General features: G+C 66.4%; 100 protein-coding genes (2 of these 100 cut by a window edge). 57 read left to right on the top strand and 43 right to left on the bottom strand.

Features of this window, described 5'->3' with window-relative positions; translation table 11 throughout:
• The 5 genes from O6P39_RS26900 to O6P39_RS26880 form a co-directional block, all read left to right on the top strand.
• Positions 1-71, top strand: partial view of an NAD(P)H-dependent oxidoreductase gene (locus O6P39_RS26900; RefSeq protein WP_275609378.1) — the end only. The gene continues 634 nt to the left of window position 1, outside the view; only the last 71 of its 705 coding nucleotides appear in the window; its start codon lies beyond the left edge, outside the window; the stop codon is at positions 69-71.
• A 471-nt stretch (positions 72-542) separates the two neighbouring features.
• Positions 543-1478, top strand: coding sequence for a LysR family transcriptional regulator (locus O6P39_RS26895; RefSeq protein WP_275609377.1), 936 nt, complete (start codon positions 543-545; stop codon positions 1476-1478).
• Positions 1479-1660: 182 nt separating this feature from the next.
• A complete protein-coding gene (locus tag O6P39_RS26890) occupies positions 1661-1855 on the top strand; it encodes a hypothetical protein (protein ID WP_275609376.1) in 195 nt (64 codons plus the stop codon).
• A 381-nt stretch (positions 1856-2236) separates the two neighbouring features.
• On the top strand, positions 2237-3226 hold the full coding sequence (locus tag O6P39_RS26885) for a hypothetical protein (RefSeq protein ID WP_275609375.1): 990 nt from the start codon (positions 2237-2239) through the stop codon (positions 3224-3226).
• A gap of 61 nt (positions 3227-3287) precedes the next feature.
• Positions 3288-4292 (top strand): hypothetical protein, encoded by a 1005-nt coding sequence (locus O6P39_RS26880; RefSeq protein ID WP_275609374.1) that lies wholly within the window; start codon positions 3288-3290, stop codon positions 4290-4292.
• On the opposite strand, the gene O6P39_RS26875 is transcribed toward O6P39_RS26880, so the two are convergent.
• Positions 4274-5608, bottom strand: a complete 1335-nt coding sequence (locus O6P39_RS26875) for a sigma-54 dependent transcriptional regulator (protein ID WP_275609373.1) — start codon at positions 5606-5608, stop codon at positions 4274-4276. The genes O6P39_RS26880 and O6P39_RS26875 overlap by 19 nt on opposite strands.
• Complete coding sequence (locus O6P39_RS26870) at positions 5605-7368, bottom strand: ATP-binding protein (protein ID WP_275609372.1); 1764 nt, start codon at positions 7366-7368, stop codon at positions 5605-5607. The genes O6P39_RS26875 and O6P39_RS26870 overlap by 4 nt, the downstream gene beginning before the upstream one ends.
• 105 nt (positions 7369-7473) lie before the next feature.
• On the opposite strand from O6P39_RS26870, the gene O6P39_RS26865 reads away from it, so the two are divergent.
• A complete protein-coding gene (locus O6P39_RS26865; protein ID WP_275609371.1) occupies positions 7474-8352 on the top strand; it encodes an alpha/beta hydrolase in 879 nt (292 codons plus the stop codon).
• On the top strand, positions 8349-8702 hold the full coding sequence (locus tag O6P39_RS26860; RefSeq protein ID WP_275609370.1) for a hypothetical protein: 354 nt from the start codon (positions 8349-8351) through the stop codon (positions 8700-8702). The genes O6P39_RS26865 and O6P39_RS26860 overlap by 4 nt, the downstream gene beginning before the upstream one ends.
• Here the strand turns inward: O6P39_RS26860 and O6P39_RS26855 are convergent.
• On the bottom strand, positions 8699-9142 hold the full coding sequence (locus O6P39_RS26855; RefSeq protein WP_275612041.1) for a DUF3301 domain-containing protein: 444 nt from the start codon (positions 9140-9142) through the stop codon (positions 8699-8701). The two genes, O6P39_RS26860 and O6P39_RS26855, sit on opposite strands and share 4 nt — an antisense overlap.
• Before the next feature lie 147 nt (positions 9143-9289).
• Here O6P39_RS26855 and pdxY point away from each other — a divergent pair, with 147 nt between their 5' ends.
• Positions 9290-10159, top strand: coding sequence for a pyridoxal kinase PdxY (gene pdxY, locus O6P39_RS26850; RefSeq protein WP_275609369.1), 870 nt, complete (start codon positions 9290-9292; stop codon positions 10157-10159).
• A 168-nt stretch (positions 10160-10327) separates the two neighbouring features.
• Here pdxY and ybaL read toward each other — a convergent pair whose 3' ends face one another.
• The 5 genes from ybaL to O6P39_RS26825 form a co-directional block, all read right to left on the bottom strand.
• A complete protein-coding gene (gene ybaL / locus O6P39_RS26845; RefSeq protein ID WP_275609368.1) occupies positions 10328-12031 on the bottom strand; it encodes a YbaL family putative K(+) efflux transporter in 1704 nt (567 codons plus the stop codon).
• Positions 12032-12236: 205 nt separating this feature from the next.
• A complete protein-coding gene (locus tag O6P39_RS26840; RefSeq protein WP_275609367.1) occupies positions 12237-12716 on the bottom strand; it encodes an acyl-CoA thioesterase in 480 nt (159 codons plus the stop codon).
• A gap of 159 nt (positions 12717-12875) precedes the next feature.
• Complete coding sequence (locus tag O6P39_RS26835) at positions 12876-13634, bottom strand: SDR family oxidoreductase (protein ID WP_275609366.1); 759 nt, start codon at positions 13632-13634, stop codon at positions 12876-12878.
• A gap of 396 nt (positions 13635-14030) precedes the next feature.
• The gene (locus O6P39_RS26830; protein ID WP_275609365.1) at positions 14031-15398 is read right to left on the bottom strand and encodes a glutamine synthetase family protein; all 1368 of its coding nucleotides are present in this window, start codon (positions 15396-15398) and stop codon (positions 14031-14033) included.
• Between the two features lie 128 nt (positions 15399-15526).
• A complete protein-coding gene (locus O6P39_RS26825; protein WP_275609364.1) occupies positions 15527-16921 on the bottom strand; it encodes an aspartate aminotransferase family protein in 1395 nt (464 codons plus the stop codon).
• Between the two features lie 214 nt (positions 16922-17135).
• Here O6P39_RS26825 and O6P39_RS26820 point away from each other — a divergent pair, with 214 nt between their 5' ends.
• On the top strand, positions 17136-17801 hold the full coding sequence (locus tag O6P39_RS26820; protein ID WP_345774666.1) for a GntR family transcriptional regulator: 666 nt from the start codon (positions 17136-17138) through the stop codon (positions 17799-17801).
• An 86-nt stretch (positions 17802-17887) separates the two neighbouring features.
• Here the strand turns inward: O6P39_RS26820 and O6P39_RS26815 are convergent, their stop codons facing one another.
• From O6P39_RS26815 to O6P39_RS26805, 3 genes are all read right to left on the bottom strand, one after another.
• Positions 17888-18100, bottom strand: a complete 213-nt coding sequence (locus O6P39_RS26815; RefSeq protein WP_015479678.1) for a YgdI/YgdR family lipoprotein — start codon at positions 18098-18100, stop codon at positions 17888-17890.
• 109 nt (positions 18101-18209) lie between these two features.
• Entirely contained in the window at positions 18210-18611 is a 402-nt protein-coding gene (locus O6P39_RS26810) for an SMI1/KNR4 family protein (RefSeq protein WP_254469601.1), read from the bottom strand.
• Between the two features lie 194 nt (positions 18612-18805).
• Positions 18806-19681, bottom strand: a complete 876-nt coding sequence (locus O6P39_RS26805) for a TIM44-like domain-containing protein (RefSeq protein WP_275609363.1) — start codon at positions 19679-19681, stop codon at positions 18806-18808.
• 239 nt (positions 19682-19920) lie between these two features.
• Between O6P39_RS26805 and O6P39_RS26800 the strand changes: the two genes are divergently transcribed.
• Complete coding sequence (locus tag O6P39_RS26800; RefSeq protein WP_275609362.1) at positions 19921-21681, top strand: cation:proton antiporter; 1761 nt, start codon at positions 19921-19923, stop codon at positions 21679-21681.
• Between the two features lie 96 nt (positions 21682-21777).
• On the opposite strand, the gene uvrD is transcribed toward O6P39_RS26800, so the two are convergent.
• Positions 21778-23958, bottom strand: a complete 2181-nt coding sequence (gene uvrD, locus O6P39_RS26795; RefSeq protein WP_243807463.1) for a DNA helicase II — start codon at positions 23956-23958, stop codon at positions 21778-21780.
• A gap of 178 nt (positions 23959-24136) precedes the next feature.
• Between uvrD and O6P39_RS26790 the strand changes: the two genes are divergently transcribed.
• Positions 24137-26980: an EAL domain-containing protein gene (locus O6P39_RS26790; RefSeq protein WP_275609361.1), complete on the top strand. Its 2844-nt coding sequence runs from the start codon at positions 24137-24139 to the stop codon at positions 26978-26980.
• A 24-nt stretch (positions 26981-27004) separates the two neighbouring features.
• Here O6P39_RS26790 and O6P39_RS26785 read toward each other — a convergent pair whose 3' ends face one another.
• Positions 27005-27310, bottom strand: a complete 306-nt coding sequence (locus O6P39_RS26785; protein ID WP_275609360.1) for a c-type cytochrome — start codon at positions 27308-27310, stop codon at positions 27005-27007.
• Between the two features lie 200 nt (positions 27311-27510).
• Here O6P39_RS26785 and O6P39_RS26780 point away from each other — a divergent pair, with 200 nt between their 5' ends.
• From O6P39_RS26780 to O6P39_RS26755, 6 genes are all read left to right on the top strand, one after another.
• Positions 27511-28308 carry a CbbQ/NirQ/NorQ/GpvN family protein gene (locus tag O6P39_RS26780; RefSeq protein ID WP_275609359.1) on the top strand — a complete coding sequence of 266 codons (798 nt, stop codon included), beginning with the start codon at positions 27511-27513 and terminating at the stop codon, positions 28306-28308.
• Positions 28292-28885: a cytochrome c oxidase subunit 3 gene (locus tag O6P39_RS26775; protein ID WP_275609358.1), complete on the top strand. Its 594-nt coding sequence runs from the start codon at positions 28292-28294 to the stop codon at positions 28883-28885. Before O6P39_RS26780 ends, O6P39_RS26775 begins: the two co-directional genes overlap by 17 nt.
• The gene (locus O6P39_RS26770; RefSeq protein WP_275609357.1) at positions 28882-29130 is read left to right on the top strand and encodes a cytochrome C oxidase subunit IV family protein; all 249 of its coding nucleotides are present in this window, start codon (positions 28882-28884) and stop codon (positions 29128-29130) included. Before O6P39_RS26775 ends, O6P39_RS26770 begins: the two co-directional genes overlap by 4 nt.
• A 113-nt stretch (positions 29131-29243) precedes the next feature.
• Positions 29244-29684 carry a cytochrome c gene (locus tag O6P39_RS26765; protein ID WP_275609356.1) on the top strand — a complete coding sequence of 147 codons (441 nt, stop codon included), beginning with the start codon at positions 29244-29246 and terminating at the stop codon, positions 29682-29684.
• A complete protein-coding gene (locus O6P39_RS26760) occupies positions 29684-31111 on the top strand; it encodes a cbb3-type cytochrome c oxidase subunit I (protein WP_275612040.1) in 1428 nt (475 codons plus the stop codon). Before O6P39_RS26765 ends, O6P39_RS26760 begins: the two co-directional genes overlap by 1 nt.
• 272 nt (positions 31112-31383) lie before the next feature.
• Complete coding sequence (locus O6P39_RS26755; RefSeq protein WP_275609355.1) at positions 31384-33231, top strand: VWA domain-containing protein; 1848 nt, start codon at positions 31384-31386, stop codon at positions 33229-33231.
• 109 nt (positions 33232-33340) lie between these two features.
• On the opposite strand, the gene O6P39_RS26750 is transcribed toward O6P39_RS26755, so the two are convergent.
• The 6 genes from O6P39_RS26750 to nirK form a co-directional block, all read right to left on the bottom strand.
• Complete coding sequence (locus O6P39_RS26750; protein WP_275609354.1) at positions 33341-33523, bottom strand: protein DnrP; 183 nt, start codon at positions 33521-33523, stop codon at positions 33341-33343.
• Between the two features lie 3 nt (positions 33524-33526).
• On the bottom strand, positions 33527-34210 hold the full coding sequence (locus tag O6P39_RS26745) for a Crp/Fnr family transcriptional regulator (protein WP_275609353.1): 684 nt from the start codon (positions 34208-34210) through the stop codon (positions 33527-33529).
• A gap of 108 nt (positions 34211-34318) precedes the next feature.
• Positions 34319-34990, bottom strand: a complete 672-nt coding sequence (gene ytfE, locus O6P39_RS26740; RefSeq protein WP_275609352.1) for an iron-sulfur cluster repair protein YtfE — start codon at positions 34988-34990, stop codon at positions 34319-34321.
• Positions 34991-35085: 95 nt separating this feature from the next.
• Complete coding sequence (locus tag O6P39_RS26735) at positions 35086-35811, bottom strand: Crp/Fnr family transcriptional regulator (RefSeq protein WP_275609351.1); 726 nt, start codon at positions 35809-35811, stop codon at positions 35086-35088.
• Between the two features lie 65 nt (positions 35812-35876).
• A complete protein-coding gene (locus O6P39_RS26730; RefSeq protein ID WP_275609350.1) occupies positions 35877-36689 on the bottom strand; it encodes an SUMF1/EgtB/PvdO family nonheme iron enzyme in 813 nt (270 codons plus the stop codon).
• A gap of 61 nt (positions 36690-36750) precedes the next feature.
• On the bottom strand, positions 36751-37773 hold the full coding sequence (gene nirK, locus O6P39_RS26725; protein WP_275612039.1) for a copper-containing nitrite reductase: 1023 nt from the start codon (positions 37771-37773) through the stop codon (positions 36751-36753).
• Between the two features lie 376 nt (positions 37774-38149).
• Between nirK and O6P39_RS26720 the strand changes: the two genes are divergently transcribed.
• A complete protein-coding gene (locus tag O6P39_RS26720; protein ID WP_275609349.1) occupies positions 38150-40327 on the top strand; it encodes an outer membrane assembly lipoprotein YfiO in 2178 nt (725 codons plus the stop codon).
• Between the two features lie 4 nt (positions 40328-40331).
• Positions 40332-41048: a DUF3142 domain-containing protein gene (locus tag O6P39_RS26715; RefSeq protein WP_275609348.1), complete on the top strand. Its 717-nt coding sequence runs from the start codon at positions 40332-40334 to the stop codon at positions 41046-41048.
• Between the two features lie 180 nt (positions 41049-41228).
• Here the strand turns inward: O6P39_RS26715 and yegQ are convergent, their stop codons facing one another.
• Both yegQ and zwf read right to left on the bottom strand, forming a co-directional pair.
• Entirely contained in the window at positions 41229-42632 is a 1404-nt protein-coding gene (gene yegQ, locus O6P39_RS26710; protein WP_275609347.1) for a tRNA 5-hydroxyuridine modification protein YegQ, read from the bottom strand.
• Between the two features lie 208 nt (positions 42633-42840).
• Positions 42841-44313 carry a glucose-6-phosphate dehydrogenase gene (gene zwf, locus O6P39_RS26705; RefSeq protein WP_275609346.1) on the bottom strand — a complete coding sequence of 491 codons (1473 nt, stop codon included), beginning with the start codon at positions 44311-44313 and terminating at the stop codon, positions 42841-42843.
• 90 nt (positions 44314-44403) lie between these two features.
• Here zwf and hexR point away from each other — a divergent pair, with 90 nt between their 5' ends.
• The 3 genes from hexR (at position 44404) to O6P39_RS26690 (ending at position 46228) form a co-directional block, all read left to right on the top strand.
• On the top strand, positions 44404-45288 hold the full coding sequence (gene hexR / locus O6P39_RS26700; protein ID WP_152227592.1) for a transcriptional regulator HexR: 885 nt from the start codon (positions 44404-44406) through the stop codon (positions 45286-45288).
• A 93-nt stretch (positions 45289-45381) separates the two neighbouring features.
• A complete protein-coding gene (locus O6P39_RS26695; RefSeq protein ID WP_275609345.1) occupies positions 45382-45939 on the top strand; it encodes a DUF4240 domain-containing protein in 558 nt (185 codons plus the stop codon).
• A gap of 73 nt (positions 45940-46012) precedes the next feature.
• Positions 46013-46228, top strand: coding sequence for a transcriptional regulator (locus O6P39_RS26690; RefSeq protein ID WP_275609344.1), 216 nt, complete (start codon positions 46013-46015; stop codon positions 46226-46228).
• On the opposite strand, the gene O6P39_RS26685 is transcribed toward O6P39_RS26690, so the two are convergent.
• Positions 46182-47117, bottom strand: a complete 936-nt coding sequence (locus O6P39_RS26685; protein WP_275612038.1) for a LysR family transcriptional regulator — start codon at positions 47115-47117, stop codon at positions 46182-46184. The genes O6P39_RS26690 and O6P39_RS26685 overlap by 47 nt on opposite strands.
• Before the next feature lie 226 nt (positions 47118-47343).
• On the opposite strand from O6P39_RS26685, the gene O6P39_RS26680 reads away from it, so the two are divergent.
• The 3 genes from O6P39_RS26680 (at position 47344) to O6P39_RS26670 (ending at position 51382) form a co-directional block, all read left to right on the top strand.
• A complete protein-coding gene (locus O6P39_RS26680) occupies positions 47344-48759 on the top strand; it encodes an acetyl-CoA carboxylase biotin carboxylase subunit (protein ID WP_275609343.1) in 1416 nt (471 codons plus the stop codon).
• 11 nt (positions 48760-48770) lie between these two features.
• Positions 48771-50585, top strand: coding sequence for a sodium-extruding oxaloacetate decarboxylase subunit alpha (gene oadA / locus O6P39_RS26675; RefSeq protein WP_275609342.1), 1815 nt, complete (start codon positions 48771-48773; stop codon positions 50583-50585).
• A gap of 209 nt (positions 50586-50794) precedes the next feature.
• Complete coding sequence (locus O6P39_RS26670; RefSeq protein ID WP_275609341.1) at positions 50795-51382, top strand: c-type cytochrome; 588 nt, start codon at positions 50795-50797, stop codon at positions 51380-51382.
• A gap of 43 nt (positions 51383-51425) precedes the next feature.
• On the opposite strand, the gene O6P39_RS26665 is transcribed toward O6P39_RS26670, so the two are convergent.
• The gene (locus O6P39_RS26665; protein WP_275609340.1) at positions 51426-51620 is read right to left on the bottom strand and encodes a hypothetical protein; all 195 of its coding nucleotides are present in this window, start codon (positions 51618-51620) and stop codon (positions 51426-51428) included.
• Between the two features lie 230 nt (positions 51621-51850).
• On the opposite strand from O6P39_RS26665, the gene O6P39_RS26660 reads away from it, so the two are divergent.
• The gene (locus O6P39_RS26660; RefSeq protein WP_207884978.1) at positions 51851-52192 is read left to right on the top strand and encodes a zinc ribbon domain-containing protein YjdM; all 342 of its coding nucleotides are present in this window, start codon (positions 51851-51853) and stop codon (positions 52190-52192) included.
• A gap of 124 nt (positions 52193-52316) precedes the next feature.
• On the opposite strand, the gene O6P39_RS26655 is transcribed toward O6P39_RS26660, so the two are convergent.
• The 3 genes from O6P39_RS26655 to O6P39_RS26645 form a co-directional block, all read right to left on the bottom strand.
• Positions 52317-53156, bottom strand: coding sequence for a thioesterase family protein (locus O6P39_RS26655; protein ID WP_275609339.1), 840 nt, complete (start codon positions 53154-53156; stop codon positions 52317-52319).
• A gap of 78 nt (positions 53157-53234) precedes the next feature.
• Positions 53235-54263: a DUF5924 family protein gene (locus O6P39_RS26650; protein WP_275609338.1), complete on the bottom strand. Its 1029-nt coding sequence runs from the start codon at positions 54261-54263 to the stop codon at positions 53235-53237.
• Positions 54264-54596: 333 nt separating this feature from the next.
• Positions 54597-55505 carry a LysR substrate-binding domain-containing protein gene (locus tag O6P39_RS26645; RefSeq protein ID WP_275609337.1) on the bottom strand — a complete coding sequence of 303 codons (909 nt, stop codon included), beginning with the start codon at positions 55503-55505 and terminating at the stop codon, positions 54597-54599.
• A gap of 190 nt (positions 55506-55695) precedes the next feature.
• On the opposite strand from O6P39_RS26645, the gene O6P39_RS26640 reads away from it, so the two are divergent.
• The 8 genes from O6P39_RS26640 to O6P39_RS26605 all read left to right on the top strand — a co-directional run bounded on the left by O6P39_RS26640 (position 55696) and on the right by O6P39_RS26605 (position 66163).
• Complete coding sequence (locus tag O6P39_RS26640; RefSeq protein WP_275609336.1) at positions 55696-56496, top strand: carbon-nitrogen hydrolase family protein; 801 nt, start codon at positions 55696-55698, stop codon at positions 56494-56496.
• 183 nt (positions 56497-56679) lie between these two features.
• On the top strand, positions 56680-58170 hold the full coding sequence (locus O6P39_RS26635; RefSeq protein ID WP_275609335.1) for an aldehyde dehydrogenase: 1491 nt from the start codon (positions 56680-56682) through the stop codon (positions 58168-58170).
• 191 nt (positions 58171-58361) lie between these two features.
• Entirely contained in the window at positions 58362-59744 is a 1383-nt protein-coding gene (locus O6P39_RS26630) for an aspartate aminotransferase family protein (protein ID WP_275609334.1), read from the top strand.
• 218 nt (positions 59745-59962) lie between these two features.
• Positions 59963-61015 carry an ABC transporter substrate-binding protein gene (locus O6P39_RS26625; RefSeq protein WP_275609333.1) on the top strand — a complete coding sequence of 351 codons (1053 nt, stop codon included), beginning with the start codon at positions 59963-59965 and terminating at the stop codon, positions 61013-61015.
• 69 nt (positions 61016-61084) lie between these two features.
• A complete protein-coding gene (locus O6P39_RS26620) occupies positions 61085-62476 on the top strand; it encodes a cytosine permease (protein ID WP_275609332.1) in 1392 nt (463 codons plus the stop codon).
• The gene (locus tag O6P39_RS26615) at positions 62473-63585 is read left to right on the top strand and encodes a class II histone deacetylase (RefSeq protein ID WP_275609331.1); all 1113 of its coding nucleotides are present in this window, start codon (positions 62473-62475) and stop codon (positions 63583-63585) included. Before O6P39_RS26620 ends, O6P39_RS26615 begins: the two co-directional genes overlap by 4 nt.
• Before the next feature lie 444 nt (positions 63586-64029).
• Positions 64030-65607: a fatty acid--CoA ligase gene (locus tag O6P39_RS26610; protein WP_275609330.1), complete on the top strand. Its 1578-nt coding sequence runs from the start codon at positions 64030-64032 to the stop codon at positions 65605-65607.
• Between the two features lie 163 nt (positions 65608-65770).
• Complete coding sequence (locus O6P39_RS26605) at positions 65771-66163, top strand: lysozyme inhibitor LprI family protein (protein ID WP_275609329.1); 393 nt, start codon at positions 65771-65773, stop codon at positions 66161-66163.
• A gap of 292 nt (positions 66164-66455) precedes the next feature.
• On the opposite strand, the gene fdhA is transcribed toward O6P39_RS26605, so the two are convergent.
• The 7 genes from fdhA to glyA all read right to left on the bottom strand — a co-directional run bounded on the left by fdhA (position 66456) and on the right by glyA (position 75806).
• Positions 66456-67655: a formaldehyde dehydrogenase, glutathione-independent gene (gene fdhA / locus O6P39_RS26600; protein ID WP_207884989.1), complete on the bottom strand. Its 1200-nt coding sequence runs from the start codon at positions 67653-67655 to the stop codon at positions 66456-66458.
• A 272-nt stretch (positions 67656-67927) separates the two neighbouring features.
• A complete protein-coding gene (locus tag O6P39_RS26595; protein ID WP_275609328.1) occupies positions 67928-68785 on the bottom strand; it encodes a formyltetrahydrofolate deformylase in 858 nt (285 codons plus the stop codon).
• A 96-nt stretch (positions 68786-68881) separates the two neighbouring features.
• Positions 68882-69517, bottom strand: coding sequence for a sarcosine oxidase subunit gamma family protein (gene soxG / locus O6P39_RS26590; protein WP_275609327.1), 636 nt, complete (start codon positions 69515-69517; stop codon positions 68882-68884).
• A gap of 172 nt (positions 69518-69689) precedes the next feature.
• Positions 69690-72710, bottom strand: coding sequence for a sarcosine oxidase subunit alpha (locus O6P39_RS26585; RefSeq protein ID WP_275609326.1), 3021 nt, complete (start codon positions 72708-72710; stop codon positions 69690-69692).
• Positions 72710-73039, bottom strand: a complete 330-nt coding sequence (locus O6P39_RS26580; RefSeq protein WP_275609325.1) for a sarcosine oxidase subunit delta — start codon at positions 73037-73039, stop codon at positions 72710-72712. The genes O6P39_RS26585 and O6P39_RS26580 overlap by 1 nt, the downstream gene beginning before the upstream one ends.
• A gap of 131 nt (positions 73040-73170) precedes the next feature.
• On the bottom strand, positions 73171-74421 hold the full coding sequence (locus tag O6P39_RS26575) for a sarcosine oxidase subunit beta (RefSeq protein WP_207884994.1): 1251 nt from the start codon (positions 74419-74421) through the stop codon (positions 73171-73173).
• 131 nt (positions 74422-74552) lie between these two features.
• The gene (gene glyA, locus O6P39_RS26570) at positions 74553-75806 is read right to left on the bottom strand and encodes a serine hydroxymethyltransferase (RefSeq protein WP_275609324.1); all 1254 of its coding nucleotides are present in this window, start codon (positions 75804-75806) and stop codon (positions 74553-74555) included.
• A gap of 240 nt (positions 75807-76046) precedes the next feature.
• On the opposite strand from glyA, the gene O6P39_RS26565 reads away from it, so the two are divergent.
• From O6P39_RS26565 to O6P39_RS26555, 3 genes are all read left to right on the top strand, one after another.
• The gene (locus tag O6P39_RS26565; protein ID WP_275609323.1) at positions 76047-76574 is read left to right on the top strand and encodes a hypothetical protein; all 528 of its coding nucleotides are present in this window, start codon (positions 76047-76049) and stop codon (positions 76572-76574) included.
• 65 nt (positions 76575-76639) lie between these two features.
• Complete coding sequence (locus O6P39_RS26560; RefSeq protein ID WP_275609322.1) at positions 76640-77317, top strand: hypothetical protein; 678 nt, start codon at positions 76640-76642, stop codon at positions 77315-77317.
• A 109-nt stretch (positions 77318-77426) separates the two neighbouring features.
• The gene (locus O6P39_RS26555; protein ID WP_275609321.1) at positions 77427-78470 is read left to right on the top strand and encodes a low specificity L-threonine aldolase; all 1044 of its coding nucleotides are present in this window, start codon (positions 77427-77429) and stop codon (positions 78468-78470) included.
• Between the two features lie 251 nt (positions 78471-78721).
• On the opposite strand, the gene O6P39_RS26550 is transcribed toward O6P39_RS26555, so the two are convergent.
• Positions 78722-79039: a heavy metal-binding domain-containing protein gene (locus tag O6P39_RS26550; protein WP_275609320.1), complete on the bottom strand. Its 318-nt coding sequence runs from the start codon at positions 79037-79039 to the stop codon at positions 78722-78724.
• A gap of 927 nt (positions 79040-79966) precedes the next feature.
• On the opposite strand from O6P39_RS26550, the gene fusA reads away from it, so the two are divergent.
• Both fusA and O6P39_RS26540 read left to right on the top strand, forming a co-directional pair.
• Entirely contained in the window at positions 79967-82015 is a 2049-nt protein-coding gene (gene fusA / locus O6P39_RS26545) for an elongation factor G (protein WP_275609319.1), read from the top strand.
• Between the two features lie 377 nt (positions 82016-82392).
• Positions 82393-84906: a ferredoxin gene (locus O6P39_RS26540; RefSeq protein ID WP_345774665.1), complete on the top strand. Its 2514-nt coding sequence runs from the start codon at positions 82393-82395 to the stop codon at positions 84904-84906.
• Here the strand turns inward: O6P39_RS26540 and gbcB are convergent.
• Positions 84852-85955, bottom strand: coding sequence for a glycine-betaine demethylase subunit GbcB (gene gbcB / locus O6P39_RS26535; protein ID WP_275609318.1), 1104 nt, complete (start codon positions 85953-85955; stop codon positions 84852-84854). The two genes, O6P39_RS26540 and gbcB, sit on opposite strands and share 55 nt — an antisense overlap.
• 427 nt (positions 85956-86382) lie before the next feature.
• On the opposite strand from gbcB, the gene gbcA reads away from it, so the two are divergent.
• From gbcA to O6P39_RS26490, 9 genes are all read left to right on the top strand, one after another.
• Entirely contained in the window at positions 86383-87672 is a 1290-nt protein-coding gene (gene gbcA / locus O6P39_RS26530; protein ID WP_207888184.1) for a glycine-betaine demethylase subunit GbcA, read from the top strand.
• Positions 87673-88219: 547 nt separating this feature from the next.
• Positions 88220-89197 (top strand): dipeptidase, encoded by a 978-nt coding sequence (locus tag O6P39_RS26525; protein WP_275609317.1) that lies wholly within the window; start codon positions 88220-88222, stop codon positions 89195-89197.
• A gap of 127 nt (positions 89198-89324) precedes the next feature.
• Positions 89325-89855 (top strand): 4-vinyl reductase, encoded by a 531-nt coding sequence (locus tag O6P39_RS26520; protein ID WP_275609316.1) that lies wholly within the window; start codon positions 89325-89327, stop codon positions 89853-89855.
• A gap of 86 nt (positions 89856-89941) precedes the next feature.
• Positions 89942-92002 (top strand): dimethylglycine demethylation protein DgcA, encoded by a 2061-nt coding sequence (gene dgcA, locus O6P39_RS26515; RefSeq protein WP_275609315.1) that lies wholly within the window; start codon positions 89942-89944, stop codon positions 92000-92002.
• Positions 92003-92193: 191 nt separating this feature from the next.
• The gene (dgcB, locus tag O6P39_RS26510; RefSeq protein ID WP_275612037.1) at positions 92194-94161 is read left to right on the top strand and encodes a dimethylglycine demethylation protein DgcB; all 1968 of its coding nucleotides are present in this window, start codon (positions 92194-92196) and stop codon (positions 94159-94161) included.
• Positions 94162-94294: 133 nt separating this feature from the next.
• Positions 94295-95527 carry an electron transfer flavoprotein subunit alpha/FixB family protein gene (locus O6P39_RS26505; protein WP_275609314.1) on the top strand — a complete coding sequence of 411 codons (1233 nt, stop codon included), beginning with the start codon at positions 94295-94297 and terminating at the stop codon, positions 95525-95527.
• A gap of 162 nt (positions 95528-95689) precedes the next feature.
• On the top strand, positions 95690-96466 hold the full coding sequence (locus O6P39_RS26500; RefSeq protein WP_275609313.1) for an electron transfer flavoprotein subunit beta: 777 nt from the start codon (positions 95690-95692) through the stop codon (positions 96464-96466).
• A 327-nt stretch (positions 96467-96793) separates the two neighbouring features.
• On the top strand, positions 96794-97024 hold the full coding sequence (locus O6P39_RS26495; protein WP_138213642.1) for a hypothetical protein: 231 nt from the start codon (positions 96794-96796) through the stop codon (positions 97022-97024).
• A complete protein-coding gene (locus O6P39_RS26490) occupies positions 97021-97317 on the top strand; it encodes a cell division protein ZapA (protein WP_275609312.1) in 297 nt (98 codons plus the stop codon). The genes O6P39_RS26495 and O6P39_RS26490 overlap by 4 nt, the downstream gene beginning before the upstream one ends.
• A 604-nt stretch (positions 97318-97921) precedes the next feature.
• Here the strand turns inward: O6P39_RS26490 and aspA are convergent.
• Positions 97922-99346, bottom strand: a complete 1425-nt coding sequence (gene aspA / locus O6P39_RS26485; RefSeq protein WP_275609311.1) for an aspartate ammonia-lyase — start codon at positions 99344-99346, stop codon at positions 97922-97924.
• 212 nt (positions 99347-99558) lie between these two features.
• Here aspA and O6P39_RS26480 point away from each other — a divergent pair, with 212 nt between their 5' ends.
• Positions 99559-100473, top strand: coding sequence for a LysR substrate-binding domain-containing protein (locus O6P39_RS26480; protein ID WP_275609310.1), 915 nt, complete (start codon positions 99559-99561; stop codon positions 100471-100473).
• A 412-nt stretch (positions 100474-100885) separates the two neighbouring features.
• Here O6P39_RS26480 and adhP read toward each other — a convergent pair whose 3' ends face one another.
• Positions 100886-101914: an alcohol dehydrogenase AdhP gene (gene adhP, locus O6P39_RS26475; RefSeq protein ID WP_275612036.1), complete on the bottom strand. Its 1029-nt coding sequence runs from the start codon at positions 101912-101914 to the stop codon at positions 100886-100888.
• A gap of 320 nt (positions 101915-102234) precedes the next feature.
• On the opposite strand from adhP, the gene purE reads away from it, so the two are divergent.
• From purE to O6P39_RS26455, 4 genes are all read left to right on the top strand, one after another.
• A complete protein-coding gene (gene purE, locus O6P39_RS26470) occupies positions 102235-102726 on the top strand; it encodes a 5-(carboxyamino)imidazole ribonucleotide mutase (protein ID WP_015479603.1) in 492 nt (163 codons plus the stop codon).
• Between the two features lie 56 nt (positions 102727-102782).
• Complete coding sequence (locus O6P39_RS26465; RefSeq protein WP_275609309.1) at positions 102783-103868, top strand: 5-(carboxyamino)imidazole ribonucleotide synthase; 1086 nt, start codon at positions 102783-102785, stop codon at positions 103866-103868.
• 200 nt (positions 103869-104068) lie between these two features.
• Positions 104069-104314 (top strand): GlsB/YeaQ/YmgE family stress response membrane protein, encoded by a 246-nt coding sequence (locus O6P39_RS26460; RefSeq protein ID WP_017521572.1) that lies wholly within the window; start codon positions 104069-104071, stop codon positions 104312-104314.
• 84 nt (positions 104315-104398) lie between these two features.
• The gene (locus O6P39_RS26455) at positions 104399-104941 is read left to right on the top strand and encodes a DUF3299 domain-containing protein (RefSeq protein WP_275609308.1); all 543 of its coding nucleotides are present in this window, start codon (positions 104399-104401) and stop codon (positions 104939-104941) included.
• A gap of 159 nt (positions 104942-105100) precedes the next feature.
• Here O6P39_RS26455 and O6P39_RS26450 read toward each other — a convergent pair whose 3' ends face one another.
• The 3 genes from O6P39_RS26450 to O6P39_RS26440 form a co-directional block, all read right to left on the bottom strand.
• Positions 105101-106012, bottom strand: a complete 912-nt coding sequence (locus tag O6P39_RS26450; RefSeq protein WP_275609307.1) for a D-hexose-6-phosphate mutarotase — start codon at positions 106010-106012, stop codon at positions 105101-105103.
• An 81-nt stretch (positions 106013-106093) separates the two neighbouring features.
• Positions 106094-106774, bottom strand: a complete 681-nt coding sequence (locus tag O6P39_RS26445; protein ID WP_275609306.1) for a GNAT family protein — start codon at positions 106772-106774, stop codon at positions 106094-106096.
• A gap of 13 nt (positions 106775-106787) precedes the next feature.
• A complete protein-coding gene (locus O6P39_RS26440; RefSeq protein WP_275609305.1) occupies positions 106788-107237 on the bottom strand; it encodes a GNAT family N-acetyltransferase in 450 nt (149 codons plus the stop codon).
• Between the two features lie 117 nt (positions 107238-107354).
• Between O6P39_RS26440 and O6P39_RS26435 the strand changes: the two genes are divergently transcribed.
• Entirely contained in the window at positions 107355-108809 is a 1455-nt protein-coding gene (locus tag O6P39_RS26435; RefSeq protein WP_275609304.1) for a PLP-dependent aminotransferase family protein, read from the top strand.
• 147 nt (positions 108810-108956) lie between these two features.
• Here O6P39_RS26435 and O6P39_RS26430 read toward each other — a convergent pair whose 3' ends face one another.
• The 3 genes from O6P39_RS26430 to O6P39_RS26420 all read right to left on the bottom strand — a co-directional run bounded on the left by O6P39_RS26430 (position 108957) and on the right by O6P39_RS26420 (position 111448).
• A complete protein-coding gene (locus tag O6P39_RS26430) occupies positions 108957-109145 on the bottom strand; it encodes a hypothetical protein (RefSeq protein WP_275609303.1) in 189 nt (62 codons plus the stop codon).
• The gene (locus O6P39_RS26425) at positions 109138-109698 is read right to left on the bottom strand and encodes an HdeD family acid-resistance protein (protein WP_275609302.1); all 561 of its coding nucleotides are present in this window, start codon (positions 109696-109698) and stop codon (positions 109138-109140) included. The genes O6P39_RS26430 and O6P39_RS26425 overlap by 8 nt, the downstream gene beginning before the upstream one ends.
• 160 nt (positions 109699-109858) lie before the next feature.
• Positions 109859-111448 (bottom strand): BCCT family transporter, encoded by a 1590-nt coding sequence (locus O6P39_RS26420; protein ID WP_275609301.1) that lies wholly within the window; start codon positions 111446-111448, stop codon positions 109859-109861.
• 306 nt (positions 111449-111754) lie between these two features.
• Here O6P39_RS26420 and betI point away from each other — a divergent pair, with 306 nt between their 5' ends.
• The 3 genes from betI to betA all read left to right on the top strand — a co-directional run.
• A complete protein-coding gene (gene betI, locus O6P39_RS26415; protein ID WP_275609300.1) occupies positions 111755-112348 on the top strand; it encodes a transcriptional regulator BetI in 594 nt (197 codons plus the stop codon).
• A 53-nt stretch (positions 112349-112401) separates the two neighbouring features.
• Positions 112402-113874 (top strand): betaine-aldehyde dehydrogenase, encoded by a 1473-nt coding sequence (gene betB, locus O6P39_RS26410; RefSeq protein WP_275609299.1) that lies wholly within the window; start codon positions 112402-112404, stop codon positions 113872-113874.
• A gap of 128 nt (positions 113875-114002) precedes the next feature.
• Positions 114003-114172: the start of a choline dehydrogenase gene (gene betA / locus O6P39_RS26405; protein ID WP_275609298.1), read on the top strand. The gene runs 1513 nt beyond the window's last position; only the first 170 of its 1683 coding nucleotides appear in the window; its start codon is at positions 114003-114005; the stop codon falls past the right edge of the window.

Below are 114172 nucleotides of genomic sequence, written 5' to 3'. Positions count from 1 at the left end.
ACGAGGACAAGCCGCTGGAATTCGTGCGCCTGGACCAGTTCGACGAGCGTCTCTACCCGCTGCCGCGCTGAGCGCTTTTCTGTAGGAGCGAGCTTGCTCGCGAACCCTACTGTACTTCGGTGTTTCGGGCTGCCCTCACCCTAACCCTCTCCCAGAGGGAGAGGGGACTGACCGGCGAAGGATGAAGCAGTAGTGTCAGCCGGCACGAACTGCCCCCTCTCCTGGGGGAGAGGGCTGGGGTGAGGGGACCGCCCTCGCGCCGAACTCACCCGGCAGAAACGAAAAAGGGCGGCCATCCGCAGATGGCCGCCCCAGGAGAAAAAGTCAGTCGCTGCAGCCAGGTATGCGCGGGGGAGATGGCCGTCGATTGGTGTATCGGCGGCCGTACGATGAGCCTGGTATGCCCAACGTTGCTGCAGCGACTTGGCCGGCACTATACGTGGTAACAATCGGTAAAAAACGACCCTATACTGCGATTCAGTTTTGCGGCGAAGACAACAATTGCCTTCGTCTCCTACAAGCTGGATGAGCAAGGGGAATCCATGGACGTACTTCACGCGATGCGGGCCTTCGTCCGGGTGGTGGATGCCGGCAGCTTCACCGCCGCCGCCAACGCCCTGGGGTTATCCACAGCCCAGGTCTCGCGCGTCGTCTCCGATCTCGAATCCCAGCTCGAAGCCCGCCTGCTGCACCGCACCACCCGCCGCCTGGCGCTGACCGAAACCGGCGAGCGCTACCTGCAGCGCTGTCGGGAAATCCTCGCCGATGTCGACGAAGCCGAGGCCGAAGCCAGCGGCGCGCACCTCAACCCGCGCGGTCGCCTGCGCGTGCATTCGCTCACCGGCCTCGGCCAGCAGCACCTGATCCCGCTGATCTCGCGCTACTGCGAGTCCTTCCCCGAGGTCTACATCGAGCTGACCCTGGCCCAGCGCCAGCCGGACATCCTCGAAGAGGGCCAGGACGTGGTGATCACCCGCGACCGCGAGCTGCCCGACTCCGAGTTCGTCGCCCAGACCCTGGGCACCATCTACAGCGTGCTCTGCGCCAGCCCCGAGTACCTCAAGCGGCGCGGCACCCCGACCAGCGTCGCCGACCTGCATCAGCACCAGTGCCTGCGCCTGCAGGACCCGACCTTCCCCGAGGGCTGGGCCTTCGAGGAAGGCAATGAGGCGAGCGTGATCCGCCCGCGCGACACCTTCATGGTCAACGTCGCCGAGGCGCTCACCGGCGCCGCCGCCGCCGGCATGGGCATCTGCCTGCTGCCCAGCTACGTCGCCGCGCCCGCCCTGCGCAAGCGTTCGCTGGTGCGCGTGCTGCCCCGGCACAGCCTGCATGTGCGGCAGATCTATGCGCTGTACCCATCGCGGCGATTCCTCGATGCGAAGATCCGCACCTGGGTCGAGTTCCTCAAGGCGGAACTGCCCAAGGTCTTCGAGGAAGACGAAGCAGCGCTCAACGATCCCGTCAACTGGGCCTGAGCCACCGCCAGGCTGCGACAGATCGCCACGGGATGCTCTATATCGGGCTTCTCGAACGATCGCCGACGATTGTTGCTTTTTAGGCAATGCTTTGTTGGTTAGCTAGCTATTTTTCGCCCGACTGTTGCGCCGTAACCTTTCTCCAACCCCGCCCAACCGGGTGTTCAGAAAGGATCTTCATCATGTCCCGTTCGTTTTATGTTGCTGCCCTGCTGTCCGTTTGCACGCTGTCCTTCACCCAACTGAGCTTCGCCGAAGAGTCGCGCCTGATGACCGACAAGATGGTCAAGGCCAACGAAGCCGCCATTGCCCAGCAGCAGGCCCAGTCCGCCGAGCAGACTGCCAAGGCCGCTGCCGACAGCCGCGCCGATTCCTGATCGGCCACTTCCCCCGGGAGGCCCGGTGCGTGAGCCGGGCTTCTCAACACCTTGCGCCGCATAAGACATGCGGCGTTTTTTTGCCTGTGTTTCCTGCGGCTGGAAGGCGACTATTACAGATGCTGTAACAGTCTTTCGCTGCCAGCGGCCTGTATTCCTGTCTGATCGGTCAATATACTTGACCCAACAGCGCTGCTTTCGAGGAGCGCCGTTCCCGGCCTCACCGCCGGCAAGCTTCCCGACGTTGATATGTGATTGCTCCGAATCGACGTCTATCTCAAGGCCGCTGCTATCAGCGGCTTTTTTTTGTCTGCACGCAACCGCTTGGCAACGGCGGCAGGCTTCTGGTGGAATCGGCGCGGTTCGACAAGGATGCCGCCCATGAACACCGATAACCCCTTCGCCACGCCGCACGCCGAGCTGACCTCGTCAGAGTCCGTGCCGGTGCCCGCTTCCCGCCAGCCCTACCCCTTCATCGTTGCGCAGATCGTCGCGACCCTCTGCCTGTTCGGCCTCAGCATGGGGTGGCAGTGGTTCAACAGCGGGGCGCAGTTCCGCGAGCAGATAGAGCGCGTCATGCCGATGCTGATCTCCAGCACGGTGGGCAGCTTGCTCATCTACAGCGCTGCCGTCCTGCTGTTGGTGCATGGCCAGCGCGAGCGCCACGGCATCCTGCGCTTCCGCCCGCTGGGCGCTCTGCTGGCGGGCTACCTGGTGCTGTATCTGCTGTGCAGCCTGGCGCTCAACGCCGGCCTGGCCGTCCTTGGCTCGTCGTACTACGGCTGGGCGCTGGAGCAGGAAAACCGTCAGTTCTGGGTGCTCCTGTATACGCAGGGCAGCGGCCTGCTGAACCTGCTGCTGACCTGCCTGCTGCCCTTGTGGCTGGTGCTGTGCCTGGCTCGCTCCGGCTCGGAGCGCATCGCCAAGGGTTTGCGCACGCCCGTGGCCGGCTGGCAGGTGGCGCTGGGTATCGGGCTGTGCTTCAGCGCAGTGCTCTACAAGGCAGCGTCATCCCTGGCGGTCAGTGTGATGATGCTCTACCGGGAGGGCGATTACTGGCAGCCATTCTTCCAGTTCATCGGCTGCGCGGTGCCGTTCGCGGTGGTCATGCTGGCGGCAAGGGCACGGTTGCCTGCGCAGGTGGAGCGCTTTGCCGCCGGCCGGGTCCTGGGCGCTTCGCTGGTACTGCTGACGATGTGGGGCGCCTGCGTGCTGCTCTGTTCGATTGTTCTGGCGTTCCTGGTGCTGGACAGCGGTAACTATCTCAATCCGCCGCCGATCGTGCTGGTGCCCGCCATCCTCTGCCTGGCGGCGCTCTGGCCGCTGACGCGGTGGAGCACCGGCTGGTTCTTCCCCGCGCGGGCGAGCTGATCCCGCGCGCTGTATCCCGGGCATAATGACGCTTCGCTCCCATCGCCCAGGATACTGATTCGTGCAGGAAAGCCCCTTCATCGCCCCAAGGGCTGAACGCGCGGCGGAAACGGGTGCTTCCGTTCCGGCGCTCCGGCAGCCCTATCTGGTGGCTGCCGCGCTGTTCCTGCTCGGCGCCGGCGCGGTGCTGGCGGACCTGCTGCGGCAGTGGCTCGGCGGCGCTCCCATCGGGGAACTGCTGCACGCCGTGCCGGGCCTGCTCGGTCCCTGGCTGTCGTCCCTGGCCGTCAGCGCCGCCCTGGTGGTGCTGTTCATGCAGGCCCAGCGCGAGCGCCACGCAATACGGCGATTCCGCCCCCTGGCGATCATCGTGATGGTGTTTTTCGTGCTGCAGATCGCCGCCGAGCAGCTTTACAGCAAGGTGCTCGTTCAGCCGATACAGGAATTCGCCTTCTGGCTGGGCGATCTCAGCGACCAGTCGTTCATTGTCATACCGATCGCACTGTCTGGCGGGGCGTTGGTGCAGTTGGGTCTGTACCTGATCTGCCTGTGGGTGGTTCTGGCGGCGACCCGCTCGCGCGCTGAGCGCCAGCTCTCGGAGGTGCTGCCGTCGATCCGGCGGATGCACGTCGCGGTCGGGGTTGCTCTTGCCTTCGCCGGGTTCACCGCAAAGCTGCTTTCGGGGCTGGTGCGTCTCTTCGTGCTCAACCGGATGGGGTACTGGGGAACTGCGCTGGAGGTCCTGGCCTGGATGATTCCCTCCGCGCTGGTTCTGCTGTGCATCTACACGCGGCTTGCAGGCCGGCTGCCGTGCTATTCGGCCGGCCGCGTACTGCTGGCGGGTGTGACCATCGGTCTTGGCTGGCTGCTCTGCACGGTGCTGCTCGGCGTGCTCGGCTACGTGCTGTTCCATGAAGCGCTGACGCGCGCGCAGACCTCCGCCGGCCTGCCCCTGATGGCGTCGATCGCGATCCTCGGGCCGCTGCTGTTGCTCGCGTGCTGGGCGCGCCTCGGCGGACGTTGGTTGCCGAAGCGCCAGAGCCAGCCTCAGTCCTCGCCCAGGTAATCCCCGCGGCTCAGCCCGTGGCGCTGCATCTTCTCGTTGAGGGTGCGGCGCGGCAGGCCGAGCAGCTCCATCACCGCCTTGATATCACCCTTGCACTGGGCCAGCGCCTGGCGGATGCACTGCGCCTCGTAGGCTTCCATGCGTTCGAACAGGCCGTTGCCGGCCGGCTCGACGGGCGCCTCGTCGCGGTCCAGGCCGAGCACGTGACGCTCGGCGGCATTGGCCAGTTCACGCACGTTGCCCGGCCAGTCGTGGGCGAGCAGGCGGGCCAGCTCGGTGGCGGAGAGCGGCACGGCTTCGCGGGCGAACTTCTCGCTGGCCAGCCCGGCGTAGTGCTCGAACAGCAGCGGGATGTCCTCGCGGCGCTCGCGCAGTGGCGGCAGGCGCAGTTCGGCGACGTTCAGGCGGTACACCAGGTCTTCGCGGAAGCGTCCGGCGCGGGCTTCTTCCAGCAGGTCAGGCTTGGTCGCGGCGATCACCCGCAAATCGACCTTGATGCTCTGGTTCGAGCCCAGGCGCTCCAGCTGCTGTTCCTGCAGCACGCGCAGCAGCTTGACCTGCTGGGCCAGCGGCATGCTTTCGATCTCGTCGAGGAACAGGCTGCCGCCGTTGGCGTGTTCCAGCTTGCCGATGCGCTTGCCCTGAGCGCCGGTGAAGGCGCCGCTTTCATGGCCGAACAGTTCGGTCTCGAACAACTGCTCGGGGATCGCCGCGCAGTTCAGCGCGACGAAGGGTTTGCCGGCGCGCGGGCCGAATTCGTGCAGGCAGCGCGCGACCAGTTCCTTGCCGCTGCCGGTCTCGCCACGGATCAGCACATTCACCGGCGTGCCGGCCAGCGCCATGATCTGCCGGCGCAGGGTTTCCATCGGCCGCGACACGCCCAGCAGGCGCGATTCGATCTGGTCCTTGAGCGCCGCCTGTTCGCGCAGCTGGCGGTTCTCCTGCACCAGCCGGCGTTTCTCCAGGGCGCGGCGCAGGCTGTCGAGCAGGCGTTCGGGGGTGAAGGGCTTCTCGATGAAGTCGTAGGCGCCCTGGCGCATGGCTTGCACCGCCATGGGCACGTCGCCGTGGCCGGTGACCATGATCACCGGCAGGTCGCGGTCGAGCTGTTGCAGGCGTTCGAGCAGGGCCAGGCCGTCGGTGCCGGGCATGCGCACATCGCTGATGATCACGTCGGGCAGCTCGCGCGCCACGCTCTTCAGGCACTCGTCGGCGCTGCTGCACAGGCGCACGTCGAAGCCGGAGAGTTGCAGCCACTGCTGCACGGCTTCGCGGATGGCGGCTTCGTCGTCGACGAAGAGAATGGTCTGGCTCATGCTCGGTTTTCTTCGGGGGCGGCGGGCAGGCTCAGGCGGAACAGTGCGCCGCCGGAGGGCTGGTTGGCGGCGCTCAGGCGGCCGCCGAGTTCGTGGACGATGCCGTAGGATACCGCGAGCCCCAGGCCCAGTCCTTCGCCCACGGGCTTGGTGGTGAAGAAGGGGTCGAAGACGCTGGCGAGGTTCTCATCGTCGATGCCGGGGCCGTTGTCGGCCACGTCCAGGCACCAGTGATCGTCCGCGCGGCGCAGGCTCAGGGTGATCCGTGGGTGCTCGGTGCCCGCCAGCGCATCCAGGGCGTTGCGCAGCAGGTTGACCAGCACCTGTTCCAGGCGGATCGCGTCACCCAGCACCCAGGCCGGTTCGTCCAACTGCCGGAGGATTTCCACGCGTTCGTCGCGGATGCGCACGGCGAGCAGGTGCAGTGCCTGGTCCAGCACGTGGCCGAGTTCGATGCGCTCGCGCAGGCCGCCGGGGGTCTTGCGGGCGAAGGTCTTCAGGTGGCCGGTGAGTGCGGCCATTCGTTCGAGCAGTTCATCCACCCGCAGTAGCGCGGTGCGCGCGTCGTCCTGGCGGCCGGCGTCGAGCAGCAGGCGCACGCTGGCCAGTTGCATGCGCTGGGCGGTGAGCGGCTGGTTGATCTCGTGGGCAAGTGCTGCGGACATCTGCCCCAGCGCCGCCAGCTTGGCGGCCTGCACCAGTCCATCCTGGGCGGTGCGCAGGGCGGCGGTGCGCTGCTCCACCAGGCGTTCCAGCTCCTCCTGGTTGCGCTGGCGCAGGCGGGCAAGCCGCCGCCGCTGTTGCAACCAGAGCACCAGGAACACCAGCGCCAGCCAGGCGCCGGCGGCGGCGAGACGGGCGCTGGTGACGTCGCTCTGGACGCCGCGGGCATCGCGCAGCAGGTGCAGGGTCCAGTCGTCCTCGGGCAGATCGACCGATTGCCAGAGGTAGTCGCCGCCGATCTCCTGGCCCTCCACCCGCGCCAACCGGGCGTTGTCGCCCAGACGCTGGAGAGTCTGGTGGGGCAGGGCGCTCAGCGGCTGCCGGTGGTACTGGCGGGTGTCCCTGAGCTCGGCGCGGGCCACGGCGTCCAGCGGCAGCAGCTCGCGGTAGCGCCAGCGCGGGTGGTTGGCGAGGAACACGATGCCCTTGCTGTCGCTCACCAGCACCACGTCCGGGGTCTGGCTCCACTGGCGCTCCAGGTCGGGAAATTCCAGTTTCACCACGATGGCGCCGAGGAAACGGCCGTCGTCGTCACGCAATGCATTGGACAGGAAGTAACCAGGAATCCCGCTGGTAACGCCGACCGCGTAGAAGCGCCCGGCGCCGTGAGCGATGGTCTGGCGGAAATAAGGGCGGAAGCCATAGTTGTGGCCGACGTAGCTGACCGGCAGGTCCCAGTTGCTCGCTGCCACGGCGAGCCCGGTGTGGTCCAGCAGTTCCAGGGTCGAGGAGCGCGCCGCGCCGTTGATGGCCTGCAGCTTGAGGTTGAGCTGGTGCTGCAGGTCGCTGTCCACGGGGCCGCGCATGGCGGCGCGCAGTTCCGGGTCGAGGGCGAGCACCGCCGGAATGCTGCGGAAGCGCTCGATCAGCGTGTGCAGGGAGTTGGCGTAGAGGCCGAGTTGTTCATGGGCCGCCTCCGCCTCGGCGAGCAGCGCCCGGTGCCGCGCCTGCTCCCCCGCCCAGTATGCCGACAGCAGCAGGCCGGCCAGCAGGAGCAGGCTGATCAGGGCGAGGCGAAGGGGGCGGGGTGGCGGCATTTTCGAAGCAAGTCGAGCATAGGACGGCGACGATAGCATGTTGTTGCACTGGTTCGGCGCCCGGCCGCCTCGTTACACTGCGGGCGTCCTGACGGAGACGCATCCATGCAGTTGTTGTCCTGGACCCACGAAGGGTCCGCCGGTTTCACCCTGCGCGGCTGGCGCAGCGAGCCCAGCGGCAAGCCGCTGTTGCACTTCATTCATGGTAACGGCTTCTGCACCCGCGCCTATGAGCCAATGCTGAAACTGCTGGCGAAGGATTTCGACCTCTGGCTGTGCGATGTCCAGGGCCACGGCGACAGCGACCATGGCGGGCGCTTCCATGGCTGGAACCGCAACGCCGAGATGGCGGTGGAAGCCTTCGAGGCCGGACGCGGAGTCTTCGGCGACGTACCGACGTATGCCTGCGGGCACAGCTTTGGTGGCGTGCTGACCAGCCTGATCCTCGGGCGTCATCCGCAGCTGTTCCGCCGCGCCGTGCTGCTCGATCCGGTGCTGTTCACCCCGGCGATGATCGGCGTGATGGCGCTCTCCGAGGTGCTCGGCCTGCACCAGCGCCGCACCATGGTGCAGAAGGCGCGCGCACGGCGCAGCCGCTGGCCGGACCGCGAGGCCGCCTACGCCGGACTGCATGGACGGGGCATCTTCAAGGGCTGGACCGACGCGGCGCTTTGGGCCTACGTCGAGCACGCGATGAAGACGGTGGAGGGCGGCGTCGAGCTGAAATGCCGGCCCAGCCGCGAGGCGGAAATCTTCAGCTCCTTCCCCAAGCGCCTGTGGCCTTCGCTGAACAAGGTGGTGACGCCGACCCAGGTGCTGTTCGGCGAGCACACCTACCCCTTCGTGCCCAAGGCGGTGGCGCGCTGGTGCGCGAGCAACCCGGCGGTCAGTGGGCAATGCGTCGACGGCGGGCACTGCTTCATGCAGGAGTATCCCGAGGACAGCGCGGAGCGTGTTTCGCGCTTCCTGCTGGGCCATGAATGAACGACCCGGCCCGCGAGTCCGTCTGGCTGGCGCTGTCCGAGCTGTGGCTGGACACCGAGCTGGATAAGTCCGGCCGCGCCGCCATCGCGAAGACCCTGGCGATCAGCGGCTTTTCCGTGGCGGAGCTGGAGGCGATCTACCGCCTGGAAGTGGCACCGGTGGTCTGGACCAACACCTGGGCGACGGCGGGCGTGTGGGATGGTTTCGATCCGGACTGGCTGTTCGAGGCCTGTCGGCGCAACCAGAAGCGTCGGCATTCGCCCTGGCACCGTGGGCGTTGCTGGTTGTTGCGGAAGGCGATGACGGCAGCGGTGGAAAAGGACTGGCGCAAGATCCGCGCGAAGCTCTAGTCGCCGACTTTCTTGTCCTGGTGTGCCCGGCGCCATTCATCCAGGCGCACCACCTCGGCCTTGGGGCGTGATGGCGGGGTGTCGTCGAACACCGCGTCGACGATCTCGTCGTCCGCGGGGTTGAAGGTGGCGACCGGCGCAACGCTGGCGCGTGGCTCCATGCGGAAGGGCGCCAGCTCGATGCGGCCCAGGTAATGGCCGAACATGCGGATGGTGCCGGCGTAACGTTCCTGCCCGGTGGCGGTGAACTCGAAGCCGTATTCGCGGGCCAGGCGCAGGTGGTTGCGGCCGTCGCGGCGGAAGCGGATGCGTTGCAGGGCCATGGCTTCGTCGAGCAGTTCCACGCCCTCGCGCGCGCAGTGCTGCTTGGCCAGGACCAGCGCACGCTCGCGGATGCCGTGGGCGCGCCACCACCAGGCGGCAGCCGCTACAACCAGCATGAAGACGAAAAGATTGCCCAGGTCCACTTCAACTTCCTCGGGGTCGGCGCAACAGCTTACTCACTCCGCCGCCGGGCGGCGAGGGGCGGATGTTCACAGCCTGTGAATTGCGCCCCATACTGCCCCATTCCGTAGCAGGACACCGTTATGTCGCGCACTCCCCACGTTCTCGCCATCCAGTCCCACGTCGTCTTCGGCCATGCCGGCAATAGCGCCGCCGAGTTCCCCATGCGCCGCGTCGGGGTCAACGTCTGGCCGCTGAATACCGTGCAGTTCTCCAACCATACTCAGTATGGCCACTGGACCGGCCAGGTGCTGCCGCCGGAGCAGATTCCCGCGCTGGTCGACGGCATTGCCGCCATCGGCGAGCTGGGCAACTGTGACGCGGTGCTCTCGGGTTACCTGGGCAGCGCAGAGCAGGGGCGTTCGATCCTCGAAGTGGTGCGCCGCATCCGCGAAGTGAATCCGCGCGCGGTGTACCTGTGCGACCCGGTGATGGGCCATCCGGAGAAGGGCTGCATCGTCGCGCCGGAAGTGGGTGAATTCCTGCTCGACGAAGCCGCCGCCGTAGCCGATTACCTGTGCCCGAACCAGTTGGAGCTGGACAGCTTCTGCGACCGCCAGCCGGCCTCCCTGGAGGATTGCGCGGCGATGGCGCGCGGCCTGCTGGAACGCGGCCCGAAGGCGATCCTGGTGAAGCACCTGAACTACCCGGGCAAGCCGGCGGATGCCTTCGAGATGCTGCTGGTGACGCAGGGCGAGACCTGGCACCTGCGCCGCCCGCTGCTGGCCTTCCCGCGCCAGCCGGTGGGCGTGGGCGACCTCACGTCCGGGCTGTTCCTCGCCCGCCTGCTGCTGGGCGACGACCTGCGCAACGCCTTCGAATTCTGTGCCGCCGCCGTGCATGAGGTGTTGCTGGAGACCCAGGCCTGCGGCAGCTATGAGCTGGAGCTGGTAAGGGCGCAGGACCGTATCGCGCATCCGCGGGTGAAGTTCGAGGCGGTGAGGCTGGGGTGATTTCGTGATGGCCGTGGCGGATCGTGCCACGGCTGTTCGCGAGCAAGGACTGGGCGTCCCCCTCGGTCCTACGAAAAGCAGCTCAGACCTGACCTGTAGGAGCGAGCTTGCTCGCGAACCCGCCCAGGCGCGATTACTGGCCTGGGCATCTATCCAGAACGTTGCGCCTCAGGCCGACTGCGGCAGCGGATCGTCGCTGACGGCTTCCCCGGCGCCCTGCCGCTCCACCCGCTCGACCATCCCACGGGCGATTTCGCGTTCGCCCATGATCACCAGGTTGGCGCCGTTCTGTTCCAGGTAGTCCACCTCGGTGTCGAAGTGGGCGCGGGCGATGATGTCCAGGTTCGGGTTGATCGCCCGCGCGTGGCTGGCGATGGTCCCGGCCTCGAAACCGTTGGGAATGGCGATCAGCAGCCAGCGTGCCGAGGCGATGTTGGCCTGGGCCAGTACCTCGGGGTGGGCAGCGTTGCCGACCACCACGCAGAGGCCGTGCTCGCGCAGTTCGGCGGCTTTCTCGCGCTTGTCCTCGATCACTACCACCGGCACCTTGTCCTGGCGCAGGCGCTCGCTGACCAGCGCACCCACCCGGCCGTGGCCGATGAGGATCGCGTGATCATGCTCCAGCACCGGCGGCGGCAGGTCGGGGGCTTCCACCTGCACCACGCCCGGCTCGCTCTCGGCCTTCTGCGCCTGGCGCGCCTGCAGGCGGTCGATGGCGATGAACAGCAGCGGGTTGACCAGGATCGACAGGATCGCCCCGGCCAGTACCAGGTCGCGGCCGGCTTCGGGCAGCAGGTTCAGGCTGACGCCCAGGCCGACCAGGATGAAGGAGAACTCGCCGATCTGCGCCAGGCTCGCGGCGATGGTCAGCGCGGTGCTGTTGGGATGGCCGAACAGCCGCACGATGATGTACGCCGCCACGGACTTGCCGAACACGATGACCAGGAAGGTGGCCAGCACCGGTAGCGGCTCCTGGACCAGGATGGCCGGGTTGAACAGCATGCCCACCGAGACGAAGAACAGCACGGCGAAGGCATCGCGCAGCGGCAGCGAGTTTTCCGCCGCCTCGTGGCTGAGCTCGGACTCGTTGAGGATCATCCCGGCGAAGAAGGCGCCGAGGGCGAAAGACACGCCGAACACCACCGCCGAGCCGTAGGCGATGCCCAGGGCAATGGCCAGCACGGCCAGGGTGAACAGCTCGCGCGAGCCGGTCTTGGCTACGCGCTCCAGAGCCCAGGGCACGATGCGGCGGCCGCCGAGGATCATCACCGCGACGAAGGCGGCGACCTTGCCCAGGGTCAGTAGGATCGGCAGCAGCACGCCGCCTTCATTGCCGTCGGCGGTGCCGCCCAGGGAGCCGGCCAGCGCTGGCAGCAGCACCAGGGTGAGGACCATCGCCAGGTCCTCGACGATCAGCCAGCCGATGGCGATGCGGCCGCGCTTGGTGTCGATCAGCTGGCGCTGTTCCAGGGCGCGCAGCAGGACCACGGTACTGGCTACCGACAGCGCCAGGCCGAACACCAGGCCGGCGCCGAACTGCCAGTCCATCATCCAGGCCAAACCCATGCCCAGCAGAGTGGCGACGCCGATCTGCACCACCGCGCCGGGGATGGCGATGGCTTTGACTGACAGCAGATCCTTCAGCGAGAAGTGCAGGCCGACGCCGAACATCAGCAGGATCACGCCCAGTTCGGCGATCTCGCCGGACAGCGCCTGGTCGGCGACGTAACCGGGGGTGAAGGGGCCGGCGAGTACGCCGGCGACCAGGTAGCCCACCAGCGGCGAGATGCGCAGGCGGTTGGCCAGGGCGCCGAGGACGAAGGCCAGCACGAAGCCGACGGCGAGGGTGGTAAGCAGGGGCGTGTGATGCATGGTCTGGGCTCCGGGCACGCAGGGAGCAACCGGAGCCGGCGGGCCCGGGTTGCTCGAAGGTGGATCACGGGGGCAAACCCGCGTACGAAAACTCTAGGCGCTGAAATGAATTCCTACATTGCTTTCACGCAAGAGTAACCTGTTGACGCGGCAGAAATTTTTCGCGACACAGGCAATTCTTATCAAGAAATGTCGCGATCGTCTGTCATTCGTCGCGAATTGCCTTGTAGCGCTGTTCCAGCTCCTGACGCAGCTGGCGGCGCTGCTGGGCCTGGGCGAAGCGGCGCTTCTCGTCCTTGGTCTGCGGCTCCAGTTGCGGAACCACCGTGGGCTTGCGCTCGTCGTCCAGCGCCACCATGGTGAAGAAGCAGCTGTTGGTGTGGCGCACGGACTTTTCGCGGATGTTCTCGGTGACCACTTTCACGCCGATCTCCATGGAGGTGCGGCCGGTGTAGTTCACCGAGGCGAGGAAGGTGACCAGTTCGCCGACGTGGATCGGCTCGCGGAAGATCACCTGGTCCACCGACAGGGTGACGACATAGTGGCCGGCATAGCGGCTGGCGCAGGCGTAGGCGACTTCGTCGAGGTACTTGAGCAGGGTGCCGCCGTGGACATTGCCGGAGAAGTTGGCCATGTCGGGGGTCATCAGGACGGTCATGCTGAGCTGGTGGTTGCCGGGTTCCATGCTGTTCTCTGTGGCGAATGGAAAAGGGACCCACTCTGGACGCACCGGGGCGGGGCTGACGACACAGTTTTTTCTATACCGCTCATTGGCCATGGGCGCCAATGCCCGCCGACGGATGCAAAACGGGCGGCCATTGGCCGCCCGTTCGGTGGTGCCGGATCAGCGTCCGGCCGAGAGACCGAAGTCGATCGCCAGGTCCGCGCCGGTGATGGCTTCGGATTCCGGTTTGCACAGGTACCAGACCAGTTCGGCGACTTCTTCGGGACGGATGAAGCGCGCCACCTTGCCCTGTGGATAATCCTTCAGCAGCGCGCGCTTGTAGGCGTCCGGGTTGCCCTGCCCGTAGCGCTCGGCCTGGTAGTCGAGCATGGGCGTGGCGATGTCGGCCGGGGAGATGGCGTTGACCCGCACGCCCGACTCGGCCAGCTCCAGGGCCAGGGTGCGGGTGAGCATGGTCAGCGCCGCCTTGCTCGCGCAGTAGGCCGCGGAGCCGCGATAGGCCTGGCGGCCGGAGTCGCTGGAGATGTTGACGATGCAGCCGTGGTTTTCCTTCAGGTAAGGCGTCGCGGCCTGGCACATGTAGAAGGCGGCCTTGAGGTTGACCCCCAGCACCAGGTCGAAGTCATCCTCATTGAAGTCTTCCACCGGACCTTCGCGCCACACGCCGGCGGCGTTCACCAGGGCGTCGAGGCGACCGGTGCGGGCGAGGATGTCGGAGACCAGGCTGTGGCAGTTGTCGGCTCGTCGAAGGTCGCCCACAGCGGTGGCGTCCAGCGGTACCTGGGCGTTCAGCGCGTGCAGGCCAGCCTTGTCCACGTCGGTGGCGGCGATGCGCCAGTGGCTTTGGGCGAAACGTTTGGCGATGGCTTTTCCGAGGCCACCGGCAGCGCCGGTGATCAGTACGACAGGAGTGCTCATTGTCTACGGGTTCTCCCTGCCTGAGAGAGGACGGCGGCCGGCAGGCAGTACCGGCGGGCGCCGTTTCGACGACGGGACGCACCTGCGTCCCGTGCAATTACAGACCAAGAAAAGACCAGATTCTTCAGTCTGACAGGGTAAATTTTTCGTAAGGCTGTCGTGTGTCAGCGGGTACGCGAAAAGTACGGCCCGCCTTGAGCGATTCGTCTGGTGGATTTGTGCCCGGTCAGCGCTTGCAAGAGCCCCTCACCCTAACCCTCTCCCAGGGGGAGAGGGGACCGATCGGTGCAGGACGAAACGGTATCGTCAGCCGGCACGGACGGCTCCCTCTCCCTGAGGGAGAGGGCTGGGGTGAGGGGGAAGCCCTGGCACGGAGTGACCGGTTCAGCCCGCCGATCAGGCGTGATGCAGGTACCAGCGCCAGTCCTGCTCGCCGACCTCGCCCATGAACTGGCGGTATTCCTCCCACTTGATCGCCAGGAACACCTTGAGGAATTCCTCGCCCAGCGCCTCGCGGGCCCAGGTGGAGGACTCCAGCGCGCGCAGCGCGGTGAGCCAGTCGGTGGGCAGGAACTCGGTGGCCTGCTCGTAGCCGTTGCCGACGATGGGCGCGCCCGGATCGATCTGCTCGCGGATGCCTTCGTGGATCGCCGCGAGGATCGCCGCCGCCGCCAGGTAGGGGTTGGCATCGGCGCCGCAGATGCGGTGCTCGATGTGCCGGCTCTTGGCCGGGCCGCCGGGCACGCGGAAGGACACGGTGCGGTTGTTCACGCCCCAGCTCTTGGCCAGCGGCGCGTAGCTGTTGGCCTGGAAGCGGCGGAAGGAGTTGGCGTTGGGGCAGAAGATCGCCAGGGAATCCAGCAGGCGCGCCATCATGCCGCCGATGGAGTGGCGCAGCAGCGGGGTGCCGTGAATGTCTTCGCTGGCATAGAGGTTGTTGCCCTGCTCATCGGCCAGGCTGACGTGCAGGTGCATGCCGGAGCCTGCGCGGTCGCCGAACGGCTTGGCCATGAAGCAGGCCTGCAGGCCGTGCTTGTTCGCCACGCCTTTCACCAGGCGCTTGTAGCGCACGCCTTCGTCGATGGCCTGCATCACGTCGAAACGGTGCTCCAGGGTCAGCTCGACCTGGCCCGGCGCGTACTCGGAAATCGCCGTACGCACGGGAAGGCCCTGCACTTCGCAGGCGGCGTAGAGGTCGTCGAGGAACGGTTGCAGTTGTTCCAGCTCGTAGACGCCGTAAACCTGCGGCGCCTCCGGGCGGATGCCGTTCATCTGCACCGCCGGCTGCGGGCGGCCGTTGGCGTCGCGCTGCTTGTCCAGCAGGTAGAACTCCAGCTCCACCGCCATCACAGGGTGGAAGCCGTCGGCTTTCAGCCGGTCGACCACGCGGCTCAGTGCCTGGCGCGGGTCGGCCGGGGTGGCCGGCAGGCCCTGGGCCGGGTGCATGCTCACCTGAAGCTGGCCGGTGGGGCTGGCGCGCCAGGGTTGCAGGGTCAGGCTGCCGGGCAGCGGGTAGGTCCAGCAGTCGGCGTCGGCGACTTCCCAGACCAGCCCGGTGCCCTCGACGTCCTCGCCCTGCACGGTCAGCGCGAGGATCGAGCTGGGCAGCGGGCGGCCGTTGTCGTAGATCGCCAGCAGCTCGTCACGGTGCAGCAGCTTGCCGCGCGGGATGCCGTTGGAGTCGATGATGAAGAGTTCGAGGCTGCGCACGTCCGGGTGGGCGGCGAGGAAGGCTTCGGCTTCCTTTCGATCGGCGAATTGCATGATGGTCCTCGGTGGCGCGGTGCGCCGGGGGTATTTGCTTTTCGTAGGAGCGAGCTTGCTCGCGAACGCTTTCCTGCAAATCCGCCTTGAGGCGGGTTCGCGAGCAAGCTCGCTCCTACAGGTTTTGATCAGGCCTCGCGGGCGCCGGGGATGGCCAGCAGCTCGGTGATGCCCGCATCCAGCGTCGCGATCAGGCGATCCACGTCTTCGGCTGTGGTGTCCGGGCAGCACAAGGTCATGTTGTGGAACGGCGTGATCAGGATGCCGCGGTTGATCAGGTACAGGTGCAGCGCCATCTGCAGCTCGTCGTGGAAGGCCGCTTCGGCCTCGGCGCCGGTGCGCGGCGAGACGGGGCAGAACTGGAATTCGCTGCGCGCGCCCAGCTCGGTCACCGACCACTTCAGCTCGTGCTTGGCGATCAGCGTGCGGAAGCCGTCGGCCAGGCGCTTGGCCAGCGGCAGCATGTGGTCGTAGGCGGCCTGGGTCATCACCTGTTCCAGGTTGGCGCGCATGCAGTGCATGGCCAGGGCGTTGGCCGAGAGCGTGGTGCCCATGCCGCTGTGGCCGTGGCCATGGCTGTCTTCCTGGGCGCTCTTGCGCGAGGCGGCCATGCGTTCGGCCATCTCCGCGCTGCAGCCGAAGATGCCGCAGGGCACGCCGCCGGCGATCGGCTTGCCGACCACGAAGAAGTCCGGGTCGAGGTTCCACAGCTGGGTGCAGCCGCCGATGTTGGTGGAGATGGTGTGGGTTTCGTCGATGATCAGCAGCGAACCGTACTTGCGGGTCAGTTCGCGGCACTTCTGCATGAAGCCCGGATCGGGCAGGACCATGCCGATGTTGGTCATCGCCGGTTCGCACAGCAGGGCGCAGACGTCGCCCTGGGCCAGCGCGGCTTCCAGCGCTTCCACGTCGTTGAACGGGATGGAGCGGCTGTGCTGGGTCAGGTCGTAGGCCTGGCCGACCAGGCCGGAGCGGTGCACGGTCTCGCCGTCACGGTAGCGCACCATCACGTCGTCCACGGTGCCATGGTAGCAGCCGTCGAACACCAGCAGGGTCTTGCGCTTGGTCACCGCGCGGGCCCAGCGCAGCACGTAGCGGTTGGAGTCGGTGGCGGTGGCGGTCACCTGCCAGTAGGGCAGGCCGAAGCGCGCGGCGAGCAGTTCGCCGCAGACCACGGCGTCTTCGCCCGGAAGCATGGTGGTCAGGCCGCGGGCGCCCTGCTCGGCGAGGGCGCGGGCGATCGGCGCCGGGGAGTGGCCGAACATGCTGCCGGTGTCGCCCAGGCAGAAGTCCACGTAGTCATGGCCGTCCACATCGTAGAAGCGGGCGCCCTGGGCGCGCTCGACGAACAGCGGGCACGGCGTGGACCAGTCGGCCATCCAGTGCATCGGCACGCCGGCGTACAGCGACTTGTGCGCGCGCTCGGCGAGGGCGACGGACTTGGGGTTCTGTTCCAGGAAGCGCTGGCGCTCACGGGCGGTGAAGAGATCGACGGCCTGTTGGGCGATTCCGCTGGCGGTCATGTTGCACACCTCGTTTGTTTTTTTGCACATCTTCTATTTGTGATCACAAAAAAGTCAATACAGAGGATGTGTAGCCTGATAATCTGCCCTGTAAAGAATTCTGTGATCACAGAATCTGTCTGATCGAAAACAAGGGATACGCAAGATGATGCACAACTGCAGCCTGACCTTCGCCCAACTGCCGGCGCCGCCGGCCGGCCGGGAGTGACGTGCGATGGCCGACAACCTTCAGGAGCAGCTGTACCTGAACCTGCGCCAGGCTCTATTGAGCGGGCGCTTCCAGCCCGGCGAGCGGCTCAAGATCCGCGACCTGGCCCAGGAGTGGGGCACGAGCCCGATGCCCGTGCGCGCCGCCTTGCAGCGGCTGGTCGCCGAGGGTGCGCTCGAAGGCGAGCCGCAGCGCTCGCTGCGGGTACCGGTGATGACCCGCGAGCGCTACCTGCAGATCCTGCAGGTGCGGCAATCCCTGGAGGGACTGGCGGTGGAGGATGCGGCCCGGCATCTGCGCCCGGCTGACATGGAGGTGCTGCGCGAATGCACCGAGCGCATGGAAAATGCGCTGAATGCCCGCGACGTCCAGGGTTATCTGGACGCCAACAGCCTGTTCCACCTCACGCTCTACAGCGCCTGCGGCAACCCGACCCTGCTGCGCATGATCGAGGCGCTCTGGCTGCAGGTCGGGCCGTTCTTCAACCGCCTGTTCACCGAGGCCGACCTGTCGCTGCGCCTGAACGACTTCCACGAAGACGCGCTGCGCGCCCTGGAGCGTGGCGATGGCGCGGGCGCGCGCAAAGCCGTCGAGCAGGACCTGGGCTACTGCGGCCAGTACCTGCTCAATCTGCTCGAACTGGAGAGCGGGGGACGGCTGGGGGCGCGATAGGCCCCGCAGCGAAGCGGATTGGATCAGCCAGGAGCGCGAGCGCTGCGCTCACCTCCTCGCTGATCGACATCTCACCGTGTCGGCACTCAGGGTGTCTTGATGAAGCGGACATTATCCTTCTTGATCAGGATGGTCTCGCCATTGAGCTGCTCGAATTCGTAGTAGTCATTGTATTTGTCGTAATCAGAGTGATCCTTCACCAGTATTTCGCTGCCATCCTGCAGCGTCACCACGGCCTTGTCGGCGCATCCGGCGAGACCGAGCAGCAACAGGCTGGTGAACAGGGCTTTGAACTTCATAGCATCTCCACAACAAGGCATCGTGCCTGGCCTGGACAGCAAAGGGGCCGAAGGTACGGTGAGTTGCCAGTGAGACCACCGAAGTTTCAGGAAATTCCGAAGCTCCGGCTCAGGTGTCGAGCCATACGTCGCGTGCCCAGGTCCATACCGAGTCCCAGGTTTCCTCGGTGAGCTCGCCGTCGGCCCAGAGCACCACTTCGCCGTCTTCGGCCACCGCGTAGTAGTCGTCACCATCGGCGCAGAGCGGTATCAGCTCGCGCGGCAGGCCCATCGACCAGGCCACGGCGGCCACCTCCGGCAGGTAGGTATGGGAGTGCGGATCGGTCACCGTGACGGGTTCCAGGCGGCCGTAAACCACGTCGCTGACCTGCAGAAGAAACTCGCGGAATTCCGACGGAATGCCTATCAGCAGGGCTTCTTCGATCTCCACCAGCAGTTCTTCGTCCGGCAATTCCAGCGGGACGGGAACCGGTTCGTTCGCTTCACGCAGTTTCTCGATCACATCTTCCACAGGCGGGGCCTCTCTACTTTCGACGAATGGCGCGCTTTATACAGTAGTAGCCGGCCCTCGGCGCAAGACCACTGCGGGAGCGCTGGCCGGACGGGCGGCTCAGGTGCCGGGCGAGGGGAGTCCAGCGCATCGATCTTCCCCGAGAAACGAAAAAGCCCGGCCAAGGCCGGGCTTTTTCAGTGTTGCGCGCAGGATCAGTTCTGACGGATGCCCGCCACCAGCCAGGGCTGGTTTTCGCCCTGGGCACGCTCCATGCGCCAGCTTTCGCTGAAGGGCTCGCCCTGGTCGAAGCGCGAGGACTTCGACACGCCGCTGAAGGTCAGGGTGGCGATGGTCTTCTCGGCATTGTCGTCGACGCCTTCGAGCTGCACGTCGAGGTTGTCGATGTAGGTGGACTGGTAGCCGTCGCCCAGGTCGGCGCGTTCCTGCTTGAGGAACTGCAGCATCTGCGGGGTGACGAACTCGGCGATCTTGTCCATCTCGTTGGCGTCCCAGTGCTGCTGCAGGGACATGAAGTGCTCGCGGGCCGCGCCGATGAAGCGGGTTTCATCGAACCAGCTCGGCGCGTTGATCACCGGGCGGGTGTCCATCACCGGACGAGCGGCGCCACCGAAGACCGACGGTTGGGCCGGCATTTCACGCTGCATCGGTGCATGACCGGCCATGGCGGGCTGGTGGCCCTGCTGCTGGCGGCGACGGGAAGCGATGAAGCGGAAGGCGATGAACGCGATCAGCGCGATGATCAGGATGTCGAGGAACTGCATGCCCTGGAAGCCATCGCCCATGAACATGGAAGCGAGCAGGCCACCGGCGGCCAGGCCGGCCAGCGGGCCGAGCCAGCGCGAAGCGCCGCTCTTGGCGGCGGCACCGGCTGCGCCAGCGGCAGCGCCGGTAGCGGCAGGCGCCGCGGTGGGGGAAGTCGGGGCGGCGGAAGGTTGCGCCTGGCGGGTCTGGTGGCTCGGCGCCGAGCCCATGCTCTTGCCGCCACCGAAACGTTTGGCGGCGTTGACGTCGAGGCTGAGCGTCACGGCGACACAGAAGGCCATGGCAAGGCTGAGAAAGCGCTTCATCGTTGTCATTCTCTTGGTTGGTATTCGACGCGCGTCATGTTGCCGAGCTATGCCGGTGAGGGCCAGCCGGATTTTGTTTCGCGCTGTTGCCCTATATGGGGTCTGTGGATTCCCTTTCCAAATCAGTCTGTTACTGATTCTTTCAGAGCCGCCGGGCGGCGAAATCCGGATGATAGGCTTCGCTGAGCGAGGCCTTCGCCGCGCGATCCCCAGACCCCACGCCGCGAGGACCGCCGACCATGCATGCCATCGACTTCATTCAGGACCTTGCGGTGATCATGCTGATCGCCGGCTTCGTCACCATCCTCTGCCATCGCTTCAAGCAGCCGGTGGTGCTGGGCTACATCATCGCCGGCGTGATCATCGGCCCGCACACCCCGCCGTTCGCCCTGGTGCACGACGAAGACACGATCAAGACCCTCGCCGAGCTGGGGGTGATCTTCCTGATGTTCTGCCTGGGCCTGGAATTCTCCCTGCGCAAGCTATTCCAGGTCGGCGCCACGGCCTTCATCGCTGCCTTCCTGGAGATCACCCTGATGATCTGGGCCGGCTTCGAGATCGGCCGGCTGTTCGACTGGAACACCATGGATTCGCTGTTCCTCGGCGCGATCCTGGCGATGTCCTCCACCACCATCATCATCAAGGTCCTCGGCGACCTGAAGATGAAGAACGAGCGCTTCGCCCAGCTGATCTTCGGCGTGCTGATCATCGAGGACATCCTCGGCATCGGCATCATCGCGCTGTTCTCCGGCATCGCCGTGAGCGGCACGGTGGAGGCCGACCAGGTGTTCTCCACGGTCGGCAAGCTCAGCCTGTTCATGGTCGTCGCGCTGGTCGTCGGCATTCTGCTGGTGCCGCGCCTGCTGGCCTACGTGGCGAAATTCGAAAGCAACGAGATGCTGCTGGTGACGGTGCTCGGCCTGTGCTTCGGCTTCTGCCTGCTGGTGGTGAAGCTGGAATACAGCATGATCCTGGGCGCCTTCCTGATCGGCGCGATCATGGCCGAGTCGCGCCAATTGGTGCAGATCGAGCGCCTGATGGAGCCGGTGCGCGACATGTTCAGCGCGATCTTCTTCGTCGCCATCGGTCTGACCATCGACCCCAGGGTGCTGGTGGACTACGCCGCGCCGATCCTGGTGATCACCCTGGTGGTGGTGCTGGGCAAGCTGGTGTCGTGCGGCGCCGGCGCTTTCATCGCCGGCAACGATGGGCGTACCTCGATGCGCGTGGGCATGGGCCTTTCGCAGATCGGCGAGTTCTCCTTCATCATCGCCGCGCTGGGCATGAGCCTGGGTGTGACCAGCGACTTCCTCTACCCGGTGGTGGTCGGCGTATCGGCCATTACCACGCTGCTGACCCCCTACCTGATCCGCTCCGCCGACCCGCTGGCGTTGTACCTGGGGCGCAGCCTGCCGTCGCCCATGGTGCGGGTGTTCAGCCTGTACGGCGAATGGCTGCGCAGCATCAAGCCGCGCGGCGACAAGGCGATCCTCGCCGGGCTGATCCGCCGCATCCTGCTGCAGGTGGGTGTGAACCTGACCCTGGTGATCGCCATCTTCTTCGGCCTGGCCTACTTCGCCGGGACCCTCTCCCAGTGGCTGGCCGATATCGTCGAGCAGGAGGCGCTTCACAAGGCGCTGGTCTGGGGCGCCGCGTTGCTGCTGTCGCTGCCGTTCCTGATCGCCGCCTACCGCAAGCTCAAGGCGCTGGCGATGCTGCTGGCGGAGATGGGCGTGAAGGCGGAAAGCGCCGGTCGCCATACGGCGCGGGTGCGCCGGGTGATTTCCGAGCTGATCCCGCTGCTGTCGCTGGGTGGCATGATGCTGCTATTGGCGGCGCTCAGCTCGAGCATCCTGCCGCCGGGCGAGCTGCTGGTGGTGGTCGTGCTGATCGCCGCGCTGGTGATCGCGGTGTTCTGGCGCTGGTTCATCCGCGTGCACTCGCGGATGCAGGTGGCGCTGATCGAGACCTTCGAGCAGAACGGCGGCGGGCAGCACTGAGGATTGACTGTAGGAGCGAGCTTGCTCGCGAACATCTCGGCGCCAGAGCCGCCGGTGAATCCGTTCGCGAGCAAGCCCGCTCCTACAAAAGAGCCGTCAGATCGCTTCCAGCTTCGCGTAACCCATCATCAGCCACTTGCTGCCCTCGCTGTCGAAGTTCACCTGCACCCGCGCCTGGGCGCCGGAGCCTTCGAAGTTGAGGATCACGCCGTCGCCGAACAGCGGGTGGCGCACGGACTGGCCGAGGCTGAACGGGGTGTCCGGGACGCTGGCGCCGCTGAACAGGTTGCCGCTGCGCTGGTTGCCCGACAGCGGGCGGCTCACCGAGTTGGACAGGCGCACTTCCTGGATCAGGCTCGGCGGGATTTCGCGGACGAAGCGCGAGACCTTGTTGTAGGTCTCGCTGCCGTACAGGCGGCGGGTTTCCGCGTAGGTCATGACCAGACGCTGCATGGCGCGGGTGATGCCCACATAGGCCAGACGGCGTTCTTCTTCCAGGCGCCCGGGTTCTTCCAGGCTCATCTTGTGCGGGAACAGGCCTTCTTCCATGCCGGCGAGGAACACCAGCGGGAACTCCAGGCCCTTGGCGCTGTGCAGCGTCATCAGCTGCACGCTGTCCTCGAAGGCGTCGGCCTGGGTGTCGCCGGATTCCAGCGCGGTGTGGTCGAGGAAGGCCACCAGCGGCGGGGTGTCCTCGTCGTCCGGGGTCTCGAAGGCGCGGGCGGCGCTGACCAGTTCTTCCAGGTTTTCCACCCGGGCCTGGCCTTTCTCGCCCTTCTCTTCCTTGTGGTAGGTGATCAGGCCGGACTGCTCGATGACGATCTGGGTCATCTGGTGCAGCGGCAGGCCTTCCACCTTCAGCGCCAGCAGGTCGACAGCTTCGAGGAAACCATTCAACGCACTGGCGGCGCGGCCGGCCACGGCCTTGGCGGCGATCACGTCGTTGATCGCGCGCCACATGGAGGTGCCGTTCAGGCGCGCGGCGTTGCGGATCGCCTCGACGGTCTTCTCGCCAATGCCGCGCGGCGGCACGTTGATCACCCGCTCCAGCGCGGCGTCGTCGTCACGCAGGCGGATCAGGCGCAGGTAGGCCAGGGCGTTCTTGATCTCGGCGCGTTCGAAGAAGCGCTGGCCGCCGTAGATGCGGTAGGGGATCTTCTCCCGCAGCAGCGCTTCTTCCAGCACGCGGGACTGGGCGTTGGAGCGGTAGAGGATGGCGATTTCGCTGCGCTTCAAACCGTCCTTGCGCAGGGCGTCTTCGATCGTTTCGACGATGTAGCGTGCCTCGTCGTGTTCGTTGAAGCCGGCGTAGAGGGTGATCGGGTCGCCGTCGACGCCGTCGGTCCACAGTTCCTTGCCCAGGCGCCCGCTGTTGTTGGCGATCAGGGCGTTGGCGGCCTTCAGGATGGTCGCGGTGGAGCGATAGTTCTGCTCCAGGCGGATGTCCTCGGTGCCGGCGAAATCATCGGCGAAGTGCTGGATGTTCTCGATCTTCGCGCCGCGCCAGCCGTAGATCGACTGGTCGTCGTCGCCCACCACCATCAGGCTTTCGCCGCCCTTGGCGAGGAAACGCAGCCAGGCGTACTGCACGGCGTTGGTGTCCTGGAACTCGTCCACCAGGATGTGGCGGAAGCGCCGCTGGTAGTGCTCCAGCAGGCTCGGGCGGTTGCGCCAGAGGTCCAGCGAGCGCAGCAGCAGCTCGGCGAAGTCCACCACGCCTGCGCGGGCGCAGGCTTCTTCGTAGGCCTGGTAGATGCTGACCATGGTCGACAGGTACAGGTCGCCGCTGGCCTGGATGTTCTGCGGGCGGTTGCCCTCGTCCTTCTGCCCGTTGATGAACCACTGGGCCTGGCGCGGCGGCCAGCGCTGCTCGTCCAGCCCCAGCTCGCGCACCACGCGCTTGACCAGGCGCAGCTGGTCGTCGCTGTCGAGGATCTGGAAGTTCTCCGGCAGGTTGGCCTCCTGCCAGTGCGCGCGCAGCAGGCGGTGCGCGAGGCCGTGGAAGGTGCCGACCCACATGCCGGCCGGGTTGATCCCCAGCAGCTGCTCGATCCGCGCGCGCATCTCGGCGGCGGCCTTGTTGGTGAAGGTCACGGCCAGGATGCTGTGCGGCGAGGCGCGCTCCACCTGGATCAGCCAGGCGATGCGGTGCACCAGCACGCGGGTCTTGCCGGACCCGGCGCCAGCGAGCACGCGCTGGCGCCCCAGCGGCGCGGCCACGGCCTGGCGCTGCGGGTCATTGAGGGAGTTGAGCAGGAGGGAGAGGTCATCGTTCATGGGACGGCATTCTACCGACGGGCGGTTTTCCCCGGCAAACCGGCCCGCCGTCCGGCGTATTCCCGACGAAAGTTGGGCAGGCAGCCGGCCAAATGCCATCTGTGATGCTGTTAGCGGAGGATTGTCCTCGGTTATGCTCCGCCGACTCTTAGGCCAGAACCTACAAGAAAAACTGCCTATGACTGCGTATGTAGAGCCTTCGGCGATCCCGGTGAGCCATGCCGAGATCCGCCAGCAGTATGCTCACGAGATTGCCGTCGAACGCACCCGCCTGCTGTATCAGGGGTCGCGGATTCCGACGCTGCTCATGCTGCTCAACGGTCTGGCCTGTGCCGGCCTGCTGTGGGAGCGGGTATCCACCCTGCTGCTCGGCGGCTGGCTGGTATCGCTGGTGCTGCTGGCGGTGTTGCGGCTGATCCAGGTTTCGGCGTTCAACGGCGCCTGCGCCGAGCGCCAGGCCAGCCCGCACTGGCAACGCGCCTTCCTGTTCGGCGCCGGGGCCTCCGGCCTGACCCTCGCCTTTGCCGCCATCGCCCTGGTTCCGGCGGACGCCTTCCTCCAGCAGGCCCTGGTGTTCGGCCTGATCGCCGCCGCCATCCTCTCGGCCAGCGTGGCTTACGCGGTCAGCCTGCCGGCCTTCCTCACCTTCGCCTTGCCCTGCCTGTTTCCCTCGATTGCCTATCTGCTGCTCAGCGAAAACCCGTTGCAGCAGGGCTGGGGCGTGCTCGGGGTGATCCTGCTGGCGGCGCTGCTGGTGGTGGCCTGGCAGATTCACCGGCTGGTCCACACCAGCCTGCTGCGGCGTTTCCAGGCCCAGGCGCTGGTGGCGCACCTGGAGCGCGCCAAGGGCCAGACCGAGGCGCTGAACCAGGACCTGGAACGCGAAGTGGAACAGCGCCGCCGTGCCGAACGCGAGCTGTGCCGTGCCCGCGACGCTCTGCAGGCGCGGGTCGAGGCCGGCAGCGCGCAGCTCAGCCACACCGAGGCGCGCCTGGCCCTGGCGCTGGAAGCCAGCGAGCTGGGCCTGTGGGACTGGAACCTGCTGACCGACGAGGTGCACCACTCGCACCTGGAGGAAATCTTCGGCCTCACCCAGGCAGCGGTGAAGAGCGTGCGCAATGACCTGCGCCCGCGCCTGCACCCGGACGACCTGCCGCTGCTGCGCCGGGCGCTGGTCGAACACCTCAAGGGCCGCACCGACGGCTACCGCATCGAATACCGCGTGCGCCATGCCGACGGCCACTGGGTCTGGGTCGAGGACCGCGGGCGGGCGATGGAGCGCGACGCCCTCGGGCAGGTCACGCGGATGGTCGGCACCCGCTGCGACATTTCCGCCCGCAAGCTGCGCGAGGAAGAGCAGCGCCTGGCCGCCACGGTGTTCGAGGCGGCCAGCGAAGGCATCATCATCCTCGACCCGAACTACCGCCTGCTGGCCCTCAATGAGGCCTTCACCCGCCTTACCGGCTACCGCCGCGAGGAGCTGCTGGGGCGCAACGTCAGCCGGCTGATGGGCTCCGCGGAGACCCTGCGCCGCTACCAGGCGATCCGCACCGAACTGGAATGCCAGGGTACCTGGCAGGGCGAACTGATCGAGACGCGCAAGAACGGCGAGCTGTACCCGCAGTGGCTGCAGCTCAACGTGGTGCGCGATGGCCGTGGCCAGGTGACCCATGTGGTCGGCTTCTTCGCCGATCTCACCGCCCGCCGCGACGCCGAGGAGCGCCTGCGCTACCTGTCGCACTACGACGAACTCACCGGCCTGGCCAACCGCACGCTGTTCAAGGAGCGCCTGCACGAGGCCAGCCAGCGCGCCCGCCAGGAAGGCCGCACGGCGGCGCTGCTGCTGATCGACCTGGACCGCTTCAAGCTGCTCAACGACAGCCTCGGCCATGAAGTCGCCGACCAGCTGTTGCGGCAGATGTCCCGGCGCATGACCCAGACGGTGCCCGAGGCCGACACCATCGCCCGGCTGTCCGGCAATGAATTCGCCGTGCTGATCGACTCCTACGCCAGCCTCGCGGCGCTGGCGCGCCTCTCCAGCCGCCTGCTGGCCAAGCTGCGCACGCCGATGACCGTGGGCGGCCACGAACTGGTGATCAGCGCCTCGGTGGGCATCAGCCTGCTGCCGGACAACGCCTGGGAAATTTCCGCGCTGATGAGCCAGGCGAACATGGCCATGCAGCATGCCAAGCACCTGGGCGGCAACACCTTCCAGTTCTTCACCGACAACCTGCAGGCCTGCACCCTGGAGCGCCTGCAACTGGAAACCCGGCTGCGCAAGGCCATCGACGAGGGCCAGTTGGATGTGCACTACCAGCCCAAGCTGAACCTCGCCAACGAGCGCCTGGACAGCGCCGAGGCGCTGGTGCGCTGGCGCCATCCGGAGATGGGCATGGTGCCGCCGGGGGACTTCATCGGCCTTGCCGAGGAAACCGGGCTGATCGGCGCCATCGGCGAGTTCGTCCTGCGCCGCGCCTGCCAGCAGGCCCGCGCCTGGCAACTCCAGGGCCATGAGCTGCGGGTCTCGGTGAACCTCTCGGTGCATCAGCTGCGCACCGGCAACCTGGTCGACCTGGTGCGCACCGTGCTGGAGGAAACCGGCCTGCCGTCGCACCTGCTGGAGCTGGAACTGACCGAAAGCCAGCTGCTGGACAACGTCGAGAGCGTCACCACGACCTTCCGCCAGCTGCGCGAGATGGGCGTGAAACTGGCCATCGACGACTTCGGTACCGGCTATTCCTCGCTCAGCTACCTGAAGCGCTTCCCGGTGGACTACGTGAAGATCGACCAGACCTTCATCCGCGACCTGTCACAGCAGGGCGAGGATGCGGCCATCACCCGGGCGATCATCGCCATGGCGCACAGCCTGGAGTTGAAGGTGGTGGCGGAGGGGGTCGAGCAGGCCGAGCAGCTGCGCTTCCTGCGTGCCCACCACTGCGACGAGATCCAGGGCTTCCTGATCAGCCCGCCGCTGGCGGCGGGGGATTGCCTGGAGCTGCTGAGGAGCGTCGGCCGGCACTGAGCGTGCCGGCCGCGCGGAGTGGCGTCACTTGAGGGTGACGATCCACTCGGCGAGAGTCTTGGCCTCATCCGGGCTGACGGCGTTGGCCGGCATCGGGATCGGACCCCACACGCCCTTGCTGCCCGTCTCGATGCTGTTGCTGATGTGCGCGACACCGTCGGCGCCGTACTTCGCTGCAACTTCCTTGAAGGCCGGCCCGACCACCGTCTTGTTGACGGCATGACAGGCCACGCAGGCCTTGGCCTTGAACAGCTCCTCGCCGGTGCTGGCCATGGCGGTGGTCTGCACCAGCATGCCGCCGAACAGCAGGGCTACCAGGGCTTTGTTCATGAACGTCTCTCCTCACAGGCTGGGCGCCTCGAGGCGCCGATCGTTTTCGCCGGCTTCCCGCCCGGCGTCTGTGGCGATTCTAGGAGCGGCCCGTGCGGCTTCCGCTTGATGCCAATCAAGAACTTCGGGCGCCGTGCTTGAGGCGATACGCCACGCTGGATAGCGTGCTAAGCGAACTTTCCTACCGAGATTCCTCCGCCATGAATGCCCCTGCGCAGAACATTTCGCCGCTCTTCTATCAGCCATCCGGCAATGAGGTGACGCTGTTCACCGAGGCTTCCGCGCAGGGCATGCCGGTGCTGATCAAGGGCCCGACCGGCTGCGGCAAGACTCGCTTCGTCCAGTACATGGCCCAGCGCCTGAACCTGCCGCTGTACACCGTGGCCTGCCACGATGACCTGTCGGCGGCGGACCTGGTCGGCCGCCACCTGATCGGCAGCGACGGCACCTGGTGGCAGGACGGCCCGCTGACCCGTGCGGTGCGCGAAGGCGGCATCTGCTACCTGGACGAAGTGGTGGAGGCGCGGCAGGACACCGTGGTGGTGCTGCACCCGCTGGCGGACGACCGCCGCGAGCTGTTCATCGAGCGCACCGGCGAATCCCTGGTGGCACCGCCGGGTTTCATGCTGGTGGTGTCCTACAACCCTGGCTACCAGAACCTGCTCAAGGGCATGAAGCCCAGCACCCGCCAGCGCTTCGTCGCCCTGCGCTTCGACTACCCGACGCCGGAGCTGGAAGCCGCGATTATCGTCCGCGAGGCCGGCGTTTCTCCCGAGCTGGCGCAACGCCTGACGCAGCTGGGCGTGGCCCTGCGCCGGTTGGGGCGGCAGGAGCTGGAGGAAGTCTGCTCGACACGCCTGCTGGTACTCACCGCGCGCCTGCTCAATGCCGGGGTGGCGCCGCGCGATGCCTGCCGCGCTGGGCTCGCCGAGCCGCTGTCGGACGACGAAGCCACGGTCGCGGCGCTGATGGACCTGGTCGATGTCCACTTCGCCTGAGCTGTCAGTCAGCCCCCGGCACCTGCCGGGTGATCTGGCGATGTGGTTCTTCATCCTCGCCGAGCTGACGGTCTTCGCCATCCTGATCATCGTCTTCGCCGTGGCCCAGCACCTGGATGTCGAGAGCTTTCGCGCCGGCCGCGCGCAACTGGACCTGTCCACCGCCCTGGCGCTGACCCTGACCCTGCTCACCGCCGGTTTCTGCGCGGCGCTGGCGGTGGAGCAGGTGCGCCACGGCCACCAGCGCCGCGCGGCGCTCCTGCTCGGCGTCGCGGTGCTGCTGGGGCTGGCCCATGTGCTGCTGAAGTCCGCGGAATACCATCACCTCGCGGCGCGCGGGCTGGACCTGGAATTCAGCACCTTCTTCACCCTGTTCTGGCTGATCACCGGCTTCCACTTCCTGCACGTCTGGCTCGGGCTGGTCATCCTCGCCTGGATGACGCTGCGCTGCCTGCAGGGCGCGTACCGCCGCGAAGCCCTGGGCGGGTTGGAGTCCGGCGCGCTGTACTGGCACATGGTCGACCTGGTCTGGGTGGTGCTGTTTCCGCTGGTCTACGTGCTGGCGCCCGGCGCATGAAGACGCTGCTGGCCGCCTGGCTGCTGATGTTGCCGATGTCGGTGGCTGGTGTCTGGCTGGGCCATCACGCGCCCGATGCGCTGCTGCCGGTGGCGCTGATCCTGCTGCTCGGCCTGGGCAAGGCCTGGCTCATCGCGCTGCGTTTCATGGAGCTGGGTCACGGCCCCTGGCTGTGGCGTTCGCTGCTGCTCGGCTGGCCGCTGGTGATCACCGGCGTGATCCTGGCGCTGCACGCAACTCACTGATTTCTCTTCGGAAAAATACCTGACTGGAAGCATTGGTCTTTCTTGATTGCCATCAAGCGAGACGCCTGGGGACGGTTCCTACAATGGCACCGACCGTGACCTAGGAGGGCCCCATGTCAGAGACATTCACAAAAGGTATGGCGAGGAACATCTACCTGGGAGGAGGCGTTTTCTTCTTCCTGGTATTCCTCGCCCTGACCTATCACACCGAAACCACCTTCCCCAAGCGCACCAACCAGAGTGAGCTCACCGAGTCGGTGGTGCGCGGCAAGCTGGTGTGGGAGCAGAACAACTGCGTGGGTTGCCACTCGATTCTCGGTGAAGGCGCCTACTTCGCGCCGGAGCTGGGCAACGTCGCCATCCGCCGTGGCGGCGACGCCGCCTTCGGCAGCTTCCTCGCCGCCTGGATGAAGATGCAGCCGCTGGGCGTCCCCGGCCGCCGGCAGATGCCACAGTTCCACCTGAGCGATCAGGAGGTCAGTGATCTCGCGGCGTTCCTGCTCTGGACGTCGAAGATCGATACCAACAAATGGCCGCCGAACAAGGAGGGTTGATCATGAACCCGGGCAATCCCTATCTGAAATTCGCTTCGCAGTCGGTGGCCAAGCCGTACTTCGTGTTCGCCCTGATGCTCTTCGTCGGGCAGATCGTCTTCGGACTGATCATGGGCATCCAGTACGTGGTCGGTGACTTCCTGTTCCCGGCCATCCCCTTCAACGTCGCGCGGATGGTGCACACCAACCTGCTGATCGTCTGGCTGCTGTTCGCCTTCATGGGCGCGGCCTACTACCTGATCCCCGAGGAGGCCGACCGCGAGCTGTACAGCCCGAAACTGGCCATCGTGCTGTTCTGGGTGTTCGCCATCGCCGGCGTGCTGACCATCCTGGGCTACCTGCTGGTGCCCTACGCGGGCCTGGCCAGGCTGACCCACAACGAGTTGCTGCCGACCATGGGCCGGGAGTTCCTCGAACAGCCGACGATCACCAAGATGGGCATCGTGGTGGTGGCGCTGGGCTTCCTGTTCAACATCGGCATGACCATGCTCAAGGGCCGCAAGACCGCCGTCAGCGTGGTGATGATGACCGGCCTGGTGGGCCTGGCGGTGTTCTTCCTGTTCTCCTTCTACAATCCGGAAAACCTGTCGCGCGACAAGTACTACTGGTGGTGGGTCGTGCACCTGTGGGTGGAAGGCGTGTGGGAGCTGATCATGGGCTCGATGCTGGCCTTCGTGCTGATCAAGATCACCGGCGTCGACCGCGAGGTCGTGGAGAAGTGGCTGTACGTGATCATCGCCATGGCCCTGATCACCGGCATCATCGGCACCGGCCACCACTTCTTCTGGATCGGCGCTCCGGGCGTCTGGCTGTGGCTGGGCTCGATCTTCTCCGCGCTGGAACCGCTGCCGTTCTTCGCCATGGTGCTGTTCGCCTTCAACATGGTGAACCGTCGTCGCCGCGAGCACCCGAACAAGGCCGCCGCGCTGTGGGCCCTGGGCACCACCGTGACCGCCTTCCTCGGCGCTGGTGTGTGGGGCTTCCTGCACACCCTGGCGCCGGTGAACTACTACACCCATGGCTCGCAGCTCACCGCGGCCCACGGTCACCTGGCCTTCTACGGTGCCTACGCGATGATCGTGATGACCATGATCAGCTATGCCATGCCGCGCCTGCGGGGCATCGGCGAAGCGCCCGACGCCCGTGCGCAGAGCCTGGAAATCTGGGGCTTCTGGCTGATGACCATCTCCATGCTGCTGATCACCCTGATGCTCACCGCTGCCGGTGTGGTGCAGGTCTGGCTGCAACGCATGCCCGCCGATGGCGCCGCGATGCCGTTCATGGCCACGGTCGAACAGTTGAAGATCTTCTTCTGGCTGCGCCTGTACTCCGGTGTCGGTTTCTTCATCGGGCTGATCTGCTACCTGCTCAGCTTCCGCCAGCGTGGTCGCGTGGCCGTTGCCTCCGGCGCGGCTCAGGTGAGCTGATCGATACCGTCCACCCGGGCCCGTCCGCTTTGCGGCGGGCCCTTTTGACGTTTACGGAGCCTGCCGGGCTGCGATCTGGCCGGTAGCGCTTTCAGCGCCCTCTCCCTTCAGGGAGAGGGCGGGGGGAGAGGGCCGCACCCAGCGCCGGAGTGGCCGGTAGCACCCTCTCCCTAACCCTCTCCCTAACCCTCTCCCTGAAGGGAGAGGGGACTGGCTCGGTGTTCTGTTGGGACACCGTGCCCTGTTCCTTCTCTCTGCCTTCCGGAGGCGCCATGACCATCCACCTCGAAATCGAAGAAGGCTTCGGCCGCGTCTGGCACCGCTTCATCACCCGCCGCGCTAGCCCGGAGTTCGAGGAAGCGGCGGTGACCCTGGACGAGATGCGGCGCCGCCTGTTGCTGCTGTTCCGTGGCACCGGCGGTGAAGCCGGCGTCGGCGTGGAAGCGGCCAGCGCCCGCGAACTGCTGGTGCGGCGCAGCCTGCTGCAACAGGTGGCCGGCACCTGCCAGCAATTGCCGGTGGCCTGGTTCGACGCCGACTCCCTGCGCCTGCCCGCGCAGCTGGCGGTGTTCCCGGATGCCGACCTGAACCGGGAGCTGTACCGCTGGCTGGCGCTGCTCGCTGCCCATAGCCAGCCGATGCGCCATTGGGCACAGGACAATCAGACCTGGACCCTTGCCGTGCTCGAGCGCTACCCGCTGTTACGTCCGCGCTATCAGCGGTTGGTGGAGGCGCTGCTCTGCCTGCGCCCCGATCCCGCCGTGCTGCCGCCCGCCGAGGCGGCACTGGAACGCGCACTGCAACAGGCGTTGTGCGAACCGGGCAGCGTCGCGCGCCTGCCACGCAGCGAGAAGGCGCCCTGGCCAGTGCCACTGTGGCTCTACCCGCCGCAACGCCTGGCCGCACCGCAGCACACCGATCTGATTGACGGCGACGAACACGGCCGCTCCGCCCACAGCGAGGCCAAGGGTGTGGCGCGCAAACGCGGCGAACGTACCGAGCAGGACCCCGGTCGCGGCGGCCTGCTGCTGTTCCGCCTGGAGAATCTGTTCAGCTGGTCCGAGCACGTCGAACTGGACCGCGCCGGCGACGACAGCGAGGACCTCGACGCGGCCAAGGTCGCCGACGACCTCGATCATCTGAGCCTGTCCCGCCAGCGGCAGAAGAAGGGCGGTGGGCTGAAGCTCGATCTCGACCTGCCGGCCGCCGACTTCGATGACGTGCCGCTGGGCGAGGGCATCCGTTTGCCGGAGTGGGATTACCGTCGCCAGCGACTGATCGACGACCACGTCTGCCTGCAACCGATGTTGCCGTGCGATGCTGTGCCTGCGCCGCTTCCCGACGCCCTGGCGCCCACCGCACGGCGCCTGCGCCGGCAGTTCGAAAGCCTGCGCCAGCAACCGCAGTGGCTGCGCCGGCAACCCCAGGGCGCGGAACTGGACCTGGAAGCCTGGCTGGATTTCAGCGTCGAACGGCGCCTGGGTGCGTGCAGCGAGCCGGGGCTGTTCCTGGAACGCCGGCAGGCCCGCCGCGACCTGGCCTGCCTGCTGCTGGCGGACCTGTCGATGTCCACCGACGCGCACATCGACAACGAGCACCGGGTGATCGACCTGATCAGCGACAGTCTGCTGCTGTTCGGCGAGGCGCTGCAGGCGGTGGGCGATCGTTTCGCGCTCTACGGCTTCTCCTCGCTGCGCCGCCAGCAGGTGCGCCTGACCCAGCTGAAAACCTTCGACGAGCGCCACAACGACACCGTGCGCGGGCGTATTCGCGCACTGCGCCCCGGCTATTACACGCGCATGGGCGCGGCGATCCGCCGGGCCACGCAACTGCTGCTGGAGCGCAAGGAACGTCAGCGCGTGTTGCTGATCCTCACCGACGGCAAGCCCAATGACCTGGACTTGTATGAGGGCCGCTACGGCGTCGAGGACACCCGCCAGGCGGTGCTGGAAGCGCGCCGCGCCGGGCTGTTGCCGTTCTGCATCACCATCGACCGCGAGGCGGCGGACTACCTGCCGCACCTGTTCGGCAGTCAGGGTTACCTGCTGATCAACGATCCGGCGCAGCTGCCGGTGCGCTTGCCGCAGTTGTATCGGCAGCTCACCCGTCGACAGGGCTGACGGCGGACGACGCATTCCTGTAGGAGCGAGCTTGCTCGCGAACCAAATCCCGCGGTGGGGCCTGTTCGCGAGCAAGCTCGCTCCTACAAGGGGCAGTCCGGTTTGGGGCTCAGCGCGGTAACCAGACCATCATCACCAGACAGAACACCGTAAGAAACGCGCAGTACCAGGCGAAGCGCCGCAGCCGGCGCTGCTTCGCCCGTTCCTGGTCCACCGGCAACGGCATCCCGCACTGCGGGCAATCCGCATGGCCCTCGGGGCTCTCGTGCTGGCAGTACAGGCACTGACGCATGGCTTACTCGAACTGTTCCAGGCGCGCGACATCGAGCACCTGCACGGTGCGGCCGTTGAGGTCGATGATGTTCTCGTCGATCAGCCGCCGCAGCACGCGGGAGAAGGTTTCCGGCTGGATCGACAGGTGCCCGGCCACCAGTTGCTTGGCCATCGGCAGTTCGAAGCGGTGGTCCTCGCTGCCCTGGCGGTTCAGCTGGGTCAGCAGGTAGCGCACCACGCGGTGGGTGGAGTTCTTCAGCGACAGCGTCTCGATCTCGTTGATCCGCCGGTGCAGGCGCACGCAGAGGGTGGCGAGCAGGGAGAAGGGCAGCTGCGGGTTGCTGTGCAGCAGCTCCATGTAGGTGCGGTTGGCGAAGCGGTAGACCTGGGTGGGCTCCAGCGCCTGGGCCGAGGCCACATAGTTGGACGTGTCCATCAGCATCATGGCCTCGGCGAAGGTCTGCCGGCTGCCGACGACTTCCAGCACCTTCTCCTGGCCCTCCGGGGTCAGGCGGAAGATCTTCACCGCGCCGGAAATCACGAAATAGAAGGCGTGGGCCGGTTCGCCCTGGAGGAACAGCTTGTCGCCTTTCTCCAGGTTGAGCAGCGTGCTGGTGGCGAGCAGCTGCTCCATCTGTTCTTCGTTGAGCACGTTGAACAGATGGTGGCCGCACAGAATCTGGTGGTGGACGCGATGCGCGAGCATGGCGGAGCGCTCCTGGGCGGGGACAATCCCGCCAGTATGCGCGATGCCACCTGGCAGCGTGGTGAGACAAGCTGTCACTGGTCGTCCTCCTGGCTCCAGGGCCGGCGCTCAGGCCGGGTGATTGGCGCCCAGGAACAACAGGTTGTTCTCCAGGTGGATGTGCTGCATCAGGTCGCGGCGCAGCTCTTCCAGGCCGCTGTAGAGCCGGCGCCAGCTGTTGCAGCCGTCCGCCGGCACGGTGAGGTCCCCTGTCAGGTCGGCCAGTACGGCGAGGGACTGCGAGTGTTCGTCGTGCTCATGGCGCATCACGCCGATCGGCCCCTGCACGTGGGTCAGCGGAATGCCCTGGCGCAGCCAGGGGAACAGCACGCTTTCTTCCTTGCACATGTGCCATTCCAGTTCTTCCTGCATCTTCTTCAGGTGCGCGGTCAGGCCGGCCGGGCACTGCGGATGCGCGGCATGGGTTTTCTCGACGCGTTCGGCCAGCGGGATCAGCGCCGGCAACTGCTCACGGTGGACCTTGTGGTAGCGCTCCAGGATGTGGTCGATCAACTGGTCGTTGCTGCTGTATCGCCAGTCGATCTGATCGTTCGCGGGCGGCAGCGCCTGCAGCTCAGCGGCGATGCGCTGGGCGTCGAGGCCCTGCTCGCTGGCCGCTTCGCCCAGGCTGCGCTGGCCGGCGCAGCAGAAGTCGAGCTTGTAGTCGTGGAACAGCGCGGTGCTGCCCGGCAGGCTGAAGGCCAGGTCGCTCAGGGTGTGTTCGGTAAGGTTGTCGGTCATGGCGGGCCTCGGTTCAGTGGGGCACGGCGGCCGCAGTCGTCGTGATGGTGGTTGCCAGTCTAGGGAGGGCCGCGCGCGGAGCTCCTTGATTGCAGTCAAGCGCCTTCGCGCGCGGGTTCCCGCTCGTCGCCGGCGATCTGCATCAGCTGCTGCGGGGCGCATACCAGCAGTTTCTGCCGTCCGCCGCGAACCAGGCCGCGGTCCTCCCAGGCGCTGAGGATGCGCGAGACGGTGTGCAGGGTGGTGCCGGTCATCTCGGCAATATCCTGGCGGGTGACCGGGAAATCGATGCGGATGCCGTCCGCCTCCGGAAAACCGGAGTGCTGGATCAGCCGCAGCACGGCGTGGGCGACGCGCCGTTCGACTTCCTCGGTGGCCAGTTCGCAGAAGCGCACGTGGGCCTCCTGCAGGCGCTCACCGATGGCCTGCACGGTGTTCAGGGCGAAGCCGGGGTGGCGCGCCAGCAGGGGTTCCCATTGGCTGGTCGGCCAGGCCAGCGCCAGGCTGTCCAGGGTTGCGCAGGCGGTGGCGGGGTAGTCCGGCCGGCCGAGGGCGCGGGCGAAACCGAACAGATCGCCCGGATTGACCATGCGCACCAGCACGCGCTGGCCGTCGCCGGTGAGCTGGGTCGCCTTCAGGCGGCCATGGACCAGCAGGTAGAAGGCTTGCGCCGGCGCGCCCTGCTCGAACACGGTGGCGCCGCTGCGCAGACGCAGCACGCTGGCTTCGCGCAGGATGTCGTCCTGTTCTTCGCGGCTGCTGTTGGCGAAGGGCGGCAGGTTGGCCAGCCAGGCGCGGTTGACGGAGAGATGGGTGGTCACGGCTACGATTCCCTGGGTCCCGCCGCAGCATACTTGCGATGGCGGGTCGCGGGACTTGAGGGGAATCAAGGGATGTCCCTGACCAGGCGGAAGCCCAGGTTGTCCGGCGGCTGCCCGGCGCTGCAGCCGCCGCCGCGGGCGTCGCGGACGAAATCATTGATGGCGGCGCGGTGGCGGCCCTCGGCGATGCGGATCGAGCAGTACTGCGCACGATCGGTCTGGCGGCCCTGGGCGTCGAGGCTCACCCGTTGGTGGCAGCTTTGCGTCCATTCCCAGACGTTGCCGCCCAGGTCTGCCACGCCGAACTCGTTCAGGCCGTGGCTGCCGCGGGTCTGCGGCGATGCCGAGGCGCTGGTGCGGGTCTCGGCCTCGAAACGGTAGCGGGCCAGCCAGCGCCGGGCCGGGTTGCTGCCGTCGTCGTCCTCGATGCGCAGGGCGTCATCGGCCCAGCGCGAGCCGGCGAAGAAGGCCCACTCCTGGTCGGTGGGCAGGCGCCAGCGTTGCCCGGTGCGCCGGGACAGCCAGTCGGCATAGAGCTGCGCGTCCAGCAGGCTGGCGCCGGTGAGCGGCAGGTCCGGGCTCGGTGAGCGGGTGTCGAGTGCCAGGCAGTCGCCGTCGGCTACGCAGCGAGCGTACTCACCCTGGCTGACCTGGAATTTCATGACTTCGAAGCGGGGGGCGAGATGTTCACGCCGCGACGGCGCGTCCACCGCCCGTTTTTCCTGCCAGTAGTCGCCGGCGGGGCGGAAGCTGAACTCACGCGGCGCCAGCGTCACGGTTTCCGGCGCCAGCGTCGGGTCGTACTGCGGCCGTGGCAGCAGGGCGGCAGCGCCGACCAGGAGCGCGACGGGCACACCGATCAGGGTTGTCTTGCGCATGGGCTGCGATGTCCGGGAAGAGACCGGGAAATGGCCGGCTCCGGGGAGCCGGCCGTGGGCCTTACTTGATCGGCGTCGGCGGCTCGATCTGGGACATCAGGTCGGAGTTCCACTTGCCTTCGACCTGGATGTGGGCGGCGGCGCCCAGCAGGACGGCCTCGATCAGGTTGTGGTTGAGGTAGGTGTACAGCCCTGGCTGCAGGAAGGTGTAGAGCGATGCGCCGGCCGCGCCGCCGGGGATCAGCCAGGTTTCCAGGTCCTGCTCCGGCGGGTTGTTGAACTTGCCGGTGGCCCAGACATGGTCGCCGTGGCCGCCGATCAGGTGTGGGCGGGTATCGCGGTTGGCCTGGGAATGGACCAGCAGCACGGTCTCGCCGACGTTGGCGGTCAGCGCGTTCTTGCCGGTCAGGGCGCCGACCTTGCCGTTGAACACGATGTGGCTGGGGACCAGCCCCTTCATGACTTCCTGCATGTCGTTGTAGCCGTCCATGGGCTTGGCGTAGCGCTTGAAGTTGCCGTCCTTGTCCCGCGGGACGTAGAAGTCCTGCTCGCCGATGTAGAACACCTTGTCGTACTTCAGCGGCCGGCCGTCGCGGTCCTTCAGACCATCGCGCGGCAGCACCATGAGCGCGCCGTTCATGCCCGAGACCACGTGCCAGGGGATCATCGCCCCGCCCGGCGCGCAGTGGTAGACGAACACGCCGGGGCGGGTGGCCTTGAAGCGCAGTTTCACCTCTTCGCCGGGCTGAATGATGGTCAGCGCGCCGCCGCCCAGGGCGCCGGTGGAGGCGTGGAAGTCGATGTTGTGGGTCAGGGTGTTGCTGGCCGGGTTGACCAGGGTGAGTTCGACGTAGTCGTCCTGGTGCACCACCATCAGTGGTCCGGGCACCGAGCCGTTGAAGGTCATGGCGTGGATTTCGGTGCCATCGTCGTCGATGACCAGCTTCTTCTCCTCGATCACCATGCGGAACTGGACCACGCGTTGCTTGCCCGTGGTGCGTTGTTCGTGGGTGTGGACGAAGGGCGGGGCGACCAGTTCGACCTGGACGTGTTCCAGCTTGGACAGGTCAGGCGCCGGCCCCATGTTCTTCGGCGCGGGCTCGCCCTTGGCGAAGGCGCGCGCGCTGCCGAGCATCGAGCCGGTGACGCCGAGCACCACCGCGCCGGCCAGCAGGCTGCGCCGGGAAAGGGACATCTCTTCCTGATCATGCATGAGTACTTCTCCGTAATGGACGAACTGTCGTCGAGCACAGAGATACCCCTTGGGCTGGAATCTTCTTTGCGCCGGAGCAAACAAGCCCACAGTTGGACAACGTGTCGCAGGCTCTGACAGGCGGTTGCTGGCCGTTACAGTCCGGCGACGATAGAAACGGGCAAGTGTGGGGACGGCGAGGTAAGATTCTTCCCCTGAACCAACCTCCCGCGCCCGGCGTGCGGGCCTCAACGGACAAGGACCCTCCATGCGTCTGCACGGACTCACCCTACTGGCCCTGACCATTGGCTGCCTCGGCGTGCAGGAAGCGCGCGCGAGCAGCGACGATTCCTGCTACCCGAGCTGGAACCTCAAGCGCGACACGCTGGACGTGTGCAACAGCCTGCCGTTCCTGAGCCCCGGCAACGACAGCCGGATCAACCTGCAGCTGCTGCTGGCCGACGCCGGCCAGGCGAATCTCCCGGACCGGCCGCTGTCGGACGACGAGCAGCAGCTGGGCTACGGCAAGGTGCCGTTCCCGATGGCGCGCCTGCTCGACGATGGGCAGTCCACCGATGCCGACGGCCCGGCGAGCGGCACCCAGGCGAGCGCGCCGCTGGCCGACCTGGTGGCGCGCATCGGCCTGCCGGCGGACAGCCTGGCGCAATCCGCCGACAGCTTCGCCAGCGGCGAAGGCAGCCGCTGCCGCAGCAACAACGCCGCTACCGCCCAGGACTTCCTCAGCCAACTGCTGCTGGTGGAAGGGCTGTCGGCCGAAGAGCGGCAGAGCCTGGCGCGCGGCCGCCTGACCCTGCTCGGCGCCTGCCAGTGGGATGACACCCAGCTCACCGTCATCCTCCCCGGCGACCTGCAATCCGCGCCGGGCAAGGCGTTCGCCAGCTACCTCAAGGGCGCGGCGGAGTTCTACAGCGGCCGCTTCGGCGAGGCGCTCAAGGCCTTCCGCGCCCTGCAGGACAGCGACCTGCCCTGGCTGCAGGAAACCGCCCGCTACATGATCGCCCGCAGCCAGCTCAACGAGGCCCAGCAGAACGCCTTCGACGACATGGGCTACCCCGACCTGCGCAAGGTCGACAAGAACGTCCTGAAGGGCGCCGAGGCGAGCCTGGGCGACTACCTCAAGCGTTATCCACAGGGCCAGTACGCCGACTCGGCCAAGGGGCTGCTGCGCCGCGTCTATTGGCTGATGAGCGACGAGGGCCGCCTGGCTGGGGAATACGCCGAGCTGTTCGCCCGTCACGACGCCGACCTGGGCCCGCTGATCCAGGAAGTCGACAACAAGCTGCTGGTCACCGCCCACCCGGCGGACGTCCGCGACCCGCGCCTGCTGGCCGTGCTCGACCTGATGCAGATGCGTCATCACGAGCCGAACGAGCCGCGTGCCCTGGACAGTGCAGGTCTGGCGGGGCAGAAGGAACTGTTCGCCAAGCAGCCTGGCCTGCATGACTACCTGTCTGCGGCCTACCAGCTGTATGTGGAAGAAAAGCCGGCCGAGGCGTTGAAGAGCCTGCCCGAGGAGATTCCCGAGAAGCTCGACTACCTCGCCTTCAGCCAGCAGGCGCTGCGTGGTTTCGCCCTGGAGGCCGGCAACGACTGGCTGAGCGCCGAGAAGCTGTGGTTGCGCCTGCTGCCCCTGGCCAGGCAACCGCTGCAGCGCGACCAGCTGGAACTGGCCCTGGCCTTCAACTACGAGCGCAGCGACCGCCTGGTGAAGGTCTTCGCCGAGGGCTCGCCGGTGCAGACGCCGATCATCCGCGAGATTCTCCTGCGCCACGTCGCCGGCCCCGATCTGCTGCGCCAGCAGGCGCGCTCCACCTCGACCTCGGTCGAGGAGCGCGACACCGCGTTGTTCGCCCTGCTCTACAAGGATCTGCTGCACGGCCAGTACCAGGCCTTTATCGACGACCTCGCGCTGCTGCCCGCCGAGCCGACCAACAAGCCGCTGGGCGCCAGCATCGGTTACCTCTACGGCAGCATGCCGCTGACGCTGTTCCAGTGGCCGGGCGGCAAGAACGACAGCGGCTACGAGTGCCCGGCCATCGTCGACGTGGCCCGCGACCTGCAGCAGAGCCCGCAGCCGCCGAAGGCGCTGAACTGCCTGGGCGAGTTCATCCTGCGCAACAACCTCGACGGCTTCCCGCTGGACAACCCGCCGGGCGAGCGTGAGTTGGGTGGCAGCGATTCGCTGTTCCCCGGCACCGCCTATTCGCGCATGGACGGTTACCTGAAGATCATCGCCGACAAGCAGGCGCCGGAAGACGACCGCGCCTATGCGCTGTTCCGCGCGATCAACTGCTATGCGCCCAGTGGCTTCAACGGCTGCGGCAGCCAGGACATCGCCCCGTCCCAGCGCAAGCAGTGGTTCCGCGCGCTGAAGAGCCAGTACGCCGCCACGCCCTGGGCGAAGGCGCTGAAGTACTACTGGTAAACCGATGCTGCGGACCGTCGCGGTTGCCCTGGCGCTGCTGTTGCTGGGCAGCGCCGGCGCTGCCGCGGGCGAGGTGGACGCGGCCGACCACGACGCCTTCTGGCTGTGGAGCGGCGTCGCTGCGCAGCCGGTGCTGGCCCGGGCGCGTACCCTCTACGTGCTGCAGGGCCAGGTCAGCGCGCCGCGCTACAAGGATGGCAACGCCCGGCTGATCGCCCAGGGCATCGCCATTCCGCGCCTGACCCGGGGCGAGGTCTGGGTGGTCTACCGCGCCCACACCCTGCGCTGGCACGAGGATATCTACCGCACCCTGCTGGCCCAACTGCGCCGCTGGCGTGCCGCCGGCAATCCGGTGGTGGGGGTGCAGATCGACTTCGACGCGCGCACCCGCTACCTGGGCGAGTACGTCGACTTCCTCCAGGACCTGCGCAAGCGCCTGCCGCCCGACTGCCGGTTGAGCATCACCGGGTTGATGGACTGGGGCAGCAACGGCGCGCCCGAGACCATCAACCGCCTGGCCGGCGTGGTGGACGAGGTGGTGGTGCAGACCTACCAGGGGCGGCACACCATTCCCAACTACGCGGCATACCTGCCGCGCGTGGCCCGGTTGCAGTTGCCGTTCCGCATCGGGCTGGCGCAGTACGGGGAATGGCAGGCGCCGGATTACCTGGCGCAGAGCCCGTGGTTCAGGGGGTATGTGGTGTTTCTGCAGAATCCGTGAGGCAACGGCGTAGGGCGTATAACGTTCGACGTTATACGCCGTTTGCCCCTGGTCTCCGACCGCGCGAACTCCAATCTGAAAACCTGTGACAGGGCGCTTCGAGCTCGACCGATGCGTCTGCTGATGATCAGGGTGCATCGGCGTACCACCGCGAACGGTTGTACGCCCTACGCCTGGGCATCAGTTCCCGCCGCACCCGCATTTGCCGCAATCATTCCCGCAGCTGCCGGCCGCAGCCGGCTCCCGCGCATCCCGCGTGGTGCCGCCGTTCAGGTTGCGCATCAGCAGGGCGTATTGCAGGTCCAGCTCTTCGGGGACCGGGACATAGACGATGTGGCCGTCGCCGGGCGCTACGCCGATGGACTCGCCCCGACTGTTCTCCAATGCCTGCAGACGCAACGTGCGATTACCCGCCGGGGTCATCAGCTCGACGCTGTCGCCCACCTCGAAGCGGTTCTTCACCCGCACTTCGGCCAGGCCGTTGCGGCGCTCGCCGGTGAACTCACCGACGAACTGCTGGCGCTCGGACAGCGAATGGCCGTACTGGTAGTTCTGATATTCGTCATGCACATGGCGGCGCAGGAAGCCTTCGGTGTAGCCGCGATGGGCGAGGGATTCGAGGGTGTCCATCAGGCCGAGGTCGAAGGCACGGCCGGCGACGGCGTCGTCGATGGCCTTGCGGTACGCCTGGGCGGTGCGCGCGACGTAGTAGTGGGACTTGGTGCGGCCCTCGATCTTCAGCGAATGCACGCCCATCTGCGCCAAACGCTGCACGTGCTGGATGGCGCGCAGGTCCTTGGAGTTCATGATGTAGGTGCCGTGCTCGTCCTCGAAGGCCTCCATCAGTTCTCCGGGGCGGTTGCCTTCTTCGAGCAGGAAGATGTCCCGGGTCGGCGCGCCGATGCCCAGGGTCGGTTCGACGTTGCGCACCGCATGGCCCAGTTCGTCCTCGTGGGCGGCGTGGGTCCGGTATTCCCAGCGGCAGGCGTTGGTGCAGGTACCCTGGTTGGGGTCGCGGCGGTTGATGTAGCCCGACAGCAGGCAGCGCCCGGAGTAGGCCATGCACAGTGCGCCGTGGACGAAGACTTCCAGTTCCATGCCGGGGACCCGTTCGCGGATTTCGCCGATTTCCTCCAGCGACAGCTCGCGGGACAGGATCACCCGCTTGAGCCCCTGCTGGCGCCAGAACTCCACGCTGGCCCAGTTCACCGCGTTGGCCTGAACCGAGAGGTGGATATCAACCTCGGGGAAATGCTGGCGAACCAGCATGATCAGGCCTGGATCGGACATGATCAGCGCATCCGGCCCGAGGGCGATCACCGATTCGACATCCTGCAGGAAGGTCTTCAGCTTGGCGTTGTGCGGGGCGATGTTGACTACCACGTAGAGGCGCTTGCCCAGGGCGTGGGCCTCGTTGATGCCGGTGGCGAGGTTGGCGTGGTCGAACGCGTTGTTGCGCACCCGCAGGCTGTAGCGCGGCTGGCCGGCGTAGACGGCGTCGGCGCCGTAGGCGAAGGCGTGGCGCAGGCTTTTCAGCGAGCCGGCGGGGCAGAGCAGTTCGGGGGAGAACGGGGTGTGGGACATGGTGGCGGAGCGGGTCGTGGGAAAAAGGCCGCCACTCTAGGAAATCCGCGGGTTGTACGTGCTGAGCGAGGTCAACGCCAAGGCGCTTTTCGTAGGAGCGAGCTTGCTCGCGAACCGACCAGCGTCGGAGCTGCCGGTAGGTGTTGTTCGCGAGCAAGAACTAGGCGTCCCCCTCGCTCCTACAGGCCATGCATGAGGATGCGGCACGTCATTCCAGCCACTTGCGCCCCTGCAGCTCCAGCAACGCCTGCGCCTGCTCCGGCCCGTTGCTGCCGGCGGGGTAGGGGCGCGGGCTCTGGTAGTGCTCCTGCCAGCCCTTGATGATCGGGTCGACCCAGCTCCAGGCCGCTTCCACCTCGTCGCGGCGCATGAACAGGGTCGAGTCGCCTTCGATCACGTCCAGCAGCAGGCGCTCGTAGGCGTCCCAGCGGCGCTTGTTGCGGCTGAAGGCCTCGGCCAGGTTGAGGTTTAGCTCCACCGGCTCCAGCTGCATGCCCTTGCCCGGCGCCTTGGCCATCAGCTGCACGCTGATGCGCTCTTCGGGCTGCAACCTTATCCACAGGCGGTTGGCGGTGCTGGCGGCGCCGATCAGCCCGTTGGGCGCCGGCTTGAACTGGATGACGATCTCCGAGCACTTCTTCGCCATGCGCTTGCCGGTGCGCAGGTAAAACGGCACGCCGGACCAGCGCCAGTTGTCGATCTCGGCCTGTACGGCGACAAAGGTCTCCGTATCGCTGTCGTTGTCGACATTTTTCTCGAACCAGTAGGCCGGCACCTCCTGCCCGCCGATGTGTCCGGTGGTGTATTGGCCGCGTACGGTCTTGTCCTGCACGTCCTGCCCGGAAATCGGCTTGAGCGCCTGGAGAATCTTCACCTTCTCGTTGCGCACCGCCTCGGCGTCGAAGCGCACCGGCGCTTCCATGGTCACCAGGCAGAGCAGCTGCAGCAGATGGTTCTGCACCATGTCGCGCATGGCGCCGGCGTGGTCGTAGTAGGCGCCGCGGTTCTCCACGCCCAGAGTCTCGTTGACGGTGATCTGCACGTGGTCGATGTGCCCGTTGCGCCACACCGGCTCGAACAGGGTGTTGGCGAAGCGCAGGGCCATCAGGTTCTGCACGGTTTCCTTGCCCAGGTAGTGGTCGATGCGGAACACCCGGGATTCGTCGAACACCTCGCCGATCGCCTGGTTGATCGCCAGCGCCGAATCCAGCGAATGGCCCAGCGGCTTCTCCAGCACGATGCGCGCCAGGGGGCCGGCCAGGCCGGCGACCTTGAGGTTCTGCGCGATCGGCGCGAACAGGCTCGGCGCGGTGGCCAGGTAATGCACCAGCACGCGGCCTTCGCTGCGCTTGAGCGCCTTGGCCAGACGGCCGAAGTCGGCGCTCTGGGAGGCGTCCATCGCCAGGTATTCCAGGCGCTGGGCGAAACTGCGCCAGGCCTCGGCGGAGAAGTCGTTGCGCGCCACCTGGGCGCGGCAATTGCGTTCGGCCAGGGCGAGGTAGGACATCGTGTCGCGGTTGCTGCGGGCGAGGGCGAAAATCCGCGTGTCGGCCGGCAGGCGGTTTTCCCGGTGCAGGTGATAGAGCGCCGGCAGTAGCTTGTGCAGGGCCAGGTCGCCGCTACCGCCGAACACCAGGATGTCGCAGGAGCTGGGGAGACTAGGGCTGGCGGGCGTATTCAAGACTTATTCCCTGGGCTTGGCGAGTCAATTTGTAGTATAACTACAACAAGACTACAGAATTCTCAGACAATCATCACCGAGCCTACCCCTGTGAACCTTTTGCAGCACATTGCCCAGTCGCGTCATCTGCTCCGCAAATCGGAGCTCAAGGTTGCCGATCACGTGATGCAGGACCCTGCATCGGTCATGCACAGCTCCATGGCGGACCTCGCCCACGGCGTTGGCGTCAGCGAACCGACCATCGTGCGCTTCTGCCGCGCCATCGGCTGCAGCGGTTTCCAGGATCTCAAGCTCAAGCTGGCGCAGAGCCTGGCCGCCGGCGCCAGCTTCGGTCAGTTCTCGATCAACGAGACCGACTCGGTGGCGGACTTCAGCCTGAAGATCTTCGACACCACCCTGCACTCGCTGATGGAAGTGCGCGAGCACCTCGACACCCATGCCCTGGAGCGCGCCATCGCGGCCATCGCCCATGCCCAGCGCGTGGAGTTCTACGGCTTCGGCGCGTCCGGCGCGGTGGCGGCGGATGCCCAGCACAAGTTCTTCCGCCTGCTGCTCTCGGCGGCGGCCTATTCCGACCCGCACATGCAGGCCATGTCGGCGGTGACCCTGAAGCCCTCGGACGTGGCGATCTGCATCTCGCAGTCCGGCCGCTCCAAGGACCTGCTGGTGACCGCCAACCTGGTGCGCGAGGCCGGCGCCACGCTGATCACCCTGTGCCCCAGCCAGACCCCGCTGGCGGACCTGGCCACGGTGAACCTGGCGGTGGATGTACACGAAGACACCGACATCTACACTCCGTTGACTTCGCGTATCGCCCACCTGGTGGTGATCGACGTGCTGGCGATGGGTGTGGCCATGGCCCGCGGCCCGGACCTGGTCAACCACTTGAAGAGCGTGAAACGCAGCCTGCGCAGCCTGCGCCTGTCGCCGAAAGTGGTGAAGAGCCACGAGGAGCGCCCGGAAGAGGCGTCCTGATCCACCAGGCCAGCGATACGTGATTCCCTCGTGCGGGCGCCTTGGCGCCTGTGCGCTATCCCGTGCGTTGCTGTGCCCGATGGAGAACCTGTGATGGATCATGTGCAATTCTGGACGCTGATCGATAACGCTCGTGCCCGCGCCGAGTCGCCTGTCGATGTGGCGGCGCAGCTGGTGGAGCTTCTGGCCCAGCAGGACGAGCGCGACATCCTGCTGTGGGGGCAGATCTTCGGCGAATACCAGCGACTGTCGTACAAGAACCGCCTGTGGGCCGCGGCCTATGTGATCAACGGCGGCTGCAGCGACGACAGTTTCGATTACTTCCGCGCCTGGCTCACCGCCCAAGGGCGCTACGTCTTCCTCGATGCCCTGGCCGACCCCGAGAACCTCGCCGAATACGACGACGTCGAGCCTTACGACTCGTTCGACGAGGACATGCTGGACGTCGGTTGCGCCGCCTACTTCCGGAAGCACGGCCTGACGCAGCGCGACTACGACAGGTTCGATGCCGCCCTCGATGCCCATCCGCTGGACGAGCGGGAGAAGGCGGCGATGCTCGCCGAGATTCGTTTCGCAGCGGATATCGACGCCGAGTGGGACGAGGACGAGCTGGATTCCCTGCTGCCCCGGCTCAGCGAAAGGTTCGGCTGACGCGGATTCCTCAAACCGTCATCTTCCGGGGCCATTCTCGTGTCTCCAGCCCTTCGGCCTTGGGAGATGCGAGATGCCCCGCCATATCGACGACACCCAGCTCCAACTGGACGCCAAGACCCGCCGCAAGCTTGAAGACCAGCGGCGCATGCAGTTCCGCCGCGCCATCGAGGACCGCATGGAGGCGCAACGCCTCGCTGTGGAAACCTCCGATTACCCCGATCTGATCGCCGTCGCCTACCTCACTTCTGCACGGGCGGGCCGGCGAAACGTTCAGCCAGCTGGCTGATCAGTGCCCGCTCTTCACGGATGAAGGCGACGAACGCCTGGGCCACCGGGCTCAGGCGCTTGCCGCGGGCGTGCACCAGACACCAGCTGCGGTAGAGCGGCAGCTCTTCCACGGGCAGCTCGCGCAAGAGGCCCGAGTGCAGTTCGCGGCTGACCGCATGGCGCGGCAGCAGCGCCAGGCCCAGGCCCGCCAGCACCCCTTCACGTGAGCCTTCGAGCGATGCGAATTCCAGCGTCTGCGGGAAGTGCGCGCGCTTCTGCTGGAAGTGTTCCTCGCAGGCCTTGCGCGTGCCCGAACCGGGCTCGCGGACCAGCAGCGGATAGGGCTCCAGGTCCTTGAGCGACAGCTTGGCGGCATTGCACAGCGGGTGATCCGGTGGCGCCACCGCGATGATCGGGTTGTTCAGGAAGGGCAGGAATTCCAGGGCCATGTCCTGGGGCACCAGCGACATGATCACCAGGTCGTCGCGGTTGTCCGACAGGCGCTTGATCGCCTGGGCGCGGTTGACCACCGTGAGGTTCAGGCTGACATCCGGGTGCTGCGCGTGGAAGGCGGCGAACAGGTGCGGGGTGATGTACTTGGCGCTGGATTCCACCGCCAGGCGCAACTGGCCCTGCAGCGAGCCCTTGAGGTCGGAGAGGTTCATGTCCAGCACTTCCAGGCGCTGGAAGATGTCGTTGGTCGCGCGCAGCAGGGCGTCGGCGGCGTCGGTCTGGTAGAGCTTCTTGCCGATGTATTCGAACAGCGGCTGGCCGACCAGTTCTTCCAGCTGGCGGATCTGCAGGCTGACCGCCGGTTGGGTCAGCGCCATTTCCTCCGCCGCGCGGCTGTAGGAACGGCTTTCGCACACTGCGCGAAAAACCTGCAGTTGGCGAAGGGTCATACGCATCAATGACTTACGCATGTTCAGGGCCTGATCACGACATTTTCGAATGACTATAAATCATTCTTTATGGCTACCCCAATAATTATTGATTTTGGTTAATCCTCCCTCCCGCGCTAGGGTAAATCCACGCCGGAACCCGCTCCGGCCAACATATCCAGCTGCCGGTTGCGGAGCTGCCGATTGGTTTTTACGCCGGGGTCCACAAGGCCCGGGCCGAGGGAAAGCCGCAGTGATCAAGAAAATCCTGATCGCCAACCGTGGGGAGATCGCTGTCCGGATCGTGCGTGCCTGCGCCGAGATGGGCATCCGTTCGGTGGCCGTCTATGCCGACGCCGACCGCCACGCCCTGCACGTCAAGCGTGCCGACGAAGCGCACAGCATCGGTACCGATCCACTCGCCGGTTACCTCAACCCGCGCGCCCTGGTGAACCTGGCGGTGGAAACCGGCTGCGACGCCCTGCACCCGGGCTACGGTTTCCTCTCCGAGAACGCGGAGCTGGCGGAAATCTGCGCCGAGCGCGGCATCAAGTTCATCGGCCCGTCGGCGGAAGTGATCCGCCGCATGGGCGACAAGACCGAAGCGCGCCGCAGCATGATCGCCGCCGGCGTGCCCTGCACCCCCGGCACCGAAGGCAACGTCGCCGACCTCGCCGAAGCCGTCTCCGAAGCCGAGCGCATCGGCTACCCGGTGATGCTCAAGGCCACCTCCGGCGGTGGCGGTCGCGGCATCCGTCGCTGCAACAGCCGCGAGGAGCTGGAGCAGAACTTCCCCCGTGTGATCTCCGAGGCCACCAAGGCCTTCGGCAGCGCGGAAGTCTTCCTCGAGAAGTGCATCGTCAACCCGAAGCACATCGAAGCCCAGGTGCTGGCCGACTCCTTCGGCAATACCGTGCACCTGTTCGAGCGCGACTGCTCGATCCAGCGCCGCAACCAGAAGCTCATCGAGATCGCCCCCAGCCCGCAGCTCACCCCCGAGCAGCGCGCCTACATCGGCGACCTGTCGGTGCGCGCGGCCAAGGCCGTGGGTTACGAGAACGCCGGCACCGTGGAGTTCCTGCTCGCCGATGGCGAGGTGTACTTCATGGAGATGAACACCCGCGTGCAGGTGGAACACACCATCACCGAGGAAATCACCGGCATCGACATCGTCCGCGAGCAGATCCGCATCGCCTCGGGCCTGCCGCTCTCGGTCAAGCAGGAAGACATCATCCACCGCGGCTTCGCGCTGCAGTTCCGCATCAACGCGGAAGACCCGAAGAACAACTTCCTGCCGTCCTTCGGCAAGATCACCCGCTACTACGCGCCCGGCGGCCCCGGCGTGCGCACCGACACGGCGATCTACACCGGCTACACCATCCCGCCGTACTACGACTCGATGTGCCTGAAGCTGGTGGTCTGGGCGCTGACCTGGGAAGAGGCGCTGGACCGCGGCCTGCGTGCGCTGGACGACATGCGCGTGCAGGGCGTGAAGACCACCGCGGCCTACTACCAGGAAATCCTCAAGAACCCGGAATTCCGCAGCGCGCAGTTCAACACCAGCTTCGTTGAGAGCCACCCGGAACTGACCGAGTACTCCATCAAACGCACCCCGTCGCACCTGGCCATCGCCATCGCCACCGCCATTGCCGCCCACGCTGGCCTGTGAGGATCTCGTACATGACCGTTTCCAAGAAAGTCACCGTCACCGATACCATCCTGCGCGACGCCCACCAGTCGCTGCTGGCGACCCGGATGCGCACCGAAGACATGCTTCCCATCTGCGACAAGCTCGACAAGGTCGGCTACTGGTCGCTGGAAGTCTGGGGCGGCGCCACCTTCGACGCCTGCGTGCGCTTCCTCAAGGAAGACCCGTGGGAGCGCCTGCGCAAGCTCAAGGCCGCGCTGCCCAACACCCGCCTGCAGATGCTCCTGCGCGGTCAGAACCTGCTCGGCTACCGCCACTACAGCGACGACGTGGTGCGTGCTTTCGTCGCCAAGGCGGCGGTCAACGGCATCGACGTGTTCCGCATTTTCGACGCGATGAACGACGTGCGTAACCTGCGCACCTCCATCGAAGCGGTGAAGGCCGCCGGCAAGCACGCCCAGGGCACCATTGCCTACACCACCAGCCCGGTCCACACCATCGAGGCCTTCGTGGCCCAGGGTCGCGCCATGGCGGACATGGGCGTGGACTCCATCGCCATCAAGGACATGGCCGGCCTGCTGACCCCCTACGCCACCGGCGAACTGGTCAAGGCGCTGAAAGACGCGCTGCCGCTGGACGTGGTGGTGCACTCCCATGACACCGCCGGCGTGGCCAGCATGTGCCAGCTGAAGGCTGTGGAAAACGGCGCCGATCGTATCGACACCGCCATCTCCAGCATGGCCTGGGGCACCAGCCACCCGGGTACCGAATCCATGGTCGCCGCTCTGCGCGACACTCCGTTCGATACCGGCCTGGACCTGGAGCTGATCCAGGAAATCGGCATGTACTTCCACGCCGTGCGCAAGAAGTACCACCAGTTCGAGAGCGAGTTCACCGGCGTGGATACCCGCGTGCAGGTCAACCAGGTTCCGGGCGGGATGATTTCCAACCTGGCCAACCAGCTCAAGGAACAGGGCGCGCTGAACCGCATGCCGGAAGTGCTCGCGGAAATCCCGCGCGTTCGCGAAGACCTGGGCTTCCCGCCCCTGGTCACCCCGACCTCGCAGATCGTCGGCACCCAGGCGTTCTTCAACGTGCTGGCCGGCGAGCGCTACAAGACCATCACCAACGAGGTGAAGCTGTACCTGCAGGGCCGCTACGGCAAGGCGCCGGGCAAGATCGACGAAGCGCTGCGCCGCCAGGCCATCGGCAATGAGGAAGTGATCGACGTGCGTCCGGCCGACCTGATCAAGCCGGAACTGAACAAGCTGCGCGAGGAAATCGGTAGCCTGGCCCAGTCCGAAGAGGACGTGCTGACCTTCGCCATGTTCCCGGACATCGGCCGCAAGTTCCTCGAGGAGCGCGCCGCCGGCACCCTGAAGCCCGAAGAGCTGCTGCCAATCCCCAACGGCAAGGGCGTTGCCCCGGCCGGTGGTGAAGGCGTACCGACCGAGTTCGTGGTCGACGTGCACGGCGAGAGCTACCGCGTGGACATCACCGGCGTTGGCGTGAAGACCGACGGCAAGCGCCACTTCTACCTGTCGGTGGATGGCATGCCGGAAGAGGTGGTGTTCGAGCCGCTCAACGAGTTCATCGGCGGCGGCGGCAACAAGCGCAAGCAGGCCAGCGAACCGGGCCACGTCACCACCACCATGCCGGGCAACATCGTCGACGTGCTGGTGAAGGAAGGCGACAGCGTCAAGGCTGGCCAGGCGGTGCTGATCACCGAAGCAATGAAGATGGAAACCGAGGTGCAGGCGGGCATCGCCGGCACCGTGAAGGCCATTCACGTGGCCAAGGGCGACCGGGTCAACCCCGGTGAGATCCTGGTAGAAATTGAAGGCTGACCAAGGACAGACGGGTCTTTAAGGTTCAGTCCCCGGGGGAGCACGATGCTCCCCCTTTTTTTGTCCGCAGGATTTGTGTGCCGGCTTGATCTGCGTCGGAAACTTCCTTCAGAAAGCCTCTATGTTCCACGCTGGGAAAATCGAGCATGGGTGCGGCGATGGGGAGAGTCGTTCTGTTGTGGGTGCTGCTGTGCGCGAGTGCCCAGGCAATGGGTCAGTCATCGGAGATGATGGATCGGCTCGCCGCCCTGGAGAAGGACCCCGCCGCGCGGGAGCGTTCCTACGCCGCGGCGCAGGAGCGCATCCTGCTGTGCAGCAAGTGCCACGGCGAGGACGGCAACAGCAAGCGTGACTACATTCCCAACCTTGCCGGACAGAATCCGCAGTACCTGTTCGACGCCTTCGAAAAGTACGTCACCCGCCAGCGTACCGACTTCGTGATGAACCAGGCCGCGAAGCTGCTGACCCTGGAGGAGCGGGTGAACATCGCCTTCTACTTCAGCCAGCAGAAGGTCCATCCCAGACCCGCCACCGAGCCGGTGGACAACGCACTGGCAGCGCAGGGCGCGCAGCGCTTCGGCACTGTCTGCGCCGCCTGCCACGGTGCCGCCGCACTGGGGCACGACGGCATTCCACGCATTGCCGGCCAGCCCGGCCCCTACCTGAGTCATGCCCTGCAGCGCTACCGCGACAAGGATCCCAGCCGGGCGGATTCGCCCATGCTCGGGGTGGCGGTTTCGCTCAGCGATGGCGATATCGCGGCGCTGAGCGCTTATCTCAGTCAACTGCAGCCCTGACGGAGGACCGGCGGCGCCAGGCGAGGCGCGCGCCGGTTCGGCATTACTGCTGTTGCTGCTCAGCGGGCTGCTCGGTGGCTTGTGGTGCTTGCGTCGGTGCGGCGGCAGGCTCAGCCGGAGCCGGAGCCGGAGCCGCCGGCTGAGCGGCGGGCGCGCTGGCTTGCGGAGCCGGTTCGGGTTTCTTGTCGCAGGCGGCGAGGACGGCGCAGGTGGCGAGAAGGATGCAGAGTCGTTTCATGGCGTGTTCTCTCTTGAACGGTTGGCGGAAAATCGGCCGGAAGACCGAGGCCGGCAAGCTTTGCCGCGTGTTGCGGAAGATGGAATGTCGTGGGTTCCGAGACTTGTTGGGAGTTTTCCGAAACGCTCTTGTGAGAACGGAAAGAGGCCTGTCCGACGGCAGTACCGACAGGAAGGGCTTAAACCTTATATACTCTGCGGTCTTTCAACCGTTCCAATGTGAGAATCGCCGTGAGCACCTTGCCTGCCTGCCCGAAATGCAACTCCGAGTACACCTATGAAGACGGCGATCTGCTGATCTGCCCGGAGTGCGCCCACGAGTGGTCCGCCAATGGTGCGGCCGAAGCGGACGGCGATGCCCGCGTGATCAAGGATTCCGTTGGCAACCTGCTGCAGGACGGCGACACCGTCACCGTGATCAAGGACCTGAAGGTCAAGGGCTCGTCCCTGGTGGTGAAGGTCGGCACCAAGGTGAAGAACATCCGCCTGGTAGACGGCGACCACGACATCGACTGCAAGATCGACGGCATCGGCGCGATGAAGCTGAAGTCGGAGTTCGTGAAGAAGGTCTGAGCCTTCTCGCCCCCAACAAAAAGCCCGGCCATGCGCCGGGCTTTTTGCATCTTGTGGGAGCGAGCTTGCTCGCGAACCGGCCCCACTGCGGACCTGGTTCGCGAGCAAGCTCGCTCCTACAGGTTCATTCCTTGTAGTAAACGATCTGGTTGCTGGTCGCCAGTAGTTCGCCCGACTCGCTCCACAGCTCCGCCGCCTGGTCGAAGAAACCATTGCGGAAGGCCTGTCCACGGGCGTCGCCGAGCAGGTAGCCGGTGCCGACTTCCGCCAGTTGCGCGTGGTCGGTATGGAAGTAGGTGGTGATCGACACGGTGCCTGCCGGTACCGGGGTGGCGCGGCGCAGCCAGACGCGCGGGTAGAAGATGTCGCTCATCGCCGCCAGCGACAGGAAGTCCAGCGGGCGGGGCTGGGCGTCGCGCAGCCAGAACTGGCTGCGGCTGTGCTCGCCGCTGCCGTCCCAGCGGGTCGGGATGCTGCCGCTGGCGGCGCGCATTTCGTACTGCTGCGGCCAGGCCACGCTCTTGCCCGCAAGGGACATCCGCTCCAGTTCGCCGGGCGGGGTCACCTGTGGCATGTGCAGGTCGCTCTGGCTCCAAGTCTCGCGGCGCAGGGCGGTGACCAGGGTGGCGGTGGTGGTGACCTGCTGCTCGCCGCTTTCATCGGCCTGCAGCAGCTGCAGCAGCCAGTGCTGGGTGGAGCGGTTGGTGCGGACCGGCGTGGCCTGGACCTGGAACGCCCCGGCCACCACGGCGCTGGCGTAGTTCACCGTCAGCGAGAGCGGGCTGCCGAGCAGCTGCGGATGGCGCAACGCGCCCTGCAGGAGAATGGCCGCGGTAATGCCGCCGAAGGGGCCGACCATGTTCCAGTAGTCCGGGCTGGTGTGGCCGTCGTAGAGGTCGGGCTGGCCTTCCACGGGTTGCAGGGCGACGGCGCGGTCGAATGGGTGCAGGGCAGTATCGGTCATGACTCTCTCGGCGCTTTTTGTTCTCGGAAGAGGGTCTTGTAGGGGAAAGCGCCGCCCTGGGTCAAGGATACCGGCGGGTCAGGGCGTGACCTCGAAGCGCAGCGTACCGATGACCTGGCCGGCTTCCGTCAGCACCTGCACCTGCCAGTTGCCCACCGGGTCGGTCGGGAAGTTCTGCTTGTGCGTCCAGGCGCGGTAGCCGGCCTCGCGGCCACCCTTGATGTCCAGGGCGATGCGGTCGACTTCCTGGCCGTTCAGGCGCCAGGCGTGGTAGATGCGCTCATTCAGCCCCCGCGGGGCGGTGATCGCGGTGTAGGCGTAGAGGCCCTGGGCTTTGATCTGCGCGACGCTGACGGTATCCAGGCTGTCGCCGGGGGTGCGCTGGGCGTTGTCGAAGCTTTCGGTCACCGCCATCTCGGTCATCCACAGGGTCGAGGGCGGCACCCAGGCGCGGGCGAACCAGCCCACCGCACCAATCGACAAGGTCAGGCCGACGAGGGCGAGCCAGCGCCACCATTTGTGGATCTTCACCGTCACCGCCAGGCTCGGGAAGGACAGCAGCACGGCGATGCCCAGTGCCGCCTGGTAGCTCTGCGGCGTGCTCAGGTGGAGGATGATCGGCAGGGCGGTGAGCAGCACCGCGAACAGCGTCAGGGTGTGGTAGCCGAGGAAGGTCCAGCGCCGCACCGAGAGGAACTTGTAGTAGATCGGGTCGGTGATCGCCATCAGCCCGGCCAGCGTCAGCGCGCCGGTGAACAGGGCCTGGCCGCTGTTCCAGGTGGTGGTGATGAAGAAGAACGGCAGGCAGAAGAACAGGCTTTCCTGGTGAATCAGCTGAGTCGCGTAGCGCAGCAGCCCCGGCGGTACCTCCCAGCCGAAGCGGCGCTTGAAGCGGTCGGTGAGCAGGTTCTCCAGCATCAGCCAGACCCAGCTCACCAGCATGACGATGGCCATTACCCGGGCGAAGCCGGCGCGGTGGCGGTCCACCATGATGAAGCTGAACACCCCGGAACAGAAACCGAACAGGGCGACCAGGTGCGGGTAGCGCTGCAGCAGGCCGAGGACGAGGGTGATCAGGCGCTGCACGCGCTCTTTCCAGATGAGCATGGGGCGGTGAGGCGAAGAAAAGCTGAAAAGGGGGCGGGATTGTAACCCCCTGGGGACGATTGGGGGCAGCGGGGATGATGGGAGGGATTTTCCTGCGCCTGTGATTGCACCGGTGGTTGCATTGTGGCCAGACGGCTCTTCGTGGGAGCGAGCTTGCTCGCGAATCGCACGGCACGGTACCGGGCCGGAAAATCGCGGGCATGGTCCGCTCCTGTGGGGGACGTTTGGACGGCTTTTGCGGGAGCGAGGGGCGCCCAGTCCTTGCTTGCGAACAGCCCTGCAGTTGGGCGGGTTCGCGAGCAAGCTCGCTCCTACGAAAAGTGAAAAGCAGCCTCAGTGCTTGCCGCTCAACTCTTCCCGCGCGTAGTCGACGAACAGCTGCGCCGGCTTGGTCAGCTGGGCGCGCTTGAGCCAGGCGGCGACCAGGCCGGAGGCGCTGACGTCCTCGGCGATGTTCACCATCACCACCTTCTTGCCGTCGTAGGTGCACTCCGAGTGCGGGCGGGTGACCAGCACCGAGAAACCGAAGCCCTGGCCGACCATGCCGCGCACCATCTCGATCGACGGCGAGCTGAAGGCGATGTGCGGGTTCAGTCCCAGTTCCTCGAAGATGCTCACGAAATAGGTACGACTTGGCTGCACATCGAGCAGGATCATCGGCTCCAAGGCCAGGTCGCGCAGGGACACCTTGTCCTGCTGGGCGAAGCGATGGTCCTCCGGCAGCAGCGCATAGGGCCGTTGGGCCGGCATCAGCGGGTCGGTGGCGATGGTGCCGTCCAGGTCGTGGTCGTAGAGCAGCGCGAGGTCGAAGCGGCCGGCGGTGAGGCCCTGCACCAGTTCCTGCTGTTCGCCGTCGCTGATGCGGATTTCCACCCCCGGATAGCGCTCGCGGAAGCCTGCGATCAGGCGCGGCAGGTAGAGCGGGGCGACGGTCTCGAAGCAGCCGATGTCGATCTGCCCGGCCACCACGTCGTTGTCCGCCAGGGCGTTCTGCTCGAACTCATGGGCCATGCGCAGCAGTTCCTGCGCCTTGCGGTAGAAGCGCGCGCCGCTGGGGGTGAGCGACACGCCCTGGGCATGGTGGCGGATGAACAGCTGCACGCCGAAGCTCTCCTCCAGACCCTTGATCGCCGTGGAGATGGATGGCTGCGCGATGTACAGCTTGCGCGAGGCCTCGGCCACGCTGCCGCATTCCACGGTGGTCACGAAATACTTCAATTGCCGCAAGGTATAGGAAGCCACTGCACGCCTCGTTGATGCTTTTTTATACAAGATACCGTGTTGCGCCTGCCCGCGGGGGCGGCCCGTGGCGAAGATTTTCCTCGCCGCCGACCACATTTTTCATGGCCTTGACCGTCTGCTGCGTCCCGCCGGGCACGGGCATACTCCGGCGACCGCGCAATTTTCCTACACGCAGCTCGGAGTAAAGCTCATGCGCATCGCCTTGTGGCAGACCTGCGGACTTCCCGGTGACATCGCCGGCAATCTCGAACAGCTGGAGCGCCAGGCCGATGCCGCCGCGGCTGCCGGCGCGCAGCTGCTGCTGTGCCCGGAGCTGTGGCTGGGCGGCTACAACGTCCCGCAGCGCATGGCCGAGCTGGCCGAGGCGGCGGACGGACCGTCGGCGCGCTGCATCGGCGAGCTGGTGGCGCGGCGCCTGGGCGTCGCCATCGCCTACGGCTACGCCGAACGCCATCCCCAGGGCGGCAAGCCGTACAACTCGGTGCAGGTGATCGGCCCGAGCGGCGAGCCCATCGCCCATTACCGCAAGACGCACCTGTTCGGCGCCATGGAAGCGGAGCTGTTCAGCGCCGGCGATCGCCTGCCGCAGCCCTTCGAATACGCCGGCTGGCGCATCGGGCTGCTCAATGGCGTCGACCTGGAATACCCCGAGGCGGTGCGTACCCATGCCCTGAACGGCGCCGGGCTGGTGCTCATCCCCACCGCGCTGACCCCCGAATACGGCGTGGTATCGAGCGTGATCGCTCCGGCGCGGGCGCTGGAGAACCAGCTGTTCGTCGCCTGCTGCAGTCGTTGCGGGGTGGAGGAGGGGCTGCAGTTTCTCGGCGGTTCCTGCGTCGCTGCGCCCGATGGCGAACGGCTGGCGGCGGCGGGTACGGGCGAAAGCCTGCTGCTGGTCGACCTGGATCCGAACCAGCGCGCCCGCCTGAGCGAGACTTTCCCCTATCTGCCTGGTCGCCGCCCGGAGATGTACAGCGCGCTCACCCGTTGACGAAGTGGCCCGAAGCGGTGCGCGTCGGCCCACCGCGAACCGACGTGGTGCGTGCTGCCCAGCTTTTTCATATACCCCGAAGACAAATTTAATAATTTTCCTATGCCGGGGCTTGGGCGACCATCGATTGCACATCCAGAACAAACAAAGTCGCCTCGACGCGACTGAAGCAGGAGTGCCTTGGTGTACGAGCTCAACGACTGGCAGCAGCGCGCTGCCCGGCAGACCTTCATCGACAGCGCCCTGATCGGCGGCCGCCGCGTGGCCGCTCGTGACGGCGCCACCTTCGCTTCCATCGATCCGGCGACCAACCGTCTGCTGGCGAATGTCGCTGCCTGCGGCGAGGCCGAAGTCGACGCCGCCGTGCGCATCGCCCGCCAGGCCTTCGAAGAAGGCCCCTGGGCGCGCATGGCGCCGCGGGAGCGCAAGGTCGTGCTGCTCAAGCTCGCCGAACTGATGATGGCGCACCGCGACGAACTGGCCCTGCTCGACACCCTGAACATGGGCAAGCCGGTGATGGACGCCTGGAACATCGACGTGCCCGGCGCTGCCGGCGTGTTCTCCTGGTACGCCGAAAGCCTCGACAAACTCTACGACCAGGTCGCGCCGACTGCGCAGAACGCCCTGGCCACCATCACCCGCACCCCGCTGGGCGTGATCGGCGCCGTGGTGCCGTGGAACTTCCCCCTCGACATGGCCGCCTGGAAGCTGGCGCCGGCCCTGGCCGCCGGCAACTCCGTGGTGCTCAAGCCCGCCGAGCAGTCGCCGTTCTCGGCCCTGCGCCTGGCCGAGCTGGCACTGGAAGCCGGCCTGCCCGAAGGCGTGCTGAACGTCGTGCCGGGCCTGGGCGAGACCGCCGGCAAGGCCCTCGGCCTGCACCCGGACGTCGACGCCCTGGTGTTCACCGGCTCGACCCAGGTTGGCAAGTACTTCATGCAGTATTCCGCCCAGTCCAACCTCAAGCAGGTCTGGCTGGAGTGCGGCGGCAAGAGCCCGAACCTGGTGTTCGCCGACTGCCGCGACCTCGATCTCGCCGCCGAGAAGGCCGCCTTCGGCATCTTCTTCAACCAGGGCGAAGTCTGCTCGGCCAACTCGCGCCTGCTGGTGGAGCGTTCGATCCACGACGAATTCGTCGAGCGCCTGATCGCCAAGGCTCGCGACTGGGCGCCGGGCGACCCGCTGAACCCGGCCAGCCGTGCCGGCGCCATCGTCGACGGCAAGCAGACCGCCGGCATCCTGCGCTGCATCGACCAGGCCGCCAGCGACGGCGCCACGCTCGCCTGCGGTGGCCGCCAGCTGAGCTTCAACGGCTCCGGCAACTTCATCGAGCCGACCATCTTCACTGGCGTGCGCCCGGAGCAGAGCCTGGCCCGCGACGAAGTGTTCGGCCCGGTGCTGGCGGTGATCCCGTTCGACAGCGAAGACGACGCCGTGCGCATGGCCAACGACAGCATCTACGGCCTGGCCGCCTCCCTGTGGAGCGACGACCTGCACCGTGCCCACCGGGTGGCGCGCCGCCTGAACGCCGGCACCGTGTCGGTGAACACCGTGGACGCCCTGGATCCGGCGATTCCGTTCGGCGGTGGCAAGCAGTCCGGCTTCGGCCGCGACCTGTCGCTGCATTCGTTCGACAAATACACCCAGCTCAAGACCACCTGGTTCCAGCTGCGCTGAAGTCCCGCAGGACCCGACTCGCACCTCGGTGCGGGTTGCGGTCCGCAGGATCAGGCAAGAGATGCTCTGAAACCATTTTCGTACCCGAACCGCTCGAGACGGCCGGTGAGACTGCCCAGGTAAGTCCGTCGCCCTCGATCCCTGCAAACCCCGATGGCCAGGTGTACGCCTCGGGAACTTGGAGAATGTCGATGACCGACCAGATCAGACCGCAACGTGATACCCGCGATTACCAGAAAGCGGATGCGGCTCACCATATCCATGCCTTCCTCGACCAGAAGGCGCTGAACGCCGAAGGCCCGCGCGTGATGGTGCGTGGCGAAGGCCTGCACCTGTGGGACAACGATGGCAACCGCTACCTGGACGGCATGTCCGGCCTGTGGTGCACCAACCTGGGCTATGGCCGCAAGGACCTGACCGCCGCCGCCACCGCCCAGCTGGACGAGCTGCCGTACTACAACATGTTCTTCCACACCACCCACCCGGCGGTGATCGAACTCTCCGAGACCCTCTTCAGCCTGCTGCCCGACCACTACAGCCACGCGATCTACACCAACTCCGGCTCCGAGGCCAACGAGGTGCTGATCCGTACCGTACGCCGTTACTGGCAGGTCGCCGGAAAGCCGCAGAAGAAGATCATGATCGGCCGCTGGAACGGCTACCACGGCTCCACCCTGGCGGCCACCGCGCTGGGCGGCATGAAGTTCATGCACGAGATGGGCGGCCTGATCCCGGACATCGCCCACATCGACGAGCCCTACTGGTTCGCCGCCGGCGGCGACCTGACCCCGGCCGAGTTCGGCCGTCGCTGCGCACTGCAGCTGGAAGAGAAGATCCTCGAACTGGGCGCGGAAAACGTCGCCGGCTTCATCGCCGAGCCGTTCCAGGGCGCCGGCGGCATGATCTTCCCGCCGGAAAGCTACTGGCCGGAAATCCAGCGCATCTGCCGTCAGTACGACGTACTGCTGTGCGCTGACGAAGTGATCGGCGGCTTCGGCCGTACCGGCGAGTGGTTCGCCCACCAGCACTTCGGCTTCCAGCCCGACACCCTGTCCATCGCCAAGGGCCTGACCTCCGGCTACATCCCCATGGGCGGCCTGGTGCTGAGCAAGCGCATCGCCCAGACCCTGGTGGAAGAGGGCGGCGTGTTCGCCCACGGCCTGACCTACTCCGGTCACCCGGTGGCGGCGGCAGTGGCCGTGGCCAACCTGCGCGCGCTGCGTGACGAGGGCTGGGTCAACCAGGTGAAGAACGACACCGGTCCGTACCTGCAGCAGTGCCTGCGCGAAGTCTTCGGCAACCACCCGCTGGTGGGCGACATCCAGGGCGCCGGCTTCGTCGCCGCGCTGCAGTTCGTCCAGGACAAGGCTACCCGCAAGCGTTACGAGAACGAGAACGACATCGCCTGGCGCTGCCGCACCATCGGCTTCGAGGAGGGCGTGATCATCCGCTCCACCCTCGGCCGCATGATCATGGCGCCGGCGCTGGTCGCCGGCCGTGCCGAGATCGACGAGCTGGTCGAGAAGACCCGCCGCGCGGTCGACCGCACTGCCCAGGAAATCGGCGTGCTGTAACGGCACACGATGGTGTAGGAGCGAGCTTGCTCGCGAACTGCTTCGCTGCGGATTCGCAAAGAGCGTTCGCGAGCAAGCTCGCTCCTACAAAAAAGCTATTCCAACAACAACGCCGCGGGCGCAACGACGCCCGCGCGATGGAACCCCTTAAGGCCGGCCTTCTGGTCGGCTACTGCCCAGCAACACAACAACGCCAACCGGCTGTGGGAGTTCGTTCCATGTATCCGTCCTTGCTCAAGCACGCAACCCTGTCCTGCGCCCTGCTCGCCACCGCCATTGCCGGCGGTGCCCAGGCGCAATCGCAAAGCCTGACCGTGATCTCCTTTGGCGGCGCCACCAAGGCGGCCCAGGAGCAGGCCTATTTCAAACCCTTCGAAGCCAGCGGCGCCGGGAAGATCGTCGCGGGTGAATACAACGGCGAAATGGCCAAGGTGAAGGCCATGGTGGACGTCGGCAAGGTCACATGGGACGTGGTTGAAGTGGAAAGCCCGGAGCTGCTGCGCGGCTGCGAAGAAGGCTTGTTCGAGCGTATCGATCCGGCGGCCATCGGCAACGAATCGCAGTTCGTACCCGGCACCCTGAGCGAGTGCGGCGTGGCCACCTACGTCTGGTCGATGGTGATGGCCTACAACAGCACCAAGGTCGCCAAGGCGCCGCAGACCTGGGCGGACTTCTGGAACACCACCGAATATCCGGGCAAGCGCGGCCTGCGCAAGGGTGCCAAGTACACCCTGGAAATCGCCCTGCTGGCCGACGGCGTGAAGCAGGAAGACCTCTACAAGGTGCTCGGCACCAAAGAGGGCGTCGACCGCGCCTTCGCCAAGCTCGACCAGCTCAAGTCCAACATCCAGTGGTGGGAAGCCGGCGCACAACCGCCGCAGTGGCTGACCGCCGGAGACGTGGTGATGAGCGCCGCCTACAACGGCCGTATCGCCGCCGCCCAGAAAGAGGGTGTGAAGCTCGGCATCGTCTGGCCGGGCAGCCTGTACGACCCGGAATACTGGGCCGTGGTGAAGGGCACGCCGAACAAGGCGCTGGCCGAGAAGTTCATCGCCTTCGCCAGCCAGCCGCAGACCCAGAAGGTCTTCTCCGACAACATCCCCTACGGCCCGGTCAACAAGGGCACCCTGGACCTGCTGCCGGCGAACGTGCGCGACGCCCTGCCCACCGCGCCGGCCAACCTGGAAGGCGCCCGCGCCGTCGACTCCGCCTTCTGGGTCGACCACGGCGAGGAGTTGGAACAGCGCTTCAACGCCTGGGCGGCGCACTGATCCCATCCTGACTCGTGCCCGGCGTCCGCGCCGGGCACCTGCCTTGCATTACCCCGCGTGAGACCTCCAATGACAACGACGCAAAATTCGTCGGCGACCCTGGAGCTGAGCACCATTCAGCCCATTGCCGCCCATGAACGTCACGGCCGTGCCCGTGATCTTTTCACCATCTGGTTCGGCAGCAACATCATGCTGCTCACCGTGGTCACCGGTGCGCTGGCCGTCACCGTGTTCAAGCTGCCGTTCTTCAGCGCCGTGCTGGCGCTGGTGCTCGGCCATCTGCTGGGCGGCATCTTCATGGCCCTGCACTCGGCCCAGGGGCCGCAGCTGGGCGTGCCGCAGATGGTGCAGACCCGTGGCCAGTTCGGCTCCTTCGGATCCTTGCTGGTGGTGGCCCTGGTGGTGATCATGTACCTGGGCTTCTTCGCCTCCAACCTGGTGCTCGGCGGCCAGACCCTGAGCGCGCGCTTCCCGGCGATCAGCACCAACCAGGGCATCCTGGCAGTGGGCGCCCTGAGCGTCATCGCCACCATCTTCGGCTACCGCCTGATCCACGGTTACACCCGGCTGATGTGCTGGCTGTCCGGCGCGGTGCTGCTGGTCTGCTTCATCTGGCTGCTGTTCGTCCACGGCCTGCCGGCGGACCTGCTTGAGCGCAACGAGACCACCATCCCCGGCTTCCTCGGCGCCCTGTCCATCGCCGCGCTCTGGCAGTTGGCCTATGCGCCCTACGTTTCCGACTACTCGCGCTACATGCCGCAGGGCACCGGTTCGCGCACGGCCTTCTGGTCCAGCTACTGGGGCTGCTGCCTCGGCTCGATCCTGCCGATGCTGCTGGGCGTGCTGGTGGGCCTGGCGGTCGGCGAAGGCGACGTGATCGCCGGGCTGATCGAAATGACCGGCGGCTTCAGCGCCGTGATGGTCGCGGTGTTCTCCTTCGGCATCGCCGCCACCAACTCGATGAACCTGTACTGCGGCACGCTCTCGACCATCACCGTCGGCCAGACCCTGATCCCGGCCTGGAGTGCCAAGGCCGGCTGGCGCGCGGTGATCGCCCTGGTGCTGTTCGGCGGTTCGCTGGCCATCGCCCTGCTGGGCCAGGACAACTTCATGGCCAACTACACCAACTTCATTCTGCTGCTGCTCTACGTGCTGGTGCCCTGGAGCGCGATCAACCTGGTCGACTACTACCTGGTGGCCCACGGCGAGTACGACGTGCTGTCGTTCTTCCGTCGCGACGGCGGCATCTATGGCACCTTCAACTGGACCGCGGTGAACTGCTACATCTTCGGCATCCTGGTGCAGATTCCCTTCATGTCCACCGCGCTCTATACCGGTCCCGCGGCCCAGGCCATGAACGGTGCGGACATCTCCTGGGTGGTCGGCCTGGCCGTGGTTTCGCCGGTCTACTGGCTGTTCAGCCGCAAGCGTCAACAGAGCCTGAAGGTGGCCCGCGCATGAGCCGTCGTACTGGATTCTTCTTCGACGAACGCTGCTTCTGGCACGCTACCGGGTTGCATGCCCTGATCCTCCCCGTCGGAGGCTGGCTGCAGCCGCCGGTGGGTGGTGGCCACGCCGAATCGCCCGAGAGCAAACGCCGGCTGAAGAGCCTGATGGACGTCTCAGGCCTGAGCAATCAGCTCAAGCTTTCCAGCGCGCCACTGGCCAGCGAGGAAGACCTGCTGCGGGTGCACCCGGCGAGCTACCTGGAACGCTTCAAGGCTTACAGCGAAGTCGGCCATGGCGACATGGGCGAGGAAACCATGGTCAGCCATGGCACCTACGACATCGCCCGGCAATCCGCCGGCCTGACCGTCGCCGCGGTGGACGCGGTGCTGCGCGGTGAGCTGGACAACGCCTACGCGCTGTCCCGTCCGCCGGGTCATCACTGCCTGCCTGATCGCGGCATGGGCTTCTGCTACCTGGCGAACATCGCCGTGGCGGTGGAGACGGCCAAGGCGCGCCACGGTATCAAGCGCGTGGCGGTGCTGGACTGGGACGTGCACCACGGCAACGGCACCGAGGCGATCTTCTACGGTCGCGACGACGTGCTGACCCTGTCGATCCACCAGGCCGACTGCTATCCCACCGGCACCGGCGCGGTGGACGATATCGGCGAGGGCGCGGGCAAGGGTTACAACCTCAACGTGCCGCTCTATCCGGGCAGTGGCGATGACGCCTACCGCGTGGCCATGGAAACCATCATCGTGCCGGCGCTGGAACGTTTCCAGCCGGAGCTGATCGTGGTCGCCAGCGGCTTCGACGCCAACGGCGTGGACCCGCTGGCGCGCATGCTCGCCCACAGCGAGACCTTCCGCTTCATGACCGCCGCCGTGCGCGACGCTGCCGAGCGCCTGTGCGATGGCCGCCTGGTGGTGGTGCACGAAGGCGGTTACGCCGAAGCCTACGTGCCGTTCTGCGGTCATGCGGTGATCGAGGAAATGGTTGGCGTGCGTACCGAAGTGGTCGATCCCTTCCTGCCGATGCTCGAAGGCCAGCAGCCGGACGCGGATTTCCGCGCCTTCCAGCGCCAGGCGCTGGAGCGGATGGCGGCGAAGCTGCTGGGCTGAGGCCACCACTCGCGGCGGCACTGGGCGGGTCGAACCTGATGGTCGATCCGCCCATCACTACTCTGCTTTTTTCCTCTCGCCGCTGCTTCTTGCAGCGCAGTTATTTGCCTGCGCGGACGCCCAGGTCCAGGGCGAAGTCAACGCCCAAATCGACTCGGCACTGACGCCTACTCGGGTGGCGGACGTATTTCTCACGCAGTACGAATAGTTCCTTCGAACGTCGCTGGCATGGCGGGCGTGGCACAGAATGTCCGGGTCTCGTTCGCACCGAAGGGCCTGCCCGTGGATTTCCGCTTCAGCGAGGAACAGTACCTGTCCTCGCGCTGCCTGCCCGCAGGTCCGGTGCGCGCCAGTCCGCGTTCGGCGCCGCTCTGAGGACGCCTTTCAACACCCCTCAACATCGTTACCCATCCTCTACAAAAATCAGAACAGGAGGCTAGGTTCATGGACACGGAATACCTCGCGACACTGCCCAGCGCGATTCGCCACTTTGCCCGCGAGCGGGCTGGGGCCATTGCGTATGCCTTCGAAGGCCGCGAAACCACGTTTGCCGATTTCGATCGCCATACCGACCGCGTGGCCCAGGCCCTGCTGGCCGACGGTGTGAAGGCTGGCGACCGTATCGCCTATATCGGCAAGAACAGCGACCACTATTTCGAGCTGTTCTTTGGCGCGGCCAAGATGGGCGCCGTCATTACACCGGTGAGCTGGCGGCTGGCGGGACCCGAGATCCAGTACATCGTTTCGCATTGCGATGCGACGCTGGTCTTCGTCGGCGCTGAGTCATCGGCGTTGGTACGCAACCTGCTGCCCGAGTTGCCGCTGGTTCGTCGCGCGGTGGCGATGGAGGGCGGGGAACCCGGCTGGCCGGCTTACACCCACTGGCGCGACGCCTGCCCGAGTACCCCGCCGGCACACGAGGCGAAGCCTGCGGACGTAGTGCTGCAGCTCTACACGTCGGGCACGACAGGCCGTCCCAAGGGCGTGATGCTGATGCATCGGAACCTGACCAGCGGAACCCGGATTTCACTAAGCGAGGGCGCGGACTGGTCGCTATGGAGCGACGACGACATCTCGCTGGTGGCCATGCCGGTCGCGCATATCGGCGGTTCGGGGTGGGGCGTGCGTGGCATTCTGTCCGGCTGCAAGGGGGTCGTGGCACGCGAGTTCGACCCGAGCAAGGTGCTCGACTACATCGAGCATGATCGAGTCAGCAAGCTGTTCATGGTGCCGGCGGCCATGCAGATCGTGCTGCGCGATCCGCGCGTGCGCCAGGTGGACTATTCGCGGCTCAAGCACATGCTGTACGGCTCATCGCCAATCCCCGCGGCGCTGCTGCGCGAGGGCATGGAGGTCTTCGGCTGCGGTTTCGTCCAGCAATATGGCATGACCGAGACCACGGGCACGATCGTGGCGCTGCCGCCGGAGGACCATACCCCCGCCGATGTTCCGCGCATGCGCGCCGCCGGCAAGGCCATGCCCGGCTGCGAGGTGGCGGTGATCGGGGCGGACGGCCGGAGGCTGCCGCCCGGAGAGGTCGGCGAAGTGGTGATCCGCTCGCCGCAGAACATGGCGGGTTACTGGAAGCAGGAGGAGGACACCGCCCGTGTCGTCGATGCCGACGGCTGGCTGCGCAGCGGCGATGCCGGCTACATGGACGCCGACGGCTATCTGTACATCCACGACCGGGTCAAGGACATGATCATCAGCGGCGGGGAGAACATCTATCCGGCCGAGGTGGAGAGCGCCATCTACGGTCATCCGGCCGTTGCCGATGTGGCCGTGATCGGGGTGCCCGACGAGCGCTGGGGCGAGGCGGTCAAGGCGATGGTCGTGCTGCGCTCCGGCGCACCGGCCGATGTCGACGGCATCCTGGCCTGGGCGCGTGAGCGAATCGCGGGCTTCAAGGTGCCCAAGAGCATCGACTTCATCGACGCCATGCCGCGCAATCCGGCCGGCAAGTTGCTGCGTCGGGCGTTGCGGGAGCCGTACTGGGTGGGTCGCACCCGTCAGGTCAACTAGGCGCTGGGGATCGAGCAGCCGGGTTGAGGGTTGGGTCAGGCGGCGTCGTGACGGGCGCATCGGTGCAGGCGGTCATTCGCCGTTCATGGCCCGACGGTACCCCGCTGGGGAGTTCGAGCGGCTAGAGTGGGGGACTCAATCCAGTAGAACGGATCGCGTCCCCATGAAGCTCATGCTCCTGCCCCTCGGCCTGCTGGCCGCCTCCTTCGCCGCCCAGGCGGCCGACTGCGCCAATCCCATGGACCAGGCCACCTTCAATGCCTGCGCCGCCCAGGAATACTCCGCCGCCGACAAGCGCCTCAACCAGGTCTACAACGACTATCGCCAGCGTCTGGACGCCAGGCAGAAGGACGGCCTGAAGGACGCCCAGCAGGCCTGGTTGCACTACCGCGACCTGCACTGCAAGTTTGCCGCGTCCTCGGTAGAGGGCGGTTCGGCCTACGGCATGGTGTTCGACGGCTGCCTGGCCGAAGTCACCGACGCGCGGGTGAAGGAGCTCAAGAGCCTGTCCAGTTGCGAGGAAGGCGACTTCGATTGTCCTGCGCCGAAGCCGTAACAGCTGTACGGCCGGCGAATCCGGTGACGTAGGGCGTATAACGTTCGACGTTATACGCCGTTTGGCCTGCGTTTCCGCGCGCGTTGGATCGGGCCACGGAGCCGCTGCTTCAAGGCACTCCGAACGGGCCATGCGGCCGAAGATGCACCCGGTGAGTCGGCGTACAACCGCGAACGGTTGTACGCCCTACGGGGAGCCTGGCCCGCGAGTGGGCAAAAAAAGAGGGAGCCTTGCGGCTCCCCTGGAGAGACGGCCGCGGTAGTGGGACCGCGGCCGGGGGTGGGGTGCGCCGTCAGGCGGCGCGGAAGGTGTTGTGCGGGTCGATGACGAATTTCTTCGGCACGCCGGCATCGAACTGGCCGTAGCCCTTCGGTGCGTCGTCCAGGGTGATGACTTCCACCCCGACGATGTCGGCGATCTTGATGCGATCCCACATGATGGCCTGCATCAGCTGGCGGTTGTACTTCATCACCGGGGTCTGGCCGGTGTGGAAGGTGTGCGACTTGGCCCAGCCCAGGCCGAAGCGGATGCTCAGCGCACCGTGCTTGGCGGCATCGTCCACCGCACCCGGATCTTCGGTGACGTACAGGCCCGGAATACCGATCTTGCCGGCTACGCGAACCACGCCCATCAGCGAGTTGAGCACGGTGGCCGGAGCCTCGTGCTGCGACCCGGAGTGACCGTGGCCACGGGCTTCGAAGCCCACCGCGTCGATCGCGCAGTCCACTTCCGGCTCGCCCAAGAGATCGGCGATCTGCTCGTGCAGCGGGGTGTCCTTGGACAGGTCGGCGATCTCGAAGCCCTGGGACTTGGCGTGGGCCAGGCGGGTCGGGTTGACGTCACCGACGATCACCACGGCGGCGCCCAGCAGGCGGGCCGAGGCGGCGGCGGCGAGACCCACCGGACCTGCGCCGGCGACGTAGACGGTGCTGCCCGGACCCACGCCGGCGGTGACGGCGCCGTGGTAGCCGGTGGGCAGGATGTCGGAGAGGCAGGTCAGGTCGCGGATCTTCTCCATCGCCAGCTCGCGGTTCGGCAGCTTGAGCAGGTTGAAGTCGGCGTAGGGGACCATCACGTACTCGGCCTGGCCACCGACCCAGCCGCCCATGTCGACGTAGCCGTAGGCGCCGCCGGCGCGGGCCGGGTTGACGGTCAGGCAGACGCCGGTGTGCTGCTCCTTGCAGGTACGGCAGTGGCCGCAGGCGACGTTGAACGGCACCGAGACCAGGTCGCCGATCTTCATGGTTTCCACGCCACGGCCGATTTCCACCACCTCACCGGTGATCTCGTGACCCAGCACCAGGCCGACGGGCGCGGTGGTGCGGCCGCGCACCATGTGCTGGTCGGAGCCGCAGATGTTGGTGGAGACCACGCGCAGGATCACCCCGTGGTCGATCTGCTTGCCCTGCGGGTCCTGCATCTTCGGATAGGGGATGTTCTGTACTTCGACCTTGCCCGGGCCGAGATAAACCACACCACGATTGCCAGACATACGCATTCCTCATTGTGTTTGTGGGTACAAATGCGGGCACTACGGCCACACGGTTTTGCACTGGGATGTCGTGTGTTGCGCGACAGGGCCGGGTCGTACTGCTGGCAGCCGGCGGGTCTGTCGGTGTTGCTCGGTGATCAGGAGAGGGCGCTCTACAGCGAGCGCCACCGTCCGTGTTGAAACGTAGGGCGGATGAGCTCCATCCATCCGCCGGTCAGGCCGGCACGGCGGATAACGCCTGCGGCGTTATGCGCCCTACAACAGCGGTGCGCTTACAGCACCACCGTCCGGTTGGCGTTCAGGAAGACTCGCTTCTCGATGTGGAAGCCCACGGCTTTCGCCAGGGTCAGGCACTCCACGTCACGGCCCTTGGCGATCAGGTCCTCGGGGTAGTGGGAGTGGTCCACGGGCTCGACGCCCTGGGCGATGATCGGGCCCTCGTCGAGGTCGTTGTTGATGTAGTGGGCGGTGGCGCCGACCAGCTTCACGCCCTTCTGGTAGGCCTGGTGGTAGGGCTTGGCGCCCTTGAAGCCGGGCAGCAGCGAGTGGTGGATGTTGATCGCCCAGCCGTCCAGGCGGCGGCACAGCTCGGGGGAGAGCACCTGCATGTAGCGGGCGAGGATCACCAGTTCGGCACCGGTCTGCTCGATCACCTGCCAGACCTTCGCCTCCTGCGCGCCCTTGTCGTTCGGGTCCAGCGGGAAGTGGTGGTAGGGGATGCCATGCCAGCGGGCCAGGGGTTCCAGGTCCGGGTGGTTGGAGACCACCGCCACCACGTCCATCGGCAGCTGGCCGATGCGCTGGCGGTAGAGCAGGTCGTTCAGGCAGTGGTCGGCCTTGGAGACCATGATCACCACCTTGCTGCGATAGCCCGGCGGAGTCAGTTCGACGTTCATCTGGAAGGGCGAGACGCGGTCGGCGAGGCCGGCGCGGAAGGCCGCCTCGTCGAAGCCGTCGCCGGCACGGAACTCGATGCGGATGAAGAAGCGCTGCGCCAGGCGGTCATCGAACGAATGGTGCTCGGTGACGTAGCAGCGCTGTTCGAACAGGTAGCGCGTGACCACGTCGACCGTGCCCAGCAGGCTCGGGCTGTCGGCGGTGAGGATCCAGGTATCGGGTGTGCGGCTCATGGTCTGGCTCCGAAATGTTCCTCTCGCTGGAGAGGTTGGGGTGGGCTGACCCTCACCCCGGCCCTCTCCCGGAGGAGAGGGGGGACGATGCACCGCTTACGCGGCCACCTGCAGGCCGTACTCGGCGCAGGCGTCCTGCAGCCACAGCCAGAAGTAGTCGGAGAAGCTGCGACGAACCACCAGCTCCCAGGTGTGCTCGCCGGTATGGCGGATCACCAGCTGGGACTTGGCGAAGATGGTGCCCACCGCCTTGCCCACCGGGAAATTGCTCGGGTGCACGTCGTAGCTGGTGGACTTCATCAGCACTTCGCGGACCTTGGGGCCTTCCAGTTCCAGCAGGGTCTGGCCGCCGCTGACGTTGATCACCGAGTAGTGCAGGTCTTCGCCGAGGGCCTTGCGCAGGCTCTGCTCGACGGCGAATTCCTGGCCACCGGGGACGATCAGCAGCCACTCGTCCGGGCCGAGCCACTGCAGCGAGGTGTCACCCTTGGCCACCAGGGTCAGGGCGACCGGCAGCTCCAGGCCCAGGGCCTTTTTCACGCCGGCGGCGAAGGCCGGGTCGTGGGCGTCGCCACGCAGGGTCAGGTGGCCGAGGAATTTCTTCTCGCGCAGGGTCACGCCGGCATTGGCCACCTTGCGGCTGGCAAGCTTGTCCAGCTCGGCGTGGTGCAGGGGCGATTCGGCCTGGATGCCGGCTTCGGGACGCTGTTCGTAGAGGTTGGCTTTGCTCATGTTCTGTTCACCTTGGGGGCGCTTATCGCCTGTTTCCCCTCACCCCAGCCCTCTCCCGAAGGGAGAGGGGGCCGAGCTGAGTGTGCTGTGAGTGTCGTGCTCGCCGGCGGCTCCAAACTGTCCCCTCTCCCCCTGGGAGAGGGTTAGGGTGAGGGCAGCCGGCGGCTCCGAATCAATCCACGTTCTGCCGTTCCCCTTTCGGGTCGTAGAACACCGAGCTGCAGATTTCCGCCTCGATCACCCGGCCATCGGCCAGCGGGGCGTAGACCTTCTCGCCCATGCGCTTCAAACCACCCTTGACCACCGCCAGGGCGAAGCCGTAGCCGAGGCTGCTGCTCATGTAGCTGGAGGTGACGTGGCCGACCATGTTCATGGGGATCGACTGCTGGGTGTTGAACACCAGCTGCGCACCCTCGGGCAGGACTTCCATGGGGTTGGTGGGCTTGAGGCCGACCAGCTGCTTGCGGTCTTCGCGCTGGCAGTCGGCGCGGTTCATGCCACGCCAGCCGATCCAGGAGAACGGCTTGGTGCGACCCACCGCCCAACCCATGTTCAGGTCGTCCGGGGTGACCGAGGCGTCGGTGTCCTGGCCGACGATGATGAAGCCCTTCTCGGCGCGCAGGACGTGCATGGTCTCGGTGCCGTACGGGGTCAGGTTGTACTTGGCGCCCGCTGCGACGATCGCTTCCAGCACACCCATGGCGTAGTTGGCCTGGATGTTCACCTCGTAGGACAGCTCGCCGGTGAAGGAGATGCGGAACACCCGCGCCGGGACGCCGGCGACCTTGCCTTCCTTCCAGGTCATGAAGGGGAAGGCTTCCTTGTCCAGGTCGATGTCGGTGACTTCGGCCAGCAGCTTGCGGCTGTTGGGGCCGGACAGGGTCAGGGTGGCCCAGTGGTCGGTGACCGAGGTGAAGTACACCTTCAGCTCCGGCCATTCGGTCTGGTGGTACAGCTCCAGCCATTCCATCACGCGGGCGGCGCCGCCGGTGGTGGTGGTCATGACGAAGTGGTTGTCCGCCAGGCACGCCGTGACGCCATCGTCGAAGACCATGCCGTCTTCCTTGCACATCAGGCCGTAGCGGGCCTTGCCCACGTCCAGCTTGGTCCAGGCGTTGGTGTAGACGCGGTTGAGGAACTCGCGGGCGTCCGGGCCCTGGATGTCGATCTTGCCCAGGGTGGAGGCGTCCAGCAGGCCGACGCTTTCACGCACGGCGCGGCATTCGCGGGCCACGGCGGCGTGCATGTCTTCGCCGCGCTTGGGGAAGTACCACGGGCGCTTCCACTGGCCGACGTCCTCGAACTCGGCGCCGTTCTTCACGTGCCAGGCGTGCAGGGCGGTGAAGCGTACGGGTTCGAACAGGTGACCGCAGTGACGACCGGCGACGGCGCCGAAGGTCACCGGGGTGTAGTTCGGGCGGAACATGGTGGTGCCGGTGTCGGCGATGCTCTTGCCCTGGGCGCGGGCTGCAATGGCCAGGCCGTTGATGTTGCCCAGTTTGCCCTGGTCGGTGCCGAAGCCCAGCGCGGTGTAGCGCTTGACGTGCTCGATGGACTCGAAGCCCTCGCGGCAGGCCAGTTCGATGGCGGCGGCGGTGACGTCGTTCTGGGTGTCGACGAACTGCTTGGGCGCACGGGAGGTGGACTTCTCGTGGGGCACCTGGAACAGCGCGAGGGTCGCTTCCTCGGTACGCTCGGACGCAGCCGGCAGGTCGCCTTCCACGGCCTTGAAGCCTGCGTCGACTGCCGCCTGGCTGCCGGCCTGGTAGCCGTCGGCCAGGGCATCGGCGAGGCGGAACACGCCGTTCACTGCACCGGCGCAGATGCGCTTCTGGAAGGCCAGGCCGGGTACGAAAGCGAGGATGTCTTCACGCCATTCCGGCTTGCCGCCCAGGTGCGAAGCCAAGTGCACCACCGGGCTGTAGCCGCCGGAGCTGGCGATCAGGTCGCAGTCCAGCCAATCGCCCGGGGCGTTGACCTTCATGCGGAAGGTATCGATGGAGGCCACCTTGGCGCCGGTCACGCGCTTGCTGCCGCGGGCTTCGATCACCGAGCTGCCGGTGATGACGCGCATGCCGCGCTTGCGTGCTTCCTCGACCCACTGGCCCTGCGGATTGGGGCGCGCATCGGCGATGGCGACCACCTCCAGGCCGGCTTCCTGCCAGTCCAGGGCGACGCGGTAGGCGTAGTCGTTGTTGGTGGACAGCACCAGCTTCTTGCCCGGCGCCACGCCGTAGCGGCGTACATAGGTGGAGACGGCGCCGGCCAGCATGTTGCCCGGCACGTCGTTGTTCGCGTAGACCAGCGGGCGCTCGTGGGCGCCGGCGGCCAGCACCACGCGCTTGGCGCGGACGCGGTGCACGCGCATGCGCACCTGGCCCAGCGGAGCGGTTTCGCCCAGGTGGTCGGTACGGCGCTCGTGGATGGTGAGGAAGTTGTGGTCGTGGTAGCCGTTGACGGTGGAGCGCGGCAGCAGGATCACGTCCGGGTTGCCTTCCAGCTCGGCGATGGCCTTGGCCACCCACTCCGCGGCGGGCTTGCCGTCGAGGGTTTCGCGGGTGTCGAGCAGGCTGCCGCCGAACTCTTCCTGTTCATCGGCGAGGATCACCCGCGCGCCGCTGCGCGAGGCAGCCAGGGCGGCGGCGAGACCGGCAGGGCCTGCACCGACGATCAGCACGTCGGCGTGGTGGTTCATCCAGTCGTAGCTGTCCGGGTCCACTTCGGTGGGCGCGCGGCCCAGGCCTGCGGCCTTGCGGATGTACTTCTCGTAGGTCAGCCACATGGACTGCGGGTACATGAAGGTCTTGTAGTAGAAGCCGGGCGGCATCATCTTGCCGCCGACCTTGCCGAAGATCCCCATGAGGTCGTTCTGCACGTTCGGCCAGCCGTTGGTGGCGCTGGCCACCAGGCCGTTGTACAGCGCCTGCTGGGTGGCGCGCACGTTGGGCACCTGGGTCGCTTCGCGGGAGCCGATCTGCAGGATGGCGTTGGGCTCTTCGGCGCCGGCGGCGACGATGCCGCGCGGGCGGGAGTACTTGAAGCTGCGGCCGAGGATGTCGACGCCGTTGGCCAGCAGCGCGGCGGCCAGGGTGTCACCGGCGAAGCCCTGGTAGGTCTCACCGTTGAAGGTGAAGGTCAGGGGCTTGCTGCGGTCGATGCGACCGCCACGGGAAAGGCGATTGATCTGGCTCATTAGGCCTTCTCCACGGCAGGCTGGGAAGCGGATTTCTTCTCGGAATCAGCGGCGGTCACGCTGGGTTTTTCGCCGATCTTGTAGGTTTCGAGAATTTCGTAGGTCACCGTGTGGCGGGTGACGTTGAAGTACTGGCGGCAGCCGGCGGCGTGCACCCACAGTTCGTGGTGGATGCCGCGCGGGTTGTCGCGGAAGAACATGTACTCGCCCCATTCCGCGTCGGTGCAGGCAGAGGGGTCGAGCGGGCGCGGGATGTGCGCCTGGCCCTTGGCGTGGAATTCCTCTTCGGAACGCAGCTCGCCGCAGTGGGGGCAGAAGATGTGAAGCATGGTTGAAGCCTCCCGGGTTTCTTTCCGAGTGGCGTGGGGTGTTGGCACTTCGCCGAACCACCCTCACCCGCCCTTCGGGCACCCTCTCCCAAAGGGAGAGGGTCATCAGTTGTCGCCCTACGGGCGAATGTTCAATGAGCTACGGCGGCAGCGCCGTGTTCGTCGATCAGCGCGCCGGTGTGGAAGCGTTCGATGGAGAAGGGCGCGGCCAGCGGATGCGGCTCGCCCTTGGCCAGGGTCGCGGCAAAAACGTTGCCCGAGCCGGGAGTGGCCTTGAAGCCGCCGGTGCCCCAACCGCAGTTGAAGAACAGGTTCTTCACCGGGGTCTTGCCGATGATCGGGCAGGCGTCCGGGGTGGTGTCGACGATGCCGCCCCACTGGCGGTTCATGCGCACGCGGGACAGCACCGGGAACATCTCCACGATGGCCTGCAGGGTGTGCTCGATCACCGGGTAGGAGCCGCGCTGGCCGTAGCCGTTGTAGCCGTCGATGCCGGCGCCGATGACCAGGTCGCCCTTGTCCGACTGGCTGATGTAGCCGTGTACGGCGTTGGACATGATTACGCTGTCGATGATGGGTTTCAGCGGTTCGGAAACCAGCGCCTGCAGCGGGTGCGATTCGATCGGCAGGCGGAAGCCGGCGAGCTTGGCCATGTGCCCGGAGTTGCCGGCGGTGACCACGCCGACGCGCTTGGCGCCGATGAAGCCGCGGTTGGTCTCGACACCGATGACCGCGCCATCCTGCTTGCGGAAGCCGATCACTTCGGTCTGCTGGATCAGGTCCACGCCCAGGGCGTCGGCGGCACGGGCGAAGCCCCAGGCCACGGCATCGTGACGGGCCACGCCACCACGGCGCTGCACGGTGGAACCCATGATCGGGTAGCGGGCGCTCTTGGTGCAGTTCAGGTACGGAATCTCTTCGGCCACCTGCTGCGCGTTGAGCAGTTCGCCGTCCACGCCGTTCAGGCGGTTGGCGCTCACGCGGCGTTCGCCGTCGCGCATGTCCTGCAGGGTGTGGCAGAGGTTGTAGACGCCGCGCTGGGAGAACATGACGTTGTAGTTCAGGTCCTGGGACAGGCCTTCCCACAGCTTCATGGCGTGTTCGTAGAGCAGCGCGGATTCGTCCCACAGGTAGTTGGAGCGCACGATGGTGGTGTTGCGCGCGGTGTTGCCGCCGCCCAGCCAACCCTTCTCGATCACCGCGACGTTGGTGATGCCGTGTTCCTTGGCCAGGTAGTAGGCCGTGGCCAGGCCGTGGCCGCCACCGCCGACGATGACCACGTCGTAGACCGGCTTGGGCGTGGGCGTGCGCCACATGCGTTGCCAGTTCTCGTGGTGGCTCAGGGAATGCTTGAACAGGCCGAAGCCGGAATAGCGTTGCATGTCGATGCTCCTGATCTTTTGCTCCCCTTCCCGTGGGAAGGGGGTGGGGTGAGGGTTGCGGCGCTGGGGTCGGGACCGATGTTTCCCTCACCTGCCCTTGGGGCGCCGTCTCCGCGAGGAGACGGGAAAACTCAACGGTAGACCGGATAGTCCGCGCAGAGGCCGGCGACCTGGGTGGCCACCTTGGCCTCGACGTCGGCGTCGCCCAGGTGGTCCAGCACGTCGCAGATCCAGCCGGCCAGTTCGCGGCACTGCTGTTCCTGCAGGCCACGGGTGGTGACCGCCGGGGTGCCGATGCGGATACCGGAGGTGACGAACGGGCTCTGCGGGTCATTCGGCACGGCGTTCTTGTTCACGGTGATGCCGACGCGGCCCAATGCTGCGTCCGCTTCCTTGCCGGTCAGGCCCTGCTTCACCAGGCTGATCAGCATCAGGTGGTTGTCGGTGCCGCCGGAGACCACGTCGTAGCCGCGGTCGATGAACACCGAGGCCATGGCCTGGGCGTTCTTGATCACCTGGGCCTGGTAGTCCTTGAAGCCGGGCTCCAGCGCTTCCTTGAAGCACACCGCCTTGGCGGCGATCACGTGCATCAGCGGGCCACCCTGGGCGCCAGGGAATACGGCGGAGTTGAGCTTCTTCTCGATCTCTTCGTTCGACTTGGCCAGGATCAGGCCGCCACGCGGACCGCGCAGGGTCTTGTGGGTGGTGGTGGTGACCACGTCGGCGTAGGGCAGCGGGTTCGGGTACAGGCCGGCGGCGACCAGGCCGGCGACGTGGGCCATGTCGACGAACAGCAGCGCCCCGACCTTGTCGGCGATGGCGCGGAAGCGCGGGAAGTCGAGGGTCTTGGAGTAGGCGGAGAAGCCGGCGACGATCATCTTCGGCTTGTGCTCCACGGCCAGGCGCTCGACTTCGTCGTAGTCGATCAGGCCGGTGGCGGTGTCCAGGCCGTACTGGATGGCGTTGTACAGCTTGCCGGAGGAGGAGACCTTGGCGCCGTGGGTCAGGTGGCCGCCGTGGGCCAGGCTCATGCCCAGGATGGTGTCGCCGGCGTTGAGCAGGGCGAGATAAACAGCGGCGTTGGCCGAGGAGCCGGAGTGCGGCTGGACGTTGGCGTAGTCGGCGCCGAACAGCTGCTTGGCGCGGTCGATGGCCAGCTGCTCGACCTTGTCGACGTGCTCGCAGCCACCGTAGTAGCGCTTGCCCGGATAGCCTTCGGCGTACTTGTTGGTCAGCCCGCTGCCCTGGGCCTGCATGACGCGCTTGCTGGTGTAGTTCTCCGAGGCGATCAGCTCGAGGTGGTCCTCCTGGCGAGCCTCCTCGGCGTCCATCGCCGCGAGCAGTTCGTCGTCATAGCCCTGGATCTGGTCGTGCTTGCTGAACATCGCTGGTCTCCCTGCGGCGCGGGACGCGCGCCAATGGCTGGTGCGGGACCGAGTGGTCCCCTTGTCTGCGATGGTATGACTGGCCCTGCTGACCCAGATGCCTATGTACGCCACGGGTAAGTGCGTTTGCGACATGGCGCGAATGGCGCAAAAGCGACCCGGCGCGTGGAATTGCCCGCTGCGCGTGGTCAGAATGCGACATGCCCGCGCCAGGACGGCGCGACCTGCGGAGCTTTGGAGATGAAGCGCTTCTTTCTATCTGTGTCGCTGGGTCTTGCCCTGCTGCTAGCCCAGGTGTCGGCCTGGGGCATGTCCCGGCTGTTCGACGGCGACGCGACGGTCTGGATGCGTGGCGAGACGCTGTGCTTTGGCGGTGTGGCCTTCAAGTCGCCCGGCCTGTTCTTCAATCGCCTGCTGAAGGTCGATGACCGGCAGGTGGCGGTGCACTTCATCGAGCTGTCCCGCGAACCCTACGAACCCTTTTGGTCGACGGGCAGTGAAGATCCGTCCCGCGGCGTGCCGCTGCGCAGCGACACCTGCTTCGCCTACGGCAAGGCGATTCCCGGCTTCAAGGAGAGGACCCCGGCGCGGCCGCTGGCGCCGGGCATGTACCGCGTCACCGTCGGTGGGCACGACAGCGCGGGTGACGGTGCGCGAGCGACCTTCATGAAGACCTTTTGCCTGGCGTCGCGCGGCAAAGGGCTGGCAGTCGTGGATGCCGGCTACGACGAGAAAGCCGGCCGCTGGCTCTGCAAGCCGGTGCAATGAAGCTGCCGATAGGAAGCATTCGGCCAAGGGACTAAACTGCGGCCCTCACGAAATGCGAGGATGCCATGAACCGCTCCCTGACTCTGCTTTCCGCCCTGCTGCTCACCGCGACGCTGCAGGGCTGTGGTGACGACAGCAAACCCGCCAAGGCCGAGGCTCCCGAAGCCGCCAGTGCCGCCGCAGCCACCCCGGCCGGCGACAGCTGCACCGGCCACGTGCTGGAAAAGGCGCTGCCGCCGACCAAGGCCGTCTACGGCTATCCCTATCTGTCCCGCGAGTGCGGCTACGACGACGCCACCATCGTCTACGGCAAGGCCGACGGCAGCCAGCACCTGGTCGTGACCCTCACCGACACCGGCCTGCCGGCGCCGGGCGCCGACCAGCAGGGCGAGGCCGCCAAGCAGTACCTGGCCGCCCAGGCCAAGCTGCGCGACACCACCAGCAAGAACGTTTCGCTGCTCAACCAGGCGCGCCAGGCCGCGCTGCAGAACGGTACCGCCGCGCAGTTCGGCGGCGAGCAGTACCTGCCGGTGATCGACAGCACCCGCATGGGCGACCCGCTGGCCATCAGCGTGCCGGCGCCGGACGACAAGACCGGCGAGGCGACCCTCACCGGCCTGATCAAGGGCCGCTACGTGCTCAACATGAGCTCGCCGGACAAGCCCAACGGTGGCACCACCCAGGCCCTGCGCGAGCTGTTCGTGCCCATCTCCGAACAGATGGCGCTGACCAAGCTGCCCTGATCGACCGCACGGCCTCCCTTATTAGGGAGGCCACGCGCCCCCTCCGGTGGCGAGCGACTATCCGTTGCTACGCTGCTGTCAGACGTACAACGTTTTTCGAGGCCGCCCCATGACCGACAACTCCCAACAGTTCGCCAGCGACAACTATTCCGGCATCTGCCCCGAAGCCTGGGCCGCCATGGCCGAGGCCAATCGCGGCCACGAGCGCGCCTACGGCGACGATCAGTGGACCGCCCGCGCTTCCGACTACTTCCGCGAGCTGTTCGAGACCGACTGCGAGGTGTTCTTCGCCTTCAACGGCACCGCAGCCAACTCCCTGGCCCTGGCGTCCCTGTGCCAGAGCTACCACAGCGTGATCTGTGCCGAGACCGCCCACGTCGAGACCGACGAGTGCGGCGCGCCGGAGTTCTTCTCCAACGGCTCCAAGCTGCTGCTGGCGCGCACCGATGCCGAAGGCAAGCTGACCTCCGAGGCGATCCGCGAGATCGCCCTGAAACGTCAGGACATCCACTATCCCAAGGCGCGCGTGGTCACCATCACCCAGGCCACCGAGGTCGGCACCGTCTACCGCCCGGACGAGCTGCAGGCGCTCAGCGCCACCTGCCGCGAGCTGGGGCTGCACCTGCACATGGACGGCGCGCGCTTCTCCAATGCCTGCGCGTCGCTGGGGGCCACGCCCGCTGAGCTGACCTGGAAGTCCGGCGTCGAGGTGCTGTGCTTCGGCGGCACCAAGAACGGCATGGCGGTAGGCGAGGCCATCCTGTTCTTCAACCGCGAGCTGGCCGAAGGCTTCGACTACCGCTGCAAGCAGGCCGGCCAGCTGGCCTCGAAGATGCGCTTCCTCGCCGCGCCCTGGGTGGGCGTGCTGCAGGACGGCGCCTGGCTGCATTACGCCAATCACGCCAACCAGTGCGCGCGCTTGCTCGCCGAACGCGTGGCGGACGTGCCGGGCGTCAGCCTGATGTTCCCGGTGGAGGCCAACGGGGTCTTCCTGCAGATGTCCGAGCCGGCGCTGGAGGCTCTGCGCCAGTTGGGCTGGCGCTTCTACACCTTCATCGGCGCCGGTGGCGCGCGCTTCATGTGTTCCTGGGACACCGACATCGCCCGCGTCGAAGCGTTGGCTGCCGACATTCGAAGAGTGATGGGCGCCTGAGTTGTCCCCAGGCGCTGGGGACGGTTGCTCGCGCAACCTGTCCCCTTCCTGTGGATGAATGGCTGTAGGTCGCGGACGGCGTGGCGTGCAGGTTGTTGATCGAAATTTGAACGGCGTGGCTTTTCTGTAGGAGCGAGCTTGCTCGCGAACCGAATTCCGCCTGATCCTACGGTGTGAAGTGAAGCTACGGATGTTCGCGAGCAAGCTCGCTCCTACACGCCATCCTGCGGGCCTGCCAAAGACCGTTGTTCCTACACCCGCACCGCTGTCCCACTCACGCTGACCATCAGCATGCTGCCGTTCTGTCCCACCACCTCGTAATCCAGGTCGATGCCGACCACGGCGTTGGCGCCCAGCTCCTGTGCGCGCTCCCGCAGTTCCTCGAAGGCGATCTCTCGCGCCCGGCCCAGCTCCTTCTCGTAGGCGCCTGAGCGGCCGCCGATGATGTCGCGCAGGCCGGCGAACAGGTCGCGGAACACGTTGGCGCCGAGGATCGCCTCGCCGACCACGATGCCGTGGTATTCCTGGATGGTCTTGCCCTCGATGCCGGGCGTCGTGGTCAGGATCATGGGGATGACTCCTCTGCTGGGGGAAACCCAGCATAGTCCTGCACTCCCACGAAGGCCCCTGGCGCATTGTTTCGGCATTTCACCGAAAAACTGGGGGCAGCCTTGTGATAAAGCTGTGGAAAACTTCGTGGAAGGTTGCCGTTGCGTTTCGCCTTCATGAACGCGGCAGAGGCATCGGTAATTTTGCTGAAAGGCGCATGCTTCCGGGCTTTCAGAGGGATTCCAATGGACTGTGAAAATCTCCACAGGCGCTGTGGAGGCACGCTTGGCCAACCTGTGGAAAATCTGTTGGCGGGTGTCTGCAAGGCTGATGCACCGGGGCTTCGCTGGATCAGGTTGTTTTTTGATCAGTCACGCCTTTTCAGTCACTTGCGGGCCTGTGTATCGATTTGTTCGGAAATTCTGTGCACGAAGTTTCCACCGCTATCCCCGGTTTGTGTTGACCCTCCTGTGAGCCGCCTGTGGAAAACATCCTCGGCACCGCGTCCGGCGAGGCTTGCACAGCCTTGCTCGAATAATGATCAGCAATGGATGCAACTGACTGATCCACAGGTGCTTTTCCCCAACGGCGGGCTCTCCGCGAAACTTTCCACAATGCCTGTGGGGCGAATCTCGCAGAAGGTGTGGACAACCTGTACCCAGATCGCTGAAGGCCTCGCCGGGCGCGGCTCCGTTGTGTCAGGTCGTTTTTTGAACAATTGCCGTAAGTCCGATGGATTCTGGCTTTCGGCGATTTTTGCGGGATGTTTTCCACATTGGCTGTGCAGCGTTCTGCCGGGAAGGTGTGGGCGGGTTGTGGATGGATCGCTGTAGCGTCGATGGCTGCAGGCCTACGCCGGGCTGATCAATTTTCGTCCATGGGCGCCGGAGGTGACTGCCTATAATCCATGAACTGCGAAGCAGGAACCCTGGGGGCGGGAGATCAGCATGTCCAGTTACTCGGTGGAACAGATCCGCACGGTCGCCCTGGTCGGCCATGGCGACAGCGGCAAGACGCTGCTCGCGGAAGCGCTGCTGCAAGGCAGCGGTGCGATCACCAGCATGGGTTCGCTCGAGCGCGGCGACACCGCCTGCGACTCCGACCCCATGGAGCGCGATTACCATCACTCGCTGGCCGCCGCCCTGGTGCATTTCGAGCACGAAGGCGCGCACGTCCGCCTGATCGATACACCCGGCTATCCCGATTTCATCGGCCATGCGCTGCCCGCGCTGGCGGCGGTGGAGACCGCCCTGGTGGTGGTGAACGCGCAGAACGGCGTTGAGCTGACCACCCGGCGGATGATGGACTGGGCCGGCGAGCGGGGCCTGTGCCGGATGCTGGTGGTGAACAAGATCGATGCCGAGCGCGTCGACCTGCCGGGTCTGCTGGCGGACCTGCGCGAAGCCTTCGGCAAGGAAGTCCTGCCGCTGAACCTGCCCGCCGACGGCGGCACGCGGGTGGTGGACTGCTTCTTCGAGCCCGACGGCGAGGCCGACTTCTCCTCCGTGGCCGAGGCGCACCAGGCGCTGGTGGACCAGGTGGTGGAAGTCGACGAAGCGCTGATGGCGCATTACCTGGAGGAGGGCGAGGTGGCGCCCGAGGCGCTGCACGCTCCCTTCGAGCGGGCGCTGCGTGAGGGCCATCTGATCCCCCTGTGCTTCGTCTCGGCGCGCACCGGCGCGGGGATCGCGGAGCTGCTGAATGTGCTGGCGCGGCTGGCGCCCAACCCCGCCGAGGGCAACCCGCCGCTGTTCGTGCGCACAGACGACAGCGGCGACGTGGAGGATTTCCATTCCGCGCCGGACCCCAAGGGCCATGTCCTGGCCCATGTGTTCAAGGTGGTGATCGACCCCTTCGTCGGCCGCCTGGCGGTGTTCCGCGTGCACCAGGGCACGGTGCAGCGGGACATGCAGTTGTTCGCCGGCGACGGCCGCAAGTCGTTCAAGGTCGGCCACCTGCTGCGCCTGCAAGGCAAGAAGCATGAGGAGGTGCAGCACCTGATCCCCGGCGACTTCGGCGCTTTGACCAAGGTCGACGAGCTGGAGTACGGCGTGGTGCTGCACGACTCCCACGACGAGGACCATATCCGTCTCAAGCCGCTGAATTTCCCTACGCCCATGCAGGGCCTGGCGATCGAGGCGAGCCGCCGGGGCGACGAGCAGCGCCTGGCGGAGATTCTCCAGCGCCTGCAGGCCGAGGACCCTTGCGTTCGCCTGGACTACAACGCGTCCACCCAGGAAACCGTGCTGCGCGGCATGGGCGAGTTGCACCTGCGCTACCTGCTCGAACGCATGTCCGGCCAGTACAAGCTGGAGGTGCAGACCCGCGCGCCCAGCGTGCCCTACCGGGAAACCGCCACGCGCATGGCCGAGGGGCACAGCCGACACAAGAAGCAGACCGGCGGCGCCGGGCAGTTCGGCGAGGTGTTCCTGCGGGTGGAGCCGCTGCCGCGCGGCGGTGGCTTCGAGTTCATCGATGCGGTGAAGGGCGGGGTGATTCCCGGCCAGTTCATCCCCTCGGTAGAGAAGGGCGTGCGCTCGGCGCTGGCGGCGGGGCCGCTGGCGGGATTCCCGGTGGCCGATGTCAGGGTCACCGTCTACGACGGCAAGAGCCACTCGGTGGACTCCAAGGACATCGCCTTCCAGGCCGCCGGGCGCAAGGCGATGCTCGATGCGCTGCGCAACGCCGGCGGGATCGTCCTGGAGCCGGTGGTGAGCATCGAGGTGACGGCGCCCGATGCGCGCCTGGGCGACATCACCGCCGACCTGACGGGGCGGCGCGGCCAGGTAATGGGCACCGAGTCGCTGTCGACCCATGTCGCGCTGATCCGTGGCCAGGTGCCGTTGGCGGAGCTGGAGGGCTACGCCAACCGGCTCAAGTCGATCACCGCCGGACAGGGCCTCTATGACCTTTCGCCCAGCCACTACAGCGCTGTGCCGCAGGACGTGCAGCAGCGCCTGTCCAGCAGCTACAAGGCAGCGCCGGAAGAAGACTGAACGAATGTGGATAGTCGTCGCGGCCGGGGTGCGAAACGCACTCCGGTGCGCGCTTGCGCGCCGGTTCCGGGCGCGTCCGCGTACTTTGCCAAAGCCAGGTGGCATGCGGGTTGCAGACGGGATCGGGGCGGCCATCCGGCTCGGCCAGCGGCGTCTCCGACCTGATGGCAGGTCTGCGGATTCCTGTGGATAACTCAGTGGGTAACGTGTGCGGCGGGTGGGGGCAGGCTGTGATCAGATTTCGATCTTTCGTCGCCCGCAGGTCTCCGCTGGCAGCGCTGGGCCGCTTCGTCGGTGAGATTGCGCAGGGCGAGAGCGCTGGTGGCTGGCCAGGGGGTTGATTACCCTTGGGGTTTGCCAATGGAGTGGAAACGATCATGGATGAGCGGACGACGGAAAAGTCCCTCGGGCAACTGCTGCTGACGGCAGCGCTGGAGATCGCCTGGATCGGTGTCCTGGTCGCCCTCGGTGCTTTGCTGCCGCTGCCGTTGGTGGCCTTGGGCTGGTTCGCGTTGTTGGGTGCGGAATGGGCGATGGACCGCTGGCGTGGCAAGGTGCCGTACCGGCTGCAGCAGGCGCTGTTCTTCTGGGTGCTGGGCGGCGGTTTTGCGCTGAGCCGGGCATTGCCGGGGTTCTGGCTGGGGCTCGGGGGCGGCGTGGCGCTGATCGTCGCCTGCATGCTGGTGCAGATCCGCTTCGAGCGCGGGCTGCGCCTGGAGCGCCAGAAGCTCGAGCCGCTGGACGCACCGCTGCCGCCCGGCGTCAGTGCCTGGGGCGGCGACGCGCCGCAGTGCACGCCGGAGGGTGAACCGATCCGGGTGATCGATGGCGGCGAGATCGCCATGGGCGGCCCGGTTCTCTGCGATTACCTGATGCCCGACGGCTGTTTCATTCCCGACGGCAATCCCTCGGCGCGATTTTCCAGCGATGGCCGCCATTTCGTCTCGCCGATGCCGAGCCGGGGCGCCTGGGGGCTGTTGATCTTCGACCGCCGCGAGCTCCTGCTCTATCGCTGTGCGGTGAGCGATTTCTGGGAGCTGGACAGCGTTACCGAAGCCGAGGTGATCGGCCGCTGCAGCCCCCTGACCTCGAACGCTGCACGGCGTCTGGACCTGAATGCACTCAAGGCTGCCGCGGAGGCCGAGCCCTTCGTCGCCATTCGCGATCTCTGGCTGCCGCAGGCTGAGTGGCAGCGCTGGGCTACGGGCCGGCAGCCGCAGCTGCTGCCGACGCCGGCCAGCGGCCCGCGCCTGGAAAGCCGTCCCTGGCTGCCGGACAGCCTGCTGGCGCTGGACGATCCCTTCGCGCCGTTGCGCGCCGACCAGGCCGAGCTGTGGATAGACGGTGCAGCCAGCGGCCTGTACCTGGCCGGGGGCCAGCCGCCGATGGCCTGGCGTGACGACGGACAGGCACTGGTCTTCCCGGCCGCAGCCGAACCCCTTGGGCGCTTCCGCTATTGGTTGTGGCGGCGCGATGTGGGCGTGCAGCCGTTGGGCGAACCCTGGGGTTCGCTGTCTCGCGAACCCCATGCCGGTGCCCCCGAGCTGCTGACCCTGGAAGACGGCTGGGCACGCCTGGGCCTGGTGCTCAGCCAACCCTGCCTGTCGTACGAGCGCTACGGCAACCTGGGCTCATACAGCTACTCGACGCTGTTCCTGCTGCACGGCCATGGGACGGATGATCGGCCGTGCTGGGTCGAGTCCGAGATGCCGCGCCTGGAGATCCTGCTGCCCCTCGAAGGCCCGGCGGGAAGGCCCGGCTGCCTGCTGCAGAGCGCGCCGCTGGCCGACGGTCAGCGGGCGACCTGGGAATGGCGGCGCGACGACGCCGAGGCGGAGCGGGGCGCCTACGTGCTGCGGCTCGGCGACTGGCGGCTGGAGGGCGAATGGCTGATCGACCACCGGGTTTCCGATTGCGGCCGCTACCTGGCCCTGATCGCCTTCGCCGAGGCACCGACGCTGCCCCATAGGCTGGCCATCCTCGACTGCCGGGAGCGACGCCTGGCGTGGCTCGACGAGCCGTTGGCCGATCTGCACCTGCAAGGTTTCGTCGACGGCCAGGTGCATCTGCTGCGCCTGCTCGGGCGAAACCGCTACCAGCCGCCGAGCGGGCCGGGAGAGGGCGAACCGGGCCTGCTGCGGCGCTTCGACGAAGCCTTGCCCACGGCCCAGGCATGGCATGACTTCGGCCGCTGGCGGGACGACTGGCAGCTCTACTACGAGCAGGAGCGGGTGGGGTTCGATGGCCAGACCTGGCGGCGGCTACCCAAGGTGCGCTGGCTCGATGCGCCGCCACGCGTCTGGAGCGACGGCGGCTTCGTCCTGCCGGCGCCGGTCGCGGAGGATGCCGCCTGGGGCCTGGGCTTCGACTACGACAGCGTGCACCGGGACGAGGACGTGAAAGCCGGCTTCAGCCGCAATGGCTACCTGCTGACCGCGTCGGGTATCGGGGTGTCCAACCTGGCGGCGCCGATGATCTGGTCGGCCGATGGCCGCTACCTGGCGTTGACCCGGCATGTCGGGCGTCATGAGGAGAGCGGCCTGGAGGCGGATCAATGGCGCCTGCTGCTGCTCGATGTGCGGGAGCGCACCTTGCGCCGCTATCGCGATGACCTGGGGGAGTGGCCGCGCTTCGAAGCCTTCGACGCCGACCTGCAATTCCGCAGCGGTGGTGAAGGTCCGGTTGGAGCGAACGGCACGGGGCGCTACGCGCTTGCGCTGGATGCCTTGCTGAAGGCGCCCGCCGAGCCGTTGCAGGCTTGCGGCGGGCGCTGGTTGCCGGCGGAGGAGCTGCCGCGGCGGGATTACTGGGAGCGTCTGGTGTTCCCGACGCGGCCTCAGTACTCGATCACCACGTCGCCCTTGGGCACGCTGCAGCAGGACAGGATGTAGCCTTCGGCCACGTCTTCGTCGGTGATGCCGCCGTTGTGCTCCATGTCGACTTCGCCGGAGCGCTTCATCACCTTGCAGGTGCCGCAGATGCCCATGCCGCAGGCCTTGGGAATGTGCAGGCCGAGCTTGGCGGCGGCGGCGTGGACGGTCTCGCCCGGCGCCACGCGGATGCTCTTGCCGGTTTCGCAGAAGTCCACCTGGTGCAGGTCGGCGGCCGGGATTTCCGGTGCGTCGGCAGCTTCGGCAGCGAGCTCCTTCACCTCCTCGCGGACTTCCGGCGGGGTCGGGCCGAAGGCTTCCTCGTGGTAGCGTGACATGTCGAAGCCTTCGGCTTCGAGCAGGCGCTTTACCGCGTGCATGTAGGGCGTCGGGCCGCAGCAGAAGATCTCGCGTTCGAGGAAGTCCGGGGCCATCAGCTGCAGCATCGCCTTGTTCAGGTAGCCGCGGTAGCCGGCCCAGGTCTCGCCGATCTCGTACTTCTCGCAGATCAGGTGCAGCTTGAAGTTGTTGATCCGCGAGGTCATGTGGTCGAGCTCGCGGTGATAGATGATGTCCTTGGGCGTGCGCGCGCTGTGCACGAAGATCATGTCGACGTTGCCGTTGGTGTCGAAGAACCAGCGCGCCATGGACATCACCGGGGTGATGCCGACGCCGCCGGAAAGGTAGAGCACCTTGTCGGCCTGGAAGTCGATGGCGTTGAAGTTGCCCACCGGGCCGTGCACCGGCAGCACGTCGCCTTCCTTGAGGTTGTCGTGCAGCCAGTTGGAGACCTTGCCGCCCGGCACGCGCTTGATGGTGATGGAGAAGCTGTAGGGCACCGACGGCGAGCTGGAGATGGTGTAGGAGCGCATGATCGGCACACCGTCGATCTCCAGCTCCAGAGTGACGAACTGGCCGGGCTTGAAGAAGAACATCAGCGGCTGGTCGGCCGCGAAGCAGAAGGTGCGCACGTCCCAGGTTTCCTGGATGGCCTTGACGCAGCGCACCAGGTGGCGGCCGTTGGTCCAGGTCTGGGTGTTCACCGGATTGAGGAAGTTGTTCGTCGACATGCTGTCTCTCCGCGCACGCGGGCCTTCGTCGGCCTTGTAGGGGCAGCGCCGGGGCCGGTGCGCGTCGCCAGTGGGCGGCGGCTGAAGCACGGGCCTTTCGGCATGCCTGATGGAGCCGATTGTGTACACGGGCTGTCGCGCCCATTTACCTGCCAGCGACATTTGCATGCTTATCGCGACCTGCCGCCTGGCGTGCGGGCCTGCGCGTCGGAAACGGATGCGGTCGTGTCGCCCATGGATAAGGGTCATTCCGGGGCGCGGCCCCACACTCAGCCTCAGCCGAGCAACCCTTCACGGTTGTATGAGGACGACGGGCCAAGGCGCTCTCGGCGCGCCTGACACCTGTCGCCACTGCCCTGCGTGGCACACCGTATCAGCCACTTAATTTCCGCCGGCAGCCCAGGGGCTGCGGCATGAGGACCTACCGATGGACGTCACCACCAAGCTGAGTCTGGGCGATCCGCTGGAACCGGCCCGCAAGGCCACCGTCGAGATGCTGCAGACCCGCGACCACAGCTTCTCGCTGCCGCAGCCCTTCTATAACGACGAGCGCCTGTTCCAGATCGACATGCAGGAGATCTTCCACAAGGAGTGGCTGATCGCCGGCATGACCTGCGAGATCCCGGCCAAGGGCAACTTCCTGACCCTGCAGATCGGCGACAACCCGATCATCGTGCTGCGCGGCGCCGAAGGTAAGATCCATGCCTTCCATAACGTCTGCCGCCACCGTGGCTCGCGCCTGTGCGTCAGCGACAAGGGCAAGGTCGCCAAGCTGGTCTGCCCCTACCACCAGTGGACCTACGAGCTGGACGGCCGCCTGCTGTTCGCCGGTACCGAGATGGGTGCCGACTTCGACATGAAGGACTACAGCCTGAAACCGGTGAACGTGAAGACCGCCGGCGGCTACATCTTCATCTCCCTGGCCGAGAACCCGCCGGCCATCGACGACTTCCTGCGTACGCTCGAGCACTACATGGAGCCGTACGACATGGAGAACGCCAAGGTCGCGGTGCAGACCACCCTTCGCGAGAAGGCCAACTGGAAGCTGGTGATCGAGAACAACCGCGAGTGCTACCACTGCAACGGTTCGCACCCCGAGCTGCTGAAAACCCTGCTGGAGTGGGACGACGTGACCGACCCGCGCGCCAGCCAGGCGTTCAAGGATCAGGTCGCCGCCTGCACCAAGGCCTGGGACGAGGAGAAGATTCCGTACGCCCATGCCAGCTTCGGCCTGCGCAACCGCATCGTGCGCATGCCGCTGCTCGACGGCACCGTGTCCATGACCATGGACGGCAAGCCGGGCAGCAAGAAACTGATGGGCCGCATCAAGAACCCGGACCTGGGCTCCATGCGCATCCTGCACCTGCCGCATGCGTGGAACCACTGCATGGGCGACCACATGATCGTCTTCACCGTGTGGCCGATCAGCGCGCAGGAATCCGTGGTCACCACCAAGTGGCTGGTGCACAAGGATGCGGTGGAAGGCGAGGACTACGACGTGGCTCGCCTGCGTGAAGTCTGGGACGCCACCAACGACCAGGACCGTCGCCTGGCCGAAGAGAACCAGCGCGGCATCAACTCCACCGCCTACCAGCCGGGGCCGTACTCCAAGACCTACGAGTTCGGCGTGATCAACTTCCTCGACTGGTACAGCGAGCGCATGCTCAACAACCTGGGCGAGGAGTCCGCTCACGCCCGCCTGGTCGCTGGCGAGTAACCGTTCCATCCGGCGCCCCCTCTGCGGGGCGCCGTCGTTTCGGAGGATTCCACGTGGACGCAATGCTCTTCTATAGCAGCTCCGCCTTCGTCACCGGCCTGGTGGCGTGGAATATCTTTGCCTGCTGGCGCAAGCGCTGAAATTCATCGCGTGACACGCCGTTCGCTCTTCGTAGGAGCGAGCTTGCTCGCGAACCATCTGCCGCTCAGGGCTTGGTGCCGCCGTATCGCCCTATCCCTTCCTTTCAGGACGAGGGTGCCCTCGATTTCCCCGTCTTAGTCCGTACCGAAGCGTGTTCGCGAGCAAGCTCGCTCCTACAGGGTTCGGCACGCCTTTCGACGCTCCCGCAACGACACTTTCACCTCCGGCTTTTCCCGCTGCGACGCAAACGCTGTCGCCCATGTCGTGAGGTTGACGCTTTCGGTACGACCCTGGTCGTTTTCGAAGCGGGTCCCCTCCGGTGCCAGGGATATCCTGCCTCAAAGCGTCGGCACAAGTCCCGGCGTGCCAAGCCCGACAAGCCTTGCCTGACGAGAGAGACACCAAGATGAGCCCAGCCGAAATTCACGCCGACAGCATCGTCATCGATGGCCTGATCATCGCCAAGTGGAACCGCGAGCTGTTCGAGGACATGCGCAAGGGCGGCCTGACCGCTGCCAACTGCACCGTCTCGGTGTGGGAAGGCTTCCAGGCCACGGTGAACAACATCACCGCCAGCAACAAGCTGATCCGCGACAACAGCGACCTGGTCATCCCGGTGCGCAGCACCGCCGACATCCGCAAGGCCAAGGAGCTGGGCAAGACCGGCATCCTCTACGGCTTCCAGAACGCCCATGCGTTCGAGGACCAGATCGGCTACGTCGAGGTGTTCAAGCAGCTGGGCGTGGGCATCGTGCAGATGTGCTACAACACCCAGAACCTGGTCGGCACTGGCTGCTACGAGCGCGACGGCGGCCTCTCCGGCTTCGGTCGCGAGATCGTCGCGGAGATGAACCGCGTCGGCGTCATGTGCGACCTGTCCCACGTCGGCAGCAAGACTTCCGAGGAAGTCATCCTCGAATCCAAGAAGCCGGTCTGCTACTCCCACTGCCTGCCGTCGGGCCTGAAAGAGCACCCGCGCAACAAGTCCGACGAGGAACTGAAGTTCATCGCCGACCATGGCGGCTTCGTCGGCGTGACCATGTTCGCGCCCTTCCTCGCCAAGGGCATCGACTCGACCATCGACGATTACGCCGAGGCCATCGAGTACGTGATGAACATCGTGGGCGAAGACGCCATCGGCATCGGCACCGACTTCACCCAGGGCCACGGCCAGGACTTCTTCGAGTGGCTGACCCACGACAAGGGTTACGCCCGCCGCCTGACCAACTTCGGCAAGATCGTCAACCCGCTGGGCATCCGCACCGTGGGCGAATTCCCCAACCTCACCGAAACCCTGCTCAAGCGTGGCATGCCCGAGCGCGTGGTGCGCAAGGTCATGGGCGAGAACTGGGTACGGATCCTCGCCGACGTCTGGGGCGAGTAAGTCGCTTTTCCCCCTCTCCCTCCGGGAGAGGGCCCGGGGTGAGGGCTGCTGCGCTCACCCGTCATATCCCTCACCCCAACCCTCTCCCCTAGGGAGAGGGAGCCAAAAGAATCGGAGCTCTACCACCATGGCCAAACACGCCCCCGAACTGCCTATCGAAGTCGACAGCGAAACCGGCGTCTGGACCACCGACGCCCTGCCGATGCTCTACGTGCCGCGTCACTTCTTCGTCAACAACCACATGGGCATCGAGGAAGAGCTGGGCGCCGAGCGCTACGCCGAAATCCTTTACAAGGCCGGCTACAAGTCCGCCTGGCACTGGTGCGAGAAAGAAGCCGAGTGCCATGGCCTGGAAGGCGTCGCGGTCTTCGAGCACTACATGAAGCGCCTGTCCCAGCGTGGCTGGGGCCTGTTCCAGATCGAGAGCATCGACCTGGACAAGGGCACCGCCGAGGTCCGCCTGAAGCACTCCGCCTTCGTGTACGTGTACGGCAAGGTCAATCGCAAGGTCGATTACATGTTCACCGGCTGGTTCGCCGGCGCCATGGACCAGATCCTCCAGGCGCGCGGCAGCAACATTCGCACCGTCGCCGAGCAGGTCTACAGCGGCGCCGAGGAAGGCCATGACGACGGTCTGTTCGTCGTCAAGCCGCTCTGATCCCGACCGCTGACAAGAACCGGCAGAGGCGGCCCGAACGGGCCGCCACCACAACAAGAAACCTCTGATTCCGTGAGGATGCCGCAATGGCTTTCGAGGCAATGTTCCAGCCGATCCAGATCGGCAAACTGACCATCCGCAACCGCGTGCTCTCCACCGCTCACGCCGAGGTGTACGCCACCGACGGCGGCATGACCACCGAGCGCTACGTGAAGTACTACGAGGAGAAGGCCAAGGGCGGCATCGGCCTGGCCATCTGCGGCGGTTCTTCGGTGGTCGCCATCGACAGCCCGCAGGAATGGTGGAGCTCGGTGAACCTCTCCACCGACCGCATCATCCCGCACTTCCAGAACCTGGCCGACGCCATGCACAAGCATGGGGCCAAGATCATGATCCAGATTACCCACATGGGCCGCCGCTCGCGCTGGGACGGCTTCAACTGGCCGACCCTGATGTCGCCCTCGGGCATCCGCGAACCCGTGCACCGCGCCACCTGCAAGACCATCGAGCCGGAAGAGATCTGGCGCGTGATCGGCAACTACGCCCAGGCGGCACGCCGGGCGAAGGAAGGCGGCCTGGACGGCGTCGAGCTGTCCGCCGTGCACCAGCACATGATCGACCAGTTCTGGAGCCCGCGCGTCAACAAGCGTACCGACGAGTGGGGCGGCACCTTCGAGGGCCGCATGAAATTCGGCCTGGAAGTGCTCAAGGCCGTGCGCAAGGAAGTCGGCGACGACTTCTGCGTCGGCATGCGCATCTGCGGTGACGAGTTCCACCCGGACGGCCTCACCCACGACGACATGAAGCAGATCGCCAAGTACTACAGCGACACCGGCATGATCGACTTCATCGGCGTGGTCGGCTCGGGTTGCGATACCCACAACACCCTGGCCAACGTCATCCCGAACATGACCTACCCGCCGGAGCCCTTCCTGCACCTGGCCGCCGGCATCAAGGAAGTGGTCAACGTGCCGGTACTGCACGCGCAGAACATCAAGGACCCGAACCAGGCCACCCGCATCCTCGAAGGCGGCTACGTGGACATGGTCGGCATGACCCGCGCGCACATCGCCGACCCGCACCTGATCGCCAAGATCAAGATGGGTCAGGTCGACCAGATCAAGCAGTGCGTCGGCGCCAACTACTGCATCGACCGCCAGTACCAGGGCCTGGATGTGCTGTGCATCCAGAACGCCGCCACCTCCCGTGAATACATGGGCGTACCGCACATCATCGAGAAGACCACCGGCGTGAAGCGCAAGGTGGTGGTCGTCGGTGGCGGCCCGGCCGGCATGGAAGCGGCGCGCGTCGCCGCCGAGCGTGGCCATGACGTGACCCTGTTCGAGAAGAAGGACCAGCTGGGCGGGCAGATCACCACCGCCTCCAAGGCCCCGCAGCGCGACCAGATCGCCGGCATCACCCGCTGGTACCAGCTGGAGCTGGCACGCCTGAACGTCGACCTGCGCCTGGGTACCGGTGCAGATGCCGACACCATCCTGGACCTGCGCCCCGACGTGGTGGTGCTGGCCAACGGCGGCCATCCGTTCCTCGAGCAGAACGAACACTGGGGCGCCGCCGAAGGGCTGGTGGTCAGCAGCTGGGACATCCTCGATGGCAAGGTCGCGCCGGGCAAGAACGTGCTGGTCTACGACACCATCTGCGAGTTCAGCGGCATGTCGGTGGCCGACTTCCTGGCCGACAAGGGCGCCCAGGTCGAGATCGTCACCGACGACATCAAGCCGGGCGTGGCCATCGGCGGCACCACCTTCCCGACCTACTACCGCAGCATGTACCCCAAGGAAGTGATCATGACCGGGGACCTGATGCTGGAGAAGGTCTACCGCGAGGGCGACAAGCTGGTGGCGGTGCTGGAGAACGAATACACCGGCGCGAAAGAGGAGCGGGTGGTCGACCAGATCGTCGTGGAGAACGGCGTGCGTCCGGACGAGAGCCTGTACTACGCGCTCAAGCAGGGCTCGCGCAACAAGGGCCAGATCGACGTCGAGGCGTTGTTCGCGATCAAGCCGCAGCCGTGCCTGTCCGAACCGGGCGAAGGCTACCTGCTGTTCCGCATCGGCGACTGCGTGGCCCAGCGCAACACCCACGCCGCGATCTATGACGCGCTGCGTCTGTGCAAGGACTTCTGATTCAGGCCCGCTAAGGACCTCCGGTTGGCTCGGATAGCTCCCTCTCCCGCTTGCGGGAGAGGGCGGGGGGAGAGGGTGTTTCAGGCCATGCGCAGTGCCGGCTCGAGCGCCCTCTCCCTAACCCTCTCCCTGAAGGGAGAGGGGACTGCTCCGGAGTCCCCATTTCGGTCCCTGCGAGGAGACCAATGACAATGCTCAACATCATCCTCCCCATCCTGCTCTTCGCCGCCCTCGGCCTCGCCGTGCTGGGCGCCGTGAAGCGCTTCGCGATGTGGCGCCGTGGCCGACCCGCCCAGGTCGACTGGATCGGCGGCCTGCTGAAAATGCCGCGCCGCTACCTGGTGGACCTGCACCACGTGGTCGAGCGCGACAAGTACATGTCCAAGACCCACGTGGCCACTGCCGGCGGCTTCGTGCTCGCCGCGCTGCTGGCCATCCTCGTGCACGGCTTCGGCCTGCACAGCCGCATCCTCGGCTTCGCGCTGCTGGCGGCCACCGCGCTGATGTTCACCGGCGCGCTGTTCGTCGCCAAGCGCCGTCTCGACCCGCCGTCGCGCCTGTCGAAAGGCCCGTGGATGCGCCTGCCGAAAAGCCTGCTGATGTTCTCGGCGAGCTTCTTCATTGCCACCCTGCCGGTGGCCGGCATCCTGCCGGAAGGTTTCGGCGGCTGGTTCCTGGCTGCGATCCTCGCCATTGGCGTGGCCTGGGGCGTGTCCGAGCTGTTCTTCGGCATGACCTGGGGCGGCCCGATGAAGCACGCCTTCGCCGGTGCCCTGCACCTGGCCTGGCACCGCCGTTCCGAGCGCTTCGGTGGCGGCCGTTCCACTGGCTTGAAGCCGCTGGACCTGGCCGACCCCATGGCGCCGCTGGGCGTGGAAAAGCCCACTGACTTCACCTGGAACCAGCTGCTGGGCTTCGACGCCTGCGTGCAGTGCGGTAAGTGCGAGGCCATGTGCCCGGCCTTCGCCGCCGGCCAGCCGCTGAACCCGAAGAAACTCATCCAGGACATGGTCATCGGCCTGGCCGGTGGCAATGACGCCAACTTCGCAGGCTCTCCGTATCCGGGCAAGCCGCTGGGCGAACACAGCGGCGGTCCGCACCAGCCGATCGTCGCGCTGGACGGCAAGGCCCTGGTGGACGCCGAGACCCTCTGGTCCTGTACCACCTGCCGCGCCTGCGTCGAGGAGTGCCCGATGATGATCGAGCACGTCGATGCCATCGTCGACATGCGCCGTCACCTCACCCTGGAAAAAGGTGCGACCCCGAACAAGGGCGCCGAGGTGCTGGAAAACCTCATCGCCACCGACAACCCCGGCGGCTTCGCCCCCGGCGGCCGGCTGAACTGGGCGGCGGACCTGAACCTGCCGCTGATGAGCGACAAGCAGCAGGCCGACGTGCTGTTCTGGGTCGGCGACGGTGCCTTCGACATGCGCAACCAGCGCACCCTGCGCGCCTTCGTGAAGATCCTCAAGGCCGCCAACGTCGACTTCGCCGTGCTCGGCCTGGAAGAGCGCGACAGCGGTGACGTGGCCCGTCGCCTGGGCGATGAAGCCACCTTCCAGACCCTGGCCAAGCGCAACATCGCCACCCTGGCCAAGTACCGCTTCAAGCGCATCGTCAGCTGCGACCCGCACAGCTTCCACGTGCTGAAGAACGAGTACGGCGCGCTGGGCGGCAACTACCAGGTGCTGCACCACACCACCTTCATCGACGAACTGGTGCAGAAGGGTTCGCTGAACCTCGGCCAGAGCAAGGCCGACAGTGTGACCTACCACGACCCGTGCTACCTCGGCCGCTACAACGGCGAGTACGAAGCCCCGCGCAACGTGCTCAAGGCCATCGGCATCCAGGTCAAGGAAATGGAACGCTCAGGCTTCCGCTCGCGCTGCTGCGGCGGTGGCGGCGGCGCTCCGATCACCGACATCCCCGGCAAGCAGCGGATTCCCGACATGCGCATGGTCGACATCAAGGAAACCGGCGCCGAGCTGGTGGCCGTAGGCTGCCCGCAGTGCACCGCGATGCTCGAAGGCGTGGTCGCCCCGCGCCCGGAGATCAAGGACGTTGCCGAACTGGTCGCCGAGGTCCTCATCGAGGCCACCGAGGTGGCGGCAAAAAAGCCGTCGCTGGCCAAGCGTGACGAAATGGCGGAGGTGCATTGATGACTCTCCAGACTCGTACGCTGCACGAACCTGTAGGAGCGAGCTTGCTCGCGAACCGCCCCAACTTCGGTGCTGATCCGTTCGCGAGCGAGCTCGCTCCTACGAAAAGCACTTTCGCGCTGGAGGTCCTCGCATGAGCGACATCATCCGCCGCGATCCCCGCGCCGAGTGGATCGCCCGCAACCGCCTGCATCCGCTGCACGCGGCCATGCAGTCCGCCCAGGGTGGCGAGAGCCGCTGGATGGGCCCCAATGGCGTGCTCCGCAAGAACCCCCACGCGGTCGGCTTCATCGGGCCCAACGGCATCAAGCGCATCGACCGCTCCGGTGGCCAGCAGGGCACCGGCGGCAAGCGCAGCAGCGCGCCGGAAGTGGTGCAACTGCCGCTGGTGACCATCGAGCAACCGGCCTTCCTGATCGCCGTGGTGCCGGACATGGTCGGCGGTCGCCTCTCCAGTCACGACCGCGACCTGCTGGGCCTGGCCCGCAAGCTCGCCGGCAGCGACGGCGCGGTGCTGGCCGTGGTGTTCGGCGAGCACAAGGAAACCGCCTTCGACACCGCTGGCGTCGACCGCCTGCTGCAGATCGAAGGCAGCGAATACGACGGCTACGCCCCGGAGCAACGGGTGCTGGCGCTGCGCTCGGCGAACAGCCAGTTCGCCCCGCGCCACTGGCTGCTGCCCGACAGCCGCACCGGTGGCGGCGAACTCGGCCGGCGCCTGGCGGCGAGCCTGGGCGAGCGCCCGGCGACCCGCGTCTGGCAGGCCGAGGGCGAGCGCTGCGTCGGCCGCGCCGGCGCCGGCCAGCAGGACCTGCACCGTGATCTGCCGCGCCTGATCCTGGCGGCCGCCGAGTGCGCCGAACCGGTCAGCGAGACCCGCCATGAAGCGCGCGCCGTCGAACTGGACAGCAACGTCGCCCGCAACCTCCCGCGCATCGAGGACCTTGGCCCGGTGGCCGTGGACCCGGCGCAGATTCCCATGGCCGAAGCGGAGTTCATCCTCTCCGGCGGCAACGGCATCAAGGACTGGGACCTGTTCCACCGCGCCGCCGTGGCCCTCGGCGCCACCGAAGGCGCTTCCCGCGTGGCGGTGGACGACGGCCACATGCCGCGTGCCCGCCAGGTCGGCGCCACTGGTACCTGGGTCACCGCGCGGGTCTATCTCGCGGTGGGCATCTCCGGGGCGATCCAGCACCTGCAGGGCATCGGCTCCTGCGACAAGGTGGTGGCGATCAACATGGACCCGGGCTGCGACATGATCAAACGTGCCGACCTCTCGGTGATCGGCGATTCCACCGCGATCCTCAAGGCGCTGATCGAGCTGGCAGAGGCCTATCGCAATGGAGCGGCGCGTGATGCGGCTTAAAGGCTTCTGGTGTGCAGGATTGCATCGGCTTGGTCGCCGCACCGAGCGCTCGGCCGGGCTTCACCCTCTTCCCTTGGGAGAGGGCCGGGGTGAGGGTGCTCTTGCCCTGGACCATCTTCCCGTGAGTGACGCGCTGCGCCACTCGCTTTTCGAGGTTGCGTTATGAACGACCTGAACATCGTCACCCTGGTCTCCATCGGCGCCCACCCGGCGTCCGGCCGCGCGCGTCGCGCCGAGCAGGATGCCCGCGCGGTGGAGCTGGGCCTGCGCCTGGCCGGCAAGCGCCTGCGTGTGGTGCACGCCGGCAACGCCGAGGAAGAAGCGCTGCGCGGCTACCTGGGCATGGGCCTGGACGAGCTGGCGGTGCTGGAACAACCCGCCGGTGCCGACGCCCTGCCGCCGCTGGCGGCATACCTGGCGGACAGCGACGCCCAGCTGGTGCTCACCGGCACCCAGGCGGAAACCGGGGAAGGCTCCGGCATGCTGCCCTTCCTGCTCGCCGAGCGCCTGGGCTGGCCGCTGGTGGTGGGGCTGGCGGAAGTGGAAAAGGTGGAGAACGGCAGCGCCCAGGTACTGCAGGCCTTGCCGCGCGGCCAGCGCCGCCGGCTGAAGGTGCGCCTGCCCTTCGTTGCCAGCGTCGACAACGCCGCTCCGGTCGCCCGGCAAAGCGCCTTCGGCCCGGCCCGGCGCGGCTACCTGGAAGCGTCCGAGGTGGAAGTGGTGGACGATCCGCTGCTGGCCGAGGGCAACCTGCAACCCGCGCGCCCGCGTCCCAAGCGCCTGAAAGTGATCAAGGCCAAGACCGGCGCCGAACGGATGAAGGCCGCCACTGCCAAGGCTTCCGGCGGCACCGGCCAGGTGCTCAAGGACCTGTCGCCCGAGGCGGGCGCCGAGGCGATCTTCAAGCTGCTGCGCGAGGAAGGCGTGATTCGCGTCTGACCGAGCTGAACTGCTCTTCGTAGGAGCGAGCTTGCTCGCGAACCCGCCCGGCTGAGGTGTGGCCGGCAAACACTGTTCGCGAGCAAGCTCGCTCCTACAAAATCGCGCCTCTGCCTTCCTGGTAATTTCCGTAGAAGCGGACTTGGCCCGCGATTTTCCGGTCCAACCCCCGGTGGCGGCAGGAAATTATTGAAACCACAAGAAAAAGCGTCTCTAAGCCATTGAATTGACAGCATACGGCTTGTCCGAAGATCGCCGTTTTCGCTGGCCCCGCGGCGCCCCTTTCTTTATCCTCCGCACCCTTTGAAAGGCTTTGCGGAGGCTCCCATGCTTGATTCCACCCTCGAACAACTTGAACAGCTGGTCGCCGAACTGCTGCAGCAGAACGAAGTGCTGGTGCAGGACAACGCCGCCGTGCGCGAAGAGCTGCTCAAGGCCCGTGAGGAAAACGACAGCCTGCAACTGTCGCTCATGGAGCAGGAAGAGAAGCACAACGCGACCGCCACCCGCCTGCAGGCGCTGATCCGCCGCGTCAGCGACAGCCGCGCCCACGCATGAGTGGCGACGGCGTCCGCGTCCTGCGCATCCTCGGACGCGAATACAGCGTCCGTGCGCCGGCCGGTGAAGAGCGCCGGCTGCAGGATGCGGCCGCGCTGTTGCAGGCGGAGATTGCCGCCAGCAAGAAGAAATTCCCCTACGTCACCAGCAATGAATTGATGGTGCTCTCCGCGCTCAACCTCTGCGCCCGCCAGCTTGGCGACGAGGTCCCGGAGCGTGACGATGCGGACGCCGTGGAGCGTATCGCCGCCCTCAACCGCCGGATTCTCGATCACCTGCAGCGGCAGGATTGATTCCCAGCGCGTCCATTTCGAGCCGGCCCTTACGGAACCATGGCTGCGATGCTCTTCGCAGGGCGTATAGCGCTCCGCGTTATACGCCGGTCGGCCTTGATCTCACGGCACTCCGAACTCAGCCCGGCACCGATGACGAATCGCGGTGTATCGGCGTATAACCGCGAACGGTTATACGCCCTGCGTCGCTGCCGCCTTGCCCGGCTTTCCCCTCACCCCAGCCCTCTCCCGGAGGGAGAGGGGGCAGGTCGTGCCGGCTGACGCCATGGTTTCATCCTGCTCCGAACGGTCCCCTCTCCCCCTGGGAGAGGGTTAGGGTGAGGGCCGACCCGCGCGCAGAACCATTGCGTAGGAGCCGACTTCGTCCGCGATGTTTTTGGCGTGCCCGAATCACAGGCAAAAAAAGGGGACACCGGGGTAAGCGGTGTCCCTTCTAAAGGAGAGTGGGCCCAAAGGCCCCTCAACCGGTGAGACGTGGCGCTCCGGGTAAACCCGCAGCGCCGGGTATAAAAGAAGGGACCGGGGGTAACCAATCCCTGAAAGGTGAGGGAGGAATACTCCCCCTCAACCGGTGAGACGTGCCCGGCTCGCGCCGGGCGGATGATCAGGCGCGCAGCGGAATCAGGCGCGGGGCGATCATGTTTTCCGGCTTGAGGATGTCGGCCAGGGTGGCCTCGTCCAGGAGCTTCTCCTCGCGTACCAGTTCCAGGACGCCGCGGCCGGTTTCCAGCGCGGTCTTGGCGATACGGGTGGCGTTCTCGTAGCCGATGTAGGGGTTCAGCGCGGTCACCAGGCCGATGCTGTGCTCCACCAACTGGTGGCAACGTTCGACGTTGGCGGTGATGCCGGTGATGCAGTGCTCGCGCAGCATGTCCATGGCGCGCTGGAGCAGGCGGATCGAGTCGAGCACCTTGTAGGCGATCAGCGGCTCCATCACGTTCAGCTGCAGCTGGCCGCCTTCGGCAGCGATGGTCAGTGCCAGGTCGTTGCCCATGATTTCGAAGGCGCACATGTTCACGGCCTCCGGGATCACCGGGTTGACCTTGCCCGGCATGATCGAGCTGCCCGGCTGGCGAGCCGGCAGGTTGATCTCGTTGATGCCGGTACGCGGACCGCTGGAGAGCAGGCGCAGGTCGTTGCAGATCTTCGACAGCTTGACCGCGGTACGCTTGAGCATGCCGGAGAACAGCACGAAGGCGCCCATGTCGGAGGTGGCTTCGATCAGGTCGGCGGCCGGGACGACCGGCTGGCCGCTGATGGCTGCCAGGCGCTCGACGGCCAGCTTCTGGTAGCCGGGGTCGGCGTTGATGCCGGTGCCGATGGCGGTGCCGCCGAGGTTCACTTCGGTCAGCAGTTCCGGCGCCAGACGACGCAGGCGGTCGAGGTCTTCGCCCAGGGTGGTGGCGAAGGCTTTGAATTCCTGGCCGAGGGTCATCGGCACAGCGTCCTGCAGCTGGGTACGGCCCATCTTCAGTACGCCGGCGAACTCTTCGCCCTTGGCGGCGAAGGCCTGGATCAGGCTGTCGAGGCTGGCCAGCAGGGTGTCGTGACCCAGCAGCAGGCCCAGGCGGATGGCGGTCGGGTAGGCGTCGTTGGTCGACTGCGCCATGTTCACATCGTTGTTCGGGTGCAGGTACTTGTACTCACCCTTGGCATGGCCCATGGCTTCGAGCGCGATGTTCGCGATGACTTCGTTCGCGTTCATGTTGGTCGAGGTGCCGGCGCCGCCCTGGATCATGTCCACCACGAACTGGTCGTGGAAGTCGCCACGGATCAGGCGAGCACAGGCTTCGCTGATGGCGGCGTGCTTCTCGGTCGACAGGTGGCCGAGCTGGTGGTTGGCATCGGCTGCCGCTTGCTTGACCATCGCCAGACCGACGACGAGCTTCGGGTAGTGCGACAGCGGCACGCCCGAGAGGCGGAAGTTGTTCACAGCGCGCAGGGTCTGGATGCCGTAGTAGGCGTCAGAAGGTACTTCGAGGGTGCCGAGGAGGTCTTTCTCGATGCGGAACGATGCAACAGGGGACATGACGGGGATTGTCTCAGAGAAACACGGCCAGTGCCGCGATGCCCGGTAGACTAGGGATTTCGCCGATCGGCGGCCAATGCTGTTAAAAGCTGCCTCATGCACAAACGGCATAATGTACGCTGTGACGAATGGATGACGGCGAGCGTGTGGCTGTGCTACGCGCGCCCGGCTCCTGACCAATCGATCAAGCGCGGCGCCGCGCTGGAGATGACGTGAACCTCGAAACCAAATGGCTGGAAGACTTCAGCACCCTGGCCGCCACCCGCAGCTTTTCCCAGGCGGCGGAGAAACGCTTCGTGACGCAGCCGGCGTTCAGCCGGCGCATCCGCAGCCTGGAGGACGCTCTCGGGCTGACCCTGGTGAACCGCCAGCGCACCCCCATCGAGCTGACCGAGGCCGGGCAGCTGTTCCTGGTCACCGCCCGCGCGGTGGTCGAGCAGCTCGGCCAGGTGGTGCGCCACCTGCACCACCTCGAAGGCGGGCAGGGCGAGGTGCTGCAATTCGCCGCTGCCCACTCCCTGGCGCTGGGGTTCTTCCCTTCGTGGATCGCCCGCCTGCGCTCCGAGGGCCTGAACATCGCCAGCCGCCTGGTGGCGACCAACGTCGGCGAGGCCGTGCACCTGCTGCGCGAAGGTGGCTGCGACCTGATGCTGGCCTTCTATGACCCGGACGCCGCGTTGCAGATGGACCCGGAAGTCTTCCCTTCGCTGCACCTGGGCCGCACCGAGATGCTCCCGGTGTGCGCGGTGAACTCCGCCGGCCTGCCGCTCTATGACCTGGACAGCGGCCAGAGCGTGCCGCTGCTGGCCTACAGCGCCGGCGCCTTCCTCGGCCGCGGGGTGAACCTGCTGCTGCGCCAGCGCAACCTGCGCTACACCACCGTCTATGAAACGGCGATGGCCGACAGCCTCAAGAGCATGGCGCTGCAAGGCATGGGCGTGGCCTGGGTGCCGCGCCTGAGCATGGAGTCGGAGCTGGCGCGCGGCGAGCTGGCGCTGTGCGGCGGTCCGCACTGGATCGTCCCGCAGGAGATTCGCCTGTATCGCTGCGCCCTGGTGCGCAAGGCGCAGATCCGCCTGCTGTGGCGCAAGCTGGAGGGCGGGCTGGGGTTGGGCGAGACGTCCTGAGGCGCCGACTGCGTAGGGCGTACAACCGTTCGCGGTTGTACGCCGATACACCGCACTCATGGTTGGCGTCATGGCCGAGCCTGGAGCGCCCTGAAGTCGCGGCTCCGCGATGCTTTCGTAGGAGCAACTGTCTTGTCCCGGCTGAATCTGTGCCAGGGCTTTCCCTCTCACCCCAGCCCTCTCCCTCAGGGAGAGGGAGCCAGATCGTGCCGGCTGACAGAGTAGTTTCGTACTGCACCGGACGGTCCCCTCTCCCGCTTGCGGGAGAGGGTTAGGGTGAGGGGCCCTTGATCTTGTAGGAGCGGAGCCTCTCCGCGAAATCCCGGCGAAGCCGGGACACTCATTACGACCGGTTCGCGGATAAGGCCGGAGTGGTGAGGCGCGGGACGAGAGCCCGTCCCGCGCGTTGGTCCTACATCTCCACCACGATCCGCCCTTCGATCTGCCCGGCGCGCATGCGGTCGAGGATGGCGTTGATGTCATCCAGCTTGCCGGCGCTGACGGTGGCCTTGACCAGGCCTTCGCCGGCGAAGTCGAGCGCTTCCTGGAGGTCGGCGCGGGTGCCGACGATGGATCCGGTGATGTGCAGGCCCTTGAGCACCACGTCGAAGATCGGCGTGGGGAAGTCGCCCGGCGGCAGGCCGACCAGTGACACGGTGCCGCCGCGGCGGGCCATGCCGATGCCCTGGCCGAAGGCGCTGTTGGACACCGCTGTGACCAGCACGCCGTGGGCGCCGCCGATATCGCGCTGCACCACTTCGACCGGGTCTTCCTTCTTCGCGTTGATGGTCAGGCTGGCACCCAGGCGCTTGGCCAGCTCCAGCTTGGCGTCATCCACGTCGACCGCCACCACGTGCAGGCCCATGGCCTTGGCGTACTGCACGGCGACGTGGCCGAGGCCGCCGATGCCGGAGATCGCCACCCACTGGCCGGGGCGTGCTTCTGTTTCCTTCAGGCCCTTGTAGACGGTGACGCCCGCGCAGAGGATCGGCGCGATCTCGGTGAAGCCGACATTTTTCGGCAGGATGCCGACATAGTTCGGGTCCGCCAGTACGTACTCGGCGTAGCCGCCGTTCACCGAATAGCCGGTGTTCTGCTGGTGCTCGCACAGGGTTTCCCAGCCGGTCAGGCAGTGCTCGCAGCAGCCGCAGGCGGTGTACAGCCAGGGCACGCCGACACGGTCGCCTTCCTTCACGCGGGTGACGCCGGCACCGACCGCGGCGACGAAACCGACGCCTTCATGGCCGGGAATGAAGGGCAGGGCAGGCTTCACCGGCCAGTCGCCTTCGGCAGCGTGAAGGTCGGTGTGGCAGACGCCGGAGGCTTCGATCTTCACCAGAATCTGTCCGGGGCCGGGCAGCGGGACTTTGACTTCCTCGATCCGCAGCGGCTCGCCAAAGGCATGGACGACGGCGGCTTTCATGGTCGTGGGCAGGGTCATGGACATTGCACTCGCTCCTTGAAGGGTGAGGTTCCTGCCCCATCCGGGCAGGGTTGTCAGACGAGTCTGAGCCTCTGAGCCTAGGCCATCTTGAGCTACGGCAAGCTTTTCCGAAGTTGTCGCGGCCTCCGTCGGCTTCTGAATGACGAAATCGGGACCAACGGTCACGCACAGTGCACTCCGCTGCGCCCTTTGCGGTATACTGCGCCGCCTTCAAGCCGGCACTGCCCGCCGGTTTGGCCACGTACAAGCCACGCCCCGACGAGCGTGGCTTGTTGGTTTCTGACGCGCACAAGAGCGCACTTGAGAGAGGCACGACGATGAGCGCACTGGTTGGCGTGATCATGGGTTCCAAATCCGACTGGAGCACCCTGAGCCACACCGCGGACATGCTGGACAAGCTCGGCATTCCGTACGAAGTGAAGGTGGTTTCCGCCCACCGCACCCCGGACCTGCTGTTCCAGTACGCCGAAGAGGCCGATGGCCGCGGCATCGAAGTGATCATCGCCGGTGCCGGCGGTGCCGCCCACCTGCCGGGCATGTGCGCCGCCAAGACCCACCTGCCGGTGCTCGGCGTGCCGGTGCAGTCCTCCATGCTCTCGGGCGTCGACTCGCTGCTGTCCATCGTGCAGATGCCGGCGGGCGTCCCGGTCGCCACCCTGGCCATCGGCAAGGCTGGCGCCACCAACGCAGCACTGCTGGCCGCCAGCATCCTGGGCGGCAAGTACCCGAAATATCACGAAGCGCTGAAGCAGTTCCGCACCACCCAGACCGAATCGGTCTTGGACAATCCGGACCCGCGCGACGCGTGAGCAATGGGCGCCCGCGCGGCGCCCCCGAACAGTGTCAGCAAGCACAGGCTCGAACCATGAAAATCGGTGTCATCGGTGGCGGTCAGCTCGGCCGCATGTTGTCCCTGGCGGGTACGCCGCTGGGCATGAACTTCGCCTTCCTCGATCCGGCTCCGGACGCCTGCGCGCAAGCGCTCGGCGAGCACATCCGCGCCGATTACAGCGACCAGGAGCACCTGCGTCAGTTGGCCGATGAAGTCGACCTGGTGACCTTCGAGTTCGAGAGCGTGCCGGCCGAGACCGTGGCCTTCCTCTCTCAGTTCGTGCCGGTCTACCCGAACGCCGAATCGCTGCGCATCGCCCGCGACCGCTGGTTCGAGAAGTCCATGTTCAAGGACCTGGGCATCCCCACCCCGGCCTTCGCCGATGTGCAGTCCCAGGCTGATCTCGACGCCGCGGTAGCCAGCATCGGCCTGCCGGCGGTGATGAAGACCCGCACCCTGGGCTACGACGGCAAGGGCCAGAAGGTGCTGCGCAAGCCCGAGGACGTCACCGGCGCCTTCGCCGAGCTGGGCAGCGTGCCCTGCATCCTCGAAGGCTTCGTGCCCTTCACTGGCGAAGTCTCGCTGGTGGCGGTACGCGCCCGCGATGGCGAAACCCGCTTCTACCCGCTGGTGCACAACACCCACGAGAGCGGCATCCTGCGCCTGTCCGTGGCCAGCACTGACCACCCGCTGCAGAAGCTGGCCGAAGACTACGTCGGCCGCGTGCTGGACAAGCTGCAGTACGTCGGCGTGCTGGCCTTCGAGTTCTTCGAGGTCGACGGCGGCCTGAAGGCCAACGAGATCGCTCCGCGCGTGCACAACTCCGGCCACTGGACCATTGAAGGCGCCGAGTGCAGCCAGTTCGAGAACCACCTGCGCGCCGTTGCCGGCCTGCCGCTGGGCTCCACCGCCAAGGTGGGCGAGAGCGCCATGCTCAATTTCATCGGCGAAGTGCCGCCGGTGGCCGACGTGCTGAACATCGCCGACTGCCACCTGCACCACTACGGCAAGGCCTTCAAGGCCGGGCGCAAGGTCGGCCACGCCACCTTGCGCAGCGCCGATCTGCCGACGCTCAAGGCGCGCATCGCCGAAGTCGAGGCGCTGATCGCCAAGGCCTGACGGTTGGCTGATTCGCGTATGAAAAAGCCGCGTCAATCGCTGACGCGGCTTTTTTTCTGCCTGATTTCCAGAGTGCTGTAAGGGCCGCGAAACACCGACGCTCGCTCTGCCGCGCGGGGAAACACGGAACGCCGGCCTTTTCTACACTGTCCCATGACAGGCGCGCACCCACCGCGCTCAACCCACAAGGAGGGACTGTCATGGGATTAATCGGAACCATCGTCATCGGCCTGATCGTCGGACTCATCGCACGCTTTCTGAAGCCCGGCGATGACAGCATGGGCTGGATCATGACCATCCTGATCGGCATCGGCGGCTCGCTGTTGGCCACCTACGGCGGCCAGGCGTTGGGCATCTATGCCGCGGGCCAGGCGGCGGGCTTCATCGGCGCGGTGATCGGCGCCATCGTCCTGCTGGTCATTTACGGTCTGATCAAGAAGAATTGACGGTGATTTCCGGCCCTCTCCCGCCAGGGGGAGGGCGCTGGAGGAACATCCCGCCTGTGCCCGACCGGGCCTTTCGAGTCCACGATGCGCCGTACATTGCTCGCCTGCAGCCTGGTGCTGCTGACTTCCCTGGCGTCCGCCGCCGAACTTCCCGAAACCGACTGGCTGTCCCTGATGCCGCCCAGCGACCGCAAGGCGCTCGAAGACATGCCGGAAATCACCCACAACGGCCCCGAGGCCAATGGCACCTTCACCAACAAGGGCGGCCTGAAGCAGAGCGACAAGAAGCTGCCGCAGGTGATGTATTCCACCCGAACCGTCGCCGCGCTGAACGGTAAGGCACTGCGCTTGGGCGGCTACCCGGTACCGCTGGAGAATGATGCCAAGGGCCGGGTCACCGAGTTCTTCCTGGTGCCCTATCCGGGCGCCTGCATCCACGTGCCGCCGCCGCCGCCGAACCAGATCGTGCTGGTGCGCTACCCCAAGGGCATCAAGCTCGACGACATCTACAGCCCCATCTGGGTCAGCGGCACGCTGAAGATCGAGAAGGTCAGCAACGAAATGGCCGACGCGGCCTACGCCATCGATGACGCCAAGGTGCGGCCGGTGGAGGAGAGCGATCTGTAAGAGCCGGCTTTTGTAGGAGGGACTCTGTCCGCGATTGGAATGGTGCCGGCGCAGTTCGCGAGGGACCGTAGGGCGTATAACGCTCCGGGTTCAGCCGTGGCGCTGACCATGGGGTGGGGGTATCGGCGTACAATCGCGAACGGTTGTACGCCCTACGGCTCAGCTTTTCAGCGGCTCACTCCAGATTTCCACCTTCATCGTCTCGCTGCGCCCCGGCGCCACGCTCATCACGTCGTCCCAGACCCGCGCGGTCTCGATGCACAGCATGTTTTCCCAGGCGTCGTCGGGGAACTGCGACAGGCGCGCGGCCTTGTCGATCCACGGGTTCCATACCACCGCCGAGCGCGAGCCGCTGGCCTGGATGTGGATACCGCGCTCCCAGAGCGGATCGCGGATCACCAGGCGCTTCTCCACGTCCAGGTAGATGCGGTCGGTTTCCCCGGCGATGCGCACCAGGCCGTGCTGCTGGCGCTCCTCCCAGTTCTCCAGGGTTTCGATGTAACGGCAGCCCTGCAGGCCGTCGATGCTGATCTCGCGACTGTTGCTCACTGCGAAGTAGGTGTGCAGCGCCTGGCTGATCGGCAGCGGCTTGTCGCCAAGGTTGTGGGTGGTCATTTCCAGGACCAGGCGCTCGCCGAAGCGCATCACCAGTTCCAGGCGAGCCGAGTGCGGCCAGCCGGGCAGGCCGTGGCGGGCATCGATGCTGAAGTGCACGGCCAGCTCGCCCAGCTCGTCGGCGATGTCGTCCAGCTGCCAGTCCACTGCGCGCACCAGGCCGTGGGCCGGGGCGCTGTCGCCGGCGAAGGCGGCCCGGACATCCACTGGGTTGCGCTCCAGGTTGCCGAACCAGGGCCAGCACACCGGAACGCCACCACGCAGGGACTGGCCATGGTGGAACTCGGCGGTTTCGCTCAGCCACACCAGCGGCGGCTGCTCGTGGGGCTGGTAACTCAGCAGTTGTGCGCCCTGTTGGGCGATCAGGGCCTCACCATGGGCGGTGTGGATGCGCCAGCAGGGCAGTTCGTCGACCTGCACCTGCTCGACACGGGGAGTCTGGATATCGCTGCTCATGGTGGTCTCCGGGGCTGCGATGGGAAGGATTCAGTATCACCGATCCTCCGCACGTCGGGCAGTTCCCGGAGAATGAAAAGATCAGCGCAGGCGCAGGTCCGCCAGGTGCCTCCGCTGCAGCCCTTCGCTGTCGAAGTTGGATGCACCCAGCCAGGCCTCGAAGGCCTGCTGGCAGCGTGGCCACTCGCTGTCGATGATGGAGAACCAGGCCGTGTCGCGGTTATGGTCCTTCACCACCATGTGCTGGCGGAAGGTGCCCTCGAAGGTGAAGCCCAGGCGTTGCGCCGCGCGCATCGAGCGGGCGTTGAGCGCGTTGCACTTCCATTCCAGGCGTCGGTAACCCAGTTCGAAGGACAGCCGGGCGAGCAGGTAGACCGCCTCGGTGGAGCCCGGGGTGCGTTGCATGACGCGGCCGAAGGCGATGTGGCCGATCTCGATCACGCCGTCCCTGGGGGTGATGCGCAGGAAGCTGAGCAGGCCCACGGCGTGGCCGCTGGCGCGGTCGATCACGGCGAAGAACATCGGGTCGGCGCTGGCGGCGTTGCCGGCCAGCCACTCGTCGAAGCTCGCCCGTTCGCTGAACGGGCCGTAGGGCAGGTAGTCCCACAGCCGCGGGTCACAGTCCGGGCCTTGCAGCGCCTGCCACAGGTCGTCGCCGTGGGTGGCCGGGTCCAGTGGCGCCAGGTTCACGTAGCGGCCGGGCAGGGTGCGGCGTTCGGGGCTGGCGACCGGGCGCCAGTTAAGGGGGTGTTGCTCAGTCATGGGGCGCTCCCGGTCAGATGATCTTGCGGTACTGGACGAAGCCGGAACGGTCGGCGATCCGGTCGTAGAGGAACATGGCGTCGGTGTTGGTCTCGTGGGTCAGCCAGTGCACCCGCGAGGCGCCGTTGGCGCGGGCGTCGGCGTAGACGTGCTCGATCAGCGCCGCGCCGATGCCGCCACCGCGCTGGTCTTCGGCGACGAACAGGTCCTGCAGGTAGACGTAGTCGCCCTGGGTCCAGCAGGAGCGGTGGTAGATGAAATGCACCATGCCGATGGCAACGCCGCCCCTCCAGGCGAGGGCGGCGTGCATGGGCTCGGCGGGGTCGAGGAAGCGCTGCCAGGTCAGGGCGCTGGTGGCCTCATCGATGGTGGTCTTGTAGAAGCGCTGGTAACCCTGCCAGAGCGGCAGCCAGGCGGCGTGATCGGCAGTGGTGACAGGGCGGATCTCGACAGCGGAAGACATGGTGACGGCCTTGTTTGGGTTGGAATGGTTACAGCCTAGGTTGGGAATTGGTTCTGCTAAAGAGCCATTCATGGTGAAATCAAAGGAACCATTGCCGTCCCTTCGGAATTCACCCGCATGAGTGTCCCGCTGCCCTTCAACCCTTCCGGCATTCGCCTCGATCCCGCGCGTCCGCTGGGTGTGCAACTGTTCCAGGCGCTACGCGAGCGCATCCTCGACGGCCGCCTGGCGGCGCGCTCGCGATTGCCGGCGAGCCGCGACCTGGCGGCGTCCCTGGGCGTTTCGCGCAATACCGTGGTGCGCGCCTACGAGCAGCTTTATGCCGAGGGTTACATCGAAGGGCGCACCGGCGACGGCACCTATGTGGCCGATCGGGTTCAGCCATCGATGGACGCCGTGCGCGGCGAGGCGCGCAGTCCGGATGCGCCGTCACTCGAACGATTGGCGCGGCACCACCTGCCGCTGCCGCCCAGCGGTGCGCCGCGCGCCTTCCGCGTCGGCGTGCCGGCTTTCGACCTGTTCCCCTTCGACACCTGGGCACGGTTGCAGGCGCGCTTCTGGCGCGACCCGCCGCTGGACTGCCTGGGCTACGGCGACCCGGCGGGCGAGCAGCGCCTGCGCGAGCTGGTCGCCGCCTACCTGCGCAGCACACGCGGCCTGCATTGCGACGCCCAGCAGATCATCATCACCAGCGGCGCCCAGCAGGGCATCGCGCTGTGCGCCCAGGTGCTGCTGGCCGAAGGTGACGGCGCGGCCATCGAGAATCCCGGCTACCGCGCCGCTGGCCACGCCTTCGCCACGGCGGGCGCACGGCTGCACGGCGTGCCGGTGGATGCCGACGGCCTGTGCACTTCGCACCTGGAACGGCTGCCGGACTGCCGGCTGGTGTATGTCACACCCTCACACCAGTACCCGACCGGGGTGACCCTGTCCCTGGCACGGCGCCTGGAGCTGCTGGAATGGGCCGAGCGCAGCGGCGGCTGGATTGTCGAGGACGATTACGACGGCGAGTACCGCTACAGCGGAACGCCATTGATGCCGTTGGCGGCACTGGATCGCCATGACCGGGTGCTCTACGTCGGCACCTTCTGCAAGATCGCCTTCCCCGCGCTGCGCCTGGGCTACCTCGTGGTCCCTCCGGCGCTGGCGCAGGCCTTCGCCCGGCGTCGCGCGCTGGATGTGCGGCACTCGGAGGTCGGCACCCAGCGGGTGATGGCCGACTTCATCGCCGAAGGGCATTTCCAGCGTCACGTCCGCCGCATGCGCCGGGCGGCGCGCAGTCGGCGCGATGCCTTGCTGCGCGGCTGGCCGGAGGTCGCCGGCTGCGCTCCGATGCCGACGGTGGAAGCGGGGCTGCACCTGTGCGTGCGGGTCGACAGTCGCGAGCGCGAACTCGAACTGGTGCAGCGTGCGCTGGCCGTGGGTGTGGAGGTGAATGCGCTGAGCGACTACTGGCTGCCGGAGTCCACCGAGCCGGAAGATCAGCGCGCCGGGCTGGTCCTGGGCTTCGCGGCGGTGCCCGAGGCGCGGATCGCCGAAGCCTTGAAGGCGTTGCGCAAGGCGTGGCAGTAGGGCGTACAACCGTTCGCGGTTGTACGCCGATACACCATGCCTATCGGAACCTCCACGGTCGACCTCGGAGCGACCTGCGGCCTTGGTGAAACGGCGTATAACGTCGAACGTTATACGCGCTACGCTTCTGCGGCAGTGGAGAGTCCGTTACTCCCGCGAACGCGGAAGCCCGGCATCAGCCTGCCCCTCCCGCTCCGCCCAGTAGGTCTGCTTGTGCCCGCGCGCCTGGTAGTCCCGCGCCAGGGCTTCGGCCTCGGCGCGGGTCAGCTGGCGACGCATGACGAAGCGGTTGCCGTTGTCGTCCAGGCGCAGCAGGCACCAGTCCCGCTCAGGCATTGAAGGTCGAGGTCTTGCGCAGGCGCAGGGCGAGCAGTACCAGCATCACGCCGAAGAACACCGCGTAGGCGCCGATCACCCAGGCCACCGCGACCGCGCCGGCACCGGGGTTGGCGATCATCATCACCCCGAACAGCACCGACAGCGCCCCGGAAAGACCCAGCCACCATTCGTTGGCCAATGCCCTGCGCAGGCGGATTGCCGCGATGATCTGCAGCACGCCGATGACCAGCGCCCAGGCGGCGATCAGCATGAGCAGGCCGAGCGCCGTCAGCGCCGGCCAGAAGAACGCCACCAGCCCTGCGCCGACACCCAGCAGGCCGACCAGTACCAGCGGCCAGATCGGCCTGCCCGATTCGCGCATGCGCGCGGCGGCGAGCAGGGTGAACACCCCGTCGACGAAGGCGTAGGCGCCCCAGACCAGGACCAGCACGGCCAGGGCGATGGCCGGCCAGGCGAGCGCCAGCACACCGAAGATCACCGCCGCCACGCCGCGCAGGGCAATCCATTTCCAATGCTGGCCGAGGGCCTGCCAGAGGGGGTTGTCGCTCATGACCGTCTCCACGAAAGGTTTCGCAGACACCATAGTCGCTCGCCCGCGCACGTGCTTGGGCGGCCCAGGTCAACCCGCGGAAAAGAAAAGCCCGGCGCGGGGCCGGGCGAAAGGGCCTGCCTTGGCAGGCTGGCGGTGTCGGGCGACACCGCCGGGGAGATCAGGCCGCGGGTGCCAGGGCCGGTGACGTGGCCTGGCCGTGCAGCGCCTCGTAATCCGCCTTCATGGCTTTGTAGAGGCCGAACATGAACAGGATCAGCACCGCCGAGAACGGCAGGCCGGCCAGCACCACCACGGTTTGCATGGCCGTGAAGTTGCCGGCGAACAGCAGGCCGATGGTCACCAGGGTGATCACTATCGACCAGAGGATACGCAGCCAGTGCGGGGCGTCCTCGTCGAGGTCGCCGCCCTGGCGCGACAGGTTGGCCAGCATCACCGAGCCGGAGTCGGCCGGGGTGAGGAACAGCACGAAGCCGACGAAGATCGACATGCCGATCACCACCTTGGCCAGCGGGTAGTGCTCCAGCAGCAGGTAGATCGACATCGACGGCTGCTCCAGCGCGGCCTTGCCCAGGTCGACGGCGCCGTGGTTCATCACCAGGTCCACCGCGCTGTTGCCGAACACCGAGAGCCAGGCGAGGGTGAAGCCCAGCGGGATCAGCAGCACGCCCATGACCAGCTCGCGCACGGTGCGGCCACGGGAAATACGGGCGATGAACATGCCGACGAAGGGCGCCCAGGAGATCCACCAGGCCCAGTAGAACAGGGTCCACAGACCCAGCCACTCTTCGTTCTTGCCAGCGCCGCCGCCGGTGTAGACGTAGAGGTCGAAGGTCTTGAGCACCAGTCCGTTGAGGTAGTCGCCGAGGTTCTGCACGAAGCCGTTGAGCAGCTCCAGGGTAGAACCGCAGACCAGCACGAACAGCAGCAGCGAGCTGAACAGCACGATGTTCAGGTTGGACAGCCGGCGGATGCCTTTCTCGATGCCGGACACCGCCGCAAGGGTGGCGACCAGGCTCATCACCAGCAGCACGATCAGCAGGGTGGTCTTGGAGTGCTCCATGCCGGTCAGGTACTCGATGCCCGAGGACACCTGCAGCGCGCCGATCCCCAGGTTGGTCACAAGACCGAGCAGGGTGACGAAGATGCCGAAGCAGTCCACCGCGTGGCCGGCGCCGCCCTTCACCCAGCGCTCACCGAGGATCGGCAGCAGCGCTGAACGCAGGGCCAGCGGTTGGCGGTGGCGGTAGGCGAAGTAGCCGACGGCCAGGCCGACCAGCGCGTAGATCGCCCAGCCGTGCACGCCCCAGTGCAGGAAGGTCAGCTGCAGCGCCTGGCGTGCCGCCTGAGGGGTGCCCGCCACGCCTTCCGGCGGATGGTAGAGGTGGTCGATGGGCTCGGAGGCAGCGAAGTACAGCAGCGAGATACCGATGCCGGAGGAGAACAGCATGCCGGCCCAGGCGCCATAGCTGAAGTCCGGCTTCTCATGGTCGGCGCCGAGTTTCAGCTGGCCGTAGCGCGAGAACGCGACCCAGAGGACGAAGAACAGATAGCTCCCGATGGCCAGCATGTAGTACCAGCCGAAACTGTGCGAGAGCCACGCTTGTGTACGGTTCAGGACCGCACCGGCGCTGTCGGGAAAGAGAATGAGGGCGGCGGTCAGAACCAGGATCAGCACGGTGGAACCGTAGAAGACGATCGGATTCAGACGTACCTGCTCGTTTGTTTTTATTGGCGAAGCAGTACTCATTTGGAGGATGACCCCATGACAGTGAACGCATGGCGGCCGGCGACGAGTGCGACTAAGGCACGGCGACGGGCCGCAAACCACAGACACAGCACTGCCGCATGACACTTACCACCTGGATTCTGCGATCCTTGAAGGTTGGATGGAAATGCGGCGATGAACGGCTCGGGCCCGCTTGCACACAAGGCTCGGAGAGGTTCACGGAGCGCAGCTTATTCTTAGTTGATTGAACGTTCAATAAAAACAAAATAGACTGGCCAACAAGTCGCCGGACGGCACAGGTACGTCCAGGCGAAGAGGAGAGACGAAATGCCAAAGGTCGGTATGCAGCCGATTCGCCGTTCCCAATTGATCCACGCCACTCTCGAGGCGGTGGACCAGGTGGGCATGGGTGACGCCAGCATCGCCCTGATCGCCCGCCTGGCGGGGGTCTCCAACGGCATCATCAGCCACTACTTCCAGGACAAGAACGGACTCCTGGAAGCGACGATGCGCCACCTGATGCTGGCGCTGAACAAGGCCGTCGGCGAACGCCGCCAGGCCCTGAAAGATGACGAGCCGCGCTCGCACCTGCGCGCGATCATCGAAGGCAACTTCGATGCGAGCCAGGTCAACGGGCCGGCGATGAAAACCTGGCTGGCGTTCTGGGCAACCAGCATGCACCAGCCGTCGTTGCGCCGCCTGCAGCGGGTCAACGACCACCGTTTGTATTCAAACCTGTGCTGCGAGCTGCGCCGGGTGTTGCCGATCGCCGAAGCGCGCGCGGCGGCCCGTGGGCTGGCAGCGCTGATCGATGGACTGTGGCTGCGTGGCGCGCTCTCGGGCGATGCCTTCGACACCGAGCAGGCACTGGCCATCGCGTACGACTACCTCGATCAACAACTGGCGAAACAGGCGGGATAGCCCGCTGCGCCGGCCTTGCGCACTGACACCTAATAAGAGAGGACACCATCACCATGGCTCGATTCGAAGTACAGAAGCTCTACATCGGCGGTCGCTACGTGGAAGCCACCAGCGGCGCCACCTTCGAAACCATCAATCCGGCCAACGGTGAAGTGCTCGCCCAGGTTCAGCGCGCCTCGAAGGACGACGTCGAGCGCGCCGTGCAAAGCGCGGTAGAAGGGCAGAAGGTCTGGGCGGCGATGACCGCCATGCAGCGCTCGCGCATCCTGCGCCGCGCTGTGGAAATCCTCCGCCAGCGCAACGATGAGCTGGCCGAACTGGAAACTCTCGACACCGGCAAGCCGCTGGCCGAGACCCGCAACGTCGACATCGTCACCGGCGCCGACGTGCTCGAGTACTACGCAGGCCTGGTTCCGGCCATCGAAGGCGAACAGATTCCGCTGCGCGAGACCAGCTTCGTCTACACCCGCCGCGAGCCGCTGGGCGTGGTCGCCGGCATCGGCGCCTGGAACTACCCGGTGCAGATTGCCCTGTGGAAATCCGCCCCGGCCCTGGCCGCCGGCAACGCGATGATCTTCAAGCCCAGCGAAGTTACCCCGCTGACCGCACTGAAACTCGCTGAAATCTACACCGAGGCCGGCCTGCCCGATGGCGTGTTCAACGTCCTCACTGGCAGCGGCCGCGAAGTCGGCCAGTGGCTGACCGAGCACCCGCTCATCGAGAAGATCTCCTTCACCGGCGGCACCTCCACCGGCAAGAAGGTCATGGCCAGCGCCTCGAGTTCCTCGCTCAAGGAAGTCACCATGGAGCTGGGCGGCAAGTCGCCGCTGATCATCTTCGAAGACGCCAACCTCGACCGCGCCGCCGACATCGCCGTCATGGCCAACTTCTTCAGTTCCGGCCAGGTGTGCACCAACGGCACCCGCGTGTTCATCCCGCGCAACCTGCAGGCACGCTTCGAGGAGAAGGTCGTCGAGCGCGTGAAGCGCATTCGCCTGGGCAGCCCGCAGGACGAAAACACCAATTTCGGTCCGCTGACCAGCTTCGCGCACATGGAGAGCGTGCTCTCCTACATCGAGTCCGGTAAGGAACAGAAGGCCCGCCTGCTGTGCGGTGGCGAGCGCGTCACCCAGGGCGAGTTCGCCAAGGGTGCGTACGTTGCGCCGACCGTGTTCACCGACTGCCGCGACGACATGACCATCGTCCGTGAGGAAATCTTCGGGCCGGTCATGAGCATCCTCGTCTACGACACCGAAGACGAAGCCATCCGCCGCGCCAACGACACCGAGTACGGCCTGGCCGCCGGCGTCGTGACCCAGGACCTGGCCCGCGCGCACCGTGCGATCCACCGTCTGGAGGCGGGCATCTGCTGGATCAACACCTGGGGCGAGTCGCCGGCCGAAATGCCGGTTGGCGGGTACAAGCAATCGGGTGTCGGTCGTGAGAACGGTCTGACCACCCTGGCTCACTACACTCGCATCAAATCCGTGCAGGTAGAGCTGGGCGACTACGCCTCGGTGTTCTGACCGCCGCGAGCGAGCCCTGAACGGCCGGTCGCAGGCCCCACTCCCTGACCACCGGCCATCCCGAATACGCAGACACCGACGCGCACGCGTCGCGGGCGGTGTCGTGCCTGAAAAAGAGGAAGGCCTGCATGTCCCAGGAATTCGACTACATCATCATCGGCGCCGGTTCCGCCGGTAACGTACTGGCGACCCGTCTGACCGAAGACGCCGACGTCAGCGTCCTGCTGCTCGAAGCCGGTGGCCCGGACTACCGCGCCGACTTCCGCACCCAGATGCCGGCCGCGCTGGCCTACCCGCT

It is taken from the genome of Pseudomonas sp. PSE14 (genome assembly GCF_029203285.1).
Lineage (GTDB): Bacteria > Pseudomonadota > Gammaproteobacteria > Pseudomonadales > Pseudomonadaceae > Pseudomonas.
This window is presented reverse-complemented; position numbering and strand designations above follow the sequence as displayed.

Coding starts and splice junctions, on each gene's coding strand:
- O6P39_RS26625 (WP_275609333.1), top strand. CDS start 59,963: ATGTATCCGTCCTTGCTCAAGCACGCAACCCTGTCCTGCGCCCTGCTC.
- O6P39_RS26435 (WP_275609304.1), top strand. CDS start 107,355: ATGAGTGTCCCGCTGCCCTTCAACCCTTCCGGCATTCGCCTCGATCCC.
- O6P39_RS26490 (WP_275609312.1), top strand. CDS start 97,021: ATGAGTGGCGACGGCGTCCGCGTCCTGCGCATCCTCGGACGCGAATAC.
- O6P39_RS26580 (WP_275609325.1), bottom strand. CDS start 73,039: ATGCTTCACATCTTCTGCCCCCACTGCGGCGAGCTGCGTTCCGAAGAG.
- O6P39_RS26855 (WP_275612041.1), bottom strand. CDS start 9,142: ATGCTGGTTGTAGCGGCTGCCGCCTGGTGGTGGCGCGCCCACGGCATC.
- O6P39_RS26860 (WP_275609370.1), top strand. CDS start 8,349: ATGAACGACCCGGCCCGCGAGTCCGTCTGGCTGGCGCTGTCCGAGCTG.
- fusA (WP_275609319.1), top strand. CDS start 79,967: ATGTCCAGTTACTCGGTGGAACAGATCCGCACGGTCGCCCTGGTCGGC.
- gbcB (WP_275609318.1), bottom strand. CDS start 85,955: ATGTCGACGAACAACTTCCTCAATCCGGTGAACACCCAGACCTGGACC.
- O6P39_RS26455 (WP_275609308.1), top strand. CDS start 104,399: ATGCGCCGTACATTGCTCGCCTGCAGCCTGGTGCTGCTGACTTCCCTG.
- glyA (WP_275609324.1), bottom strand. CDS start 75,806: ATGTTCAGCAAGCACGACCAGATCCAGGGCTATGACGACGAACTGCTC.
- dgcB (WP_275612037.1), top strand. CDS start 92,194: ATGCTCAACATCATCCTCCCCATCCTGCTCTTCGCCGCCCTCGGCCTC.
- O6P39_RS26780 (WP_275609359.1), top strand. CDS start 27,511: ATGAATGCCCCTGCGCAGAACATTTCGCCGCTCTTCTATCAGCCATCC.
- O6P39_RS26775 (WP_275609358.1), top strand. CDS start 28,292: ATGTCCACTTCGCCTGAGCTGTCAGTCAGCCCCCGGCACCTGCCGGGT.
- purE (WP_015479603.1), top strand. CDS start 102,235: ATGAGCGCACTGGTTGGCGTGATCATGGGTTCCAAATCCGACTGGAGC.
- O6P39_RS26785 (WP_275609360.1), bottom strand. CDS start 27,310: ATGAACAAAGCCCTGGTAGCCCTGCTGTTCGGCGGCATGCTGGTGCAG.
- O6P39_RS26770 (WP_275609357.1), top strand. CDS start 28,882: ATGAAGACGCTGCTGGCCGCCTGGCTGCTGATGTTGCCGATGTCGGTG.
- O6P39_RS26620 (WP_275609332.1), top strand. CDS start 61,085: ATGACAACGACGCAAAATTCGTCGGCGACCCTGGAGCTGAGCACCATT.
- O6P39_RS26520 (WP_275609316.1), top strand. CDS start 89,325: ATGGCCAAACACGCCCCCGAACTGCCTATCGAAGTCGACAGCGAAACC.
- O6P39_RS26755 (WP_275609355.1), top strand. CDS start 31,384: ATGACCATCCACCTCGAAATCGAAGAAGGCTTCGGCCGCGTCTGGCAC.
- O6P39_RS26820 (WP_345774666.1), top strand. CDS start 17,136: ATGGCCGACAACCTTCAGGAGCAGCTGTACCTGAACCTGCGCCAGGCT.
- O6P39_RS26555 (WP_275609321.1), top strand. CDS start 77,427: ATGACCGACAACTCCCAACAGTTCGCCAGCGACAACTATTCCGGCATC.
- O6P39_RS26440 (WP_275609305.1), bottom strand. CDS start 107,237: ATGTCTTCCGCTGTCGAGATCCGCCCTGTCACCACTGCCGATCACGCC.
- O6P39_RS26585 (WP_275609326.1), bottom strand. CDS start 72,710: ATGAGCCAGATCAATCGCCTTTCCCGTGGCGGTCGCATCGACCGCAGC.
- soxG (WP_275609327.1), bottom strand. CDS start 69,517: ATGAGCAAAGCCAACCTCTACGAACAGCGTCCCGAAGCCGGCATCCAG.
- O6P39_RS26540 (WP_345774665.1), top strand. CDS start 82,393: ATGGATGAGCGGACGACGGAAAAGTCCCTCGGGCAACTGCTGCTGACG.
- nirK (WP_275612039.1), bottom strand. CDS start 37,773: ATGGGGCCGGCGCCTGACCTGTCCAAGCTGGAACACGTCCAGGTCGAA.
- O6P39_RS26615 (WP_275609331.1), top strand. CDS start 62,473: ATGAGCCGTCGTACTGGATTCTTCTTCGACGAACGCTGCTTCTGGCAC.
- adhP (WP_275612036.1), bottom strand. CDS start 101,914: ATGACCCTGCCCACGACCATGAAAGCCGCCGTCGTCCATGCCTTTGGC.
- dgcA (WP_275609315.1), top strand. CDS start 89,942: ATGGCTTTCGAGGCAATGTTCCAGCCGATCCAGATCGGCAAACTGACC.
- O6P39_RS26575 (WP_207884994.1), bottom strand. CDS start 74,421: ATGCAACGCTATTCCGGCTTCGGCCTGTTCAAGCATTCCCTGAGCCAC.
- O6P39_RS26895 (WP_275609377.1), top strand. CDS start 543: ATGGACGTACTTCACGCGATGCGGGCCTTCGTCCGGGTGGTGGATGCC.
- O6P39_RS26730 (WP_275609350.1), bottom strand. CDS start 36,689: ATGCGCAAGACAACCCTGATCGGTGTGCCCGTCGCGCTCCTGGTCGGC.
- betB (WP_275609299.1), top strand. CDS start 112,402: ATGGCTCGATTCGAAGTACAGAAGCTCTACATCGGCGGTCGCTACGTG.
- O6P39_RS26830 (WP_275609365.1), bottom strand. CDS start 15,398: ATGCAATTCGCCGATCGAAAGGAAGCCGAAGCCTTCCTCGCCGCCCAC.
- O6P39_RS26605 (WP_275609329.1), top strand. CDS start 65,771: ATGAAGCTCATGCTCCTGCCCCTCGGCCTGCTGGCCGCCTCCTTCGCC.
- fdhA (WP_207884989.1), bottom strand. CDS start 67,655: ATGTCTGGCAATCGTGGTGTGGTTTATCTCGGCCCGGGCAAGGTCGAA.
- pdxY (WP_275609369.1), top strand. CDS start 9,290: ATGTCGCGCACTCCCCACGTTCTCGCCATCCAGTCCCACGTCGTCTTC.
- O6P39_RS26890 (WP_275609376.1), top strand. CDS start 1,661: ATGTCCCGTTCGTTTTATGTTGCTGCCCTGCTGTCCGTTTGCACGCTG.
- O6P39_RS26875 (WP_275609373.1), bottom strand. CDS start 5,608: ATGAGCCAGACCATTCTCTTCGTCGACGACGAAGCCGCCATCCGCGAA.
- yegQ (WP_275609347.1), bottom strand. CDS start 42,632: ATGTCCCACACCCCGTTCTCCCCCGAACTGCTCTGCCCCGCCGGCTCG.
- O6P39_RS26425 (WP_275609302.1), bottom strand. CDS start 109,698: ATGAGCGACAACCCCCTCTGGCAGGCCCTCGGCCAGCATTGGAAATGG.
- O6P39_RS26565 (WP_275609323.1), top strand. CDS start 76,047: ATGAAGCGCTTCTTTCTATCTGTGTCGCTGGGTCTTGCCCTGCTGCTA.
- O6P39_RS26750 (WP_275609354.1), bottom strand. CDS start 33,523: ATGCGTCAGTGCCTGTACTGCCAGCACGAGAGCCCCGAGGGCCATGCG.
- O6P39_RS26805 (WP_275609363.1), bottom strand. CDS start 19,681: ATGAAGCGCTTTCTCAGCCTTGCCATGGCCTTCTGTGTCGCCGTGACG.
- O6P39_RS26430 (WP_275609303.1), bottom strand. CDS start 109,145: ATGCCTGAGCGGGACTGGTGCCTGCTGCGCCTGGACGACAACGGCAAC.
- O6P39_RS26870 (WP_275609372.1), bottom strand. CDS start 7,368: ATGCCGCCACCCCGCCCCCTTCGCCTCGCCCTGATCAGCCTGCTCCTG.
- O6P39_RS26420 (WP_275609301.1), bottom strand. CDS start 111,448: ATGAGTACTGCTTCGCCAATAAAAACAAACGAGCAGGTACGTCTGAAT.
- O6P39_RS26560 (WP_275609322.1), top strand. CDS start 76,640: ATGAACCGCTCCCTGACTCTGCTTTCCGCCCTGCTGCTCACCGCGACG.
- O6P39_RS26800 (WP_275609362.1), top strand. CDS start 19,921: ATGCATGCCATCGACTTCATTCAGGACCTTGCGGTGATCATGCTGATC.
- O6P39_RS26595 (WP_275609328.1), bottom strand. CDS start 68,785: ATGAGCCGCACACCCGATACCTGGATCCTCACCGCCGACAGCCCGAGC.
- aspA (WP_275609311.1), bottom strand. CDS start 99,346: ATGTCCCCTGTTGCATCGTTCCGCATCGAGAAAGACCTCCTCGGCACC.
- O6P39_RS26650 (WP_275609338.1), bottom strand. CDS start 54,263: ATGCTCATCTGGAAAGAGCGCGTGCAGCGCCTGATCACCCTCGTCCTC.
- O6P39_RS26865 (WP_275609371.1), top strand. CDS start 7,474: ATGCAGTTGTTGTCCTGGACCCACGAAGGGTCCGCCGGTTTCACCCTG.
- gbcA (WP_207888184.1), top strand. CDS start 86,383: ATGGACGTCACCACCAAGCTGAGTCTGGGCGATCCGCTGGAACCGGCC.
- O6P39_RS26685 (WP_275612038.1), bottom strand. CDS start 47,117: ATGCGTATGACCCTTCGCCAACTGCAGGTTTTTCGCGCAGTGTGCGAA.
- O6P39_RS26630 (WP_275609334.1), top strand. CDS start 58,362: ATGACCGACCAGATCAGACCGCAACGTGATACCCGCGATTACCAGAAA.
- O6P39_RS26525 (WP_275609317.1), top strand. CDS start 88,220: ATGAGCCCAGCCGAAATTCACGCCGACAGCATCGTCATCGATGGCCTG.
- O6P39_RS26885 (WP_275609375.1), top strand. CDS start 2,237: ATGAACACCGATAACCCCTTCGCCACGCCGCACGCCGAGCTGACCTCG.
- O6P39_RS26745 (WP_275609353.1), bottom strand. CDS start 34,210: ATGCTCGCGCATCGCGTCCACCACCAGATTCTGTGCGGCCACCATCTG.
- ybaL (WP_275609368.1), bottom strand. CDS start 12,031: ATGCATCACACGCCCCTGCTTACCACCCTCGCCGTCGGCTTCGTGCTG.
- uvrD (WP_243807463.1), bottom strand. CDS start 23,958: ATGAACGATGACCTCTCCCTCCTGCTCAACTCCCTCAATGACCCGCAG.
- O6P39_RS26610 (WP_275609330.1), top strand. CDS start 64,030: ATGGACACGGAATACCTCGCGACACTGCCCAGCGCGATTCGCCACTTT.
- O6P39_RS26500 (WP_275609313.1), top strand. CDS start 95,690: ATGAACGACCTGAACATCGTCACCCTGGTCTCCATCGGCGCCCACCCG.
- O6P39_RS26720 (WP_275609349.1), top strand. CDS start 38,150: ATGCGTCTGCACGGACTCACCCTACTGGCCCTGACCATTGGCTGCCTC.
- O6P39_RS26835 (WP_275609366.1), bottom strand. CDS start 13,634: ATGAGCACTCCTGTCGTACTGATCACCGGCGCTGCCGGTGGCCTCGGA.
- O6P39_RS26445 (WP_275609306.1), bottom strand. CDS start 106,774: ATGACTGAGCAACACCCCCTTAACTGGCGCCCGGTCGCCAGCCCCGAA.
- ytfE (WP_275609352.1), bottom strand. CDS start 34,990: ATGACCGACAACCTTACCGAACACACCCTGAGCGACCTGGCCTTCAGC.
- O6P39_RS26670 (WP_275609341.1), top strand. CDS start 50,795: ATGGGTCAGTCATCGGAGATGATGGATCGGCTCGCCGCCCTGGAGAAG.
- O6P39_RS26790 (WP_275609361.1), top strand. CDS start 24,137: ATGACTGCGTATGTAGAGCCTTCGGCGATCCCGGTGAGCCATGCCGAG.
- O6P39_RS26715 (WP_275609348.1), top strand. CDS start 40,332: ATGCTGCGGACCGTCGCGGTTGCCCTGGCGCTGCTGTTGCTGGGCAGC.
- O6P39_RS26465 (WP_275609309.1), top strand. CDS start 102,783: ATGAAAATCGGTGTCATCGGTGGCGGTCAGCTCGGCCGCATGTTGTCC.
- O6P39_RS26450 (WP_275609307.1), bottom strand. CDS start 106,012: ATGAGCAGCGATATCCAGACTCCCCGTGTCGAGCAGGTGCAGGTCGAC.
- O6P39_RS26495 (WP_138213642.1), top strand. CDS start 96,794: ATGCTTGATTCCACCCTCGAACAACTTGAACAGCTGGTCGCCGAACTG.
- O6P39_RS26695 (WP_275609345.1), top strand. CDS start 45,382: ATGGATCATGTGCAATTCTGGACGCTGATCGATAACGCTCGTGCCCGC.
- oadA (WP_275609342.1), top strand. CDS start 48,771: ATGACCGTTTCCAAGAAAGTCACCGTCACCGATACCATCCTGCGCGAC.
- O6P39_RS26665 (WP_275609340.1), bottom strand. CDS start 51,620: ATGAAACGACTCTGCATCCTTCTCGCCACCTGCGCCGTCCTCGCCGCC.
- O6P39_RS26840 (WP_275609367.1), bottom strand. CDS start 12,716: ATGGAACCCGGCAACCACCAGCTCAGCATGACCGTCCTGATGACCCCC.
- O6P39_RS26765 (WP_275609356.1), top strand. CDS start 29,244: ATGTCAGAGACATTCACAAAAGGTATGGCGAGGAACATCTACCTGGGA.
- O6P39_RS26655 (WP_275609339.1), bottom strand. CDS start 53,156: ATGACCGATACTGCCCTGCACCCATTCGACCGCGCCGTCGCCCTGCAA.
- O6P39_RS26690 (WP_275609344.1), top strand. CDS start 46,013: ATGCCCCGCCATATCGACGACACCCAGCTCCAACTGGACGCCAAGACC.
- O6P39_RS26640 (WP_275609336.1), top strand. CDS start 55,696: ATGCGCATCGCCTTGTGGCAGACCTGCGGACTTCCCGGTGACATCGCC.
- O6P39_RS26815 (WP_015479678.1), bottom strand. CDS start 18,100: ATGAAGTTCAAAGCCCTGTTCACCAGCCTGTTGCTGCTCGGTCTCGCC.
- O6P39_RS26825 (WP_275609364.1), bottom strand. CDS start 16,921: ATGACCGCCAGCGGAATCGCCCAACAGGCCGTCGATCTCTTCACCGCC.
- betI (WP_275609300.1), top strand. CDS start 111,755: ATGCCAAAGGTCGGTATGCAGCCGATTCGCCGTTCCCAATTGATCCAC.
- O6P39_RS26460 (WP_017521572.1), top strand. CDS start 104,069: ATGGGATTAATCGGAACCATCGTCATCGGCCTGATCGTCGGACTCATC.
- O6P39_RS26505 (WP_275609314.1), top strand. CDS start 94,295: ATGAGCGACATCATCCGCCGCGATCCCCGCGCCGAGTGGATCGCCCGC.
- O6P39_RS26550 (WP_275609320.1), bottom strand. CDS start 79,039: ATGATCCTGACCACGACGCCCGGCATCGAGGGCAAGACCATCCAGGAA.